Origin of the sequence: Paenibacillus cremeus (genome assembly GCF_007786445.1) — a bacterium.
Classification (GTDB): Bacteria; Bacillota; Bacilli; order Paenibacillales; family NBRC-103111; genus Paenibacillus_G; species Paenibacillus_G cremeus.
Map to the genome: position 1 here is coordinate 1 of NZ_VNJI01000017.1, position 115,343 is coordinate 115,343.

A 115,343-nucleotide genomic window follows, 5' to 3' on the forward strand; every position below is an offset into this window, starting at 1 on the left:
AAAATCCGTTATAAATCAGCCGTTAGCTTCGTCTACAGAGTAGCATAATTCATTTCGAATGAACATTTTTTAAGCGGATATGACATCCGCTTGTTTGCTGTGCACATTTTGCTTGACTAAACCCAAAAAACTAACGGCACAGGACTTTGTCCCATGCCGTTTCGGATTACATTTTTATACCCAGTCTAGTCTTTGAGCTTAACTAAATGACATTGGCCCGCGGGGCAGGCTTTTTTTGATTTTCTTGCTATCAATGAAAACGTGTGCATTTTCCAAAAGGTTGTGGTACTATCAGAAGCGGAACTTATCTTATCCTATGAGGTGATGAAGGTGAAATTGGCTGCACAGCTTTACACGCTTCGCGAGTTTCTGAAGACGCCAGAGGATATCGCTTCTACACTTAAAAAGGTAAAAGAAATCGGTTACAATGCCGTTCAAGTATCCGGCGTCGGTCCGATCGACAGCCGGGAGCTCAAGGAGCTCACGAGCGGTTTAGGCCTCAACATATGCGCGACGCACGTGGGTTACGCAGAATTGACGGAAAAAATGGAAGAGGTTATTGAGAAGCACCAAATCTGGGGCTGCCAGTACGTCGGCCTCGGCGGCTTGCCTAACGAGTACCGCACAAGCGCAGAAGGCTATTTGAAATTCGCGTCGATCGCGAATGAAATCGGCCGGAAGCTAAAGGCGGCAGGCTTAACCTTTATTTATCATAACCATGATTTTGAATTTGCGAAGTTTGGCGGACGTACGGGGATGGACATTTTGTTCGAGGAGACCGACCCGCAGGCGGTAGATTTCGAGTTGGATGTGCACTGGGTACAAGCCGGCGGCGCGGATCCGGTAGAATGGATCAAGAAAGTGAACGGCCGCATGAAGGTCGTCCACCTGAAGGATTACATCGTGACACCGGAGCGGGAACGCCGCTTTGCGGAGGTGGGCGAGGGCAACATGAACTTTGCCGCCATCCTGCAGGCTTGCCGTGAAATCGGCGTCGAGTGGGGACCGGTAGAACAGGATCAGTGCTACGGCCGCGATCCGTTCGAGAGCCTCGCGATCAGCTTCAACAACCTGCGCCGCATGGGTGTAGAAGCGTAGTCCACACGAAAACAAAGAGCTCACTGAGGTTCCGAGAAGGGACCTTGGTGAGCTCTTTTTCATTCAACTACCGCTGCTTATCTTACAAACCTCTTCCGATGCGTGTAAATCCAATTTTTCTTCATATCCCGCACGAGCCCGGATTCCTTAGCCAGCACCCGCTCCGCATACAGATCGAAGGTGGCAAATTGGTGCGGTACCGGCTCCATCAAGCGCATCGTACCCTGAGCCTCATACTCCAGCAGAAGACCATGGTTGTCCGCCAGCCGATGGGTCAGATGCATGAGCAAAAAATCCTCCCACGTCGTCGCATCCGCCTCCCGCCAAAAGCGCCAGCCTCTCTCTTCCTGTTCAATATGAATCCCATGAATGCGCATCAAATAATCGGGCAGAAACAAGAACCCTTCCGGGACCGGCTGCACACTGGCGTTCCACTCTTCAGCGAATCGCTGCAGTTCATCTGCCATTTCAATCGTGCTGCTGCTTAAAAAAAATGAAAACATAAAAAGCGCACCCCATCCGTTTACACCAAGGTTTCCCTCAGTATAGGGGATGCAGTGCGCCGCTGGCAACACGGATTCTAATTCTTTTTCCGCTGGCTATTCATTAATTCAATCAGTTGATCCGGATGGTTCGTAATGATGCTGTCGACGCCGAGCGCGAGCATTTTTTTCATCTCGGGCTTGGTGTTGACCGTCCAGGCGTACACCTCTTTTTTATGATGAGCCGCTTTCTCCATAAAGTCTCTATCAATTAAAGGATAGGCGGTGCTGAGGACTTCGTAATCGTCGCTTGTGAACAGCTTGTCATTCACTTTATCGATGATCAGACCGGTTTTGATCTTTTTATCCAGCGACTTCACTTTATGCAGCAGGCCCGCATCGAACGAGGTGACGGTACACTCCTGCTCAAAATCGTGCGCTTGCAGGAGCGCTACGGTTTTTTCTGCCAGCTGCTTTTGATGGCCGTTATTTTTCAGCTCAATGTTGAGCTTGATTTTGCCTTTGGCTGCGTCGATTACGTCCGCAAGTGTCGGAACTCGCTCGTCTGTAAAGCGCTTATCGAACCAGGCACCGGCGCTTGCTTGAAACAATTCCTGCGAGTCAATATCCCACATCGGCTTTTTAATCCCTGCTGTGCGTTGTGCGGTATCATCGTGCATTAAGACGACGACGCCGTCTTTAGTCTCCTGCACATCGAGCTCGGCATAGCCGGCCCGGTCTGCGATCGCTTGGCGTATCGAGCTTAAGGTGTTTTCCGGTGCGACGGAGGAGCTGCCCCTATGTGCGGTCACAATACTATGATTGTCGGCCAGCACGGTGTTGTCCGTGGAGTTCGCGGATGCCATATTAGCGACGAAAATGAGGGCGAATGCGAGAAGAATTTTGTTCATGTTAGTGACTCCTACCGTCAGTGTGTGGGTGATGCAAAGCCAGCGTAAAAAAACACAGGGGACCTTAACTTTTACAATATGGAGTAAGGAAAAGATTGTTTATGATCATTATGATAACGCATCCAGACGAAGTTCGCTAATACCATTTTATAGAAAGAAGGGGTCATATGAAAAAGGCTGCTCAAGTGTCGTTAGCGGCTCTGCTTACAGCAAGTACACTCGCGGGTTGCGGAGGAAATGCAGCCGCGCCGGCCGCAGGATCGAAGGATGCGCAGGGGGCCAAACCAGGGCCGGTCAAGTTCTCGATTTCCTATCCAACCACCGTTAGCACCGGCTACCATACACGCATTCCGGACTTGAATAAAGACAAGTGGGTGCTTAAGCTCGGCGAGCTGACGAACACCGTGCTGGATGTGAAGGTCATCGAAGACGCCAAAATGAGCTTGATGTTTGCGGGCAACGACATTCCCGACGTGGTAGGCAATATCGGCACACCGACGAACAAGGCGATGTCGGGCTCCGTCGAGGCTGGCGTATTTATGCCGCTCGATGATTTACTGAAGAAATATGCCCCGAATCTGATGAAAAAAGTTCCAAAATCAGCATGGGAGGCGGTCTCGTACAACGGCAAAATTTACGGCCTTCCCGATTATTTGGACAATCCGTCCCGCCGCGGTACATTTATTCGAACGGATCTGCTGGAGAAGACCGGGCTGCAACCCCCGAAAACAATCGATGAATTCCTGAACGTGCTCAGAGCCTTCAAGAAGCTCGGCGTGGAAAATCCGTATCAAATGCGCGAAAACTTCAAGTATGCCGATGTCGTGCTCGGGGCCTTCGACGTGCTGCCGTATAAGGATCAGTTCGAGCTGGTGAACGGACAGGTCGTTCCGAAGTTTTTCGATTCGGACAACATGATGAAGGCGCTCCAGGTGTACAAAACGATGTATGACGAGGGTCTGATTCCGAAGGATTTTGCCTCGATTTCCTCGACCGATTATACGAAAAACATCAACGGGGGCAAAGCGGGCATGTGGTCCGCGAACGCGGCAGGGCTTCCGGGCTATCGCACCTCGACGCTGCAAGCCGTGCCGACGGCGAAGATCGATATCGTTCCGTCTCCGAAAGGACCGGATGGCAGCGCAGGCTATTTCTTCTATACGCCGGTAGTACGCTCTTTCTATATTAATAAGAATGTTAAGCCGGATACGGCGATTGGCATTATGAAGTTCTTTGACTGGATGGCGACGGATGAAGCCGAGAAGTTCTTCAGCGTCGGTATTGAGGGCGAAAACTACAAGATGGAGAACGGCAAAATCAATTACAAAACGCCGGTGACGAAGGAAGAGGTAGAAGAAGAGGGCTTCCGCAGCGGGACGCTTTGGGCGGCGCAAAATGCGACGTATAACAAAGTCCGCTTACAGTTGGATCAAAACGGACAGGATACGCTGAAGGCGTTCGATAACGTGCTGTCCAAGGAAGGGCTGCCGGGCATTGGCTTCTATCCGGATCTGAACACGTTTGCCAAATTCCCTGACCTCGCTTCGCCAGGGCAAGACGCGGGTCCGAAGCTGATCATCGATCATATGATCAAGATGGTGTACGGCAAGGAGCCGATCTCCGACTGGCCGAAGGTCATTGAGGAGTACAAGTCCAAGGGCGGCAACGAGATTGTAAAGGAAGCCACCGAGCGCTATAACAAAAAAGACAATGTGACTGTGCTGACAAAGCCGTAATCTAGTAAGCATCGACGAAAAACGAAAACGAAAAACAAATAAGGGATGCCCTTAAAGTAGCTCGCTTACTTGAGGAGCATCCCTTATTTGTTTAATGCGCGCCGGCTTTCGTCAAAATCCGCTCGATCTCGGTAAACTGGCGCTTTTTCGCATGCTGCAGCGGCGTCACGCCATCCTTGTCGGCGATGTTGACATCCGCGCCGTGATCGACCAGCAGCTGCACGATTTGCTGGTGCTTTTCATCCCCGTTGCTCAGGACTATCGCTTCCAATAAAGCGGTCCAGCCCAAGTTGTTGATGTGGTTCACATCGACCTTGGAACGCTCCAGCAGCTCCTTCACTACGGCTACATGGCCCCGTTCCGCGGCGGGAATCAGCGCGCTGCCGCCATAGCGGTTCCTCAGCTTCGGATCCGCTCCCGCATCGATCATCAGCTTCACGATATCCAAGAGGCCTTCCGCGCCAGCATAGAGGAATGGGTTATCCCAAAGATTGTCCTGCAGATTGATATCCGCTCCGGCTTGGATCAATGCTTTAACCGTATCCGGCTTGTTGCCATGCGTTGCAGCCATGATCGGTGTTCTTCCTCGGTCATCCTGGAAATTGATGCTGGCGCCGTCTTGAATGGACTGAAGCACCAGCTTCGTATCGCCACGCTCCGCGGCGGCAATGAGCTGCTTATTCAATGCGTCCAGCTCCTTTCCCTGAGGCTTAGGCTTCGCCTGGGACGTGCCCGTGGCGATCGGCTGCATCTGCTGGTTATAAGCTACGATGCGCCAAGGCTCAGAGCTGCTATCTGCGGCAACGTCCGCCTGAACCTCCCATGGCATTTCGTAGCTGATCCCGATGCGCTGGTTTCCCTTATATAACGCAACGGCAAACGGCAAGCTTCCGTCCGCCGTGCGGGCGTACATGAGTACCGTGTGCTTCCCTTGCGGCAAGCTAGCCGATGAAACGGGAACATACCGGTACGAGACGGCCTCGCTGCCTGACCCGACTTGGCTCAGAAACCAGTCGCTGCGAATTTGACGCTTATACAACCCGTCCATCAGCGCATTTTCCCCGAGGTCGTACACATATTCCATCCCTGTCCGAGTGGCCCCTGCCTTGCTGAAATTGAAGTAGGTGATCCCCTTTACTTGCGGGAATAGCCGCGGAAGATAGGCGTACATATAGCCCAGCTGCGCTTCCGCCCACGCAGTATACGAAGTATTCGTCTTGAGTACCGTATGCCCAACGGCTCCTTCAGAGATCATGATCGGCTTATAGCCGTATTTGGCATAGAGCGGCGCGAAATCATCGATCATCGTGTGCCTCAGTTCCTCTGGATCCTTCTCGTTCTTCGGAGGCGTCGAATAGAGGGAAAAGCCGACCCAATCGACGTACGCGTCGCCGGGATAATATTCGTCGATCTGATCGGTCGGAGCAAAATTCGGCGACCAGACCATCGCAACATTCGGCGCTTCCTCCGCCATGATGTCATGGATCATGCGCCACTTCTCAATATACAGCTTCGGATCCCCGTGCCAAGGCACCCAGGCTCCATTCATTTCCGAGGCATAGCGGAGAAATATGGGAATACCCGAAGTTTTGGCTTCGCGGGCAAAGGTGCGGACATACTCGTCGTCCAGCACGTCCGCCAGTCCATATCGGGGCTCCCATCCGATCTGCAGCGCGCCGCCCAGCTCTTTGACTCTGTCCGCCTGCCGCTTCGGGAAGTAAGTGCTCGTATCGGTCTGGTATTTACGCCAGCCTACATAGACCAAATAAATGGCATGCTTACGCCCATACACTTCCGGAACCTTCGAGAAGTCGAACCCGACGCGCCGGTCGGCACCCAGCATGCCGAGGTACGTGCCCGCGGCCGGCTCAAACTTGGCAAGCGCGGCTGGCACGGCCTTCGGCGCAGTGTCGCGCGGCTCGCGCGTGTAGAGCGCCGCCTCGGCAAGCCTAGGCAGCCCCACGACGCCGTCCGGCAACGTGGCTGGCTGCATCGCCGCCGGGGCGCTGGCCAAATACGCGGCCGCGCGGGCCCGAAACTCAGCGGCCGCGTCCGGCTGGCCGGCTTCCTGAGCGGAAGACGCCTGCGCGGTCCACCAGTCGGCCGGCCCTGGCTCAGTCGCCTTGGTCTGCGGAGCGGCCTCCGGTTCTTTTTCCATATTCATTAGAAGCGGTTCCGGCTGCAGATAGGCGAACAGGATGGCGGCGGCCGCCATAACGCCAAGTCCAGCAGACATTAGTGCGGTACGGTTGATCATCGAATTCTATCGCTCCATATTCATTTGCTTTCGATACCGCAAAGGAGAGACGCCGACGATTTTCTTGAACGTTGTGTTGAAGTGGGAAACGTGCCCGAAGCCCGTCTGCTCCGCAATCGTTACGATTTTATCCTTCGTCTCCCTGAGCTGCTTCTGCGCTTCCTTCACGCGAACGATCTGCAAATATTCCCGAAAGTGAAACCCGGTAATCTTCTTAAACACCCGGCTTAAATAGGAGGGACTGATGTAAAATTGCTTGGAGATTTGCTCCAGCGTGACGTCGTCCTGATAATGATCATTCAAGAAGGTCGCGATCTCCGTTATTTTCTTATGCATCGGATGGGCGTACCGCTCAGGCTCGTGGTTTCCCTGCAGGCTCTGTCGATGGATGCGCAGCAGCAGCTGGGATAAGAGAAGCCTCACATAGTCCTTGTAGCCCTCCTGCTGTCCCTTGCATTCCGCCAGCATTTCCTTGATCAGCTGCTCGTTGACCGCTTGATCCTTCATGGGAAAACGGATCAGGCTCGATCCTTGGGCAAAAGGCAGCCATGCCTGCTCGGGTGGGGGAGAAGAGCCATGCACAAATTCATGCTTAAAATTAATCAGAATACGTTCAAATTCCGGAACCTCTGTGCTGGTCGTCAAATGGACGTCGTGGGGGTTAATGACGATCAGATCCCCGCGTTCAGCGGTATACACCTTGCCGTTTATGAAATAAATGCGTTCTCCCTGCATGAGGTAATAAATTTCGTAGAACGGGTGAAAGTGCGGCTCCGCCATCGTAGAATAGCCTTTTTTGTACATATATTGGATCGAAAATTCATCATCTCCGATCATGTATTTGGGCTCGAACACGTCCGGCAAAACGGCACCTCCTGCTAACAGTATACGCTGTCATTATACTATAAAGCGTCAAGTCCCGTAGGACTTTTTAACTTGTGGTCAGGGGATCATATGTTTGGTATAATAGAGGCTTCCGCATCATACATTACATCATCCGAGAAAACCTGGAGGAACTTTTCATGCTGCAAAAAACGCATAGCTTCGCAGGACTGCTGGCAGCGGAAGGCGTTGTGCTCTATCTGCAGCCTTCGCCGGTATCGTGGGAGTCGGCAGCGGCGCTGCTGATCGGGTGTCTAGCAGGTCCGCTGGCGGATATCGATAAACAGGGCTCGACCATGGCCAAAATCTTTTTCCCGCTATCCTTTCTGCTGCACTTGGGCGGCATACGGCACCGGACGTTCACGCATTCGTTTCTTTGCCTAATCGGCCTCGGACTGTTATTTACCTCGCTTCCGCCGCTGCTCTATTGGAGCTTTTTGCTGGCGTACGCCTCGCATCCGCTGATTGATTTACTGAACGAGCAGGGGGTGGAGTTAATCTGGCCGTTGAAGCTGAAGTTTCGTCTGCTGCCGAAGTTCATGGCCATCGGGACCGGCTCGATGATGGAGACGCTGTTCCGCTATGGGCTTGCGCTGCTCACACTGGCGCTGCCTGCTTATTATGTGGTTCATTCGCTCCCTACGCTCCCTGGCGTTCTAAGGTAGCACCGACTCGCCACAACGCAAAATCCCCTGAAGCCAGGGGATTTTTTTGGTTTGAACGTATTCGGGCTAAAGGCGTCAACAACAAAGGCATGTGCTGCAGAAGGGGGGGGGGAGCCGAACGGCGCTGTGCCTACATTTCCGGAGGACGAAGGGTCGAAGCTGCCGTCGGTTAAGAAGCCGTTTGTAATATCCAGCACGGGCTGTCGGCATTGCTCTCTTTTCAGAAGCGGCAATCGTTGGTATAGTCAAGAAAGCAATAGATTTCCAGCACTGTACGGTGTATAGAAGGGATGTAGTTATTTCTATGAAAGACTATAGCGCACAGCCGCTGAAGCTGCGGAAAAATCGGGTTTGGAGAACGTATTATGGCGGCCGGTCGATCGATGAATGGCAGGGCGCTTCGGCACCGGAGGACAGCTCCATGCCTGAGGAATGGATTGCGTCTGTGGTGCGGGCGAGGAATGCAGGACGGGAGCAGCTGGTCGAGGGCTTGAGTTTGGTGGAGCTTGATGGAGCTGACGGACCTGAGCTCAAGCAACTGATTGAGGCGGAGCCGGCCAAGTTTCTGGGCGAGCGGCATACAGCGGCCTATGGCAGCCAGACGGGCGTGCTCGTTAAAGCGCTGGATTCCGCCGAGCGGCTGACGATTCAAGCGCATCCGGACCGCAGCACCGCGCAGCGGATCTTCAGCTCGCCGTTCGGCAAAACGGAGGCCTGGTATATTCTTGGAGGCAGGGAAATCGGCGGTGAGCTGCCTTATATCTTGTACGGATTCAAGCCGGGCATGACGCGAGAGAAGTGGGAGAAGCTGTTCTGGGAGCAGGACATCGAGGGCATGATTCACGCGCTGCATAAAATCCCCGTTGAGCCGGGTCAAGTATTTATCGTAGAAGGCGGCATGCCGCACGCGATCGGGTCTGGCTGCTTTCTCATCGAGATTCAGGAGCCGACCGATTTTACGATCCGGGTGGAGCGAACAACGCCTGCAGGGCGGGAAATACCGGAATTTATGCTGCATCAGGGAGCGGGCTTCGAGCGGATGTTCGACTGCTTCCGGTACGATACCTATACGCTGGAGGACGTGTTGGCCCAGTTTCGCTTATCGCCTCGTACGATACAGGAGTCGGAGGAGTATACCGAGCGATCGCTGATTTCTTATGCGACGACGCCTTACTTTGCGCTTACCTCGCTCGATATCCGATCCTCCTGCACCATTAGGCAAGAAGACGGCTTTTCAATCCTTGTAGTTGCTCAAGGAGCTGGAAGCTTAGCTTGGGGGAAAGAGTGCTTACAGGTGACCCAAGGGGATCAGCTCTTCCTACCAGCCGGCGTGACGGAGCTGCAGTGCGAACGGATCGGGGATGAGCCGCTGCAGCTGCTTCGCTGCTTCCCGCCTAGCGTATCGCCATAGCCAGTTCCCCTTGCACTCGCTTTGACATCTTGCTTACGACCAGGAAATACGATTCGTCGATCATATCTCGAAGTACGTCGGTGGGCACCTGATCATTTAAAATGACCGTATTCCAGTGACGTTTGTTCATGTGATAGCCGGGCAGTATGGTGTGGGGGTAGGTCTCGCGCTGGAGCCAGGCGCTGTCGGGATCGCATTTGAGGTTGACGCTGGCGCTCCCTTGATGGGTGCCAAGCAGCGCGAACATTTTGTCTCTTACGAACAGGACAGGCATTTGTGGATCAAACGGGGTGCGTAAGGTCGTACCCGCCTTTTGTAAGCCGTATTCGATAATTTGATCATGATTCATAGCGGCGCTGTGCCTCCATTCATATCTTTATGCGTTTATTATATCTATTTTAACGAGCCGCAGGAATCCCGCAGGACACTGACGCGCCAAAGGAGTTAAGGAATGTGCCTATCAAAGCCCCTTTTATAGTGACGGGAAGGAGGACGCTCGGCGAGCATGTGTACGAGCAGCTTCGTGATCTCATCATTACGCTGCAGCTGGAGCCGGGCCAAATGGTTTACGAAAACGAGCTGTCCGGGACGCTGGGCGTGAGCCGTACGCCGATCCGCGAAGCCTTTCGCCTGCTAGCGTCGGAGCGGCTGATTGAGGTGCTTCCACAACGGGGGACTCGCATTGCGCCCATTTCCGAGAAGACGGTGAAGGATTCCCGGTTTGTGAGGGTGAGCTTAGAGGTCAGCGGTTTTCGTAGTGTCGCCGAGCAATGGACGGACACTTCGCATTTTCGGAGCGCCAAGCTTCGGATTAAGGAATGGATTGGCGTCCAGAAAGAGGCGCAGTCCAAAGGGAATTTGGAGCTGTTTCTCCAGGCGGATGAGGCCTATCACCGCAGTATTCTAGAGCTGACGGGCAACAGCATGCTGCTGAACGTGGTTTACCATATGCGTGGGCATCTGAACCGTCTGCGTTACCTGGCGCTGCAAGAGGTCAGCCAAGTGAGTGGCCTGATTGCGGAGCATGAGCAGCTTTTGGAGCTGCTTGAGCAGAAGGAAGTGGAAGCGGTTGAGCAGCTTCTGGAAATTCATCTGAGCCGCATCCAATCGGAAATGTCGGATATCCGAGCCAGGTATCCCCATTATTTTACCGATTAGCCCCAATCTTGACCTAGCGAATAGCATTGGCAGGTAGGTGCACACTAAAGCTGTCGCAGCTACGGGCTTATAGCCCTATCAAGATTGAAGGATGAGGCTTTTGAAAAAGTGTGCGCATTGGTTGTTGGCCATGCTGGTCCTGCTGATGCTCTCTTTCCCGTCAGCCACCTATGCCGCAGCACCGAGACAGGAGACGAATGCGGACAGCATCTCTAAGGGGCTGGATGAAGAGGGCGTTTATCTGGTCATCACGAAATCGAAGAATACCCTCACGGTGGTCGTGAACGGCCGTGCCACGTATTATTTCGCGGTAGCCACGGGCAGGCGCAAAGATCTGACACCGACCGGACAATTCAACATCGTCACGAAAATCGTCAAGCCCTGGTACGTGCGCAAGCAAATTCCCGGCGGCCATCCGGCCAATCCGCTTGGGAGCAGGTGGATGGGGATCAATGTACCGGGAACGGGTGGTTACACGTATGGGATTCATGGTACGAATCGCCCCTATTCGATCGGCAGCAGCGCATCGTCCGGCTGTATCCGAATGCACAATAGAGATATCGAATGGCTGTTCCGTCACATCCCATTGGGTACGGTGGTTATTATCCGAGATTGAAATTTATTTGGTCCCGACGTATAAAAACATTCCATTCGGTCCATTCTAAACTCGACGGTGAAAAGAGAGGTGCAGTTCCGTTGAGCCAATCGACGAAACCATTCAGGGAAGTTGATCAAGAATCGGAATAGAAGCGAGGGGATGTGCCAAACGCACGTTAATCTAGTTCTCGCACAGCCATGTGCAGTCCGAAATTAGCCCATGCTTTGAACTCAAGGTTCATGTTCCAATGTTACCTAACAATCAATCCAATCACCGTCAAGAAGGACTCCGCGAGGGGTCCTTTTTTCGTTGTCGACAAAACTACCTGCATTCACGCCAAAAAAGGACAAGCTTTTTGCCGCATTTTACACATTTTTCACATTTATATCATAGTTTCATCAAGATTGTAGGCTAATTTGTACAGTAGGACAATGAACCTAGATGGTAAGATGCAATAGGTCCCTTTGTTGAGAGCCCGGATACAAGGGGAAAGCGTTTACTTTACCGCAGGAAACACATGGAGGAATGGTCATGATCAGGTGGATGCAGAACGTATCAAAAAAGTGGTTGATCACAACGATCGCCATCATTGCCGTCATCGCTGTGGTCGGCGTTACGGTATTGAACGGAGGCTTAAAAAAGCCAACGCAGGGCACAGCAGCTGGATCTGGTCAAGGAAATCAGCGGGCTGCTGCGCGTCAATTTGCCGTTGAGACACAGGTTGTAAAGATGCAGGAAGTCACAGGTGGGCAAGTATTTACGGGCTCGATTACTCCGCAGTATACGACGAACGTTTCTTCTCGTGTGGCCGGTCGTGTCACGGATGTTATGGTCAAAGTGGGCGATGTCGTCAAAGTCGGTCAGCCGCTGGCCAAAATCGATACTTCGACGCTTGAGCAGCAGGTGGCCGCTTCCCAAGCCAGTGTGGCTGTGAGCGCCGCGCAATATCAGAAAGCTCAGAGCGATCAGGCTAGCGGCTTGGCTACCGCGGAGAAGCAGTTGGCTGTGCAGCAGGCGAACCTCAACAAAGCGCTCATGGATCAGCAAAATACTGTGGCCGCAGCCAAGCAGCAGGTAGCTTTGTCCCAGGCGAACTACAATAAGGCGTTAAGCGACCAGCAGAATGCGATTGCAACAGCCAAGCAGCAGGTCGCAATCTCCCAGCAGAACTTGACGAATCAGATCAATACATACAATCAGAACTTAACTACCGCGCAAAATACGCTGAGTGCTCAGCAAGACACCTTGCAAGGGCAGCAGAACACCAGCAGCAACTCGACTTCAAGCTTGCAGCTCGCCGTGCAGCAAGCAGCCTTGGCCTATACGCAGGCGCTATCCAAAGGGGTTAAGACGGATATCGACACCGCACTTGCCAAGCTTCAAGCAGCGGAGCTGTCGTATGATCAAGCCCAGCAAACACCAAGCACCAGTGTCATCACTGCACAGTCGGCTTTAACCAAAGCTCAAGCGGACTTGGCCTCAGCCCAGAGCTCGACCATCGTGCAGACCGCACAGGAGCAGCTCAACCGCGACTTGCTAGCGTTGACCACTGCACAGAACAACCTGCAGATTATTCAAGATTCCAACCAGCAGTCGCTGCAGAAGGACCAGCTTTCTTTAGCCAGCACCCAAGCAGCGCAGGATACGAATTTGAACGTAACTAAGGCACAGGTAGCATCGTCTGAGCAAGCGCTCGTGAACGCCAAAGCTACCGATTCTCTTACCGTCAGCTCGGCTCAATACCAGCAGGCGCAGGTCGCATTGAAAAATCTTCAAGAACAGCTGCAGGACGGCGTACTGAACGCGCCTCTCGACGGGGTGGTTACAGCCATCGGTACTCCAGTAGGACAAAATGTGGCGAACAACGGCAATCTCATTACCATCGCTACGATGGATCCGGTTCAAGCAACGGTGAACGTGTCCGAGGCGAATATCGGCAAGATGAAGGTTGGCATGGCCATGAAGGTTGATGTCCCGACGTTGGGCAAATCGTATGACGGAACGATCGCCTCGATTCATCCAACGCTGGATTCCGTGACAAAGTCGTATGGCGTAGATATTAAAATTAACGATCCGAAGCACGAACTGCTTCCAGGTATGTTCGCTTCCTCAAGCACGAAGAGTGAGGGGCGTAAAGCGATCATGGTTCCTGCGGACGCGGTGCTCAGCCAGCCAAGCGGTAACGCCGTCTTCATCGTCGGCCAAGACGGCCGCGCCAAGAAGGTAACCGTCAAGGTCGGTACGCTGACCAGCGCGATGTTTGAGATCACGAGCGGCCTGAAGGAAGGCGACGAGGTCGTTGTCAAAGGCCAGGAGCTGCTCTCCGACAAGGCGGCGGTGCAAGTGGTGCAGCCGGGGCAGGAAGGCAAGACACAGCAAGGCCAAGGTCAAGGCCAGGGCCAGCAGGGCCAAGGTCAGCAAGGACAACGTCCTCAGGGCCAGCAAGGTGGCCAAGGACAGCAGGGTCAAGGCCAACAAGGCGGTCAGCAAGGCCAGCGTCCGCAGGGCCAAGGCGGCCAGCAAAGTGGTCAAGAAGGTAATCAGCGTCCGCAGCAAGGGCAGAATCCAGCGAATGGTGGTGCCCAAGGCCAGGGTGCGAGAGCAGGTGGCGGTCAGTGAATTTAGCTAACTTTTCAGTCAACCGGCCGGTAACCATCTTAATGATGATGATCGCGCTAGTCATTCTTGGCTCGATCGCAGCTCCGCTGCTTCCGGTGGACTTGTATCCGAATATGGAAATCCCGACGGCAACCGTGTCCGTCAACTGGGCCGGTGCTTCGCCTTCACAGGTTGAGACGCAGGTAACCAAACGGGTGGAAGCCTCGATGGCAACGATCGCCAACGTCTCCTCCGTGACGTCGACCTCACGAACCGGTTCAAGTAACGTTACCGTGCAGTTTAACTACGGCACCGACATCAATGATGCGACGCTGACGATGCGGGATAAGCTGGACCGGGTTCGTCGGCAGCTTCCAACGGATGCGGATGCTCCGGTAGTGTCCAAAGCAGACCCGAACAGCCAGCCGATCATGAGCTTGTCGGTGTACGGTAAAGACGTGGATCTCATTGCTTTGCGTGACTTATCCGATAACATCGTAAGCCCTGCAGTACAGCGTGTAGAGGGCGTAGCCTCCGTCGGCGTAACTGGTGGACGCGTGCGTCAGATTCAAGTGCTGCTCGACCAAAATAAACTGACTCAGTATGGCCTCACGTTTAACCAAGTGACGTCGGCACTGGGAAATGACAACCAATCGACCGATGCCGGTCTCGTTTATAAAGGACAGCAGCTGGTCCCACTGCGGATCGGCGGAGAATTCAAGTCGACAAGCGAGATTGAAAAGGTACGGATTCCTCTGACCCGAGGCAATTCAATCACACTTGGTGAAGTGGGCAAGCTGATTGACACTTATCAAGATGTTACTTTCGATGCACGACGCAATGGCGAGACAAGCGTAAGCTTGTCGATCTTAAAGCAGTCGGACGGCAATACCGTAGCGGTAGCGGATAACATTCGCAAAGCCGTCGGCGATATTCAGACGAAGCTTCCGGAAGGTGTTAAGATTGCCGTTTTGAACGATTCGTCGAAGTTTATCAAGAACTCCATTAACACAGTAATTGAGCATACGCTCTTGGGAGCGGTGTTCTCCATTATCATCCTGATGCTGTTCCTGAACAGTATTCGTGCCACGCTGATCATCGGTATTGTTATTCCGATTTCCGTCATCAGTACGTTCAGTATGATGTATTTCTCGCATCAGACCATTAATACGATCACCTTGGGAGGCCTCGCCCTCGGTCTCGGCTCACTCGTTGACTTCGCGGTCGTCGTACTCGAGAGTATTTACCGGAAGAAGGATGAAGGCCTTGGACCGGTGGAGGCAGCCAAACAAGGGACGAAAGAGGTCGGTACCGCGGTACTCGCTTCGGCTCTGGCACAGCTCGCGGTATTTGCGCCAACCGTTTTTATCAACGGGATCATCAAGAACTTCTTTGCTCCGATGGCGCTTACCGTCAGCTTCTCGCATATTGCGGCGCTGTTTGCTGCGATTACGCTCGTACCGATGCTTTCGGCTAAGCTGCTGACAAAGCATCACGATGAATCCTTGCCGGAAGGTCGCTCGATTAACCCGGCCGTATGGTTCGGACGCGGCGTCAACCGTATAACGAGAGGCTACAGCGTTATTCTTCGCTGGGCGCTGGGCCATCGTTTGGTTATTGTGGTATTAACCGTTGCGCTCCTCGGAGGCAGTGTTTACTTATCCAAATTTGTAGGCTCGGAATTAATGCCGAGATCGGACGAAGGACAGCTGAATATTTTCATCAACTTGGCTCAAGGAACCAAATTTGAAATTACGAACGATGTTGCATCCCAAATTGAAAATCGCATCAAGGATATTTCAGATATTGATACGATCTTTACAACGGTCGGCAGCAGCGGCGGCGGGGCTTTCCAAAGCTCGGCAACCAACTCTGCCAATATCGCGGTAACGCTCAAGCCGGCTGAAGAACGCAAGATGAAGACCGATCAAGTGGTGGAGCAGATCCGGAATTTAACGACCGGCTTTGCAGGCGCACAGATCAACGTAAACGCCAGATCATCACTTCGACTGCCAGGGATCGGTGGAGGCGGCGGGGCCGACATTACCGTGAACCTGAACGGTCCGGATATGGCCGTACTGGGTAAGCTGGGGGATATCGTTGCGGAAGAGCTTCGCAATATCCCTACACTGCGAAGCGTTCAAAATACGCTCGAGCGCAGCATTCCAGCCTTTGATCTGACGATTGACCGCGATGCTGCCTCCTATTACGGCGTGTCGATTCGAGAGGTTATGACCTCCCTGCGGACCGCCTATCAAGGTGCTGCGGCGACCCAATTCAAGACGGGCGACGCCCAGATTTCCGTACTGGTGAAGTATCCAACGGAGTTTACAAATAATCTCGAAAACTTAAATCAAGTCATTATTACCGGCACAGGCGGCTCTCAAGTTCCGCTTAGCGCCATTGCCAAAGTGCAGAACGGCTCCAGCCCGGCGCAAATCAGGCACATTAATCAACAGCGCTTGACAACGGTACAGGCATCCGTCAGCGGCGCACCAGTCGGTGATGTTGCGAAGCTGGTTCAAGAGCGATTGGATACGATCCAAGCGCCGGACGGCTATTCGATCTCGCTTGGTACGGCTGCAGACACGAACAGCACGTTTAAGAGCCTGTATGTGATGCTGGGACTGTCGGTGCTGCTCGTGTACATGGTTATGGCGAGTCAGTTCGAGTCACTTTATGGTCCATTTATTATCATGTTCTCGTTGCCACCAACATTTATCGGTGCGATTTTCGGTCTGTGGGTAACGAACCGTACGATTAACATGAACTCTGTCATGGGGATGATCATGTTGGTCGGGGTCGTGGTCAACAACGCGATCGTGTTGATCGACTATACCAACCAGCTTCGCAAGCGGGGCATGTCCCTGCAGGATGCATTGCTCCAAGCGGGGCAAATCCGGCTGCGGCCGATTTTGATGACGACTGCTACCACCGTGCTTGCGATGCTGCCGCTCGTTATCGGCTTTGGTGAAGGTGCGGAAGCTCAGGCTTCCATGGCGACAGTCGTTGCCTTTGGTCTTGCGTTGTCCACTATGATCACGCTGATTCTCATCCCGGTCGTTTACACCTTAATGGATGGTGTGGTCAACACTCTTGGACGCACATTCAAACGCAAGTCCCCTCCAGCTCTGCCGTCGGACAGCAATCCTCATGTGTAGCTGCTTGCAGATCACGGGATTTTGCCGGGCGTACCTGCACTGCAGCAGCTGTAAAAAGATTGCGTGGACGGAATCTATGAAATAAAGCATGGAGGAGAAGCGAAACGATGAATGCTACATCACGCATGAAATTCAAAAAAGCATCCTTACTCCAAGTCGGATTGGCTGTGCTCCTGATTCTGAGTATGATCCTGCCGATGAACTCGGCTCGGGCGGAATCCTCCGCCCAGTCGGGATTCTCCGATCTGGTGCAAATCACGGGAGGATCGTCCCATACCGTTGCTCTGAAGTCGGACGGAACGGTGTGGGCTTGGGGAGACAACCAGCTAGGAAAGCTTGGAGCTCAAGCGGTTGTTAATCGATACATCCCGATTCGCGTCAAGGAATTAAGCGATGTGAAATCGTTGGCCGCCGGCTTGAACCATACGCTTGCACTGAAGAAAGACGGGACGGTGTGGGCATGGGGCTCCAATAACGGAGGACAATTGGGCGACGGATCGAAGATTAGTCATGCAACACCTACCAAGGTTGAAGGCCTAAATGACATCATTGCCGTAGCTGCCGGCAACAATCACTCCGTAGCGCTGCGCGACGATGGCGTAGTGTTCACTTGGGGGGACAATACGTTTGGACAGCTGGGCGATGCATCGTACGATCCGGAGCTCAAGCCTAAGCGGATTACGGACAATATGCCGCCGGTCGTCAGCATTGCTTCCGGAGCGAATCATGTTATTGCTATAACCAAAGACAGAGACATGATCGCTTGGGGCGACAATTCCAGCGGTCAATTAGGCTTAGGCGGCAATTCCATTGGTGGAAGCATCAACAGCCGAATGTACGTTAGCGGGCTGCGGAACATGAAGTCGGTGGCGGCCGGCTCCAATTTTTCCTTGGCCTTAAAAGATGACGGTGTCGTTTATGCCTGGGGCTCCAATGCTTCCGGTCAATTAGGCACCCCCTTCATTCGGAATATCAGCGGCGAGCCGGGATATTTGGTTGGCCTTGGCGAAGTAAAGGCCATTGCAGCTGGTAACAGTCACGCCATCATACTCACCAAAGACGGAGACGTCTACACCTGGGGAGCGAATGCATTCGGTCAGCTCGGATTGGGCAATTATGACAAGACCAACACGCTCACGAACAAAATCGCCGACCTCAGCCATGTAGTTTCCATCGCAGCGGGCTCGTTTTATTCCATGGCGGTAAAGGATGACGGGTCGGTGTGGACCTGGGGCAACAATGCCATGGGGCAGCTAGGCGATGGAACGACGACGACTAAAACCGTACCGACACAAGTACCGCGTTTTTCACTTAACGCCTCCCAGCCACTGGCTGGAAGCACAATCAATTATACGAATGAGCTTGGAACTAGCCCGTTGTCTGCGGGTGACAGCTTTACGCAAGTCATTAAGAACGGGAAAGTATGGTCCTGGGGTGAAAATACGTATGGCCAGCTGGGTAACGGGTCATCCATTACGAAGAACTCTCCTCAGCCGCTAGACTCGCTCTCGGATGCTGCGCAGATCGCTGCGGGAACCAGTCACTCCGTCGTGCTGCAGAGGAATGGAACAGTCGTTTCTTGGGGGCTTAACTACTCGGGCCAACTGGGTGACGGAGGAACCGCCTCGAAATCCACTCCTGCTGCAGTGCCGGGCTTAACCGATGTGACCCAAATTGCGTCGGGCGCGAATTTCTCCTTTTATTTGAAGAAGGACGCGACGCTTTGGGCGTCGGGAGATAATACGCTTGGACAGTTAGCTGATGGAACAATCGACCCTAAAAGTTCGCCTGGACCGATCGAGGGTCTTCCATTGGCACAAGCTGTAGCAGCGGGCTACAGTCACGCGTTGGCTCTGTCTTTGGATGGTTCGGTGTGGGCTTGGGGTGACAACACCGCGGGGCAGCTGGGTGACGGGACACAGACGCCTAGACGTGCTGCGGTTCAATCGAAGATTAAGAACGTGGTATCAATCGCTGCAGGACGCAATTTCTCATTGGCACTAAAGACCGACGGCACCGTGTGGGCTTGGGGCTATAATGCCTTTGGCCAGTTGGGTGACGGTACAACTACAAATCGGTCAGAGCCTGTGCAAGTTAGCGGATTGACCGGCGTAACTGCCATCGCCGCTGGTGGATATCATGCGCTGGCGATCACGAAAGACGGCACCGTATGGGCTTGGGGCGCTAACACCTTTGGTCAGCTTGGCGACGGCGGCACCTCTAACCGAAACAAGCCTTCGCAGCTGCCATTGCTTACAGGCGCACGCTATGTGGCCGCGGGAACGTACCATTCCGCTGTAATGGACGACAAAGGCACGGTGTGGACCTGGGGCTCGAACGGATCGGGTCAGCTGGGCGACGGGGGCTATAAGAGCCGCTCGCTTCCAGCGGTTGTAACCGGCTTCCGGCCAACCTTCTCGGATACGGCAGGGCATTGGGCTCAATCATCCATTGATGCTGCAGTGGAAAAAGGCATGGTCGACGGGTATCCTAACGGAACCTTCGGACCAGATCTTTTGGTCACTCGGAGTGAATTGGCGAAGCTTGCAGCGACGGCTTTACGGTTGAAGGTCGCCGATCCGGCTCCAGGACAACAATGGTATGAACCATATGTCAAGGTGCTGCAAGATGCAGGCATCGTAGGGACGGGCGACATGCTAGGCGCCTGGGACGCGCCGGCAACGCGGGCGGAATTGGCTCGTTTAGCGGTCCGGGCGACAACCAAAGAGATGCAGACGGCGAATACCGTTGTCGATAACGCCTTCGCGATGAAGGCAGCCGTCAAAGCCGGCATTATGCAAGGACTGTCCGGCGGCCGATTGGCGCCAGAGGAAACGACCACCCGCGCGCAGGCGATTGCCGTCATCGAGCGGATGCTCTCGGTCAATGCAGGGCTGAAGCTGGCTGTAGACAATGAAGCGTTGAAAAACGCACAATAGCAGATTTTACGAGTCTCTCTTGCCTGAACAGGTAAGAGAGATTTTTTATAGGCAATAATAGTGGCCGTGGAGTGAGAAGTGCTTGTCCAGTCCTTGATTTACGCGGATTTTTTTCGACTCCATGAATGTCCGTGACCGTTCGGCGCGCTCTAGCATTTATTATAGTAACTTCAGTAGGAACGAGACTTGGAAAGAGCCTCATCCTAACAAAGAAGCGGCGTGCGAACTCGGTTCGGCGCGATCACCACTCATCCTCCACCCAAAAAGCAAACCGCCAACAGCTGGGCAAAAGCCTTCCGATAACCCATCGGGAGGCTTTTGTTCTTCTTGCCACCTGGGCGTAGAAATGGGCCTGCGCACAGTCCAATCGGATCCCCTAGGCATATGATACAGGAACAAATGCACATACCCGGATGGGGGTTATCTTGAAATGGGAAAAAATGCGATGCTGCTTCTGCTTTTGGTGCTGTTTATTCTTCTGGTGATTCTGTGCATGATGTTATTTTGAGCAATGCAAGCAGCCCTCTCTCCAGAGCCGGAGAACAGGGCTGCTTTTGTTTTTGAGTGGCCGACGGGCTTAGAACCCTTTGTACTGCGGCTCCTCGCTCTCGAGCTGCTGCACGCGTGAGCTCACTTGATCAACAATTTGCTGTGTTTGCTTGGCGCAATTTTCGAATAAACTCTTGGCTTCCTGATTTTGGGTGCCTAAGGCGAACGTTTCTAGGCTCGCCTGTGCGCTTTTTAACGAAGCCAAAGTGGTTTTTACCTGGGATGCAACGGTCATTGTTCTCACCTCCACGCATGATAATGTGCGCCAACAGGTTTGGACTAATGAATGACAATATTAACCAACAAATAACCAGCTCCTTTTCTACAAATAATTGAATTCATACGGCAATCATCGAGGCGTGGTCAACAACATCAGTTTCCATTCGGAGGAAGGAGTGAGCGTATTGCCGGAGTGGACACATATCGGGGTGCGGTCGGTAGCGGCGGTTGCGATTCTTTTTACCATGACCCGTATCCTGGGAAAGAAACAAATTTCACAGCTTACCTTTTTTGAATACATTACAGGCATTGCGCTGGGCGAACTGGCGGGCTTTATCTCAACCGATTTGGAAGCTCATTTTATGCATGGCGTCACGGCGATGCTGGTGTGGTTCTTGATCCCGTACACGTTCGAGTTTTTGGCATTAAAAAGTAAGAAGCTGCGGGAATGGTTCGAGGGCACGGGGACAGTGTTTATTAAAGAAGGCAAGGTGCTGGAGGATAATTTGAAGAAGGAACGGTACACCGCGGATGAGCTGTTGGAGCAGTTAAGAACGAAGAATGTATTCAACCTGGCCGACGTCGAATTCGCGATCTTAGAATCCAGCGGTGATCTCAGTGTCTTATTGAAGAAAGAGAATCAGCCGCTGACGCCGAAGCATTTGGGGGTAAAAACCGCACCAGAGCAGGAGTCGCAGGCAGTTATTATCGACGGAAACATCATGGACGAGCCGCTGGCTACCCGAGGGCTGAGCCGAGAATGGCTGCAAACGGAATTGGAGAAAATAGGCGTAACCTTGGAGAATGTATTCATCGGACAAGTCGATACGTACGGACAGCTCACCGTGGATCTATACGACGACATGCTGCAAGTACCCGAGCCTTCCCAAAAGCGGCTGCTGCTGGCAACATTAAAAAAATGCGAAGCCGACCTAGCGCTCTACGGACTGGCCACCGATAGCGAGCAGCCCAAGCGCTTATACGAACGGTGCATGCTGCAGCTTGAAAACGTGATTGAGCAAGTCACGCCGCTGTTGAAACGATAAAGTTACGGTTAAGGGGGTAGCCAGTATGTCAACGAAAGCGAAGATGAAGAAGCTAACCTGGACCCAGCAGGAATACCAAGAAATGGCGAAAAAAAGGGAGCCGGCCCGACCCGTGTTCCGAAACTGCATGAGAGCCTTTGTATCCGGCGGCTTCATCTGCTTATTGGGACAGGCGATCAGCGAGATGTTTAAGCATTGGTTCGGTTTTACGGATAAAACCGCGGGAAATCCGACCGTAGCTGTGCTGATTTTGATCTCTGTCATTCTGACCTCGTTCGGAGTATATGACAAAATCGCCCAGTGGGCAGGGGCAGGCTCGGCGGTACCGGTAACCGGCTTCGCCAACTCGCTCTGTTCCGCAGCGCTGGAGCATAAGAGCGAAGGCTTTGTACTTGGCGTCGGGGGCAACATGTTCAAGCTGGCCGGCTCGGTGATTGTGTATGGGACGGTAGCCGCTTTTATTGTTGGGCTCGTTCATCTCGTGTTTGGGATTGGGGTGAAGTGAGATGCTGAAGGGATATCAGAGCTGGGAGTTTACGAATCGGCCCGTCATCCTGGGAACGGCGACAGTGGTCGGTCCCGATGAGGGAAAGGGCCCTCTGGGCAACGAGTTTGATATCGTGCACTCGGATACGAAGCTCGGACAAGACAGCTGGGAAAAAGCGGAGAAAAAAATGCTCGAGGAAGCGGCCAAAATCGCGATCGAAAACGCCAAGCTGAGCAAGGAACATATTCAGTTCTATGTTGGCGGCGACTTGATGAATCAAATCATCAGCAACAGCTTTGCGGTCCGCTCGATGCAAATTCCGTATCTCGGCATTTTCGGCGCTTGCTCTACCTCGATGGAAGGGCTCGCGGTCGCTTCATTGATCGTGGACTCCGGCTTCGGCAAGCATGTGATGGCCGGCACCTGCAGTCATAACTGTACGGCAGAGAAGCAGTTCCGTTACCCGACGGAGTATGGCTCTCAGAAGCCTCCCTCCGCACAATTTACGGTAACTGGGGCAGGGGCAGCCGTCATCGGCCCAGAGGGTGATGGCCCCGTTGTTACAGGTGCAACGATTGGCCGCGTGATCGATATGGGAATCAAGGACCCGTTCAACATGGGCGCGGCGATGGCTCCGGCGGCTGTCGATACGCTGCAGGCGCATTTTCGGGATTTTAACCGGGAGCCGGGGGACTACGACCTGATCGTTACCGGTGATTTGGCGTACGTGGGGTACAATATTGCTTGCGACCTGCTGGAGAAGCACAATATCCCCATTAAGCAAACAACCTATAATGATTGCGGATTGATGATTTTTGACCGGGAAAATCAAAATGTTCAGGCTGGAGGCAGCGGCTGCGGCTGCTCGGCGACCGTAACGTATGGGCACATTTTGAAACGCATCAAAAAAGGCGAGCTGAAGCGAGTGCTGGTCGTCGCCACCGGGGCGCTGCTGTCGCCGTTATCCTTTCAGCAAGGCGAGAGCATTCCGGGAATCGCCCATGCGGTCGTCATAGAAAGCGGGGGACAATAAGTGGACTGGATGCAGTTTGTTTGGGCGTTTGTCATCGGCGGGGCGATCTGTGTGATCGGTCAGCTGTTGATTGATGTGATGCGATTAACGCCGGCGCATACGATGAGCGTGTTGGTCGTGGCCGGGGCAGTCGTGGATGGCATCGTGATCGGGCAAAAAAGCTTGTACGACCGCTTCATCGAGTTTGCCGGAGCCGGAGCCACCGTTCCGATCACGAGCTTCGGCAATGCGCTGGTGCACGGAGCTTTGAGCGAGCTGAAGCTGCACGGCCCGATCGGTATTATTACCGGGATCTTCGAGGTGACGAGCGCGGGTATCTCCGCGGCGATCATTTTCTCCTTCCTGGCAGCGCTAGTCTTTAAGCCTCAAGGATGACACAAAAGCAGCGTCAATGTAAGAAAGCTAGGGCTCCGGGCTGAAAACCGGGGCTTTTTTAGCTGTAATGTGTAATTTTACAAACAAATTCAGCAGTTTTACACGTATACTCCGTTTTTCTAATCCTGTAAAATATAAGTTAAGCAGCTAACTTTTTATTATCGAAAGCGGTTGCAAAACGACAACTTTCCTCATTTTTTACCTCGCACAGCACCGTCATTAGGCCTACAATATCAAGGAGGAACGGACGATGGAGACGATGATTAGAGAAGATGTACAAGCGCTGAAGCGGATTCAGGCGAATTTGGAATTATGTATCCTCGGCAAAACCGATGAGATCAAGCTGCTCATCACCGCCATGCTGGCCGGAGGCCACGTTCTTCTTGAGGATGTGCCCGGGACAGGGAAGACGGTCCTAATCAAAGCCCTTGCGAAGTCCATCCGCGGCCAATTCCGACGCATTCAGTGTAACCCTGACCTCCTTCCAACCGATATTACCGGGGTTTCCATATATCACCCTAAAGATGAAGTGTTCATGTTCCGTTCGGGTCCGATCATGACCAACATTTTGCTTGCGGACGAAATCAATCGCGCCACGACGAAGACCCAATCCGCGCTGCTAGAGGCGATGGAAGAACGACACATCACGGTAGACGGCGAAACGCATGAGCTGCCGAAGCCGTTTTTGCTGCTTGCTACGCAAAACCCGATCGATTTTGAGGGGACTTACATTTTGCCGGAGGCGCAGCTAGACCGATTTATGATGAAATTCAGCCTAGGCTACCCGGATGAACAGACCGAGACCCGCATGATTATCTCGCAAAGCGTTGCCCATCCACTGGATTCGCTTGAGCCTGTAGCCGAAGTAGAGCAAATTCTCGGCATTCAACAGCTCGTAAAGCAGGTGCATCTGGATGAGGCGGTCGCCGGTTACTTGGTTTCGATTACGCGGCTGACTAGAGAGCATCCTTTAATTTATCTTGGCGCCAGCCCGCGGGCAACCTTAGCGCTTGTCATGGCGGCCAAAGCCTACGCACTGCTGCAAGAGCGGGACTATGTCATTCCGGATGACATTAAATTTTTGGCTCCTTATGTGCTGGGTCACCGGATTTTGCTGCAGGCGGAGGCGAGAATGGAAGGGGCCACGGTACAGTCGGTGCTTCACAGCGTGCTTCAACAGGTGAAAGTGCCTGTTCGTTGGGAGAAGTGACCTATGAGAACTTCCTTCGCCCATAAGCTCGCGGAACGCCCGCGGTTCAGCCGCAAATTTTGGGCTGTACTCCTTACCTTTTTGGGTTGTCTGGGATTTTTCTTATTCCAGGGCGGGAAGCTGGCATTCATGCTGTTCGTTATCATTTCGATCCTAAGTATTTATTTGCTGCTGGGACAGTGGAGCGGCATTAAGCGTACACAAGGCGTTCGGACATTGAACAATATTGAATTCGGATCAACGCTGGAGGCGGGAAGCTCGCTGGCCGTTACCATTCAGCTGCAAATTCCTGGCTTTTGGCCGATGCCGTACATTTTCGTGAAGGACCGGCTGTATCATAAAAGCGGCCGTGAGCTGACCTTCGAGGTGACCGTCGTACCGGATTGGCGTCGGCGGGCGGAATGGGAATTCAAGACGCCGGCCATGCGGCGGGGGCATTACTTCTTCGGCCGAACGGAGTGTGTGACGGAGGATATTTTCGGCCTATTCGAGCACAAAGGAACACTGGAGCTGCCGCAGAGCGTTTCGGTGCTTCCGCTTACCGTGCCGATTCGGGAATGGCAGCAGTTTCATCATATGATGAAGGGCACCAATCATCATTCCAGCACCACGCAGGCCGTTCGCGAAACGACGCAGATCAACGGTGTGCGGGAGTATATTTACGGTGATCGAATTTCTCGGATCCACTGGAACGCGACAGCCAAGACAGGGACGTGGAAATCCAAGGAGTTCGAGCGCGAGTCGCTGCCGAAATCGTATCTGGTGCTGGACCGTTCGGCCAAAGCATACACCGACGACGAGTTTGAACTGGCGGTCTCAGCGGCCGCGTCGCTATTCCAGTACGGCTCGCATCGCGGGCTTTCGTTCGGTATGGTTTCGAGCGGGGCGGATGATGTATTTTTTGAGCCGCGTCCTGGACAAAGCCAGCAAAATGCGGTGCAGCAGCACCTCATCGACGTGGAGGCGGACGGATTCTATTCGATTCGTCAAGTGCTGAGGGAGAAGATTCAGCATCTGGTCCCGGGCAGCTTTATTACACTGATCAGTCCCGTGTTCGGCGAATCGATGCTTCAGCTGCTCCTTTGGCTGAAGCAGCAGCAGATGAACCCTTGCCACCTCTGGATTTTGCAAGATGCGAGCAGTAAGGAGTCATGGATCAAGCAGCTTCAGTCAAGAGGAATTACCGGTTACGCGATCCAGTCCCTGTCGGAGCTGCCGGCACAGTTAGGAGGGCGTTGACCGATGAATGACGAAATGACCTTTTGGCGCCGTCTCCTGTGGCAAGATTGGCCGCATCGGCTGACGGTACTGCTGTGCGGAATATTCCTGCTGCAATTTACTTACTGGATTGCTAAGGAAGACAATTTCTGGCTGCCTGAGACGATTCTGATCGTTCAGTTGACCTTGCTCGCTACAGCCGTATTCGAGCATATCCCGAAGCTGCATTGGCTGCTTCGCGGAGCGGTTCAGCTTGTGACTATCGTTACGATCAACGTATTGGTGCTGGAGCATTATAAGGTTATCCGTTCGATGCCCTTGAAAAGCTTTGCATCCTCCAAGCTGTTTCTGAACCTCTATGAGCTTACGCCGTATTTATGGTTCGCTCTTGGAGCCTGGGTCCTATACTTAACCGCCATTTGGTTAGTCGAAGTGAAGTGGCGAATATACGCATTGCTGATTGTCAGCGTCCTGGCGCTATGCATTCGCGATTCGTTCTCGACCGTGTACTTATGGCCGCAAGTGGCGATGATGGTTTGCTGTGGACTGTTTCTTTTGATTTTATGCCATTTTCAAAAGCTCCGCCGTAAAGACCCGGCGGCATGGAGCCGCTTTGCCGATTATCCGGCATCCATCGCTGTGCCGGTCATCAGCTTGATCAGCTTAACTGTGTTCCTAGGGGCGTTAATGCCCGAGATCGGACCGGTGGTGACCGACCCGTATACGGCATGGCGGCAGCTCCGCGGCGAGCCGATGAATTTCACGACCGGCAAAGGCGTACAAGTGACAGCAATCGCGTCTGAATACGATTCCTCCTCCGGGTACAGCCGCAGTGATGCGAGTCTCGGCGGCGGCTTCCAGTTCGATTATACGCCGGTCATGACGGTGGATACGACTCATCGCGGGTACTGGCGTGGTGAGACGCGTTCACTCTATACCGGCAAAGGCTGGGATGAAAGCGATAGCGAAAAGCGTGGGGCTTCGACCGCTGTTCGGCCGGATAACCCGGTTACGGCGGATCCGCGTCAGCCGGCCAGCAAGCCGAAGACCGTGGAGGTTACACAGACGGTGACGATGCTGACGGAGCAGCATTATCCCGTGCTGTTCGGGGCGTACGCCGTATCTCGGGTAACGGACGTGAACGGAGCCAAAACCGGCTTCGATGCGATGCAATGGTCGGCTCCGCAATCGGAGCTGAAATTCAATGAACGTAATCCGTACCCTAAGACATACACCATCGTCTCCCAAGTGCCGGTAATCGATGAAGATGCGCTGCTTAAGCTCCCTGCAGAGCCTGCCAGTACCGGTATGGAGGAATTTTTGCAGCTGCCTGGCAATTTGCCGGATCGTGTTCGTAAGCTTGCTGCTGATATTACCAAGGATGCGGTAAGTCCTTACGAGAAGGCGAAAAAGCTCGAGCAGTATTTGCAGAAGACTTACCCTTATACGAATAAACCGGATCTTAGCAAAGGGCACAGCCGGGATTTCGTCGATCGCTTTTTGTTTGAGATTAAAGAAGGGTACTGCGACTATTACTCCTCGGCGATGGCTGTGATGGCGCGTTCCTTGGGCTTGCCTACACGTTGGGTGAAGGGCTACGCTTCCGGGACATCCGCGATGAATGAGGATATGTTGGGTGGCTTAGTACCGGATGAAGGCTTAATCGATCCGGATGCGGCCGGTGTATACACCGTCAGGAACGCTGATGCGCACTCGTGGGTGGAAATCTATTTTGCCGGGTTCGGTTGGATTCCGTTCGAGCCGACGGCCGGTTTTGTACTCCCTCGGACCGTCCCTGAACCGGAGCTTGCTATCGATACTTCCACGGTACCTGCCGATCTGACGGCGGATGCGGAAGCGGCAGGCATCGGAATTCAAGCTCAGCATGTTGTTTGGACCGGTGGATCCGTGGTGCTGCTGGCATTGCTCGCATATATGGCCTGGAAATTCCAAGCGTTGGAGCTGATCCAGGAGCGGGTACGCCGCCGCCGAGCGCTGCAGCTGAAGCAGAAAATCATCGTGGAGTGCGAGCGTCTGCTCCGCATTTTCCGTCGCAACGGCTACGTGAGAGAAGAGCATGAGACGCTGCGGGAAGCGGTGCGGCGATGGACCAAGCAAAGCAAGTGGATGACATCGGAGCTGGATACCGTGCTGCTCATGTTTGAGAAGGCCAAGTATGGCAAGTCCGATGTGACGGAGGATGACCTGCGGCAAACGACACAGATCGTGGAAAAGCTGCGGGCGCAGATGTGAGGCACAGCAATCTTATATCTAAAAAGTTTGAAATTTTTGGATTAATTATGCTAGGATAAAGATATAATAAAAACAGCACAGCAAATGCTGGAACATTCACTGTGATGTACAATAGCCGCTTTTAAGGGCGGTGGCTTTTCCAAGCGAATACGTTAGAGATTAGACCGTTTTCCTTGACTAGGGCGGTCTATTTCTTTTTGAGATAACTCAGCAACGCCAGAATGAACATGCCAAACATGAACATTAAGGTTAACGCTTGATAGATCTCTATAGGCATCCCTTCCTTCGTGGGAGATAGCCGACCGCCCTCTTAAGCCATTCTATTGTTTTACGGTTATATCCTAGTTTCAAAGTTTGACCAAAAACCCGTTTTGCAACAAAAAGGGCAGATATGGTATAGTTTGTCCTATATAGCCCAAAGTTCTTACGAGGTGAACGCTTTGCTGAATAAGCTAATTCCGCGCCAACAGGTCAACTCGATTTATGAAATCGATCTCCACGCATTGTATGAGCAGGGATATCGCGGTATCATTACGGATTTGGACAACACGCTGGTGGGAGCGAAAGCGCCGCTGGCCACGCCGGAGCTGATGGATTGGCTCAAGGTGGTCGGGCAGCTGGGCTTTCAGGTTGTAATCGTATCCAACAACCAGCGCCACCGGGTGTCCAAATTTGCGGAGCCGCTGTCCCTGCCTTTCATTTATAGAGCCAAGAAACCAACCAGTGCATCATTTCGCAAAGCGCTGCAAATGATGAATTTAACTGCCCGGGAGACCATGGTGATCGGGGATCAAATGCTCACGGACGTGCTCGGAGGCAATCGGATGGGATTGTACACGGTGCTGGTTCGCCCGATCTCTTTGGCGGATGAAGGCTTTTTTACGAAGGTGAACCGGAGATTGGAAAAAGCGGCGCTAAGTATGATGAAAAGGTAGGAAACAAATGATGGCAAGGCAAGAGGAACGAAATGACGAACAACGATGTGCCGGCTGCGGCGTCAAGCTGCAAACGGAGGACAGCGGGCAGCTGGGGTATGTACCGGAGCAAGCGCTCCAGCGTGAGCCGATCATATGCCAGCGCTGCTTTCGCATCAAAAATTACAATGAATCGTCCAGCATCACATTGAATCAGGACGATTTTTTAAGGCTGCTTACGCATGTAGGCGCTACAAAATCGCTGGTCGTCAATATCGTCGACATTTTCGACTTTGAAGGAAGCCTGATCTCGGGTCTCGCCCGCTTTGTGGGGAACAACCCGATTGTGCTCGTCGTGAACAAAATCGACCTGCTGCCTAAAGTGACGAACTTTAATCGCATTGTCAACTGGGTGCAGCGGCAAGCGAAGGAAGCAGGCCTCAAGGTCGTCGAGGTTGTGCTGTGCTCGGCCAAACGCAACATGGGCTTCGAGCGCGTTCTGGAAGTGCTGGATGAGCACCGCGATGGAAGAGACATCTATGTCGTTGGGGCAACGAACGTCGGCAAGTCGACGCTGATCAATCGGCTGATCCGGGATTACAGCGATTTGGATGCGGAGCTTACGACGTCGCAATATCCGGGCACGACACTGGATTTGGTGCGCATTCCGCTGGATGACGGTACGTCCATCATCGATACGCCGGGGATTGTCTACAAGCATCGGTTAACCGAATTGGTCGGTAAAAAAGATTTGATGAAGCTCATGCCGGATAAGCCGATTAAGCCGCTTGTGTTTCAGTTGAACGAGAAGCAGACGATCTTTTTTGGCAGCTTGGTACGCTTTGATTTTGTACAGGGAGAGCGCCAGTCGTTTACCTTCTATGTTACGAACGCGATTCAGGCACATCGTACCAAGCTGGAGCGGGCGGACGAGCTGTATGAGGAGCACAAGGGCGAGCTGCTGTCTCCGCCGACGAAGGACGAATTGGAGCTATTGCCCAAGCTGACCAAGCATCCGATCCGCGTTCCAAAAGGCGGCAATGTGGACGTATCCATCTCGGGACTGGGCTGGGTCAAGGTCAACAGTGCAGCGGGAGCCGATCTGGCCATTCATGTGCCTAAAGGGGTCAAGGTAGCCGTCAGAGAATCACTGATTTAGCGCTTGAAACGGGAGAGGGGAAAAAGCATGAGCATGGGGACGCATAAGCTGGATAGTCACACGATACTTTACGGTGTTTTTGGAGATCCGATTCGTCATTCGAAGTCGCCGATCATGCTGAATCGCGCATTCGAGGCGGCGGGCATCAATGCCGCTTACGGCGCGTTTCACATTTTGCCCGGGACGCTCAAGGACGCGGTGGCCGGCATTCGGGCGCTGCAATTTCGCGGTGTCAATGTAACGATACCACACAAGCTGGAAGTCATGTCGTACTTGGACGAGATTGACGAGGGTGCACAAGTGATCGGTGCCGTGAATACGATAGTGAATGAAGGCGGTCGATTAATAGGCTACAATACGGACGGCATCGGGTATGTCCGTTCTTTGAAGGAAGAAACCAGCATCAGCCTGAAAGGCCGCAAGGTGCTGATGGTCGGCGCGGGGGGAGCGGCTCGCGGTGTAGGCTACGCTTTGGCCAAGGAAGGCGCGGAGCACATCTACATTGCCAATCGGACGCGGGGGAAGGCGGATGATTTGGCGCATTCCATGTCCTCTTTTTGCAGCGCATCCGGGATCGGTCTTGAGGACATCGCTAAAGTGACGGGGGACGTCGCACTGATCGTGAACAACACCTCGGTCGGCATGCACCCTAACGTGGATGAGGTACCGATGGACACCTCGCTCATTCAAGCAGACACCGTAGTAAGCGATTTGGTGTACAACCCGATCATTACCAAATTTTTGCAGCAAGCCCGGGACCTGCGCGGCGCGGTCATCCACAGCGGTCTTGGTATGTTTATTTATCAAGGGGCGTATGCCTTTGAATATTGGACCGGACAACCGGCTCCGATCGCAGCGATGCGGGACGTCGTGGAGCGTTCCTTCGCCGAGGCGGCACATTAACTTTTAACTTTTACATAATGAATAGAGGTAGAACTACACATGCTTACAGGTAAACAAAAACGTTACTTGCGTTCGATGGCGCATCATTTGAACCCGATTTTTCAAGTCGGCAAAGGCGGGATCAACGATCATCTGATCCGTCATATCAATGAAGCGATTGAAGTGCGCGAGCTGATGAAAATTTCCGTCTTGAACAATACGCTGGAGGATCCGAAAGAGCTCGGCGTGCAGATTGCGGAAGAATCCGGCTCGGAGCTGGTGCAGGTGATCGGTCGAACGATCGTGCTGTACAAGGAGTCCCAAGACCACAAAACCATCGTATTGCCGGTGTAATGAACATAAAGAGGTGATCAGGATGAAGGTGGGCTTAATGGGAGGCACCTTTGATCCCGTACATATCGGACATCTGCTGGCGGCTCAAAGCGTTTGCGAGGAAGCGGGGCTGGATGAGGTTTGGTTTATGCCGACGAATGTTCCGCCTCACAAGGAGCAAACGCCGGGGGCTACCCCCAAGCAGCGGCTTGATATGGTTTCTCTGGCTGTAGAAGGGCATCCGAAATTTCGGGCGACCGATTTCGAGCTGCGCAAGGGCGGCGTCTCGTACAGTATCGAAACGGTCACCATGCTGTGTGAACAGTATCCGGAGTATCATTTTTACTATATTATCGGTGCGGATATGGTGCGGTATTTGCCCAAATGGTTCAAAATCGATGAGTTAGTAAAGCTGGTTACGTTCGTCGGGCTGGAGCGGCCTGGCTTTGATCCCGGAGTGAACGAGCTGCCGGAGAAGATTCGTGAGTCGCTGCTGATGGTTCGCATGCCTCAGATTGAACTGTCTTCCACGATGATCCGTGAGCGTAGAGCGATGAACCTATCGGTCCGCTATATGGTGCCGGATCGGGTAAATGAGTATATCGAGGTGAATCAGCTGTATGACGCGTGAAGAGATCATTGAATCCGTTCGTTCGCAGATGCCGGAGAAGCGCTGGGCACATGTTCAAGGCGTGATGGCCACATCGGTCATTTTGGCGGAACGCTTCGGAGCGGATCCCGTGAAAGCGGAGCTGGCGGCAATTCTGCACGATGTGTGCAAGTTCTGGCGCGTGGATGAGCAGGCGAAGGTCATTCGGGATAACGGACTGCCGGCCGATCTGCTCGACTATGACAAAGAGCTGTGGCATGCGCACGCCGGTGCTTGGATTGCGACGGAGCGGTACGGAGTGACGGATGAGGAAGTGCTCGATGCAATTCGGTATCATACGTCCGGCCGGCGCCGGATGACGCTGCTCGATAAAGTGGTGTGCCTTGCGGATTATATGGAGCCTGGGCGAGATTTTCCGGGTGTGAATAATATTCGTGAAAAGGCTGAACATAGTTTAGAGAGAGCACTGATTGAGGGATTTGATGGGACGATCCGATTTTTGCTGGAGAAAGGAAAACGGATTTATCCGCTGACGCTGGAGGCTCGCAACGGTCTGATTGAGGAGCTGGAGGCGCAGGAAGCTTAGGAAGAAGAGATTAGGGGAGGAACCTAGATGATACAACCGGATGAGCTGATGGCTCTAGTAGTCGATGCGGCTGATGATAAAAAAGCCATGAATTTGATCACCCTGAACTTGCGCGGGGTATCGCTGATTTCCGATTATTTCGTGATATGTCACGGGAACTCGGAAATTCAGGTGCAGGCGATTGCAACCGAAATTAAAAAACGTGCCGAGGAAAACGGCGCGCGTGTCCGCGGCCTGGAAGGCATGGACACCGCCCGTTGGGTGCTGGTCGATCTGGGCGATGTGGTGGCACACGTATTCCACCGCGACGATCGGGAGTATTACAACATCGAACGGCTGTGGTCCGACGCGAAAGTAGTTGAACGGGTATGAGTCTGACGGCAGGCACGGTACAAAAGCTAATCGTGGTGAGAGAAGTCTCGCCGCACGGCTACTTTTTGACCGACAGAGAACAGGAAGTACTTATTCATTACACCGAAGTTCAAGGAGAAATCAAGCCTGGCGATGAGGTGGAGGTCTTTTTGTACTTCGATACAGAGGATCGGCTGACCGCAACAAGACGCAAGCCGCTCATCACGCTTGGCGAGGTGGCGCTGCTGGAAGTTGTGGACATCCATCCGCGCTTCGGCTGCTTTTTGGAAATGGGGCTGGGGCGTCACCTGCTGCTGCCCTACCGGGAGCTGCCTGAATTCGATGAGCTGCGTCCGGTTGTAGGGGACAAAGTGTTCGTCGAATTGGCACATGACCGTCAAGGAAGACTGGTAGCCAAGGTAGCGGGGGAAGATCAGCTGAAGCCGCTATGCTTCCGTGCGCCGGACAGCTGGCGGAATCAGAAAGTGCAGGCGCGCGTCTATAAGCCGCTGCAGATGGGAACTTTCGTCGTCTGTGAAGGCGGCGTGCTCGGGTTCGGGGCGATCGGACTCATTCACTCGACAGAGCGGACCCGGTTGCTCAGGCTGGGGGAGAGCGTGGAAGTGCGAGTGACCTTCGTGCGCGAAGACGGCAACGTGAACTGCTCCATGAGGGAGAGTAAGGAAGTCGGCCGGGATGAAGATGCGGACAAGCTTCTGACGTTTTTGAAGGAGCGGCCGAACGGGGCCATGCCGTATTCGGATCAAACGGAGGCGGACCTGATTACGAAGCGGTTTGGCATGAGCAAGTCGGCATTCAAACGTGCTCTGGGCAAGCTGATGAAGGAAGGTCTGGTGTATCAGGAAAGCAGCTGGACTTATTTGAAAAAAGACGACAAGCAGCCGGGTTCCGAAGCTTAATTCGGGTTCCGGCCTTCGTTTTTTGTAGGAGCATCGAAAAGTAAAAGTAGAGGAGGCTGGGGCCGATGGCTTATGAGCAATTTTCGTATTTGTATGACCGCTTGATGGAGGACATGCCCTATGACGAATGGCTCCGATTTGCCCAGCAGTGCTGGGATAAGTATGGTTCGCCGCGAACCGTGGTCGATCTGGGCTGCGGAACCGGCAGCATCGCCATTCCGATGGCCAAGCTCGGGTACGAGGTGATCGGCATCGACCTGTCGGAGGACATGCTGGCTGTCGCGGAGCAAAAAGCATCCGAGGCGCAGCGGCGTACGCCTTTCCAGCCTGGAGGCAGCATAACTTGGCTGCAGCAGGATATGCGCGAGTGGGAGATCGGGCGGCCAGCGGATGCGGTGATCTCCTTCTGCGATTGCATGAACTATTTGCTGGAGGCGGAGGATCTGGAGCAAACGTTTCGACAAGTGTATGAGGGGCTGGCGGAAGGCGGAGTATTCCTTTTCGACATGCATACGCCGCGGCAGCTGCGCCATTATGCTGAATCACAGCCGTTCCTCTTGAATGAGGATGATATCGCCTATATCTGGACGAGCGAATTCGATCCGGGGCGGTGTGAGATTGAGCATGCGCTGACGATCTTCTTCAAGGAAGGCGTAACCGACTTCGGATCGGACGATGCGCAGACCGATCGGTTCCAGCGGGTGGAAGAGATGCATGTCCAGCGGGCGTATCCGCTTAAACAGGTGGAGGCGCTTTTGCGGGAGGTGGGCTTCAAAGAAGTCGACGCCTTCGCAGACTTTAGCTGGAAGAAGCCGACGGAGGACACGGAGCGGGCATTTTTTATAGCGGTGAAATAGGCACATAAAAAACAGGAACATTTGTTCTTGTTGTAAATGGTAAAATGAGGTATACTGAGCTTGTACAACTGAATCTTGGGTGGGCATGGTTTTCCTTCTGATGAGGCTTATCCCCTCGGAAAGGAGGTGAAGCCATGGAAGTGAAAGATGCGCTGCACATCATGATCTCCTTTGCCGCATTGATCATCGCACTTTTAACCTACATCGCTAATAATTATAAGCGAAAGTAAAAACCCACCCCAAGGTTGACCGCCGAAGGTGGGTTTTCTGACATGCTCAGAAGGAAAATCCATCCAAGCCGGTTGTATAGGCCAAGTGTTCGCTGCACTTGGTCTTTTTAACATTTTAACATACAACCAACCGCTTGAACAGCACTTCCTCACATCCATCGCAGCACGAGTTGAGCTAGGCACAAGAGCATTCCCCAGAGGGGGAGCGATAAGGCGAGTCCATTCAGTAATCCTCTCATCGGTCGACCATCCCTTGAAATAAAGAAGCTTATTACAGAGTATGGTCAGCAAGAAAGCATCGTAACCTTCGGGTTATGAAAAGGGTTTCTGCCTAGACGCTACTAAGGATTCTAGAATTGACTTCATTGCAAGTTTTTCATATAATGAAGCATAAGTTGGATACTTTTTCAAAGGCAGTGACAGGAAGTAGTAGCTTGATTCCCATTTTTCAGAGAGCCGGTTGTAAGGGTGGAAGCCGGTAAATGGAGCAGCGAACTCGTCTTGGAGCCAGAAGGTGAAGGATGCGTGCATCCCGAGCCGGATCGTCGACCCCGCGTTAAGGGGCTTGAGTGGGTTTTGGGCAAAGCATGCCTGAGATCAACTAGGGTGGTACCACGGGAATTCAAGCCTCTCGTCCCTAGCGTTTGCTAGCGATGAGGGGCTTTTTTGCATGAATTGAAGGAGGCATAGGTTAAGATGACGCAGGACAACAGAGAGCAGCAGGGGTATAACCCATTAGTTATTGAGCCCAAGTGGCAAAAGTATTGGGATGAGCACAAAACCTTCAAGGTGCTGGAGGATGACAGCAAGCCGAAGTTTTATGCACTGGATATGTTCCCGTATCCGTCGGGCGCCGGGCTTCATGTAGGCCATCCGGAAGGCTATACCGCTACGGACATCGTTTCCCGATATAAAAGAATGCGCGGCTACAACGTGCTTCATCCGATGGGCTGGGACGCGTTCGGGCTGCCGGCGGAGCAGCACGCGCTGGATACAGGGCAGCACCCGCGTGAAATTACGATCAAGAACATCAACAACTTCCGCCGTCAAATCAAGTCGCTGGGCTTCTCGTACGATTGGGATCGCGAGATCAGCACGACCGACCCGGACTACTACAAGTGGACGCAGTGGATTTTCATTCAGCTGTATAACAAAGGGCTCGCTTATGTAGATGAAGTGCCGGTGAACTGGTGTCCGGCGCTGGGCACCGTACTTGCGAATGAAGAAGTCATCGACGGCAAAAGCGAGCGCGGCAACCATCCGGTTATCCGCAAGCCGATGCGCCAGTGGGTGCTCAAAATTACCGAGTATGCTGAGCGTCTGCTGGAGGATCTGGAGGAGCTTGATTGGTCCGAAAGCATCAAAGATATGCAGCGCAACTGGATCGGCAAATCGAAAGGCGCGGAAGTGACGTTTGCCATTGAGGGCCAGGAAGGTGAGGGCCTGAAGGTGTTCACGACGCGTCCGGATACGCTGTTTGGCGCGACCTATTGTGTACTGGCGCCGGAGCATGAGCTGGTTTCCAGCATCACCACGCCGGAGCAGGCCGCAGCAGTGAAGGAATACCAGGAGCGCGCAGCACGCAAGAGCGATCTGGAGCGTACCGACCTGGCCAAAGAGAAAACGGGCGTGTTTACGGGCGCTTACGCTGTCAATCCGGTTAACGGCGCAAGAACGCCGATCTGGATTGCCGACTATGTGCTCGCCGGCTACGGTACGGGAGCGATCATGGCGGTGCCAGGGCATGACCAACGCGACTGGGAGTTCGCTAAACAGTACGACATCGCAATCATTGAGGTTGTGCAGGGCGGCGATCTGACGAAAGAAGCGTTTGCCGGCGACGGACCGCATGTGAACTCCGACTTCCTGAACGGCTTGAACAACGAGCAGGCGATCAGCAAGATGATCGAGTGGCTGGAAGCGAACGGCAAAGGTCAAGGCAAGGTAACGTACCGCTTGCGCGATTGGCTGTTCAGCCGTCAGCGCTACTGGGGCGAGCCGATTCCGATCCTTCATCTGGAGGACGGCACCATGAAGACCGTTCCGGTCGATCAGCTGCCGCTGCTGCTTCCGGATGTCGACGCAATCCAGCCGTCCGGTACCGGCGAATCGCCTCTGGCCAACGTCACCGACTGGGTGAACACGGTGGATCCAGAAACCGGCATGAAAGCACGCCGTGAGACGAACACGATGCCGCAATGGGCGGGCAGCTGCTGGTACTACCTGCGGTTCATTGATCCGAAGAACAGTGACGCGCTTTGCTCGCCGGAGCTGCAGCGTAAATGGCTGCCGGTCGATCTGTATATCGGCGGCGCCGAGCATGCCGTACTTCACCTGCTCTATGCGCGTTTCTGGCATAAGGTGCTGTACGATCTCGGTGTAGTGGAGACGAAGGAGCCGTTCTACAAGCTCGTGAACCAAGGGATGATCCTGGGCGAGAACATGGAGAAGATGAGTAAGTCGCGCGGCAACGTCATTAACCCGGACGAAATCGTAAATGCCCAAGGGGCGGATACCCTGCGGATGTACGAAATGTTCATGGGACCGCTGGAAGCGACGAAGCCTTGGAACACCAATGGCGTCGATGGTACGTACCGCTTCCTGAATCGCGTATGGCGCTTGTTCGTTAGCGAGGACGGCTCGCTCAGCGAAAAGATCAGCGCGGACGAGATCACGGGCAGCGAGGCGTTCAAGCGGATCTGGCACCGCACCATCAAGAAGGTGACGGAAGATTTCGAGGCGCTGCGCTTCAATACCGCGATCAGCCAGCTGATGATTTTCGTCAACGAAGCATACAAAACGGATCGTCTGCCAAAAGCAGCGATGGAGAACTTCGTACAGCTGCTGTCCCCGCTGGCTCCGCATTTGGCGGAAGAGCTGTGGGAGAAGCTGGGTCATTCCGAGTCGGTTACGTATGTGAACTGGCCGGTATTCGATGAGGCTTGGACCGTCGATAACGAAGTGGAGATCGTGATCCAGGTGAACGGTAAAATTGCCGAGCGTGCTACGATCGCAGCCGAAGCAGATGAAGCGTCCATGCAGGACTTAGCGCTGGGTCTGGATAAAGTGAAAGAGCTTATGGCCGGCAAATCCGTCCGAAAAATCATCGTAGTAAAAGGCAAGCTGGTTAATATCGTGGTGGGCTAGAGCAAGAGCAGCCTCAGCTAACTAAACAAATAACCGCACGAAAGCGCCCATAGGCGTTCATGCGGTTCATAAGGAAAAGACGTGAAAGCATCGCGTTAATCGACTTGGGTCCCGAATAACCGGGCTTCCACCTTTTCCACTTCTTCTTCGTATTTGGAATGAGTTGTGCGGATCAAGTCGTAAAAGACGCCGCACAGCTCTTTTTCCATTATACGGAGTCCTTCGGCGGTAATGCCGCCTGGAACCGATACGCGTTTCTGCAGCGAAGCGGGGGAGAAGCCTCCGGTGGTCAGCAGCTTGCCGGTACCGAGAGTCATTTCGCTGGCGAGCTGCGTCGCTTCCTCTTCGGAGATGCCGGTCTCCGCTACAGCGGCCTCGACGAACTTTTGGACGAAGTAGGCCAGGAAGGCCGGACCGCAGCTCGACAGGTCGGAGGAGATCCGGGTATATTGCTCGGAGACACGGATCGGTGCGCTGATATGCGAGAGCATATTTTCCAGCAGCTCCTTATCCTCGGGCGTGAATCGGTCACCGTAAATGCAAAGGGTAGCTCCACTCAGCACATAATTAGTGATGCTCGGGATGACCTTGGCGATTTTGCAGGGGAGCAATTCCTCTAAATGCCGGATCAGCACGGGGCTGGTAATGGAGACGATGAGCTTAGAGGAATCGACGGAGTTGGCGATATCGTCAAGGACGGCTTTGAATTCACTGGGCTTGATGCATAAGAACAGCAGGTCGGAGAGCGATGCGACTTCCATATTGGAACGGGCGACTTGAAGGCCCGCATAGGTTTCGGCCAAACGTTCGGCTTTGCTGATTGTGCGGTTGGTGGCCACAATTTGCTCCGGATTGAGTGCTCCGGATTGGATGAATGCTTCGATGAGAATGCTGCCCATGCTGCCAGTTCCAATGAATCCTACTCGCATAACCATCACTCCCAAGAGTTTTTGCGATAGCAACATTTTTACTCGAAAGGCATCGGTCAAGAAGTGCATTGAGGTACGTAGAGGTGCAGCCTTCTTAAAATAGGTATGCGATGGAAGGGGGATTATGCATAAATTACCAAAATAAAACCAAAATGACGCTGCGGTCGCTGGAAAAGAACAAGCTTTTGAACATAGCAGCTGTAGTGATGATCGGGTGTCTTTGTGCGCTGCTTTTTTGGCAGCCTTGGGAGCCTGCGGAAGAGATGGCGGGGTGGAAAAATGCGAATGAGGACATGCTAGCCATGCTGCAGGAGCAAGAAGCGCGGAAGGCGGTAAAAGCACCGGAGACTGCACCCGAAGCTGTGAGCAAACCTGAGCCCAAGCGTGGGGCCGAACTGTCTGCGAAGCCGGAACCCGATGTTAAACAAGCGCCCTCAGTCAAAATCAACTTGAACACAGCCACCGCACAGCAGCTGGACGCGCTGCCTGGCATCGGAGCAAGCCGAGCGCAAGCGATCATTGCAATGAGGCAACAACTGGGAGGCAGGTTTCAATCGGTCAACCAACTGCTGGAGGTCAAAGGCATCGGCGAAAAATCGCTTGAACAGCTGTCTCAGCTCCTTACCGTTGAGCCCTAGCTCGATTCATGGGATAAAACTTTCGTTTTTGCTGCAAATATGCGAGAATAAGAGAGAAATGATACCATTTTATGCTATTTTTAAGGAGGCTTATTACATGTCTGACGAACGCAAGCTTGCTTTGGAAACACTGGCTGTCCATGCCGGACAAGAGCTCGATCCTACCACGCTATCCCGTGCAGTACCTCTCTACCAAACGACTTCCTATGGGTTCCGCGATTCTGAGCATGCAGCCAACTTATTTGCATTGAAAGAATTCGGCAACATCTACTCCCGCATTATGAATCCGACGACCGACGTGTTCGAAAAGCGCGTGGCCGCTCTGGAGGGCGGATTAGCCGCGTTAGCCACCGCTTCCGGACAAGCCGCTATCACTTATTCCATCTTAAATATTGCCGAAGCCGGCGATGAAATTGTCTCCTCTGCCAGCCTTTACGGCGGCACGTATAATTTGTTTGCCATTACGCTGCCAAAGCTCGGGATCAAGGTTCATTTTGTAGATCCAAGCGATCCGGATAATTTCCGCCAGGCGATTACACCGAAAACAAAGGCGGTATATGCCGAGAGCATCGGCAACCCGAGAGGGGATGTGCTGGATATCGCCGCCGTCGCCTCCATCGCGCACGATCATGGCGTTCCGCTTATTATCGATAACACGTTTCCGAGCCCGTATCTCTGCCGCCCAATCGAGCATGGCGCAGATATAGTGGTGCACTCCGCGACCAAATTTATCGGCGGACACGGTACCTCGATCGGCGGCGTAATCGTAGACGGCGGCCGTTTCGATTGGTCGGCTAGCGGGAAATTTGCCGGTCTTACGACGCCGGATCCGAGCTACCATGGCGTAGTTTACACCGAAGCGGTCGGGCCGGTCGCTTATATCATTAAAGCGCGGGTGCAGCTGCTTCGCGACATGGGGGCGTCGATCTCGCCGTTCAACTCGTTCCTGCTGCTGCAAGGGCTGGAAACGCTGCATTTGCGGATGGAGCGGCACAGCTCGAATGCGCTCAAGGTCGCTCAATTCCTTGAACAGCATCCCGACGTGGCGTCTGTCAATTACGCGGGCCTGCCGAGCCATCCATCGTATGACCTGGCGCAAAAATATTTATCGAAAGGCCAAGGCGCCATCCTGACCTTTGAAATCAAGGGCGGTGTGGACGCCGGGCGCAAGGTGATCGACGCCGTCCAACTGTTCTCGCATCTGGCCAACGTCGGCGATTCGAAGTCGCTCATTATTCATCCGGCCAGCACGACGCATCAACAGCTAACCGAGCAAGAACAAGTGGCCGTAGGCGTAACGCCGGGGATGATCCGGTTGTCCATCGGTACGGAAGCGATTGACGATATTATTCATGACTTAGATCAAGCGATTCGAGCCAGCCAAAAGTAAGGGAGCATACGCATCATGACAGCACGCAAGGATTGGGATACTTACTTTATGGACATGGCCTATATGGCCTCAACCCGTTCACAATGCAGCAGACGGCATGTGGGCGCCGTGCTCGTACAAGGAAAAAAGCTGCTGGGTACGGCCTATAACGGCGCGCCGATGGGAGTTCCGGATTGCTCGGAGGCCGGCTGCATGCTGGTGGAGGAATTTGAGCTGGTGAAGCAGGACGGAGAAGAGCAGGTGGTCAAAAAGCAGCGTTGCATCCGGACGATTCACGCGGAGCAGAACCTGCTGCTGTTTACGGACCGCGAAGACCGCGAAGGCTCCGTCGTCTATGTAACCGACCAACCGTGCTGGACGTGTGCCAACATGCTGGCGAACAGCGGGATTGTTGAAATCGTCTTTCATCGCTCGTATCCCAAAGACAGCGAGAAGGTGAACGCGCTCATGGAGCAGCGGCAGCTGAAATTCCGGCAGCTGGAGCATTATGAGCCCCCGGCGGGAACGATCGCGGAAGTCCGCAATTAACTATAAAGGAATCGATGAGGAAGAACCTCTATTCGCACACAGCGGGTAGAGGTTTTTTTGCGTGCTTATTGTTAAATTAGCAAGGAGGACATGGGATGAACGATAGACCGGTAGCCGGAGTGGCCCTTTGTTTCGTACTCGGCTATGTACTGGCCTTGGTGTGGCCAAGCCCCTGGTTTACGCTGTACCTGACACTCGGAGCGGGCGTGCTGGGCTGCGCGGTGCTTCTGTTTCAACCGGCCGGTAAAATGCTGCTTCTGGGTGCACTGATCATCACTGGGGCGGCCGGATGGTATGGCGAAACCACTCGTCATAACGTGTCGGCGATTTCCATAGGGGAAAGGGACGAGGCGGAGGTGCGGCTCTCTGGACGGATCCTAACCCCTGTAACGGTCGATGGGGATCGAGTCAGCCTCCAAGCTGCAGCTGTTAATATCGATGCTGGAGATGGCAGTGTGACGCCCGTTAGCGCAGAGGGAGAAAGGCTGCAGCTGTCGATCCGACTGTTGGAAAAGGAGGAGCAGGATGCTGCAAAGGGGTGGCAGCGAGGCGATCGAATCGTGCTCTCGGGCACCTTGAAGCCTCCGGCGGAAGCCCGAAACTTCGGCGGCTTCGATTATCGCCGTTATTTGTTCTACCAGCGGGTGCACTGGCAGGTCAACGCCAAAGGACTCGGCTCCGTTCACGTCACCCCTCCAGGCCAGGGGGAGTGGGGCCTATGGCTGCCGCTCCGCTGGAACGACCGGCTGAGAGACCTCTCAGAGCAGGTAGAAACACTGTTCCCGCAGGACCAAAGCGGATTTATGAAAGGCATGCTGATCGGCATCACGGATGAGATCGATCCGAAGCAGTTTGACCTCTTTTCGCAGCTAGGTCTGACGCACATCATTGCCATCTCGGGACTCAATGTGGCAATTTTTTTAGGCTGCATCCTTTGGCTGCTTAGGAGATTAGGCTTGGCACGAGAGACGTATTACCTTATCGCCATTGGTGTCGGTCACCAAATGGATTGAAAATAGCGCCATAAAAATTGAAAAAAACCTGCTTGAAAACGCTTATGTATCAAGGAGGAAAAGCAGAAAACTTGAAAAATGCACCAAACCCGAACTTTTGTTCTCGTTTGATTTTAGACACTTTTCTCATCAAGTTTGAAAAAAGCCTGATTTGGGCTTTTTTTGCTCTATTATATTCTCACTGCCTTGTAAAAAGTTTTTTCAGGTTATTGGCTCTCATAATGATTGAAAATAACGTCAGAAAAAATGAAAATTAAGTTTGAAGAAAGCTTGTTCTGACTGGAGATAATCAAAAGTGATGATAATCACTATGAGTTATCGCCAAATCCGTTGAAAACCGTTGTTAACAATTTTTATTAGTGTTTACTCGACAAAACTCGAGACAACATCATAAAACGTGAGACAAATGAATTTAAAGTCTATTGATATAATTCTTTAATGAAACAGATGGATATAGTCGATTTGATTGCCATACTCTTGCATGGTAATATTAGGACGGTTATGGTGAAAGGATAGAGTTCCTTCAAATGGTTCTTTATATTAATGAAAGACCTCATTAGGAAGCTGCAACAAGAGCTTTTTGAGTTACCTAAGGATCAATGTTAATCTGTGAGAGTGACAGCACGCATGTTTTTTCATTGTTTTTGGGTAGAGGGGGACAGTGACAATGCAAAGCGTAAGATACAATCATACAGTAATATCGAAAAGCGAGCCATGTCCATGCGGAAGTGGCGAGTTATATAGGGCATGTTGCTTAAGAAGAAAGGATATGGAAATACCTCGCGAAAGAATGGAGGAAAACCCCGGTTTTCTGAACCATTTCATTTTGAGTAGGCTGACCACGAATAATTTAGCAGTGTGCTTACATCCGAATCAATCTGAATGCCAAGGGGCTATAAAAAAAGCACATGCACTTCAAAATAATCGTATTCTTTCTAAAATTGATGTCGGCAACCATGTTTTGGTTGCAAAACAAAAGGTTGATATAAACGGCGTAACCATGTTAATGGAACGTGAAAGTAGAAACAAAGCGACGACATTTACAGGTTTTTGCGATAAACACGATACTGAAGTGTTCTTAGATATTGAACGCGGTGATTATACGGGGACTCAAAAGCAAAACTTTCTTTTTGCTTATCGTGCATTCGCTCAGCAGTTTCATAAAACGCAAGTGGCTATGGCTACACATAGACAACTTGCCCATGAAAGACCTTCATTGCTACGAGAAAGTGAAGAATTTGTTATGCTGTATCGTAATCGTCAGCTAGAGGTTAAGGATATGGATGAGTATAAGGCAATATTCGATGAAGCGCTTCTACATGATAAGTACGAGACAATTGAAACGCTTAACTTTGAATTGCCGACGGAGTGTAAATTTGCAATTTGTGCGGCGTTCGCTTTAGAGCGTGATGTCTTAGGTCATCAACTCAATGACGTCACTTCGTTTGAAGACGAACGACTTAAATCGGTCTTTATTACGGTATTTCCTGCCGAAAACAAAACACACATTCTGTTTAGTTGGTTAAAAGAAGAGGATGGATTTTTTTCCAAATATAAAGAACAACTTATAAAGCTTAGCCATGAGCAATTACAGATATATCTCAATAACTTGATTCCTCTGTACACAGAAAATATTGTTATGAGTCCGTTGTTATGGGATAAATTGACCCCTTTCAGTCAACGGAAATTCATGCGGCTTCTTACGGCAAATTTTCCACGTATGGATGCAACCATGGAGGATATGATTGAGAGTATGAATGAATTGGATAAAGTCCGTAGGGAACCACTGACGAAACCTGGCTTTGATTTATTTAAGCAGATCTGACTCTAGGGAGGCTATGCCTCCCTTTTTGAATTGTATTAATATTATACGCTGCAATTCCAACCCATTTAACTATGAAAATGATATCAAGCATTTAACAACCACCATTAAAATCTACTGCCATACTAACTCGCTTGTATTAACCTATTATTTTTCTGATGTTTGAGAAACAGACAGCCTTCTAAATGAATACGGTTTGAATATACATGATTAACAAGTGCTTTTATCGTCAATTATGAGGATATAAATGTTATTTTGGAGGTCGAGAATATGAATTCAAGAGTGGTACAAGCTAAGCTCCTCATAACCTGTGAGGTCGTAGTGGATGATGACCTAATAAAAAATATTGAAGATCAGTATACCGAAGTCAAAGATGACGAGGACGCCGCCGCGCAGGCATTATTTGCTTTTCTTAACCCAAAGTTGCCTACAGAAGATCAAGTAATTAAATCTTCCGGTGCTTGGGATGGAGTATGTGATTTTAAAGACAGATTTGCCAGGCTACAATTGACGTCATTAAATGATTGAGGAAGTGTGGATATTATTCCATGCTTCTTTTTTATTTGGAAAAAAATTCTATTCGAATTTCTTTCTTTATGGTATCTTTAAGAATGGAATTTACATATTACAAGGGGAGCGTTAGATTTTGCCTAATATTGCGATAAGTAAGCTAATTGCACATGATTTAGCTTTGGATAAAGCAAACCCTAGAACCTATCATCAACTCATGGATTTATCTCAGGTGCCCGCTGAGGTGCTTGACTTTTTTGCTAACCACATTTCTAATTCTGTAATTGCTAAACAAATCAAAGTATGTACATTTACACACCAAAACGCCGCAGTTCTTATTGACTGTTTGGAAATTTCAAATGATCTTTCTAATGATCAACTGTTTATTGATAACAGTATCAATATGACGCAGTCACTTTTCAATGTGATGAAATCAACAAGTTCTAGAAGCTCTGGGACATTGATTTTTATTTTATATAGCGACTTAGATAGCGGATTTCCTTATCTTGCTATACTAAAAATGGATCCGAATAAAGCTATTCAAATTGATCGCACGAATTACAAGTTTGTAGTGCAAGAAGATATTTTGCCGAGTTTGAACGAAAAGCTCCACAAATGTGCATTTATTAAGCTCATTCCAACTCTCTGGGACGAGGAGTTCCATTTGCGCGTGCTGGACAAGCAGCAGCTAACCGGTGAAGTTTCAAAATACTTCTTGTCGGCGTTTTTAGAATCTCATTCTATTGTCGATAACAAGGTTATGACAGAACTTGTTAGTTCACATTTGGTTGAGTACGCAGTTCAGGAAAAAATTATCCACACTCAAGCCGAAATCGTTGATTTTAATGCGAAAGTAGACCGAATGCTTTATCTCGGTAAAAGTGTAGATTTGGACCGCGACTTAGAAAGTTTATTTAAAACATTAGTTCCTGGAGATGCTGACCGGCTTAGTAAAATTGACGGTTTTAAACAAAAGCTTGTACAAAAGCGGGAAAATGTTACTTTTGAGTTTGTTGCTGAAAAGAGTCCAACCATTGCTATGTTATCAGATTCAGAAAATTCAATAAAGATTCAATTTCCTCTACAAGATAAAGATACAAAAGTATTCCTTGATTACAAGGATGAAGAAGATGGCTCAGTGACTACGATCATCCAAATAAAAGGTGTAAACTTAAAAGAAAAGTTCAAATAGGGAGTTAATATTTATGAATTCATTGCTAAAATCATTTTTAGCAATCATGAAGGAATTAGGATCCTTTGAAGTGACTTTTACAGAGGATCCCAGTCTTTTCAGTATTTCTTATTCCTTGCCTTTTTCAGTTGTTCGTAAAATTGCAGACGCGTATGAAGGAATTTTCAGTAACTTCGATGTGAGTTTTGAACTATTTTATGAAAGAAAACTAGACTATAACGCATTTCTACAAAATGCTAAGTTTATTGCAACTGATGATAATTTAGAATTTAAGCTGACTCTCAATAAACAGGTAAAGTTAAAATTACCCGAAAACACGGTTATCTTTTTTAAAAATAAATCTTTTTTTAAATATTTTGACGCTCTAAATATTAAATTCTTCGAAAAAATAAATGTAGGCAAGAATATTTCGATCCACTTGCCGCTTGAACATTCATACTCAAATTCGTTTATAAGGCTACATCCTATTGAGGAGAGTATAATCATACCCGCAGAGGATTTAAGTCCAGAAGCGGTAGAAGAATTCAGCCTTATCAAGAAGATCCATGACGAGGTGACGAGAGGCGGAATTTACTATCCTCTACCTAATTATTATCAAATCGACGACTTACCAGATCATTTGAAATCATGGTTTGATCAAAACCTATTTCATGCAAGCCTTCTTTATTTAGCAAATAAACTATCTGATGATAAAAAAGTAGTATTAAGAGGACACAAAAACGCTGAGATAACTTTGTGTTCTGATTTAAAGATTCGACATGCAGCAATTCTTTATCAAATTTTTCGCTTTTGTTATGAGGAAAAACATTATAATGACAAAATTGAAATTGCCCGAAATATATTTACTATATATTTAAATTCAACAGACACCGCTGAAAAAATAGACGAACTACTTCCCAAAATTGAAAAAACAATTTCAAATCATTTTTCAGCATATATTCAAGATAGCATTAAAAAATTCTTTAACGATCGCAAGGATGTTGTAAAGGAAGCTCATAAGTTCGGGTCAGACCTAAAGGCAGAGTCAGATAAATTACTTACGTATATTAATACATCACTTATCGGCGTCATCACAGCAATTTTTTCAGGTGCCTTGGGTTTGTCTAAAGGAGAACGGTGGTATTTAATTGTAGCATTCGCGCTTCATGCTCTACTCTTTATTTTTTCATATGTTTTTAACCGGAATTTTGTGGAGAAACGAAAGGATGAAATTACAAGTTTATATGACAAATATACATCCAAATTCGTCATTTTGGCGGAAGATGATTTAGAGGACATCAAGAAAATTTACATCGAGCCTGCTGTGATAAATGTTAAGTCCTATTTAAAACTTTACAAACGAGTTATAATTGGACTTGTGGCATTTATGATAATATTGATCGTAATTGGCATTTGGTTACCTGATAGTTTTTTTAGCGTAAGTTCAGCTGGAAGCAAAGCAACTCCAACAGCAGTCACAAATAACGTATACACAAATGGACCATGATGTTTGCTCAAATAATGGGCAAACATTTTTTATTTATTTTTATCGACAACCAAACTACCTAAACCGAAAATTAGAATAGTTCTTCGGTACTAAATTGTAAAATTCTACAAGAAGGAATTTATAATTGCAATGTAGAAATTTGTTTGAATAACATCATTTTGGGGGTCACACTGAAAATGTTAACAGGTGAAATTCGTAACAAAGTGAATACCATTTGGGAAATGTTCTGGACAGGAGGCATTACTAACCCTCTTTCCGTAATTGAACAGTTTACATACCTTCTGTTTATGAAACAGCTAGATGATCAACAAACTCGCTCAGAGAAAAGAGCTCGTTTAACAGGAAAGCCTCTTGAGAATCCAACATTTGCAGATGAGCAGCAACATATTCGTTGGTCACAATTTAAAAATTTAGAAGCCGGTAAAATGTTCGATATCGTTAAAGACGAAGCTTTCTCGCACATGAAAACGCTCGGTGGTGAAAACTCTCAGTTCACGAAGCATCTTGAAAATGCTGTCTTTATTATTCCGACACCACAGCTTCTACAACGAGTTGTCACTGGAATCGATCAGCTGATAATGGAGCTATCTGAAAAAAATAAAGATACGATGGGCGATTTATACGAGTATCTCCTTTCAAAAATCTCCACATCTGGTACAAATGGTCAGTTCCGAACTCCGCGACATATTATTCGGATGATAGTGGAGCTCATGAAGCCGTCTCCAAAAGATACAATTGTTGATCCTGCAACTGGAACGGCGGGTTTCCTTGTCGAAGCGGCGGAGTACATTCGTAAGTTTTATAGTGATGATCTATTTGTTAAATCAAGTAATGAAGATTTACAGAAGCATTTTAAAAGTACCATGTTTCATGGTTTTGATACCGACCTGACCATGCTTCGTATAGCGGCAATGAATCTTATGCTTCACGGAATAGATGATCCACAAATTATTTATCAAGATTCACTATCCAAAGGTAACGTTGAACGGGAGAAGTACGATTTGGTACTTGCAAATCCACCGTTTAAAGGATCGCTTGATTATAGCGATGTATCAGAGAATGTTCTTAGGACTGTTAAAACAAAGAAAACAGAGCTTTTGTTTTTAGCACTGATACTTCGTCTTCTTAAAATCGGTGGACGCTGCGCTGTTATCGTTCCGGATGGAGTGTTGTTTGGTTCATCTACGGCACATGTGAGCATACGTAAAGAAATTATCGATAGCCACAAACTTGAAGCAGTCATATCCATGCCTTCTGGCGTATTTAAGCCTTATGCAGGAGTATCAACAGCTGTTTTGATTTTCACTAAGACCAATATAGGCGGAACCGATCAGGTTTGGTTTTATGATATGCATGCAGATGGTTATTCACTGGATGATAACCGTCGCGAACTTGATTTGAGTAAGCATGAGGAAAACAATATCCCTGATATCATTACTCGATTTCAAAGTCTAGAAGCTGAAAAATTACGTGCACGGACCGAGCAGTCTTTCTTCGTTTCGGTTGTAGAAATTTGTGCAAATAAATACGATTTAAGCATTAGTCGTTATAAAGAACAGGTTCATGAAGAAGTAAGTTATGCTCCTCCGGAACAAATCCTTAAAGAGATCTCCCACTTGGAAGAAGAAATCACAGTAGGATTGCGCAAACTGGAGGAGATACTGAGGTGAGAAGTTCAAGTTTACCTATTGGATGGCACTGGGTAACACTGGGGGCGGTTGCTAAATGGGGCAGTGGCGGAACCCCATCACGCAGCAAGGAAGAATACTATGGTGGGGATATTCCGTGGATAAAGACCGGTGAATTGAATGATTCAATTATATTCGATACTGAAGAAAAACTATCAGCGATAGGACTTAAAAATTCGAGTGCAAAAATGTTTCCGGCTGACTCAATAGCAATAGCAATGTATGGCGCAACAATCGGAAAATTAGGCATACTCGGAGTTGAAGCAAGTTGTAATCAGGCTTGCGCTGTTGCAATACCATTAGAAAATCTATACAACATGTACTTATTTTATTATTTAAAAGCTTCGAAAGAGGGGCTAGTAAAGAGAGGACAGGGGGGAGCCCAACCCAACATTTCACAAGAAATTATTAAAAGCTTTCCTATTCCCGTTCCCCCGATTGATATTCAAAAGAGAATTGCTTCCGCATTGGCGGAAGCGGACGCACTGATCCAAAAGCGAAAAGAAGCGATTGCCAAGCTGGATGGACTTGTTGAGTCGATTTTTTACGAAATGTTTGGAGATTACCGTTTCAACAACAAAAGTTGGTCTGTATGTGAATTAAAAGATGTGATTACTGATATTACTGCTGGTTGGAGTGTTGGAGGAGAGGAAAGAAAAAAGCTCCCTGAGGAGAAGGCTGTATTAAAAATTAGTGCAGTAACATCAGGTATCTTTAACCCATCAGCTTACAAAGTTGTTAAGCCAGAGAATTACTTACTGAAAACTTTAGTTCATCCAATGAAAGGCGACATATTATTTAGCAGGGCTAACACAAGAGAGTTAGTTGGTGCGACTTGTATGGTTGATGATGACTATGATGATTTATTTCTTCCAGACAAGTTGTGGAAATTGAAATTTTTAGAAAACTGTAACCCATATTATCTCTTGTCAGTATTGCAAAATAAGTGGTTTAGAGAAAAACTTTCAAGCAAGGCGACTGGAACGAGTGGTTCAATGTTAAATATCTCAAAAGAAAAGTTCTTGGAAATGCCACTTTATTTGCCTCCGAGAGAATTACAAGATCAATATGGTGATATTTGCTTTGCTATACAAAACCAGAAAAGTCTTATGGAAAATCAACTTGCCAAACTCGAAGAAAACTTTCAATCTCTCTTACACCAGGCGTTTACTGGACAACTTCAATTCCGTGAATAAAAAGGTGGACGACCATGCCATTAAATGTTGAGTTTCTAAAACAATATCCGCAATGGCAAACCATCTATGAATCAGCATCAGAAGCGGAGACTCATGTTTACACAAAACCGCGGACTTCTTTATTTTACAGCCGCGTTACTTTAGAACGTGCCGTACGTTGGCTTTACAGCAACGATGACTATTTGCAATACCCAGTGAAAGATAAACCGATGCTTGGCGATCTTATCCATGAACAAACGTTTCAGGATAATTTGTCGCCAGGCATGCTTGGTCCGCTGAAGCTCATTATTAAATTAGGAAATCAGGCTGTACATACCGATGAGACAATGGACAGTGATAAAGCGCTGCTGATTTTTGAACATTTATTCATGTTCCTTAATTGGCTTCAGCGCTTTTATGGCGAGCCGAAAATCAAAGACTTAAAATTCAATGTAGTTATGGTTCCGTCTGGAAAAGACGACACGGTACCGAATGAATCAATAGCCGAACTTACGAAACTAGAAGAAAAAATCAATGAAAAAGATGCACGTATTGCTGAAGCCGAAGAAGAAATCATTAAGCTTCGTCGTCAATTAGCGCAGAAAATAAAGACGAAGACAAAACGGGAAACAAAACCACGAGTGGAACTCTCACCAAGCAATGAAGCAAAAACACGACAGATTCTTATTGATGTTATGCTTCAAGAAGCAGGTTGGGATCCCCATGGTGAAAACGTAGAGGAATATATTGTAACGGGTATGCCAAACCGTTCGAGCATAGGCTTTTGCGACTATGTTCTTTGGAGTGATAGCCGCACTCCACTTGCCCTCATTGAAGTGAAAAGTACCGTTCACGATGCGAAAAAAGGTAAAAAACAAGCAGAGATTTACGCCAATCTTTTACAAGAACAATATGGTATTCGTCCGATCATTTTCTACTCTAATGGATATCAAACTTATGTATGGGACGATGACTTTTATCCGCCGAGAGAAGTTGCGACCTTTTATCGAAAAGACGAGTTGGAATGGGCGATACAGCGGCGGACGAACCGCAAGCGTAAACTCATAGAAACAAAGCCGAACCAGAAGATCGCCGGTCGGGTCTATCAAATAGAAGGCATTCGCCGAGTCGGAGAGACTTATGAAGGTGCCTATCGTCATGCACTCATGGTTATGGCGACTGGAACAGGGAAAACGCGAACGGCAATTGCGTTGATCGACTTTCTAAAGCGTGCTGGTTGGGTTAAGAATGTTCTTTTCCTTGCAGATCGTAGAGAACTCGTTAAACAAGCATACGGTGAGTTTAAAAAGCATCTACCAAATGAAACTTTATGTAATCTCCTTGAGGATAAACAAGATTCATCGGCACGAATTTATTTTTCAACATACCAAACCATGCTTGGTTTCTTGTTTCCGAAAAAGGGTAATCAAGTCCCTTTTGGTGTAGCAAACTTTGACTTGATTATTATTGACGAAGCACATCGCTCCATTTACAACAAATACGGTCTTGTTTTCCAATATTTCGATTCTTTGCTACTAGGACTTACAGCGACGCCAAAAGCCGAGGTGGATCGGGATACATACGACTTTTTCAAACTTCAACGAAATGTTCCGACTTTCGCTTACGAATACGAAAGAGCAATCGATGAAGGGCATCTTGTTCCTGTGAAGCCAGTTAAAGTAAAGTTTAAGTTTATGCACGATGGGATCAATCCTGAAGAACTCAATGAAGATGAACTAGAAGATTACAACGAAAGAGTCCGTCCATTAAAAGGGAATAAAGTCGATAAAAATGCATTGAACAATTGGCTATTTAATAAAAATACAGTATACCAGGCATTAGATTTGCTCATGCAAAAAGGCATAAAAGTTGAAGGTGGCGACAAACTCGGTAAAACCATTTTCTTTGCGCGAAATCAAAAACATGCAGAATTTATTTTGGAAATTTTTGACGAAATGTATCCTAATCTTCGTGGAAAATTTATGTCAACTGTTCACAATAAAATTGACTACGTAGATAAGCTAATTGATGATTTTAAACAAAAAGATAAGATGCCGCAAGTCGCCGTATCAGTTGATATGCTTGACACAGGAATTGACGTACCTGAGGTAGTGAATCTTGTCATGTTTCGTCCAGTATTTTCATATTCGAAATTCTGGCAGATGATCGGTCGCGGTACGAGATTGTGTTCGAATTTATTTGGTCCCGAGCAGCATAAAACGCAGGCGCTACTATTCGATATGTGTGGTAATGTGGAATATTTTGATGAACTTAAAGAAGAGGATGAAGGATCGAAAATCATTTCTCTAAGCGAGCAGTTATTTGATCAACGGGCAAATTTCATTTCAGAATTAAAGCAAACGGACCAGTATCCTGATTTATTAAGCCAAAGTATCGATTATGTAACCAATCAATTGGATCAAATGGATGAACAGCATTTTACGGTCAGACCGCATTTGTCCGCCCTGTTAAAATATAGGAATCCAGAGAATTGGATGATCATGACTGAGAACGAAAAAAAAGAGATGGTTACTCAGTTAGCGCCAATTGTTTATGAGGACGTTCCAGAAGAGAAAAAGCGGTTTGATTTACTTATGGTTAAGCTTCAGCGTTCAACACTGGGTATTACTGCAATAGAACGAGTCAACTCGCTACAAAATCGACTCATGAAAATTGCAGAACAGCTTTTGACGAAACAACATTTGGATCCAATTAAAATTCATGTTCCAATGCTAAATAAAATTTCTACAAGTGAGTTTTATAGTGACACTAGTGTGGATGAAATGGAGCGCACAAGGCTTATAGTGCGCGAATTGTTACCTCTTCTCGACACTGAAAAGCGCGATATCCTCTATACAGATTATACGGATACGTTAAAAGAATTGGATGAAGAGTCTGATTTGCCTCAGTCCAGCGATTTCACATCATATCGAAAACTTGTAAGTGAGTACATTAAAAAGCATCAAGATCATATCGCAATTCAAAAGTTACGGAAAAATAAACCTATCACTTTGTACGATCTAAATTCGTTTGCCAACATGCTTTTTAGTGAACAGGTTGGGACACGTGAGCAATTTGAGAAACTCTTTGGCGCTGAAGGTGAATCATCGTTCGGTTATTTTGTTAGAGAACTGACTGGTCTTGAACGATCTGCAGCGCAAGAAGCATTTGCAGCACTCCTTAACAAGGCAAATTTGAATGCAAATCAAATTCATTTTATTAATCAAATTATTGATTATTTGACGAAAAACGGAAATTTGGATCCAGGTAAATTGATGGATGAACCGTTCGTGCATATCCATCAAGATGGTGTATTTGGATTATTTAATGAAACTGAAGTTGAAGAAGTTGTTCAAGTTGTAAGGTTCATGCAACGTAATGCTATCGTGAATATATCTTAAGTTTCATCCGTTATCTAAAAATATTTTAAAACGTACTAATACAACAAGAGAAGGATATTTGATCCTTCTCTTTCTTTTCAAATTTGAACATTTAGGCATGGAGGTCCTCATATGAATCGTAAACAAATAAGTCTTATTATTAATGATAAATATAGCGGCTACGTCATGCAGGTCAAAGCGAAAATTGAAAATCTTGATAAATCATTTATGCAAAGTGGTGATGATAGTCCGCTAAATAACGTATGGGAAGAATTTGTCGTTCAAATTCAAGGCGAAGAAAGTATTTTTTTCGAAGCGTACGAAGATACAATCAGAGCGATCTGTGAAAAGGTTTTAAATTCATTGACTGAAAGTGAATTGCGTTTATTGTGGTTAGAAACCGATGGATATTTTGATTATGATGAAGATGAACTTTTTCCTACAGAAGATGTATTGTTGGAAGGGATAGAACAAGAGCTCTATTCAAGGCTCTGTGCCTTGGCAGCAGATGAAGAAATTGAATTTGATAAAGATAAAGATGAAGAAGAATTAACTTGGTACACTTATAAAATAAGTGAGGACGTATTGCCTGAGATTTATATTGTAAAACAAATTCAAGGATTTGTTGACGATTATTATTATGAAGATAATTTTGACATATCGTGTCTACCAAATGAAGTAGTAATTGTGGAGGGATATCGACCTTTAGTCGTACCTCGAACAGTAAGCATCATTGAAACCATACATCATGCAGCCGGATCCGATAATGAAGTCTATGGAGAATCAAGTGTAATCGATCACATGACATGGGTCCTGACCAATATTAATCGGCTGACTACGGAGGAAAATTTTAAGGAGATTTTCTCAAACTATTCGTCTGGAATTGGCTGGGAAGTAGAAGAATTACTTGAATTGGAAGATCCCGAAGAAAAGTTGATGATTACATATCAGATTCTAGCTGATATTAGTGTTTATGAAAAAATTCTATAACGTAACCACGGATTAATTTATTGACCGCTTTAGTGGGTATTGCGGGGCGTTCTGCTTACCATGCTACAAAGCATGGAGTCTTAGGCTTCACCAAAAGCAGTGCTTTAGAATATGCTGCTAAAGGGATTCGTATCAAAGCGGTTTGTCCAGGAATCATTGAAACGCCGATGGTTGCAAGTATGCTAACTACTTAAAGTGATGAAATGCAAGAATTAATGAAGGCAGTTCCAATTGGTCGTCTAGCAAAATTTAGCTTGGACGACTAGTTATAAAAGAATATTGCTCACTTAGCCGCTTGCCAAAAGCGGCTATTTTCTTGGATAATTAGTGCAGAACAAGATCCAGCAGCTTGAAATATTCATTGTAGTATGCATGGGGCGTAGTATTCGGAAACAGGGAACAACGGCAAGAGGACTGAGTAAAAGCCCGCCGCGCACAATTTTTTATTACGCTCCCATGAAAATTAAGTCTGTAGTAACAGAAAATGGCTGCACTAAAGAGGACGCAGTTCATTCTTTTTTGAAAAGCGTCTGAAAGTTAGAGGGGGGGAGAATTCAATGCTTGGAATTAGGAATTAGCTGCAATAGACACTGAGTAACCTAAGCCTTCAAGTCTACGAACGGCATACTTTACTATGGACTGTTGCTTCTGTTTGTCATAGTAATCTTCATCGAGGTCAACATATATTTCTTTACGAGTTAGAAGATAGTACGCAATCCTTAACATAGCATGAGCAACATTTATTGCTGCACGTTTTTTGCCTTTTCGAGCTGCTGTACGTCTGTACATCGCGCCGAGATAGTTCTTAGATGCTGCAACGGAATGGGCTGCTTCAACTAAAGCGGATTTTAAATACTTGTTCCCGTTTGTAGTTTTAGCGGATTTCTTCTTTCCTGCGCTTTCGTTATGTCCAGGTACCAATCCAGCCCAAGAGCATAGATGTGCCGCACTAGGGAACTGTTTCTTAATATCCGTCCCGATTTCCGCCAAAATTTGTTCAACCATTCGTATGGCTATACCAGGGATTGAATCTAAACGCTCGACATCTTCATGGAAAGATTCTATCCGCGAAGCAACTTCCTGATCGAGCACCTCGACCTGCTCACTCAAAAAATCAATGTGAGTCAAAATGGTTTTGATCATCAGACGCTGGTGAGGATTTACATAGCCTTGAAGTGCTCTTTCGAGATCATCCTTTTTACGCTTGAGGGTGCGTCGGGCGAAGCTCGCTAGTTTTTCGGGATCATCTTCACCATCTGCAATGGCACGAAGCATGTCTCGCGAAGAAACACCCATAATGTCCGAGACCACGGAGCCAAGCTTAATATTCGCTCCTTCTAACACCTTCTGAATACGATTGTGCTGCCTGGATCTCTCTTCAATGATGCTGCGGCGATACCGAACAAGTTCTCGAAGTTCTCGTTGATTTCGGTTGGGAATGAAGCTTGCTTTAAGTAATCCATGACGAAGAAGCTTAGCAATCCATTCCGAATCCTTCACATCTGTTTTACGTCCAGGTAATGCCTTCATATGCTGGGCATTTACAACTAAAAACTCAATCCCTTCCGCTTCAAGCAGATTGACGATGGGCTTCCAAAACACTCTTGTACTTTCCATTGCAACGTGAGAACATTCGTGTTGTTTAATCCAATCGATGAGTTGTAATAGATGCACTGTTTTTGTTGAAAACGTTTGGATCTCCTTTCCCATAGACGTAAGAATGCATGCAGTAATATTATCCTTGTGAATGTCCATTCCGCATGCCCGTTCAATGACAACTTCCACCTTAAATACGTCCTCTCTGCGGCTAATTAGGCAAGAGGCTGGGTGCAACAATCAGAGTAGGATTAATCTCCCATGAGTGCTTCCCAAAAGGGAGCGACAATCTGTGATGCACCGTGATCGTTGGAGTCAGACTAACGGTTGGGCTCTAAGGCACCATAGCGCATCGACCTTCCTCTCCCAGCCGTAGTAGCAGTATTGACAGATTCCGTATCCCATTTTCATCATCTGTGGTGCGGCGCTTGCGCTGCATGTAAGGCTAACGGGCAGTTAGCGACAGCTAGAAACATCTAATATATTGTGCTTATCGAGTTGAATGGAGGGTCTGCCATGGGCATTAGGAATTATGTGATTGGAGGCGTTTCCGGCGCCGGCAAAACTACGGTCTGCAACGAATTGCAGCGGCGCGGCTACCATGCCATTCATGGTGACCGAGAATTGGCTTATCAAGGCGATCCGGAAACTGGTACCCCGACGGATGGCTTTAAACCGGAACACCACATTTGGCATGTAGATAAAGTAAAAGCTTTGGTTGCCAATCAGGATGAGGCGGTAACATTTTTCTGCGGTGGTTCGCGGAATTTTCCCAAATTCATCGATCTCTTCGACGGCGTGTTTGTCCTTGAGGTGGACTTGGAAACCAGTCTCCGGCGGATTGATGAGCGAGTGGCACTGGACCCAACTGACTGGGGTGGCAGACCAGAGGAACGGGAAATAAGTGCGCGAATGTATCAAACGAAAGAAGGCGTTCCTAAAAACGGGTTTATAATCGACGCCACCGCACCGATCGCGCACGTCGTTGACGAAATCCTCCATCAAATCGAAGCAAATGAACGCCAACGACAGTAACTTACGGGCGCTCAAGGACAGTCCAATACATCAGTGCACTTGGATACGAATAGGACCATCCACTACGCTTAACATTCCTGTATAGCCTAAGAAATGGGCTTTGTCAAAAAAGGAGCGCCTCGGTATGATGGGTTTGTCCACGGGTTCGAAACCCAACACCATCAAGGAGGCGCTCTTAATATGAAGTTTAAGCAATCAGACGGACAAAATCATGCATAGAACGAATTTCCACCTCCCATCTTGTTGTAGGCATCGATATGGCAAAAGAAGTCCATCCTGCAAAAGTTATTAAAAACATTGATATTTAAATTGCTTTTACTATCTGGTTGCTGCACTAACGGGTACGAGTGTGAGTATAGAACTACACGAGGCTACCGCAGGATCAAGCGGTAGCCTATTTGCTTAGCGGACAGAGGGCGGAAAAACATAAGGAGGATTAAAAAAATCTTTAGAATCTCATTTGATAAAGGTTTTTCCTTTTAATAGTCGAATTGCTTGACTCATACCAACATAAATTTTTCATCATGGAGGGAACATCAATGTGGAAAGTGTTAGGGTGGATTTTTATTCCTTACATCATGCTATTGTTCAACTGGAGTAAACTAACCCCCGCCAAAAGGTATCTAGCCATTGGTTACATCGGTATCATTTTTATTAGCTTTATCACGATTGGGAATTCTAAGGAACAGCAAATAATTGCATCCACGCCTCCCGTCCAGCAAGTTCAAGCTACAGCAGAAACCAAACCAACGGAAGAGCCTAAAAAGGAAACTTCAGCAACCACCACTGCGCAGCCTGCGACAGGACAGGTGAAAGTCGAAGCAACTCAGCCAGCAACACCAGTGGTAAAGGCTCCTCCTAAAGAGACCGTGGAAGGCATTAATTCAGATTCTTATGATGTGGTCATGCACTTCCCTGGGGATAAATACCCCGAAACGTCCTCGCATATTTTAAGTGCGATTAAGAAGGGCGAGCCTGCAATTTGTACGATTGATAGAAAAGATGCAGATGAGCACCGAGCCAAGTCCTTAGAAGGCATCCCAACCAAGAGTGGTTATGATCGGGATGAATTCCCCATGGCAATGTGCGCCGAAGGAGGGGCAGGTGCAGATATCGCCTATGTTCATTCTTCCGATAACAGAGGTTCTGGTTCTTGGGTTGGCAATCACCTAGAAGGATACACCGATGGTACACGGATATTGTTTGTTGTCGATGGTGGGAAGGAAACATCCGTTTTAACCGCAACAAGAGAAACACCGAAGGAGACACCGAAAGCCCCAGAACCAGCATCAACGCCTAAGTCTAATATCGTCTTCAAAAATTGTACCGATGCGAACAAAGCAGGATATTACAATATTCATCGTGGAGAGCCAGGTTATGCGCCTAAATTGGATCGTGACAATGATGGCATAGCCTGCGAAAAATGATAGCCATACATACCAAGGAGCTGAGTTGAAAACACGCGGCTCTTTTTTTTGATACTGTAATGCATATATGCACTCCAGTGGTACAATTGATATTACCGCAGGTTTGTACGGAGCCATCCTAAACGGGATCGTAACGTTAATATATTTTATTTATGAGTAGTGGCGGCGAGTCCGAATTTGATGCAACCCCAAATTAACTTACGGTACTATAGCGAACCGATCCAGAGCTTATTTTCATCATTGACTCAACATGTACTAATCAATCTGAGGAGTAAATATGTACACACACAATATTCACGCTTTCGAGCTTCAGCAAAATGTAAAAGACCACGCACTTTTAGTTTCGTTACACGTTGATGAGCTAACTGGCAGAATAAAGCAATCAGAGGCTCTTTTTATGATACGATTCAAAGTATATTAGCCAACAACTTATTGAGTTGTTGGCTAATATACTTTGAGTTAATTTTGAAACATTTCAATCAATTGAATTTTTTTACATTTGATGTTTTATTTTTTCAAAAATAAAAAAGGCGCTTCCATAAATGCGGAAGCTACCCATAAAAGTTAAACACTTATACTTTGGTCATATTGCCTCTTAAGCCGTTTCATATCTTCTTTCGGTGGAAGACCAAACATACGGGAATATTCGCGGCTGAATTGTGATTGGCTTTCATAGCCAACACGAAATGCGACATCAGCGGCATCTGTTGATTCGGACAATAACAGGCGCCGCGCTTCTTGAAGCCTCAGTTTTTTTTGTAACTGAATCGGGCTCATAGCGGTTACCTCTTTAAAGTGCCTATGAAGTGATGAAACACTCATATTCACTTTCTCCGCAAGCTCTTCGATCCGAAATGACTTATCAAAGTTATTCGTGATATGTTCGATAACGTCTTTTATTTGATTGGCTGAGCTACCCTCTATTGCAATTTGTTCGAGCTTAGCCCCATGATCCCCTTGCAGAACCCTATACAGAATTTCCTTCGTAAACAACGGCGCAAGCATCGGGATATCCTTCGGGTTGTCCAACAATCGAACTAATCTGATGACTGCATCCATTAAAGGCAGCTCGATAGGGCTAACAAACATCCCTCGCTTAGCGTTTTCTTTTGTCCCTGCCCGGATTTCAGAATCACGTAAAACCTCTAGGATTTGATTCGCCGTAAAATCAAGTTTAAAACCCAAATACGGAACGTCGGCAGAAGCTTCGATCACTTGGGAAGTAACCGGCAAGTTAACGGATGAAACAAGGTAATCGGCGGGATTGTACTCATAGCGCTCCTGTGCCAGCCATACCTCTTTAGCCCCTTGAGCCACAACGCAAAAGGAAGGGTTGTAAACGCCGTAACTTGGTCCGGACACATCAGAGCGACGTATGAAAAATAAAGATGGAATAGCAGTTGCGTGAACACCATCCTCGGATACGTGATGCTCAATGAGTTTGGCAAGCTCATTTTGCTGTTTAGTTATTTCTTCCGACATAATATCCTCCTTATTCCTTTAATCCTAGGTTGTTTTATTATAATGCATATTCATCTGTTTCATAGTGGTTGTGAAAGGATTGGGCAAACATTTGAGACGAATAGGCTAAGGGTTTCTAATTCATTTGTTGCATAATAAGGATGTGAAATGCGACTGATGCCTGCTTTGAATGTAATGGCAGATCAAAATAATTTTAATAACTGGAGGATTTTATATGCAAAAAGTAATTTTGAACAATGGTGTTGAGATGCCAATACTTGGCTTCGGTGTTTTTCAGATGACAGATCCAAATGAATGCGAACAAGCAGTTTATGACGCGATTATGGCAGGTTATCGCCTGATTGACACGGCTGCCTCTTATCAAAATGAAGAAGCCGTTGGCAGAGCAATCAAACGTAGTGGCGTGGCAAGAGCGGAATTGTTTATCACGACGAAACTTTGGATTTCGGACACCGGTTATGAGAACACGAAAAAAGCATTTGAAAAATCACTAGAAAAATTGCAACTCGATTATTTGGATTTGTATCTAATTCATCAGCCATATGGAGATGTGTTTGGTTCTTGGCGCGCTATGGAGGAATTTTATCGTGAAGGAAAGATCCGTGCAATCGGCGTCAGCAACTTCCATGAGGATCGCTTGATCGATTTGATTATTCATAATGAAGTAACTCCTGCCGTTAACCAGGTTGAAACGCACCCTTTCAACCAACAAATCGAAAATGCAAAATTCATGAAAGAGAACAATGTTCAGATTGAATCCTGGGCGCCTTTTGCTGAAGGGAAAAATAACTTGTTCCAAAATGAGGTATTGGTATCCATAGCTGAAAAGCATAACAAATCCGTTGCTCAGGTGGTTTTACGTTGGTTGACACAAAGAGATGTTGTTGTGATTCCAAAGTCTGTACGTAAAGAGAGAATTATTGAAAATTTCAATATCTTTGACTTTGAATTAAGCCAGGAGGATATGGAGTCGATTGCTTCGTTAGATACGAAACAGACCCTGTTCTTTTCACATCGCGATCCAGCAATGGTGAAATGGCTCGGCACCTATAAAATTGACAATTAATGTTCTTTCTTATCAAAGTCAAATCCGAAAAAGGCGTGTGATCTGTGAATTCACACGCTTTTCCATTACGACAAATGGAAAAGGATGTTCTTTAGTATGTCCTAGATTCAAGTTAAAACCGAAAGTGTAATCTTCCTGAAGGGTGTAAAAGTCCCGAATGACCATTTCATAGAAGCAGCATTTCTTGAAATGCTGGTTCCACATGACGATGGGTTGAATTTTTAAACTTTATATTAAAAAAGGATGTATTCAGTATGTCTAATATTCAAAATAAAGTTGTCATTATTACGGGTGCCTCAAGTGGTATCGGAGAGGCTACAGCAAAAGAACTCGCATCCAAAGGTGCGAAATTGGTTTTAGCTGCTCGTCGTGAAGATCGATTAAAAAAACTGCAAGATGAGATTCAAACTAGCGGCGGACAAGCGATTTTTAAAGTCACCGACGTAACGTCGCATGAACAAATGGAAGATCTTGCAGCGTATGCGCTTAAAGAATTTGGTCCAATCGACGTATTAGTCAATAATGCGGGCGTCATGCCACATTCGTTCCTTTATAAGAAGAAAATTGATGACTGGAACAAAATTGATGACTGGAACAAAATGATTGACGTTAACATTAAAGGTGTTCTTTATGGCATCGCGGCAGTGCTGCCTTCGATGAGAGAACGTAAATCAGGTCACATTATCAATCTTTCTTCCGTAGCTGGGCACTTCGTTGGGGCTGGAAGCACCGTTTATGCTGGAACGAAGTTTGCCGTACGAGCTATTTCTGAAGGACTGCGTAAAGAAGAGTACGGCAACAACATACGATCAACGATTACTTCACCAGGAGCAGTTAAGAGCGAGTTGACACAATCCATTACTGATATGGATTTAAAACCTGGCATCGATAAATTATATGAAGATCTTGCCATAGACGCCGAAAGTATTGCCCGTGCCATTGCATATGCAATTGAACAACCATCTGATGTAGCTATTAATGAGATGATTATTCGTCCTACATATCAAGAACGGTAATTTTTGGATAAACATGATAGAATATTAAAAATCTCTTGAAGAGGTGAATTATTGTGGAAATTCGTTCTTTAGGACAAACTGGATTGAAAGTAACGAATCTGTGTTTGGGCACGATGACATTCGGCAATCAGGCAGACAAAAAAAACTCTTTCGAGATTCTTGATAAGGCGTTTGATGCCGGTGTGAATTTTATCGACACAGCAGACGTATATCCCATTGGGAGGGCTTCCTATGCTGTCGCGGGTGCAACCGAGTCTATTATCGGGGAATGGTTAGAAGGTAAACGAGACAAAGTGGTGCTGGCATCAAAGTGTTTTGGGGCGATGGGACCTGAAGCAAATGATCGGGGGTTAAGTAGGAAGCATATCATAACCGCCGTTGAGGATAGCCTTCGCCGCCTAAAAACGGACTACTTCGATCTCTATCAAGCTCACCAATTCGACCCAAGCATACCTATGGATGAGACTTTACGTGCGTTTGATGATCTCGTTGAGCATGGCAAAGTTCGCTACATAGGTGTATCAAACTGGCGTGCTTGGCAAGTGGCAAAAGCAAATGGAATTGCTGACAGGAAAAATTACGCCCGTTTCGTGAGTGTTCAGCCGCGCTACAATTTGTTGTTTCGGATGATTGAGGACGACTTGGTTCCGATGGCACTTGACGAGGGGATTGGCATTATTAGTTACAACCCGCTTGCGGGAGGCATGTTGACGGGACGTTACACGAAGAATGCAAGTGTCGAAGAGGGGACTCGTTTCGGGCTCGGAAACAATGCAGGTTCGTTGTATCAGGAACGTTATTGGCAAGAGGCGCAGTTCGACGCTGTTGAACGATACCAATCTTGGTGCCGTGAACACAATTTTGATCCGGTCACGACGGCTGTGCGTTGGGTCACACAGCAACCGGGAATCACCTCCGCCATCATTGGTGCGAGTAGTCCGGAGCAATTGGATGCGAGTCTGCGTGCTGCTAAAATGAATAAATTAACGGAACAGGAGCTAACTTGGCTCGATGGACTCTGGTTTTCTTTGCCTCGTCGTCGCGAGTTTAGTTAAGAGCTCTTGGGATATCCGAAAGACCACCTTCTATCACATTAGTGAGGGCGATGAATTGCACAACAACGGGTTTAACAGCTTAGTAAATATGACATTTAATGCTCTTATTTGTATGAACCAATATTATTTGAGAGCGAGGAACAATCAAATGGAATTTACGAAACTTGGAAACACCGGTTTAGATGTATCTCGAATCTGCCTTGGTTGCATGAGCTTTGGTATAGCAGAGAGGTGGCATCATCAATGGGTACTTGATGAGGAGAAAAGTCGTCCAATCATTAAAAAAGCACTTGAATTAGGTATCAACTTTTTTGATACAGCGAATGTGTATGCAGACGGAACGAGCGAGGAAATCGTTGGAAGGGCACTAAAGAACTATGCCAATCGTGATGAGATTGTGCTCGCGACAAAGGTTTACCACCGCATGCATCAAGGACCAAATGGTGCTGGGCTATCCCGAAAGGCAATCATGAGTGAAATTGATAAAAGCCTCAAGAGACTGGGAACAGACTACGTCGATTTGTATCAAATCCATCGTTGGGACTACATTACGCCTATTGAAGAGACCATGGAAGCGATGCATGATGTCGTGAAGGCGGGCAAAGCAAGATACATTGGTGCTTCAGCGATGTATGCGTGGCAATTCTTGAAGGCGCTTCATGTGGCAGAGAATAATGGGTGGACACGATTTGTATCCATGCAGAACCATTTAAACCTTATATACCGTGAAGAAGAACGCGAAATGCTGCCGCTTTGTAGGGCAGAAAAAATCGCTGTGATTCCATATAGCCCGCTTGCATCAGGAAGATTGACGCGTGATCGCGGGGAAAGAACAAATCGTTCTAAAACCGATCAAGTTCAAAAAATAAAATATGATGTAATGGCAGATGCAGATCAGTCGATTATAGATCGCGCGGCGGAACTGGCAAATAAACGTGGAGTTCCCCGATCACAAATCGCACTTGCTTGGTTGTTGCAAAAACAACCGGTAACAGCACCTATTGTTGGGGCAACGAAGTTGACTCACCTTGAAGATGCGGTAGGTTCACTTTCTGTGAAGTTAACACCTGAAGAAGTTGCGTATATGGAAGAACCGTATGTTCCTCATACAGTAGTTGGAGCAAACTGAAAAATGACAAGAATTTGTTCCGATTGTTGCGACGCCTGAAGACTTAACAAGTCCAACGACAAAATTTTATTCGTGATTAAGTAAAAACAATTATTAATAAAGGAGAATTCGGTATGAGGTACGTAGAATTAAACAATGGTGTGAAAATGCCAATTTTGGGATATGGGGTGTTCCAAATTCCAGATCATGAACAATGTGAAAGGTGTGTACTGGATGCAATAGAGGTAGGTTACCGCTTAATCGACACTGCTCAGGGCTACGGCAATGAAGCGGCTGTAGGAAAAGCTATTAGAAAATGTGGGGTTCCAAGAGAGGAATTATTCATTACTACAAAGATCTGGATTTCCACTTATGGATATGAGAATGCAAAAAAATCTATCGAAGGATCATTAGAAAGACTTCAGCTTGATTATATAGATTTATTATTAATTCATCAGCCGTTTAATGATTACTATGGAACATATCGTGCAATGGAAGAACTATATAAGGAAGGAAAATTGAGAGCAATAGGTGTAAGTAATTTCTATCCTGACAGATTAATCGACCTGATTAAATTCAATGAAGTTGTTCCAGCAGTAAATCAGGTTGAAACACATGTATTTAATCAACAAGTAAAGGCTCGAGAAATTATGAAGAAATATGGAGTGCAAATCCAGGCTTGGGCACCTTTTGCGGAAGGAAAAAACAACTTATTTAGTAATGAAACATTAAACGCAATTGGAGATAAATACAATAAATCCAGTGCTCAAGTAGCTTTAAGATACTTGATTCAAATTGGTGTATCAGTGATTCCTAAAACGGTGAATAAGGAAAGAATGAAACAGAACATTGAAGTATTTGATTTTGAATTAACAACTGAGGATATGGATGCTATTGCTGCTTTAGATAGAAGAGAAACTTTGTTCTTTTCACATTATGATCCTGAACAAGTTGAACGTTTAACCAGCATGGTAAGAAAGTTTTAATATATATAGTCCAACACAAGATTTAACCAATGAATGTCTCAAAATCGGCAATCTTGAACCGGTTATCGGGCAAGCCTTAGTTATACCCGGCTGTATTTTAAAGCATTTCTGCTGAATCAAACTGATGCAAGCCCCTTTACTAAACTAACGGAGACGATAGCGCGGCGATGGAAACTAAAAAGTTTTCTGCCTACGGCGCGCGCCCAGGTTGATTAGAACAAGTTGGAGGTTTTGGACTTGATAGATCCTTCCAAATGAAGCTCAAAGAAACCCCAAAGAATCGCGCACTTAAGCGTGGTTCTTTGGGGTTTTCTCAAGCTATTTCACAAACATTTTATTTGATACATATGTCCTACTGGGCGTTGAGCTAACGGGCAGTTATCTTCAGCAAACTATTGACAAAAAAATGGGCGTAAAGTAAAATTTAGCAAATCGTCTAAAACAATGATGGAACAAAAGTAAATCATTTTTTCCACACAGGGAAGGGTTCCATGACTGAGAGAACCTTTGGGGAATATGATTGAAAATGCCGGTTCCAGAGTGTGGCTAATACCCACCGGGAATGACCCGTTACAGTCAGTTTGAGGTGGTTGTGTTCTTGCACAATAACTTGGGTGGTACCGCGATTAGCGATCGTCCTAGAGCATATCTCTGGGGCGTTTTTATTTTTGGCTAGGGATTGGAATGGAAAATGAAGAGTTGGACAGGTAAAATATCCAATTTATGAAAGAAGCTATGATTGTTTGACAATCTATATAAAAGTGATGAAAAAAATAATGAAGACTCGATAAAGGAGTTGTGAAATACAATGCGCGAACCTAAACCTTACTGGCGAGATGTTCCCTTAGAGCTACGTAAGCAAATTGAAGAGAAAATGGTAAGTTCCATTCGTATGGCTACTCGTGTATTTGGAGGCTACGGTCCCACTGCAACCTTTCGGATTTTCTTAGAAGACGGTAGAACCCTAATTGCAAAGGGAGCTGGACAAGGCTCTATTGCAGAAAATTGGAGAGTGCTTCCGTTGGAAGAAGCCATGTATCGTGATGTCACTGCAATTAATCCAATTTCACCTCGTTATTTTGGATCTGTGAGTGTTGATGGATGGCATCTTTTATTGCTGGAGGATCTAAGAAATGCAAAAAAGGTTCCGCCTTGGTCTGAGGCAGTGGCTTTGCAAGCAATGCGAGACATAGCGGCATTTCACGTACGGGGACTCTCTGAGGATGGTAAAGTTGAAGCAATGGCTGGCAAAGGCGTAACTGATAATTGGCTCAACATAAAAAATAACATTGACGAAAGGAATTATTTTCTTGGGCTGTTTCATGAGAATAGAAACAAAGCAGAGGCTTGGCTTGACGCGGTCATTGACACGCTGATTCCAATTGAAGGAGAACTTATGCGTCCAGACCAACCTTGGGGGCTAATCCATAAAGACATACGTTCGGATAATCTTCGTTTTAGAAATGGTAATTTGGTATTGTTCGATTGGGCACTGGCATGCAGGGGACCGTTAATCTTTGATGTGGGTTTTTTCTTTCCGAGCATAGAGGGTGAAGGAGGACCAATCGCAGAACGTTTATTACCTGAATACAAAAATGAAATGGCTTCTCATGGTCTTGAATTTCCCGTATTTGCCGAACAGTCTGTTGCTGTTGCTACAGCAGGATTTTTCGCTACGCGTGCTGGGAAACCGCCAATACCTTTACTCCCGAGGCTTAGATATATTCAGCGTTTACAATTGGGACCTGCACTACGATGGTCGTCCAATCTTCTGGGACTGCCTACTCCTCCTACATTAAATTTCATTTGAGAAAAAATCCATCGTTATACTAACGGATACGAGACTGCCGAATCAATCATTACAGGAATTGAAAGGCGGATGGAAATGAAAGCTATAAGTAACATGGTACTCACTGCATTTTTCCTTCTGGAATTAGTCGCAATTTTTGCGTACGGATACTGGGGTTATCATATCCAGGCTGGGATGTCACTAAAAATCATACTTGCAATAGCCTTGCCACTGTTCATCACCATTCTATGGGGAGTGTTTCTTTCTCCGAAAGCTTCGCTTCCCATCTTCTCATATCGCGTTCGAACGGCACTTAAGTTGATCGTGTTCGTTGTAGCCTCGATAGCTTTGTACGCAACTGGGCGAGGAGTGCTCGGAGTTACTTTTCTTTCATTGTCCCTAATTTTCGTCGCATCAGTCTTCATTTTGAAGTTGCATGAAGTAAAGTAATGATTAAATGCGATAGCTCATGGATTAAAGATGGGGACCGTGAATTAAGCTATCGGGTACGATAGCGCAATAAAAACGCGCCACGACGAGGTTGCCGCGATGATCGGGCAGCCTCGTTATGCTAACGGGCAGAAGAGCGGAATAATTGGTAACGATGAGCAGTTCATACCAAGACTTGAATTCATTACACTCGTGGAAAAAATATAATAGAAACAGCGATGTGGAAAATTTTTTTATAACTAAGGATTGATGATGAAAGGTGAAAAAGAAGATTTAAATGCGATTCAGTCTTTGTTTGATAAGTTATCACAATCGTGGCAAACAGGTAATGGTTTTGCTTGCGGTCAGTGTTTTACCATAGATGCAGACTATGTAATAGCCCCGCCACCCGCTTGGCTGAAATCATCATAAGGGCGGATTTTAATTTTAGTCAAAGAGCAAAGACACATGGATGTGAGAGAGGAAATAAATTCCGATTGCCGCGGTACTAAATAAAAGTCCTTTTGATCAAAAAATGCCAAGGAATCATTGATATCGATTCCTTGGCATTAAATATTAAAAACTATGCTTTCGCTAAACTTTCCCTGTTAGGAGCCTTTGGCGGTTCTTCTAAATAACCGTTCTTTATCATTAGTTTCGCGCCATCCATGCCATACTCACCAGTTTGAGCAAGTATTTTTGTATACCATGCAAATAAATCGTCCCTTGCACTTTCGCTTAAAGATAACCCATATAACGAAATAGCGTAGGCGTTGAGCGAAGTAATCAAACTCAACATAAGCTTCTCCGAAAATGGCGCTTCCGTTGAATCTGTCACTCCTAAGCCGCTGTAGGAAGGGGGAATTAAATCATCTTCCTTCAAAAGCGTATTGAATGTTTCCATAAGTGATGAAGAAAGCTTTATTCCTTCATCCATATATGCTTTAACTTCTTCCGATTTTGCTGTTTGCTTAAAAGCAATTAACAGCTGCTGACCGATTGCATTACGTTGAAGGTTTAAGCATACATGCGATATTTGAATGGTTTGCAGCGGTCTCTTTTTCCCAAAAATGTCGTGAATGAAACTTGTCTCCTGTACAAAATCAATTTGTTTAGGATAAGGAACATACGGTGATCGGGCAAACAATCCCTTTTGCAACAAACAATCCATTATTCTGTCTGTAAACTGAATAAAGGTGTTGATTCCGCTGATGAAAAACTGGCGAATATCTGCCCTGGGAGATACCGTTACCCCAATTCGGTAATTATCAATCGCCATCGTTGCCATGTAATAAATGTAATGCGCCATAAACGCATCGGTAAACAATCGCGGCGCACTTACATTTATATCATGATCAGTAAATCCGATCGGTACAGGGAAATTCTCTTTTTTAAAAATTTCCGTTAAAGTCCGTATACGTTGCTCTTTTGTGTTTAACTTGTCTTTAATGATTGTAGCTATTTCATTGTCTTCAACCGTTGCAATAAAGTGCTTTAAGATACAGCGGTTTAACGTTTCGAATATATACGTTTTCCAAAGGATGGACATCTCTGAGGAGGTTAAGTCCATCTTCGTTTTGTCTTCCATTAATTTAAACCTCCATCCAAGTGCATTTCGTTTTATTATTCCAAAATATACGTTATACATTCATCATGATTTAACAATCAGTAGGACTGCAAACTCAAATAATTTGATGATATAAGGATAAAATAATTTTAAGTTGCGGATACAAGTCAAATCCTTAGATAAAACCGGGAGGTGTATCAATTGAAGGAAAAAACCATATTAAAGATAGCGACCGGCATTTCCGTTCTTTTGATACCCACCTTATTTAGAAAGCCATCGGTAAAATATTGGTCGAGTTTGTTTTTACTTAGTGGCGTTATCAATCACAGCATAAATCGGTATTTGACCAAGAAAAGGTATATCACATACCCAAAACGCTTTGCACCAAAGGTGTTTAAAATTGAATTGGTTTATGATTATTTGATTTGCCCCTACATTTCAATTTGGTTTTGCCAAGCGACATACAAAGCAAATGTCAAAAAAATATTTGGTACATCCTTTTTATTCGCTCTCCCGCAAATGTTGCTTGAGCTTTGGGCGCTTAAGAAAACAAAACTTATCAGGTACCATAACCATTGGACATTGTTGCATACGTTTGTTGCTATTTTGTCTGTAAAATTGCTCTCCAGAGGAATATTGGGTATTAGCAAAAAAATGCCTTTTATTAACAAGACATTTTTAAATAATGAAAATCAGATAAAGTGAGAGCCAAGGCGCCTTCTACAGGGTGCTTTTTCTTTTTGTTAATCTTTGGAATAATATTTCCCAATATGCGCAAATTAATTTTGAGTTGTATATACATCTGAATTTGAGGTGACAATGGCAAATGGACAATGAAATGAAAAAGCAAATGGTTTTAATGATTCGCGCTTTGTATTTTTCCATACTGGATCAGTGGTCGCATATCGACAAAGAACATGGTCTCTCCTCGGCGCAGCAGCATCTTTTGTTTATTTTATCAACAAGTGAAACGCCATTAACATTTAGTGATATCAGCAGATTAGGCTGCTGGCACTTATCAACGGTCAGTCGGCTGCTGCCGCCTTTAGTTAAAGAAAACTTCGTCCGTATTGAAAAGAATAAAACCAAATTCAAGTACGTTTCCCTAACTAGCCGGGGAATGGAGAAACTGATGGCTATTGCAAAGCAAGTCATGCCGCAAAAAGATTTTTTGTTTAATTCTTCAACTGTCAAATGCGAGGAGATACAAGCGTTTATCGAAAATGGAATGGCGCTGCTACAGCATTACAAAGGTGAAAATTTTGTATCCTGGTTAACCCAGCCAAGCTCAACTAAATTTCAAATGCATTAGAAGAAAGTGGTGTTTATTTGAGTTCAAGATTTGTCAGTTCACTGGAAAATATCTTGGTGAATTGTAAGTTTTTTCGCTATGGTTTCTTTGTTCTTTTGGTTTTAGTTCCACTTGCAACGAAGGTTACTCATCAAGATATTTCGTCGCTGTACATTCTGACTTTAATATTTTTAGGTCTTGGCTTTTCAGACATATCAAAGCCAGCCTTATTTCTTCTTTGTACATGTGTTGTATTTGCCCGTTCATTCATTGATGATGGTATAGAACACATTGAAGCAATGTTGTGCCGTTTAATCTCATTTACGTTAGTTGTTTTTATTTCAGCCACTATGACAAAACACTATCACAAAATTAAAAAGCAAGAAAAAGAACTAACCATTGCACTTGCAAAAGCATTAGACTCAAGGGATTCGTACACGGCAAACCATTCTGAAAATGTAGCGAATTACGCTATAAAGATTGCTAAAGAAATGAATTTGAACGCCACTCAGTGCGAAGCTATTTATACCGGTGGCTTGCTGCACGATATCGGGAAAATCGGCGTTCCGGAACATATTTTGATGAAAGCAGATAAACTAACCGCCGACGAATACGAGTTAATAAAATTACATCCTGTAATTGGTTATGAAACGCTAAAGCATATTTCTGATTTTAAAACAAATGGTGTATTGGACATCGTGTTATTTCATCACGAAAGATACGATGGCAAAGGCTATCCAAAGGGGTTAAAGGGTGAACAAATACCACTTTTTGCGCGTATTATTTCCGTTGCAGATTCCTTCGATGCGATGGCTTCAAGACGGCTTTACAGAAATGTCATGGCACTTGACGACATCATGGGTGAAATAGATAAGAACAAGGGCACGCAATTCGATCCACAGATAGTCGAAGTTTTTATTAAGCTTTTGAAGATAAGGGAAATAGAAATCCGATCAGAACAATAAATTCTTTGGAGAGAGGAATATGCTATGGCGATAACCATATGTCTATCTGCAAGCTTGGCGTTTTTCATCTTTTTTATTGTTACAGACAGGCATCTTCATCTATTCGAAATTTTAGTTTGCTGGATGGTTTTCATTTTCATCTACGGGGATATAATGGCAATCTTAACTTTGAATTTAAAATTCATCACTATAGATACCGATCTTGAAAAGATTTGGTCTTTTTTTTGTATCCGGTTTATGTTAGTTCCTTCGATCGTCGTATGTCTTATTGATCGCTTTGCATCGATTCGTTTTTGGGGTATGAAGATCATTTTATTTTCAATTGCTACAAGCTGTCTGGTAGGCATAGAATATACACTTGATTGGGCGAGCATTCTTCATCATACGCATTGGCATCTATGGTGGTCGTTTATTGTGTGGAGTGCGCTTATTTTAGTTGCTTATGCGCTAACTAGTGTGTTTCGTATTATTTTCAAGAAGGATGTGATACGTTATGATCGAGCTTCCAGTTAGCTTCGATGCCAACGAGTGGTTTATTCTATCATCGCTCATTATAACGTATGGGTTAATGTTATTACTTCCGAAGCGGTTTCCGCGCACCATCACGATCCTGCTCTTCTTATTTACAACGATTATCGCCAAAATGTTTGATTTAATTTTAGCAACACCGCCATATGATCTTTATGACATCAATGATACTCCGGGATATGAGTTATTTGATTTATTTACGTGGTTTCTTTATCCTCCATTTGGTTATTTTCTGGTTTATCTTTATGACCGATGGCATTTGAACGGCATTTATAAATGGTTTTATATTTTAGCTTTTTCTATGTTTTCGGTGGGTTTTGAGTGGCTTACGAATCAATTTCATGTATATCAATACAATGGCTGGAACGTTATATACTCACTTCCTATTTATTTAATCGTTATCTGTTTTACTTTACTGTATTATCATTTTATTAAATGGTATTTCCTAAAAACGATAAATAGATAATTAAAGTCAAAAGTCTGATACAAGGAGATGTTTAATTCTGGATCAAATACTCAATCATAGAGGCATTAATTATGACATCGGCACATTTACGCGCGGCAAAGACTCGTCTTCCCGGGATTTGTTTGATCCTGCTATTGTGCGGCGGGAAATGGAAATAATAAAAAATGATTTGCATTGTAACGCCGTGAGAATTTCCGGACAAGAAATATCAAGACTGACAACGGCTGCTGAATTTGCGATCGCTAAACAAACGGCACGTTTCTTAAAACGTATAGGAGGGAAAAGATTGATAAGAACTACTGGCAGAGCTTTTTTGATACAGGACAGTAATCTGCTTGCTGTAAGATACAAGGATAAAGACAAAGTATACTATGCGTTACCAGGTGGCGGTCAGGAAAAATTTGAATCATTACATAGCAATCTTCAACGTGAGTACCAAGAGGAACTAGGGATTGATATTCAGATTGGAGAACTTCTATTTGTTCGTGAATGGATTGACAAAGAGCAGAATATTCATCAAATCGAGTTCATATTTAAGTGTTCTCCTCTTGTAAAGGTTTTGAAATTGGAAAGCGAAATTCCTGATGGAAACCAAATTGGAATCGAGTGGCTACCATTAATGGACATTATGAGTTATCATATTTATCCTTTAGAAATGCGTGAACATTTGCACACCTTGATTCAGAGAAATACAAAAGTACCAATATATCTGGGAGAAGGAAAATAACCATTATTTTGACGCGGCTCATCGCTGGGTCGAAGGGGACGTTCAGCTAACGGATTACGAGAGCGCGGCGGTGGATCCGATCCACCGCTCTTACGCATTGCTGCGCGTTCGCTCAACTAAAGTGCAGTAATATTCAATGAACGGTGTATATGTTAAATTAAGGATATTAAAAATTTGGGAGGAGGCATATTTTTGAATAAAGTCGATACAGTAATATTTGACCTTGACCAAACACTACTTGATAAAAATCAGTCATTATTAAATTTTGCCAATTATCAATATGAACAGTCCTCTTTAGTCAGATTCATTCCAAATAAGCAGGACTTTATAGTGAAATTTTCCGAACTAAACAATATTGTCATGCCTAAAGAGGAAGTGTATGAAAAGTTAGTACATATTTTCAATATAGACAAGAGCTTACATGCTGAATTACTTAATGATTTGGACAACAATTTTCATGTTTACAGTGTTGGATTTCCTGGATTGCACGAGATGCTTAAAACATTAAAGGAACGTGGATATAAATTAGGGATAATCACAAATGGCAGAGATTTTTACCAACGAAACAAAATCTCCGCTTTGGGAATATCAGATTATTTTAATGAGATCGTTACATCAGGTGCGGTGAATATTAAAAAACCAGACCATGCAATATTTCGAATTGTTTTAAATAATTTACAATCTTCAAGTGAGCGTTCCGTATTTATTGGGGATAGTCTTAAGGCTGATGTAATTCCTGCTAAAGAACTTGGGATGTTCACTATTCTAAAAAGTAATGATTCCTCATCAACAGTACCTGATGCAATTTGCGATGATTTAACGAAAATACCCAACATTATTTTGAGTTTGTAACATGTGCTGTTGAACTAACGGAGAACATTAATTTAACACAAGCTGCTTCGGCAGCTTTTTTTGTTTGTTCCGAAAACTGAGGTATGCGCATAGTTAGAACAAATGTTCCTGAAATGGATCGAGAAGCTCATTATTATGTTAAAATAAAGTAAATAAATGTAAATAAAATAAAGATAGAAAGGTGATAAAAAGTGAGCTCAATTATTGAAATTAAAGATGAGGAGAGTCTAATTAGTTTTGTATACAGGTTGGCGGCAAAGAATTTCTATGATTCAATTCAGAGCTTCTCGTCGACATGGGGCATTAAAAAAATGAGAATGGATAATAATTTGTTTACCGATAACGCAATTGCTGAGTTGCATAGATTGACAGGTATCGAGAAAAGTGTATTATTTGAGCGAAGTAATGATTTTTTAATTGAAAAACATGGATGGAATTTCTTCGATAAAAATGTTAAAAGAAATTCTGTTAAATACTGTCCACAATGCATTCAAAACGGACCGGTGCACAAGTATTTATGGATGTTGGAGCCAGTCACGGTTTGCCTAGAACATCAGAGTGTGCTTTTGGATCGGTGTCAAAACTGTAAAGAGAAGATATCAATTCACAATCTAATGAATGGTAATTGCGAGAAGTGCTGCTTTCAATTTGATCAAGCCACTTCGCAATTCATAACCGAACCGACATTTATTCAATCTCAAAGCCTGATACAGAATAAATTGGTGGGGATTTTACAAAACAATTCGAAGAATATTATCGAGGGTTTAAGTTTAGAAAACTATATGATATTGGTAAATTCAAGTTTACACTTACTAAAAGGTTTGAAGAGCTTTATCGGCGATCCGATAGAAATTAAATCGTTTTTTACGAAAAACAATTTTTATGAAAACAATCGATCGTTATACAACCATGCCAACGTATTGTGGATGTACCAAGACTTCCCGGTTAACTTCCAAACTGTCTTAGAGAATGTATTTCAACTCCCAATAAAAAATAGAGCTACAAAGCTTAGGTCATTTTATTGTATTTCAAGCTTGGAGCAATTTCGCGATCTGGTTCATGAAGCCGGCAGGATCATTGATAAATTGAATGAACGCATGGCTAATGTTACTGGCGCACTACCGTCGCGCCAATCTAGTAGAAAAAAGAAGAGGGGTTGTCAGGTAAGTAAGAACATCGTCAATGTAACGTTCTCGCCAACAAATGATTATATTAGACGAAATGAGGCAGCCACCATTTTAGGTATTGGTGAAAGGGAACAGGTAAACAACATCGTCGAATGCGGATTCTTATCCTTATATAAGTTTCCAAGTAGTCAATATTATTTGCTGAAAAACGAAGTAATTGATTTTCTGAAAAAGTATCGAGGAAAGTATGATGAGGAGATCCAGGGAATTAGTTTTTATACGGTATTGCAAAAATTCGCTAATCCTTCGTTTAAGCTTACGGATATTCTGAAGTTTATTGAAAATGGGCTTCTAACTCCACATGTAAATGTCCCGGATGGAAAGCTTTCCGACACGATCTTTTCTGATCAAGAGATACAAAATTGTATTGAGATTCTCCGTCAGAGGAAAAAAGAAAAAAACGGGATATCAAAAGACGAGTTGAGGAGGCTTCTAAAGGTTGATTATCGCACCATTATAAAACTCGAGGAGAGGGGCATTTTAGAGCCGGTAATAAGCATTTCTAAAACTGGAAGAAGACGTACCAGCTACTACAGTCCGGTTGATGTTGAAATATTTCAAAAACGCTATATTAGTATTAAAGTCGCATCCGAACGTTTTCAAATTCCAGAAAGCAAAATTCGTAAACTGATTTATGACGGAAGGTTGCATGACGCATTTGAAGGTCTACACAGAAAATATGTCTTTCATGTTGATGATATTGAAAAGTTATTTGCTGAAGAGACTGGGTAACGGTCTCTTTTTTCATTTCTCGAAATATAATAAAGGTGAATAAAGAATGGTGGTGATCATCGTTGAATTCGGAATGGAAAAGTAATGAACGGTTGCGGTGGACGCCTGATGCAGATCAATTTCTAAGGGAGATAATCAAGATAAACCAACATGAATCTCACATGAACCTAGCTCGAAAAATACTGAATCATTCATTGATCGAGGGCAGGTCCCTTGGTGCAGTAGAACAACGGATTGGATGGATGAGAGCCCATTTGCGAAAAAGTTGAAAGACCGATTCAATCGGTCTTTCAACTTTTTCTTCAAGAGAATAATTTCTGCAGTCGGAATTTTTTACTTACCACATCTTCTGCTTGTTCATAAAGTTTACGAAACCAAATTGGAGCGTCCATCAATGTTTTACTCCCACTGAGAAGATTGCATTTTAAGTCACCGGTAGCATTATCTGGTACGGTAATGCAAGCCTGAAATCTGAATTCGCCTTGAATTTGTAAAAACCAGAATGTATATGATTTTGGATAGCCTAAGTGTATGTGCATCTTATAAAAATTTGGGTCATTTATTAAAAATTTATAATTTTGCACAAATATCACCTCCATCATCCATTTTGACCACTTATATACGTTTAAATTCTCCTTAAATATTAAATAATGATAAAATCTAATATTTTAGGAGAGTGCTATATTTGATGATACGCATTGGAGAGAATTTATTGTTTTCGGTAGCTGATTTACAAGGACTTGAAATTTCAAATTGTAAATTGTATATGCTGTTGCCGGCTACATTCGAAAATGATTTACTAAAAATGGCAGAAATGTTCAAGGTTATTATATTAGAAGTTGAAAATTTATCTGGCAGTAACCATGATCGACCAGAAAGTCAACTTTTTATAGGAATGGATACATTAGATAATGATGATGTTAATTATTCTACTGAAGAGGGTATGTTCTCTTTCGGTAGTTATCCGGAAGTCAGAAAAAAAATTGGATCAAACCTAAGAGCCGCATTAAAGAAGAAGGGATTAACTCAGGCAAAAGCCGCAAAAGCTCTTGGAATTTCGGCTGCTGCAATGAGTAATCTCGTTAAAGGCGATACGTCCTTAAAAACGGAGACGGTCGCAATGATTAAATCAAGGCTGGATATAGATCGAGATGTTTTGTTTCGCGGAGTAAGGTGGGATGATAACGCATATGAAAACAACAATGGAACTGCTACTGAAGTTGAAGTAGATAGTGACATGGAATCGCTAATTTCAGTTGTTTCAAATATAGACCAAAAACACGATAGGAATGTTCTGAAGAATGTCTTAAAGAACCTAATTAAAACTGCAGATTTGATTGGAATTGACAACACAAACTCGATACTCAATGAAATCTTTGCTCTGATCAAGCGCGGTAACGATCATAATCGAGACGCAGATCAATTATTTGATACAAACTATTGGTTTATCGAAGAATACACTCATCTACTGAGTCAAATCTCGAAATCAATTACCTCATATCCTCCCGGTGTTCAAACTACAATGAGTACAATTTCACAATACATTGATTTTATAATAGCACAGAACAAAAAACAGCGAGAGCTTGGTTAAGTAAAACTGAATATAAAATAGGCGAGAAGCGTTGCAAGACGCTTCTTTTTCTATTTTCTTTGAAAATCAGTAATTTCATTAAACCCGATATTTTGAATTTCCTGGCTATGATGTAAGTGTCAGATGATTCTTGTGGAAAAAAATGTGAAAACAGGCATTGGAAAATTGAATCTCCAGCATATAGTAGGAGGGTCGTACAAATTCCACATCAAGTTATTAAGATCCTTAAAGGCGAAAGTTTCATGAGTATCGCTCAAAGACTAACAAAAGATTTTTACTCGCATCAAACGCTTCAAACACTAATCGACAGGAAAGGAAGGTATTTCGATTATAGGTCAAACTTCAATTATTTCAAAGATGATAACCTTTGGAATGAGAAGATAGCAAGATTACTTCGAAGTCACGGATATCGCAATTTTGACAAGCTCATTTTAAATCAATTTGATGATCTGTTGTTTGGCGGTACACCCACTTTGCTTCAAAAAAGGCAACACTATTATCAAACGAAAGTGAAATTTTGCCCCCACTGTCTATATGAAGCCAAGTATCATCGCCTTCTGTGGGACGTAAGTTTGGTCAGTGTTTGCTTGAAACACAAGTGCAACTTGATTGAAAACTGTCCTAGCTGCGGTCGGCACATTCGCATTCACGATCTTATAGGAGGTGCATGCACATGCGGATTGATTTATGCGAACGTTGTCAACACGAAAACTCCAGTTGAAAGCGTGCTTTCTGCACAAAAAGTCATCCAGAGCCTGTTGACAGGTAAAAAGAAGAATATTCGAATTGAAGGTAACTTTTCGCTAACAGCAAGAGAATATTTCGCTGGACTGGATATGTTTTCAAAACTGCTCGATGGATTCCCCGCACAATTATTGTCCTTTGACAACTTAGAAGCAAGTTTCATTGAATTGAATTATAACTTGATCAGAGGAGATAAGCGTGATCTTGAAATGATTAACTTCATTTCTACGATCGCACACGAGCTTCTGGTGTCGCCGTCAAAGCATTTGGCTTCTATCGTTGAAGCCATTGAACTGAAGCGTGCCACGAAAAGAACGATTCGCGGTAAACGTGAAATCTTTGATCGAATGCTTGCAAACGGAAAATTTGAAGCGCATAAGAAGATTTATTCCGATTATCACAATACTTCCAACCAAGAATTTGCAAGGATGAAGACCGTCATGCCAAATGAGTTGAAATACTGCTCGCTTGTTCAGGCTAGAAAGATTCTGCAGTGTGATGACATCACCATTGCAAAATTCGTTCAATTGGGCTTGCTGCAGTTCGTAGAAGGTAAATTCGGTTCTAGAAAAATCATGCTTGTTGAAAAGGAGAGTGTAGTTAAATTAGCCCAACGAAGGAAAGAACTCCTGGACGTATCTCAAGTCGCAAAACTGTTCGATATAACTGGTGGCGTCGTAAGAGCAATAGCCAAGAGAAATTTGTTGAAAATGGAGCACGGTAAAGAGAAAGATGGGTACGGAAGGCGCTTGTTTCACCCTACAGAGGTCTACGTACTAATTAAGGAGGTGGAAAAGCAATGTGTACAAATACCTGAAGACAGCCTTGAATGGGTGCCGTTTCGGTATCGAGAATTATTAAACCGGCATTACCATTTCAGCTATGCTCAAACGTTGGAAGCAATTTTATCAGGAAGGTTTAGTTGCGGTAAAAAAACCACAAGCATCCAAACTCTAGAAGATGTGTATCTTTACTTGCCTGAGCTTACAAAAATGTTAGCTAAAAAGCAAGGTAAATAAAATTAGAAAAGGCGGTAATTCAATTTGAACACTGTAACCATAATGAAAGGAACACGCTTCATGATGAACAATTGCGTGTTTGAAATCTTGAAAGAACAGCTTCCCGGGAAGTTTGTAGTGAAAAATCTGAACCAAAATTCAGAATCGCTTTCCGATCTCAAAGATTTGTTGCGCTTCCACGAAAAAGGGGAATTGACATTTGAAGTAACTGGTCCGCGAACTAGCCTGAGCGATGAAGGTGTCCGGGAAAACAAAATCGTCGACTTTTCCATGTTACCGGAAAACTCCAAAGAAGTCGCTTCAAGAAGATACGAAGCGATTAAACCGCTCCTACGGTTCAAAGGCAATAAAATGCAGCCGTATTTTGAAGAACGATCAGCCGAACTCAGGTTGATGGGACATGAGGTTTCAGCATTGACTTTGCGTCGATGGTTTGATTTTTTTGTGAATAGCGGGAATGATATCAACGCTCTCGTTCCCAACACTATGGATTGTGGAAAGGGAACGCGTTTGTCATCAGAACTTGAGATGATTATCGACGGCTTTGTAGAAACCTATTATGCAAAAAGGGAGAAAATTCAAGCTACTGATGTTCATCTACGTATCGTTACTGAAGTTGAAAACAAAAATAAATTTCGAACGCTGGATACGAAATTGGATATACCGTCTTATAATACGGTACTTCGACGGATCAAACAAAAAGATCCGTATGAAATGATGGAGAAAAGGGAAGGCGAGAAACATGCTTTTGATAAGCTTGGACATGTGAATACACTGGGCAAACCTGCTCGTGCACTCGATGTTATCGAAATGGACCATACGAAGTTAGATGTCTTTGTCGTCGATGACGAAACAAGGCTTCCGCTTGGAAGACCATGGCTTACAACCGCTGTTGATAAAGCGACTGGTAGCATTGTAGGTATCTACATTGACTTCCATCCGCCTTCGTATGTATCGGTTATGAAAGCTTTGTCTCATGCCATGAGTTCAAAATATTATGTTAAGGAGCTATATCCGGACATTAAAAATGAATGGGGTGCTTACGGAGTTCCAAAATTGTTGAAGGTTGACAATGGTAAGGAATTCAGAAGCAGTTCACTCGATGATGCTTGTAAACAACTTGGGATAGAACTGCAGTTCTGTCCACCACGTAAGCCATGGTATAAGGGGACGGTTGAGCGAACATTTCGAACCTTGAACTCTCAGCTTATCCACCAAATCCCCGGCACTACGTTTTCTAATGTAGTTCAGAAGAAGGACTATGATCCTGTGAAAAATGCTACTGTGGGTTATCAAAAACTCATAAAGCTTATTCATTCCTGGATTATTGACGAGTATTCTCAGCAATTTCACAAAGGCATAAAGGGAGTCCCTGCTAGACTTTGGGCAGAAAGCATTGAGAAGTGGGGGCACCCGCCGCTGCTGCAAAGTAAGCCGATGTGGGATGTTGTTTTAGGGAAACTCAAGAAAGGCTCGACTGTACAAAGGACAGGTATTCAATTCCAGAACCTTTATTACAATTCGTCAGCGTTGCAGGATTTAAAGCGGAACTGTATGAAAAAAGATATCAAACACGTGAGTTTCAAATATGATCCGTACGATATTTCCAAAATTCACGTTTACGATGAATTGGAAAGGAAATATCTTGAGGTTCCTTGCACTGACCAAGCCTACTCTTTTGGTCTGACGGAGTTTTCGCATCGCTGTATTCTACGTCAACTAAACAAAGCAAAAAAAAACGTCAATCTTTCGGAGCTAAGTCAAGCAAAAGAACGCTTCTTAAAAGATGTGGAGGAAGAAAAGAGGAAAACGAAAGGCGTTCGCGCTGCAGCACTTACTCAACCTTCTTCTGCTCAAATTATTAGCTCTGCAACGACGAAAGATGCGAAAGCCGAGATAGAAGTAGCGCAAGTCGAACGAAGCCTTTTTTTACGATTTGAAGATGAAGAAGAACTTTGGGAGGTAGTTAACAATGCAAATGTTGAGTAAGGAAGAAAAGCTTAAATTTGTGGAAGGGATTCGAATTATTCATCCACAATTTCAAAAAGCGATGCGTTATATCGAAGAAGCGCATCATGAGTCCTCGTATACTACAGATCCATTGTCGCTTTTGATCTTCGGCAACTCCGGTTGCGGTAAGACAACATTGTTTGAAACGTATATCAAGAAGCATGACCAAGTAACGAATACGGTCGTTGACGGTATTAGAAGTACGAACCGCGTGATTTTACACGCAAGTATTCCTAGTCCGGCAACGCATGTCACTGTAACAGAACGGCTCCTTAAACAGTTGGGAGATCCTTATCCAAGCAAAGGAACGGTTGGGCAAAAGGACCTGCGACTTGTGAACCTGATAAAGTCGAACAAAGTTCAGCTGATTATGCTTGATGAAATTCAACATTTTATCGACAAGGATAAGGAGAAAGTCATTCACAAGGTATCAGATTGGTTTAAATCGTTGATCAATCAAACGAGAGTACCTGTTGTATTATTTGGTCTCGAAGAGGCGCAGCAGGTTCTCGATGCAAATGAGCAGTTGAGCCGGAGGTTTCCTGTGCGAATGAACATTAAGCCATTTGGTTTCAAAAGCCCGAAAGAGATTGAGGAATTCAGGAGATTAATGCACGAAATCGATCAACAACTGTGTAAGGTTTTTACAAAACCTTCTCTTCTCGGAGATGAGGAGATGTGCGAGCGCATGTTCTATGCTACGAACGGTTCCATTGACTCAATTATGAAACTCATCCGCCGCAGTGCAAAGGAGGTCATTGAACGAGATGGAGAATGCATTGATTTGATGGATTTGGCAAGAGCATATGAACGATATACCCATGTTAAAATGGACAAAGCTGTAAATCCCTTTGTTATTGAACACTTTTCGCTTTCCAAATTCTCTGCATAGTGAAAAGCCACCAAGAAAGCATAAGCTTCCTTGGCGGTTACATAATAAAATTTATTTTTTCTTCACTAATTTTTACTTCATGTAACAATTTCCTTTCAGCTACTGTTAAAGTCTCCAATTTAAGCTGACATCCAATTGAAGTTGATAGTGACGTCACGCTTTCCTCGGCTATAGAAGATTTGAGCAATCAATCAATAAATTTTGAAATATTGGTAAAAACAAACTTAAAGTTAAAATTACAAAAAAATACATGAATGGAATATTTGTGTCAATAATGGATAATAGAGGAGGTCACTATAAACGATGATACAAGAGGATATACTTGAGGGATTCAAAATAGATCGAATCGAAATATTTGAAATTCATGGTTGTTTCGGCTTGAATTTTTATTGTATAAACGGCTTCACAGAATACTTTGTAGTAGATAATAGTGAAGAGATAGTGGAATTTGTAGCCGGACAACGATCAACTTGGACCGATAATATCGAAATTTTAGTGGAAATGAGCATATGGGAAGTTTTTCGTTTGAAATTCTTATATTCTGATATCCAAGGAACACAAACTTCGACTTTATTTACGCCCACGCGTGCAAGAGGAGGAGTTCAAAGGTCTAGATCTCAGTTAGTAGCACATTAAGAGAAACCTATGGTTAGCTTTAAAGCATTGACAAAAAGAACCAAGTCAAACAATTTCGAAGCAAGAATCAAGCAGAAGTAGAAATACTAGGGAGGTATAAGATGATATCAAATTATTTATGCAAAATAGAAGGTTTCAAAAGCGAGGGCGACCATTTCAGTTACACGATCACCTATCGCGAAGAAAACTGGGAGACTTGCAACAAACTTACGTTGGATCTTTTGCCGGAAGGTCCCAAATTTGTCGATAGCGGAAATAACAAGTTCAAGGGAGAGTGCCTAGCAGAAACTGTTCAGTCCATCAAGATGCAGTGGTTCGACACTGACACTCAGAATAATTTGTGGCATATTGGACGTGCTTTAGAGCCCCTTCTTCCAGGTAACATAGAAAGCATTAACCTCCAGTACGAGTATAAAGAAGAAGTTGGCAATAGGACGATTCATTTATTTTCGATAAGCGGCATACCTGATCTTGAGTTTAGTTATATCGAAGAAGACGGTAAAGAAATTAAACTCTACGCCGTTCGTCCAGCTGCATTTAAAGGTGAAAATATCTTTTATATGACAGGATCTATTTTCGAAAGGTTCTCGCATCAAATTGATGAGCAAATCGCTAACCATCCGAAACTCAGGATGAAAATACTCTTTCAATAAAAAAGAAGAGCTGAAGTTTCGCTCTTCTTTTTTTACGGCTTCTTGCTAGTTTAATCTTACTCTGGTTACTCATAATCTTCAGGTAAGCGTACACACGGATCCAGCCGCGCATCCTTTAAGTGGAACAAATCAACCGCCATTTTCAAATTGCATCGGAGCAAACAGATCGCTATTCTTGTTTATCAGTCAATGCTCACATCTTTTCACAGGGTGCATATCGTGAATAATAAATCGTGACTTCACGGAAAGCGATGGCGAATAAAAAAATGAAAAACGAGATATTTTCGGTTGATATTTCTTATTACTAAAATTAGAAAAAAGAAAAGCTTCTTTATCACGAATAATAAATTTGATGTGCTCTTTGTCTTTTCCAAACGTCTGAATGCTCGTTATTTCAGTGTTTGGTGAATAAAAACACGCCTCGGGGTTTCCAACTCCGTATGGTTCTAAAATTCGAAGTTGTGACGCGATTTCGTGAGAGAATTGATGTAAATGAAGTGTTAAATCATATTCTTGAGCAGTTTGTAAGTGCGAATCTGGAATAAAAGTTTCTTGGATGTCTTTAGCGAAGGAATCGATCAATTCAGGAATTACTGAAAGCCCTGCAGCTGCTTTATGCCCACCGAAGCGCAGTAGGTGTCGAGAACAACTTGAAATTGCATCTACAATACTAAAGTTGTGTGGTCCCGAGCGGGCGCTACCTTTTCCGGAGTTCGTCAAAATTATGGCTGGACGAGCATATAAATTTGATATTCGACTGGCTATTATGCCAATGACCCCTTCGTGAAAATCGCCTCGAATCACCATAATTGATTGGTTTTTCAACCCTGAGGTTTGTACAATTGATTCTGCCATCAGTGTTTGGGCGTTAGTAAGAGACTTGCGGTCGTCATTGTATTGTAGAAGTTTTGCTATCGTTTCATCTTCAACAGAGTCGCCTAATAGGAAGCTTACGGCTAGGTTCGGGTCTGCAACACGACCGGCGGCGTTGAAGATAGGAGCAAGGCGAAATCCAATTTCAGAACTTGTCAATTGCCTTGGATTCAGTTTCAAAGCTTCGAGCATTTTCGCGAATGGCGTCGAAGGAGACATTTGCATTTTTTTTAGTCCGAGCCCTGCAATGATCCGGTTTTCTCTCTGCAACGGCATCATATCGGCAATCGTTCCTAGTGCTGCAAGTTCGAGATAATCGTACAGATAGGCTTTAAAGTCGTATTGCGTGAGCGAAAACAAAGCTTGTACGAGCTTAAAAGCAATTGCCGCACCGCAAATGTGCGGAAATGGATAAGATATTCCATCCTTGCGCTGGGGGTTGATGAACGCATCGCATATCGGGTGCTCGCCAGACGGCAGAAGCTGGTGGTGGTCGGTGATGGCTAACCCCATACCTAATTTTTTTGCAAGGTGCGCCGCCTCAAGGGCGGTGGAGCCGTTATCCACGGTTATAATGAGAGCCACGCCTTTGGCGTGGAACTCATTAACAGCTATGGTCGTCAGCCCATAGCCTTCCTCGCGTAGGGGGAGGCGATAGATGACCGTTGCGCCAAAAAAACGAAGCGCCTTTACGAGAATACTTGTGCTCGTGATGCCATCGACATCGTAATCGCCAAAAATACCGATGATTTCCCTTTTGCGAATGGCGGAAATAATAAGCGATACCGCCTTTTTCATATCGGGAAGTAAAAACGGATCTAGCAGCTGTGATTTATCGTAAAAAAGAAATGAAGATATATGTTCTTCCGTCGAATCGATGCCTCTATTTTGCAGTAATTGGATGACGATAGGATCAATGTTAAACATCCTTGACCAATACTGGAGCTCGTCATGCGTTAGTATGTTCTTTTTCATTGACCAAAGTGGCATCATTACCTCTACCTTTACAGTTTGTATTTTTGTTTTGCGAGTTTTTTTTACAGGCAAAGCGCATGCGGAATTCTGATCACTTAACGTTATACAAGTAATAAACGTAATCTTAACTTGGAATGATTCAGTATCTGATCTCTAAAAGCTTCGCGTTGTGATCTGCTCCTGAATTTAAGCCCAAAAATACGAACTCTTTTATTCGTATAAATAAAAATCGAGATGATTTTCGGTAATCGTCCGCTGCTGTAATCAAATTCAACATCCGATACGGTACAATTTGCTTCGAGATCAGTATCGACAATTGCGGTAATTCTGATTGTTCCATCAGGTTCACGATCCATTCCCCAAATTTCAACTATATTTCGAAGAAAAAGTATTTTATTCACCTCATCGCATTTGAAGTCGATTACGGCGATTCCACCGCCGCTTTTTAATTTGAATCTTCTTTCACAAGCCCAAATTAATACCTTTTAAAATATTTATTTCGGGACTTTATTCGAATAATAATCCTCCAACAATTTTGACAATCGCACTGGCTTATATGTTCGAAGATATTTCTCCAATAAGGCTAGTTCATCAGGATACTTCTCGCCTCTCTCTTTAACAATGTTTAATTCTAATTCAAGGTATTGAACAAAACGTTCCAGAAGATCTAATTCGTGTACAACAAAGCGTCGCAGATATACAAATTCCAGAAGATCTTCTAATTCCAATTTAATGTCACCTCCAGTAAATAAGTAAGGAATAGCGAGTCGCCACCGTAAAATCACTTCAATCTTTCAGCTTGTGTAAGAAAAGGTTTTTCAAGAATGCCCTTCCTTTCTTTGAAATTAATATTGCTTGGAGTGTATATATTTTTGAAATGAAGTTGATAATAACATTATCATTTTGATAATCAAAAGCATCCGGTAATCACCAGATTCCATTGTCAAACGGTATTTCTCGGATAATGACAGGAAAATGCAGGGATAGTCTAGGATGGGCGTCGGATGAACAACCCAATCCTAGGCACGATTTTGTCAGTCTTCATTTGAAATTTATTGCTAAAGAAACAAGAGTCTCATTTGCCATTGCACGTTTTTTGCACTTGAGTATCTTATTTCTGAATGGATGGCTCGACGCCTTGATATAAGCAAGAAATGCGTCTAAGCCAAGATACCCTTTCAGCGAATTCACAGACTTAATGCTGAATACAATGTTTCCAGCGGTGTAACCAAGTCGAGGCTCTAGTTTCTCGACCTCCATATGGAGACGGGAATTGGAAGGATTCAAATCCCAAGCCATTTCCAGATCCGTGTAGAAACATTTTCCAATTTGTGCGTTGAAGAGATCCTCGAGGTATCTTGCCAAATCTTTCGTTCGCATGCAAGGAAAACCTCCTCTTTTTGCTCTTTGTTTGCAGTCAGATGCAAGACGATAAAATTTATTGCTGTTCTGCTTGATTAGAGATGCTTCAATTGTATGTACTTTGCATAAATGAGATACACCATATGCACCTCCACTTTTAGGGTGACGGTTAGGATAAAATCTTTCGAGCGGTAAGTGCTTACTACACCCGACACATTTCTTTAAAACAATACCCCCAATCACCCGATAGGGAGTATTTTTTCTTTTTTTGTGCAGTATTTTTTCCACGAAATTACCTCCATTTTTGTTTGGAATTGCCAGCAGACACTATGATGTCCGAAAAAAGAATCCCTTATACAGGAGGGATTCTTTTTTCAATTTGTTTGAGAATAGATAGGAATTTTCATTGTCTTTGGGAATTTGAATAAGAATTTTCATTTCCTCTGATTATCGTTTATCAATTTTTTTTGATAATACCGTTGATTTGAAGCTGTTTTTTGCACCTCAATTTTTCAAACTTTCTGGTGGCTTACAATTGGCCTGGTTCCGCTCTATATCGCCTTAACGGGAGCTTCACCGTCGGTCATTCGCGCCGGGATGATGGCGATGATCGCCCTATATGCGGCATATCGGAATCGATTGAAGGACGGGCTTCATGTGGCCCTGATCGCCGGAATCGGGATGTTGATCTGGAATCCGTACTATGTGCTCGACGTGAGCTTCCAGCTCTCCTACCTCGTCACAATGGGGATCATGCTCGGAGTGCCGCACGCGAACAAGCTGCTGCCCATACGCAGCCGAAAGCTGCGTGAGGCCGTATCCATCACGGTCGTAGCTCAGCTCATTTCGTTTCCCCTCACGATTTATTATTTCAATCAGTTCTCGCTGCTTTCGATGGCTGCAAACCTCGTTTTGGTTCCTGTGTTCAGTGTCTTCGTTATGCCGGTAGGTACGGTGGCGATGCTGCTCTCACTTGCCTGGCCCTTCGCTGGGACGTGGCTTGCGTGGACTGCAGCCAAAGTGAACAGCTTCCTATTCATCATAGTGGAATTCATTAGCCGATGGCACATCTTCCAAACGATTTGGCCAAGCCCCAAGCCACAAGCAGCGGAGCAGCGAGTGATCGAGCAGGGGAATCCTTCTCCAACGCTAGTCTTCCCATCTATCGACGTCCTCAAAGTCGCTCACCATGGCTCCAAAAGCTCGACCTCGGAAGCCTGGCTGAATGCCTGGAGGCCAAAGCATGCGGTGATCTCCGCAGGAGTGGGTAATGTCTATGGTCATCCGAACGCCCAGGTGATTGACCGGCTAAACGCGCACAACGTCCGAATTCACCGAACCGACCGGCAGGGTGAAATTCAAATGCAGGTGAAGAAAGGAAGCATTTTCATGAGGACCAAGCTCTCGCAATGACTGCATAAGCGTCCCATCCTTGACAAACAATACCTTTGATTAGCATAGCTGCTTAGGACTTAGGAGGGTATCGGGCAATGAAAGACGGAATGCGTAGCAACCGATGGGGGATCGGCGCGCTGATCTTTTTGTTTGCGGCTCTGGCGACTGCGGCCTGCGGCGAAGAGAAAACGCTCAAGGTCGGCATCGAAAATAACTTTCGACCGTTCACGTACACGGAGTCGGGCGAGAATAAGGGCTTTGAGGTGGAATTGTGGTCAGCTGTAGCGGATAAAGCAAATATCAAATACGAGCTTGTACCTATGGAGCATAGTGAAATTAATCAAGCTGTCAAGTCCGGCAAGGTCGATTTGGCGATCGCCGGGATGACCGTCAATAAAGCGCGGAAAGACAACTTTGCCTTCTCCGATCCGTATTTCCAAACCGGTCTGGTCCTGCTCACCGCAGCAGATAACGACGAGATCAAGAGCAAAGACGATTTGGCGCAAAAGCTGGTAGGCACCGAAGCCGGCTCCACCGCCTATATTTATGCGAGCTCCATCAAGGACGTCAAGGAAGTACGCGGCTATTCAGATATATCCGAGGCGTACGACAAGCTGAGCAATAAGACGCTGGATGCTGTCATCTTCGACGAGCGCAATGCACATGACTATTTGCAAAACGACGGCAAAGGAAAGGTGAAGATGGTGGGTGAGGTGCTCAACCAAGAGAGCTACGCCATCATTATGAAGAAAAAAAGCAAATATTTAGGCCGGATCAACAACGGGATCGAGGCCGTCGGCAAGAACGGCACTTACGAGACACTGTACGCCAAATGGTTCGGGAGCAAGCCGAAGAAGCTGCCAGGCGGATAAGCCCCTTGACCGTGGGAGGAAATCCATGCCAAACTAACGGGGTGGATTTCATGGCGAAGGAGAGACAAGAGCGATGCCGCATTTATCGGTTAGAGGGATTGAAGCGGAGGACCTGAGAACGATCAGTCAGCCGCTGGTAGAAGAGCTTGCAGCCATTTGTGCATGCGGGGAGGATCAATTTACGATTGGATGTTTTGCGACGATATCCGTTTTTGGTGGAGCGTTTGTCAGCACCTATCCGTTTATTGAAGTAGCCTGGTTCGACCGCGGACAGGAGACGAGGGACAAGTTCGCCCAAGCGATCACCAAGCATGTGCTGTCGCTCGGTATTCCGGAGGTAGAGATCGCATTCAAAGCCTATCTGCCTGAGTGCTATTACGCGAATGGTGAGCACTTCTAGCGGACGGCTTTAAGTCTCAGAGAAACAAAGGGCCCCACAAGCCATCCAAGGCTGTGGGGCTAAGTGTATATATATCAAAAAGGGGGTCGACTTTTATTATAGGCACGGAACATTAATACAAGATGAAGAACACATTTCATTTTGGTTACAAAAATAGGCAGCGAATTTACAGTTGTAGCAGAGCGGCAATTTTGTTAAAATCATTATTTGTGCGGGAGGTTTCCGATCACGGAAACGCTCTTAGCGGGTGGGTGAGGGAGCATTACAACGAGGTAGATCGATTCATGTTTAGTAATCAACGTACGAAAGCAAGCATATTGCTTTTGTTCGGCGCCGCATCGTACGGCGTATTGTCCACATTTGTTAAGCTTGGCTATCAGGACGGGTTTACTCCAGGGGAAATTACAGGAAGCCAAGTGGTATTCGGATTTATTGCATTATGGTTGTTGTGTTTGCCATCATGGAAGAAGCTGAAGGGCATTTCACCCAAATCGATCTTGAAATTGATGGGCAGCGGTATTTTTACCGGGTTGACGGGTATTTTCTATTATTATTCTTTGCAGAGTCTGGACGCATCATTCGCTGTACTTTTGCTGTTCCAATTCACGTGGATGGGCATGCTGCTCGACTGGCTCGTACATGGCAAAGCGCCTGGGCGCAATCAGCTCATAGCTGTAGGCATCGTGCTGGCAGGTACGCTGCTGGCTTCCGGCTTGTCGCTGGACTCGCTTGAGCGTCTTAACCCGGTCGGCATCGGCTTAGGCTTGCTGTCCGCGGTCAGCTACACCTTGAACATGTATTTCAGCGGCAGAGTCGCGACCGAGGTGCCGACGATTTTCCGCAGTGCATGGATGGTGACCGGAGCAACCTTGACGGTGTTAGCCGTATATCCTCCGCATTTTGTAACGAACGGTTCGCTTGGTCACGGACTATGGGTATGGGCTTCGATTCTCAGCCTGTTTGGGATGATCATTCCGCCTTACTTGTTTGCCAAAGCGGCGCCGCAGCTGGAAACGGGACTTGCTGCGATCTTGGGAGCGGTGGAGCTGCCGGTTGTTATTGTCATTTCCGGGTTGCTGCTGCATGAGCATACAGGAATTCAGCAGTGGCTGGGCATCCTTTTGATCATCGGCGGAATCGTTGTCTCTGAAGCGAAGCCTTTGGCTAGCTCCTCATCGGTTCAACCGGCGTTAGATTCATAAAGAACAAACCATAACGGATTTTGAAGACCCTAAGTAGGATCAATCGGCACCGCGAAGCCCATGGGCATGCTGCTTGAACCTTGTGTGGGCGATCGAAGTCCTTTTTTTTTACACCTCGCTACATAATGGAAGATTTTTCCTAATTCTATATACGACTTTACTAAAATTTGATATTCTATAAAAGTTGAATTGAGAGCTGCAACATTTTATATTGCCATAACGTTTAAAGGTTGCAAGAGAGGGGGATCCCAGTGGTAGCGCCTGAACTAATCAAGGCTGCCCAAGCGGGCGATCGCGACGCTCTAATTACCCTACTGCGTGAGATTGAGCAGCATGTCTACCGAACGGCTTATTATATTCTCGGGAATGAGCAGGACGCTATGGACGCCGCACAGGAAGCGTTAATCCGAATTTATACGAAAATCAACTCCTACGAGGAAAAGGCTCAGTTTAAAACGTGGGTGCAGCGAATTGTAACGAATTTATGCATCGATAAGTTCCGCCGGAACAAGCCGACGGTTTCGATCGAGCAGCACGATCTGAGCTTTACCGACCATAAAACGGTGGAGGACGAAGTGATGTCCGCATATATTTCCCACGACATTCGGGAGGCCATCGATAAGCTGCCGGATCATCATCGTTCCGTCGTTGTGCTTAGGTATTTACAGGACTTTTCCTATAATGAAATTGCCGAATCGCTGGACTTGCCGATCAATACGGTCAAATCGTATTTATTCCGGGCAAGGCAGCAGCTGCAGGTCATTCTCCGAGATTACAAGAAGCCTGGAAGCGATGCGGTACGGGGATAAACGTCGGAAAGAAAAAATAGAACGAGCTCGGCAGATGAGATGAGGCCGATGCTTCAGGGGATATATGAATCGTTAAGAAAGGTAGTGTACGGGGATGATCTGTCAAGAGGTGATCGAACTGATGCAGAGATACCTTGATCGGGATCTCGATGAATCGGAATACAGCCGGATGCTTCAGCATCTGCAGCAGTGTCCGTATTGCACAGAGCTGTTCGAGCGTCTTGTGAATGTTTCAAGTGAGCTGGAAAAGCTGCCGAAGGTAACCCCGCCGATCAGCTTAGTTGACGCCATACTGCCGAAGCTGGAGCTGCTCGATGCGGCGGTGGATCAACTGGAGCAGGAGCGAACAAGCGAAGCGGTAGCGGCTGCGCCTATGGACGAGGTGCTGCCGCCGCGCAGCGAGGCAAACCGGCGCCATTCACAGGAAGGCTGGCGTAAACGAACGAAAGATTGGTTCTCATGGCCGGTGTTTGGAGGCGTGGTTGCCGCAGGGCTTGTCGCAGGCTTCTTCCTGTTCGGGCAGCAGCAGTCGCCTTCGAATGCCGATGCAGGCAAGCTGATGATGTCCTTGGATGCGGTGGAAAAGAAAGCAGCATCGCCTGAGAGCGGCGCCGCCGATTCGCCTCAGAGTCCGGCGCCGAATCGGCAGGAGAGCGCGGCAGGCTCCCTGCCTGCGGCCAAGCAGGATTCGTCGACCGCGAATGAGACGAGAGCTGTCCAACCACAGGCTGGAGGAGCAGGTGCGGCAGCTCGAACCGATAGTGGAGCGGCGGCGAAGACCATTGCGCCAAGCGCTTCACCGGCGCCGACGGCTGCAGCCAAGACCGCGCCTTCATCAGGGGGAGTGGCAAAGCCACAGATCGCACCGCAAGCACCGGCAGCTGTTGATTCCAAGAGCAATGCAGGCTCGCAGCCTGCACAGACTCCAGCTCCGAGCGTGGATACGCCGAAGCCGAGCAGCCTGGTTGAACCGCAGCAGCCTGCGCCAACCTCGGACAGCCCGAGTGCGGTCAGCGGCGCGCCTGCTCCGACACAGGGGGCCGATGCGAGCGCCAGGGTGCAAGGGCCGCCGGCGGCGGATATGGTAACGAAAGGCGCCCCTGCAGCGCAGACTAGCCCGAACGTGGCTAGCAAACGGCCCATGGGCATCGCGGCCATGCCGGAGCCTACTCCGGTTCTCGAGCTGACCACCACGGACGGCGCATATAAAGCGGTAATCCAGGATAATAAAGTGTCGGTGCTGGATAAGCAAGGGAAGGTCATATACGCCTCCAAGTATGACTGGAAGGACGGCGACCTCCAAATCGAGCTCGTCGCTTGGTCGACCGATTATAAGATCACTTACCGAGTGAAGAATGACAATCAAGTGCGGACGTTTGTCATCAACGTGAAAGAGCAGACGGAGATAGAGAGCAAGCCGTGATCCTTACTTAATAAAAGTTTATTACAAAACTGTCGAAGATCCCGCACACATTGAAGCTTTTGCGCGTATACTTGTAATATACAAAAAAAGATACGATTCGCGTCGTATGACCACCTGACCGGAAAGTTTCTAGAGCTTTCGCAGGAGGTGTTTATATAGATGAGTTTCGGACGAAGGGATTAGGTCAGGCCGGGAAAAACGGTTTTGACGTAATCCCTTTGTTGTTGGTATCATGAACAAGACGTTAGTGTAAGAAAGATATTCAGGGACGGTGCGAAAGTCATTCATGGATTATAAATCAGCGATCAGACAAATCAATAAAGGCCAATTTCAGCCCGTCTATGTATGCTATGGGTCGGAGAGCTTTCTCATTCAGGAGCTCGTCGAGAAGCTGACGGACAAGCTGGTGGAGCCGGAGCATCGGGCGTTTGCCGTAAACAAATATGATCTGACGGAGACGCCGGTCGAAACGATCATTGAAGAAGCGGAGACGCTCCCCTTTATGGTGCCGCGTAAAATTATCGTCGCCTCGCGGGCGCTCTTTTTCACTGGGGCCAAGGAAAGCGGCAAGATCGAGCACAAGCTGGACCGCTTAACCGAATATATGAAGTCACCGGCTGATTTTTCAATTATCATCTTTACCGTGGATGCGGACAAGCTGGATGAGCGGAAAAAAATCGTCAAGTCGCTTAAGGATGCAGATGCCCTGGTTCCTTGTACGATGCTGTCAGCCGATGAATTGACGCATTGGGTTGGACACGAAGCGGAGAAGGCGGACTTCTCGTTTGCCCCCGGCGTTGCAGACCAACTGATCCTCTACACGGGAACCAGCCTGCAGACGCTCGTGAAGGAGATTGAGAAGTGTGCGCTGTTCGCCGGCAAAGGCGGGACGCTGACCATGGCCGATCTGGAGCAGCTGGTAACGCGCAGCATCGAGCAAAATATTTTTCAGCTGATCGAGCACATCGTACAGGTACAGCTGGAGCAGGCGTTTACGATGTTAGCTGAGCTGCTACGCCGCAAAGAGGAGCCGATCAAGATCATCATGCTGATCGCGCGACAATTCCGCATTATGTTCCAGGTCAAGGATTTGACGCAGCAAGGCTATTCGCAGCAGCAGATTGCCAGTCAGATCAGCGTTCATCCGTATGCGGTAAAAATTGCCGCAGGACAAGCGAACCGGTTTGAGCTGAACAAGCTCGCTCACATTTTACGGCAGCTGGCGGATTTGGACTTCCAAATGAAGAGCGGTAAAATCGATAAGGTGTTAGGCCTTGAAATGTTTCTGTTGAAGCTGGCGTCCTAAAAAGGTATACAAAAAAGACCATGCTGTCCGTGAGGATCGCATGGTCTTTTGCTCGTCGCATGAATTACGCTTGAGCGGAAAGCTTGTTGAGTCTTTTCGCTAAACGGGATTTTTTGCGGGCAGCGGCGTTTTTATGGATTAATCCTTTAGACGCTGATTTGTCAAGCTTCTTGCTAGCAGCAACAAGCGCTGCTTTAGCGGTTTCAACGTTACCGTTAGTTACAGCTGTTTCAGCAGCTTTAACTGCAGTACGAAGAGCGGATTTGTGAGATGCGTTGCGCAGACGGCGCTTTTCGCTCACTTTCACGCGTTTTACTGCGGATTTAATGTTTGGCATGAAGTTCACCTCCTACTACAACTTGCAATGAAGCACAAATGATCTTCTTGTAGACAACTCTAGATATTCTAACATGCCCATTTTCAAATTGCAATAGAGATGTACGGCAGTCGCTTGCGAATTTAGGGAATGTGTATAACGTAACTGCCTTTATCAAACAATAATTCAGCCAGACTAGAGCTGCTGCACGGCTTGTTTCGGCTAAGCGCCGGACTTTGCTGTGAGCGATGAAGGGAGTAGAGGTATGACTATTGATTTAAGTGCTTACTCGGTCCGAACGGACCTGGCTTTGGAAGCAAGAGACCTGGCATCCTCGAGAGGGGAAATCCCTGGTGTACATACATCGAATTTTGAGCAGGAAGGCATCAAGGTCAGCTTGATCGACATTACGTCCCAGCAGGGCTCCCAAGCCTTAGGGAAGCTGCCAGGTCATTACATCACGATCGAAGTGCCGGCGCTGCGCCAGAAAGACACGGATCTGCAGGACAGAGTCGCAACCTTGTTTGCCCAAGAGTTCGAGAAGTTTTTGAAAAAGCTGAACATTGCGCCGGATGCCAGCATTCTTGTGATTGGTTTGGGCAACTGGAATGTGACGCCGGATGCCCTGGGTCCGCTGGTCGTGGAAAATGTGATGGTCACCCGTCACTTATTTGAGCTGATGCCGGGACAAGTTAGTCCAGGCTATCGTCCGGTCAGCGCTGTGGCGCCGGGGGTACTCGGTACCACGGGAATTGAGACCGGAGAAATTGTGCAGGGCATTGTGGAGAAGACGAAGCCGGGATTGGTCATCGCCATCGACGCCTTGGCCTCCCGTTCGCTCGAGCGGGTAAATACGACGATCCAAATCGCCGATACCGGCATTCATCCGGGGTCGGGCATCGGGAACAAGCGGAAGGGCCTGACGGTCGATACGCTGGGCGTACCGGTCATTGCGATCGGCGTGCCTACTGTCGTTTATGCGTCTACGATTGTCAATAATGCGTTTGACATGATGCGCTCCCATTTCCAAAAGCAAACCGCCAACACGGGGCAAATCCTGGGTCTCATGGACGGAATGCAGGAAAATGAGCGGCTGCAGCTCGTGAAGGAAGTACTCGATCCGCTAGGACATGATCTGCTCGTGACGCCCAAAGAGATCGACCAGTTCATCGAAGATATCGCCAACATCATTGCTAGCGGGCTAAATGCAGCTATTCACGAAGCGGTGGATGTAGACAACGTAGCAGCTTATACTCACTAACCATAGCTCAGGTAAAGGCAGGGAATGAACCCCTGTCTTTTTTGTGTGACTCTATCACTTCGATCCTCTCTTTTCTGGTTCTATCTTCTATCGCTTCTTCATAGATTCTTTAATAGCTGATAGCGGAACAGGAGGAAGAAACTCATGAAGACACTACTGGTTATGCTGGCCAAATACAAGAAACCGGGAGAAACCATCAGCGTATATGCACGAACCTTATCTTACCTAATGACGGGGAGCATGGTCCTGTTTATCGTGCTGGGTCTCTTAGGATACATGCAGTCGCAATCGACGAGTAAGGCGCCTTCCGCCTCGATGAAAGGGCTGGCCGCCTCCGTTTCTAGCCGCTTTTTTATGGACATGATGGGAATGGAAGTCCCCTACCTGCAATCCGACCGCAAAACGTTCACCTTTTCGCAGTCCAATGTGTCTACATTTTTGTTTTCGCTAGTAACGGACTTGAATCCGAAGGATCCGAAAACATTGATCGCCCGCGAAGTGCCCGGCATGACGCAGGATCGTTCCGTAGTGCTGCATTCCGGCTCTGGCTTTGTGCTGGATTCACCGGAGGATTACGGCCCGCGCTCAGGCGTATTTGATCGGATGGATCTAGGGGAAGCCGGGTCCATTACCGCGATTCCTGAGACGAACACAGGTACAGCTGGTGCGGTGATCGGACCACAGCTGCCAGCGAATGCAGCGGCGCCACCAGCAACCGCTGGCAAGAATGTTGCTTTTATCTATCAATCTCACAATCAGGAATCCTATTTGCCGGAGCTAGATGGCGTGAAAGATCCGGATAAAGCGTATGACCCAAAGAAAAATGTCACGTTAGTCGGATTACGGCTGGCACAAGCGCTGGAGAAGGACGGGATCGGAGCGGTTCATTCGGATAAAAACTACCCGGCCATCGAGAAAAGCTTCAACTATTACTATTCGTACAAATATTCGCTCAAGACGCTGCAAGAGGCGAGCGCGGGGCACCCGGATTTGAAATTTTACTTCGATATTCATCGGGATTCGCAGCGGAGGGATAAAACAACCGTGACACTGAACGGCAAGGACTATGCCCAGGTGTACTTTATCATCGGGGGGAAAAATCCGAACTGGAAGGCTAACTCCGACTTTGCGGAAAAGATCAACACGGCGCTGGAGGCGAAATTCCCCGGCGTATCGAAGGGAATCCATGCGAAGAACGGCGAAGGCAACGGCGTCTACAATCAAAACTACTCGGAAAACAGCGTTCTGATCGAGGTTGGCGGTGTGGACAACACCCTGGAGGAGTGCTACCGCACGTCAGATGCTCTGGCTGAAGCCATCTCGCAGGTGATTTTGAATGCCGAGAAGGTAAGCGCGCCAAGGGAAGATAAGGACAACAAAAAACAAAGCTAACAGCAAGGAGCGGTGAGACGGATATGATCAGGCGAAGCGGGTATCGATGGCTAACGACTGTAGGCTTTCTGCTGGCGATGGCCTTCTGCATCTTCTTCGGCGTGACGCTGGCGACGCAGGGCACCGAGCGGATCAACGGGCCGATGGTGAAGGCGACGGCTGAGCCGCAGGCGGCGCAGGGGCGCGCTTACAGCGCGGCGCCTGCCGGCAGCAAAACGGCGTCTGCAGCCGCAGTGAAGCCGACGCCACCAGCACCGGCCAAAGCCAAGCTCGAGCCGATCGAGCCGCCGGGCGGCGATACGGGGATCAACCGTGTAGGAAACAAGGCTGGCGATTTGCTGCAAATATTGGCATATCACGGCATTCGGATGATTGTGGCGCTGTTTGAGGCGCTCCTCCATTGATGCAACTCCTCACAACTGCTATAATCTGAAGTATTGTAAATTTTTCGCTGACAACCGACATGGTCGAACAGGATGATGCGGCTGCAGCAAAGCGAGTGAGGGTTCAGCTGAAGATGGATATCCAAGCCAGACAGAAAAAAATTAGAAATTTTTGCATAATCGCCCATATTGACCACGGGAAATCCACCTTGGCGGATCGGATTCTGGAATTTACCGGCGCATTGACGTCGCGTGAAATGCAGGACCAGGTGCTCGATCAGATGGATCTGGAGCGCGAGCGAGGCATTACGATCAAGCTGCAGGCGGTTCGTTTGAACTATAAGGCCGATGACGGCGAAACATATATTTTGAATCTGATCGATACTCCAGGACACGTCGATTTCACTTATGAGGTTTCGCGAAGCCTGGCTGCCTGTGAAGGGGCGTTATTGGTTGTCGACGCAGCGCAGGGCATTGAGGCGCAGACGCTGACTAACGTTTACTTGGCGCTCGATAATAATCTTGAAATTTTGCCGGTTATCAATAAAATTGATTTGCCGAGCGCTGATCCGGAGCGGGTGAAGCAAGAGGTTGAGGACGTAATTGGCCTTGACGCCAGCGAAGCTGTGCTTGCATCCGCGAAGGCAGGGATCGGGATCAAGGAGATTTTGGAGCAAGTGGTTCAGAAAGTTCCAGCACCGACCGGAGATTCCACCAAGCCGTTGAAAGCGTTGATCTTTGACTCGCATTACGACCCGTATAAAGGGGTTATCGTCTATGTTCGCGTCATCGACGGCTCGATCAAGTCCGGCTCCAAAATTAAATTTATGGCAACGGATAAAGATTTTGAGGTTATTGAGGTCGGCGCGTTTAAGCCGCGGATGGGCTCCGTCGAGTCCCTTGAGGTCGGTGATGTCGGCTTTATCGTAGCGGGCATTAAAAACGTCGGCGACACACGCGTAGGGGATACCGTGACTGATGCAAAGAACCCAACGCGGGAGCCGCTGCCAGGCTACCGCAAGATCAATCCAATGGTGTTCTGCGGACTGTATCCGATCGAAACGAGCGACTACAATGATTTGCGCGAAGCGTTGGAGAAGCTGCAGCTTAACGACGCATCACTCAGCTTCGAGCCGGAAACGTCCACAGCGCTTGGCTTTGGTTTCCGCTGCGGATTCCTCGGGCTGCTCCATATGGAAATTATTCAAGAGCGGATTGAACGAGAATTCAACATTCCGCTGATCACGACGGCTCCAAGCGTGGTTTTCAAGGTCACACAAACGAACGGCACAGTGCTCAATATTGAGAATCCGTCGCTGTTCCCGGAAACGGGCAAGATTGATTTCGTTGAGGAGCCGTACGTAAAAGCGGCCATCATTGTGCCGAACGATTATGTCGGAGCGATTATGGAGCTATGCCAAAACAAGCGCGGCGAATATATCAACATGGAATATCTCGACACGACCCGGGTTACGCTGACCTATGAAATTCCGCTGTCTGAGATCGTCTACGACTTCTTTGACCAGCTGAAATCAAGCACCAAAGGCTATGCATCCTTCGATTACGAGCTTTCGGGCTACAGACAGTCCAACCTGGTCAAAATGGATATCATGCTCAACGGCGAGCAAGTGGACGCCTTGTCGTTCATTGTTCACCGCGACCGTGCCTACAACCGTGGACGGATCATTTGTGAGAAAATGAAGGATTTGATCCCGCGTCAAATGTTTGAGGTGCCGATTCAAGCGTCTATCGGACAAAAGATCATCGCGCGCGAAACGGTCAAAGCGATGCGCAAGAACGTTTTGGCCAAATGCTACGGCGGTGACATTTCCCGTAAACGGAAGCTGCTCGAAAAGCAGAAGGAAGGGAAGAAGCGCATGAAGCAGGTCGGCAGCGTCGAGGTGCCGCAGGAAGCGTTCATGGCAGTGCTGAGGATCGACGAATAGTTTAAGCTATACAAGTGATACAAGGAGCAGGTGCTTTAGCAGTTCTGGGGCGCCTGCTTTTCTACATTCGTTGAGGCTGTCCATTTCTCCATGCAACATTAGGGGAGCAGCTGTCGACTAAGAGGGTGAAAAAGCATGATGATGCAGCAAACACAAACGCCGCGCGCGGTGTATATTCATATTCCTTTTTGCACGAACAAATGCCATTACTGCGACTTCAACTCGTATGTGCTGAAGGGGCAGCCGGTGATGGATTATCTCGATGCACTGGAGCGAGAGATGGAGCAGACGGTTCGGCAGATCCCGCCGGGCGAGATTGAGACGATTTTTGTTGGCGGAGGTACGCCGACCGTATTGCTGCCAGACCAGATGGCGATTTTTTTGAAGCGGGTGCGCGAGTATTTCCCTAACCAAGCCTCGAACCTGGAAATTACGATGGAGGCGAACCCAGGGACAACCGACCTGGAAAAGCTGCAAGCGATGAAAGAAGGCGGCGTCAACCGCATCAGCTTTGGCGTGCAGTCGTTCAATAATGCGCTGCTGGAAGGGATCGGGCGCATTCATAACACCGACGATGTGTACCGGAGCTTGGACAATGCCAAGCGGGTTGGCTTTACCAATCTGTCGATAGACCTAATGTTTGGGCTGCCGAAGCAAACCCTGGATGTAATGCGCGATACGCTGAAGGAAGCTCTAGCGCTGAACCTGCCCCATTATTCAATCTATAGCTTGAAGGTGGAAGAGAACACCCTGTTCCATACGCTGTACCAGCGCGGTCAGCTGCCGCTTCCGGAAGAGGACGAAGAGGTGGAGATGTTCAACCTCATCATGAATCAGTTGAAGACGGCCGGTTATGGGCAGTATGAAATCAGCAATTTTGCCAAGCCAGGGTTCGAGAGCAGGCATAACGCGATGTACTGGCGCAACCAAAGCTATTACGGGCTGGGGGCCGGTGCGCACGGCTATATGCATGGACGCAGGCATGTGAATATTAAGGGCGTACAGCCGTATATTGATGCGACCCGTTCAGGACTGCCGATTCTGGAGCTTAATGAGGTTAGCGAAGCGGAAGCGATGGAGGATTTTATGATGGTCGGGCTCCGCATGCTGAGTGGGGTTCGGGACGCGGATTTTGAAGCGCAATTCGGCCGTAAGCTAGAGGCGGTGTTCGGAACCGTGCTGGACAAATTCCTTCGATTGGGGCTGCTGGAACGTACTGTGGAAGGCTATCGGTTGACGGCAAGCGGCATTCCGCTGGGCAATGAAGTATTCGGTGAATTTTTGGGTATAGCTGAGACAAAAACATATTGAAATTTTTATACGGTTTGTTGTATATTTATTCATATCAATTTATCAGTTTGCACATGAATGGTGGGATCCCGAATGGCTGTTACATGCCGCAAAGCGACGGAGCAGGACGTCGATACATTATATGAAATTATTCAAGGCTACGCCGAGCAGGGCATTATGCTGCCGCGGTCGAAGGAAGTGCTGGCGAATCAGATCGATACGTTCGTCGTAGCGGAGATCGAGGAGCAGCTGGTGGGCTGCGGCTCGTTGACGAGGCTCGGGCAGGACTTGGTCGAAATCCGCTCGCTAGGCGTAACAGACGGCCACAAAGGACAGGGTATCGGCAAAGCGCTGGTCAATTCTCTGGTAGAGGAAGCCGGTGCGCAGGGGATCCCGAAGGTCATGGCGCTCACGTATGAAGTAGCGTTCTTTGAAAGAAACGGGTTCAGCGTCGTGCAAAAGGAGATCTTCCCCGAGAAGGTTTGGCGCGACTGTATTCACTGTAAAAAGCAGCATTGCTGCGACGAAATCGCCGTCTTGAAACGGCTTGATTAAACTTGACACAGACCCTATGGGTCTGTTATTTTTGTATTAGGTTAGCACTCACCTGAATGGAGTGCTAACGACGAGTTGGTTTTAGAGGTTTTGCAGTTGTTCTTTTGCAGTGGAATCCTTTTTATCTCGATAAGTGTTTTGATGGAGGGCAGTGTGTTTGCCGTAGAGTTCACGCGCCGCCTTTAAAATTGAATTTTTACCTTCTAGTCTGATAATAAAAAATTCAATTTTAAGAGCGGCCGAAGGCAAACAGCACTGTCCCGTAGTCAACGCATCTTATCGAATAAACTTCCGGAGGTGGAACGTTATGTTGACCGAACGCCAACGCCATATTTTAAGTGCCATCGTAGATGATTATATTCGTTCAGCAGAGCCCATCGGCTCCCGCAGTATTTCCAAGCGCGGTAACGTAGGCTTTAGTCCGGCCACCATCCGCAACGAAATGTCCGATCTGGAGGAGATGGGCTATCTGGAGCAGCCGCACACGTCGGCAGGCCGGATTCCGTCTCACAAGGGCTACCGATACTACGTCGATCATCTGATGACTTATGGACAGCTGCCGACGCAGGATGTGGATTTGCTGAAGCAATTTTTTGCCGAACGAATGCAGGAGATGGAGCGGGTGATTCAGCAGGTGGCGATGATTTTGTCCCATCTGACGCCGTACACCTCAATTGTGCTTAGTCCAGAGACGCTAGGCGCCACGCTGAAGCATCTGCAGATCGTCCCGCTGAACGAGCGGACGGCGGTAGCGATTATCGTAACCAATACAGGGCAAGTGGAGAATAAAACCGTCACGATCCCAGAGGGCATTCCGATGTCCGAGATTGAGAAGGTCGTGAATATGCTCAACGCCCGGCTGAAGAACGTGCCGCTGCTCCACTTCAAATCGAAGATGTACACGGAGATCGCCGCGGAGATGAGCAGCTATGTTTCAGGGTACGAAGAGCTGCTGGTCATGCTGAACGAAGTGATGAGCCGCGGCGAAGAAGAGCGGATTTATTTGGGTGGCACGACGAATATTTTGACGCAGCCCGAATTCAAAGACGTCGACAAGGTGAAGAGCATACTCGATTTGCTGGGCGAGACGCCGAAGCTGCTGCAGCTGTTTGACGGAGCGCCTGCGAGCGGGGGGATTCAGGTCCGAATCGGCAGTGAGAATAAGCTGGAGGCTGTGAATGACTGCAGCTTGATTACGGCTTCCTATACAGTAGAAGGACAGCATTTAGGTACGATCGGTATTCTCGGACCTACCCGAATGGATTATGCGAAAGTCATTAAGCTGCTGGATTATTTATCGAAGGATATGACCAAACTCATGGAGCGATGGTATCGATGAACGCAATGCACAGCCCGGGCCAGGAAGGCGAGGAAGCGTACGCGACCCTGCGCAATAACTCGAACGCGATTCGGGCGATTTGCTCCGCTGTGGAAGGCACCTTGGGGCCAAAAGGTCTGGATACGATGCTGGTTGGCGCGCAGGGTGAGGTCATTATTACGAATGACGGTGTGACCATTTTGGAAAAAATGGACGTCACGCATCCCGCGGCACGGCTGCTCATTCAGGTCGCCCGCTCCCAGCAGCAGCAGGTCGGCGACGGCACGACCACCGCCACGGTGCTCGCTGGAGCGCTGGTCGCCGAGGGTGTTGCGCAGGTCACCCGAGGGGTGCCCGTCGCCAAGGTCGTGCGCGGCATCCAAGACGGCATCGCTACGGCCCTGGAGTCGCTGATCGCCCGTGCTCGCCGTATTGAAGGCTTATCCGATCCGATGCTTTATCGTATCGCTTACATCGCCGGCCGCGAGCATGCCGACTTGGCGGGTCTCATTCTGGACGGCGCCAGGCGGCTCGGGCTGCCTAAGCTCCGCGAGGAGCACTTTCGCTTCTCCGACGTTGTGCTATCGCACCCCCGAGCACAGAACGAAGTCTGGCCCGGCCTGCTCATTCCGAAAAAGCCGGTAAACGCGCAGCTGGACTTCCCTCCTTCGCCGGCCAAGGTGCTCCTGTTTCAGGACGCGTTTGAGCCGGAAACGATTGAAGAGGAAGCGCTCATGACAGACGCCGGCTTCCACAAGCAGATGCAGCTTCGCGAGCAGTTCCGTGCGACGCTGGAGAAGCTGGTCGAGCTCCGCGTGGGGCTCGTGGCGGCCGAGCGCGCCGTCGACGCGGAAGCGGAGCAGTTCTGCACGGACCATGGCATCATGGTCCTGCAGCGGCTGCCGCGCGCGGAGCTGCGCCGCATCGCGGACTACACCGGCGCGCGGGCGGTTCGCCGCAGCGCGCTGCACAAGCCTGCCGCCGAGCTGGCAGGCTATCTCGGCTTCGCCGGGCACGCCGCCTACGACGAGCGGCTCGAATGCGTGCGCCTGGCCGAAGGCCAGGGCCGCGCGCAGGTGTCGATCGTCGTGGGCGCCAGCACGAGCGAGGTGGTCGGCGAGCGGCTGCGCATCGCTCGCGACGCGGCTTCGAGCGTGCAGGCGGCGCTGCGCGGCGGGTGTTTGCCTGGCGGCGGGGCCGCCGAAATGGCCGTCGCTCACCAGCTCGAGCGGCTGCGCGAGACCGTGCAGGGCATGGAGGGCTTCGGCATCGCCGCCGTGGCGCAGGCGCTGCGCAAGCCGCTGGCGCAGATCGTCGTCAATGCGGGCTACAACCCGCTGGAGAAGGTCGAAGAAGTGCGCGCTGCGCAGATTGCCGCGAAGAATGGCAGCCTCGGCATCGATTGCGATACCGGCGCTGTGACGGATATGCTGGAGCACGGTGTAGTCGACCCGGCTGAAGTGAAGCTGCATGCGCTGCGAGCAGCCGGAGAAGTGGCGGCGGCGGTGCTGCGCATTCATACGGTCATCAAGATGAGGCAGCGAACGGAAGATTAGGCGGAATCCCCCTTGTGTTGAAAGAAACCAGAGGGTTAGAATAACGATTTAGAGAGAGAATGCGGTGCAGCGGAGGAAAAGCTCCAGGTTTTTGGCAGGATAGCCTGAGACTTGAAGCTTGATCCGCGGCCGGATTCGGATAAGGAGGTGACAGACATTGAATACGGAACAACAACAAAAAGCCGCCCAAGCTTCAGAAGAAAACAACGAAACTACATACGGCGCTGACGTGACAGAAGAGGCAGGCCAGGATGCGGCTGCAGCCGATCAGGCAGCAGAGACTTCCGAGCCCCAAGGTGCTGTCCAACTCGAGCTGGAGCAGCTCAGAAAGCAAGCGGATGAGAACCAACAACGCTTTTTGCGTGCCCAAGCCGATTTTGACAACTTCAGACGCCGTACGGCGAAGGAGAAAGAGGAATTCGCCAAATATGCATCGCTGAAGCTGATCGAGCAATTGCTGCCGGTCGTCGATAACTTCGAGCGCGCGCTTGCGGTGAGCAAAGACAATAAGGATCACGAAGCGCTGACCAAAGGCGTGGAGATGATTTTCCGCCAACTGGATCAAGTATTGGCCAGTGAGGGCTTAAAGCCGATGGAATCGGTCGGCACACCGTTCAATCCGGAATTCCATCAAGCGATTATGCAAGTGGAATCCGATGAGCATGAGGAAGGCATCGTCGTGGAGGAAGTGCAAAAGGGCTATCTGTTGAAGGATAAGGTCCTGCGCCCAGCCATGGTCAAAGTGAGCTCATAAGCTTATCATTTTAAAAACGACGATTCGTGCTATAGTGAACCAAACCATTTTTAAGGAGGAAGACCTCAATGAGTAAAGTAATCGGTATTGACTTAGGTACAACGAACTCCTGTGTTGCCGTAATGGAAGGCGGCGAAGCCGTAGTTATCCCTAACCCGGAAGGCAATCGCACAACTCCTTCGGTCGTAGGCTTCAAGAAAGACGGAGAGCGCGTCATCGGTGAAACGGCGAAGCGTCAAGCGATCACGAACCCGGACCGCACAGTCATTTCCATCAAGCGTCATATGGGTACGAACCATAAAGAAGTGATCGACGGTAAAGAATATTCCCCGCAAGAAATTTCGGCCATGATTTTGCAAAAGCTGAAATCCGACGCAGAAGCTTATCTGGGCCAAACCGTAACGCAAGCGGTTATTACCGTTCCAGCGTATTTCAACGACAGCCAGCGTCAAGCGACGAAGGATGCAGGGAAAATCGCAGGCCTGGAAGTGCTTCGGATCGTCAACGAGCCGACAGCAGCAGCACTGGCTTACGGCTTGGAAAAAACCGAAGATCAAACGATCCTCGTATACGACCTTGGCGGCGGTACCTTCGACGTGTCGATCCTTGAGCTCGGCGACGGCTTCTTCGAAGTAAAAGCAACCAGCGGTGACAACCGTCTTGGCGGCGACGATTTTGACCAAGTCATCATCGATTACCTCGTAGCTGAATTTAAGAAGGATCAAGGCATTGATCTGAGCAAAGATAAAGCTGCAGTTCAGCGTCTGAAGGATGCAGCGGAGAAAGCAAAGAAAGAGCTGTCCGGCGTATTGACGACGACGGTTTCCCTGCCATTTATTACGGTAGTGGACGGCGTGCCTCAGCACTTGGAGGTTAACTTGACTCGTGCGAAGTTCGAAGAAATTTCCGCTCAACTCGTAGAGCGCACTATGGGTCCTACGCGTCAAGCGTTGAATGATTCCGGTCTGACTCCGGATCAAATTAACAAAGTCGTTCTTGTCGGCGGTTCCACTCGGATTCCGGCGGTTCAAGAAGCGGTGAAGCGTTTGATCGGCAAAGAGCCGCACAAAGGCGTAAACCCGGACGAGGTTGTAGCATTGGGTGCAGCGGTTCAAGCAGGCGTACTGACAGGCGATGTCAAAGACGTGGTTCTGCTCGACGTAACTCCACTTTCACTCGGTATCGAAACGGCTGGCGGCGTGTTCACCAAAATGATCGACCGCAACACGACGATCCCAACAACCAAATCCCAAGTGTTCACCACCTATGCCGACAGCCAGCCTAGCGTAGAGATTCACGTGCTGCAAGGCGAGCGCGCGATGGCAAACGACAACAAAACACTCGGCCGCTTCATCCTGGGCGAGATTCCTCCAGCGCCGCGCGGCATTCCGCAAATCGAAGTTACCTTCGATATCGACGCGAACGGGATCGTGAATGTATCCGCACTGGATAAAGGCACTGGCAAGAGCCACAAAATTACGATCACATCCTCCAGCGGCTTGTCCGATGCTGAGATTGATCAAATGATGAAGGATGCCGAGTCTCACGCTGAAGAAGACCGTAAGCGCAAAGAGCTCGTAGAAGCTCGCAACGAAGCGGATCAGCTCGTGTACTCGGTTGACAAAACGATCAAAGACTTGGGCGACAAAGTAGACCAAGGCGAGATCGATAAAGCGAACGCGGCCAAAGAAAAAGTGAAGAAGGCGCTGGAAGGCGACAGCCTTGAAGAAATCAAAGGCGCAACCGAAGAGCTGACGCAAATCGTTCAGCAGCTTTCCGTGAAGCTGTATGAGCAAGCGCAGCAAGCTCAAGGCGGAGCAGCAGGCGCCGAAGAGCCGCAAGCCTCGGCTAAAGGTAAAGACAACGTAGTCGATGCCGATTATGAAGTGGTTGACGACAAGAAGTAAGTAGTTATATCATGAAGTCACGTGTGAAAGTCAAAGCCATCCTTGCTGCAGCGGCTGCATCGGTTTGTCCGGTGCAGCGCTTGCAGCTGTTGCTTTGGCTTTCCGTCTGTTACTGACAACTGACGATGCCTGAGCTTTATCGACAGTTGCAATGGGAAATGGGAGTGTAAGCGATGAGTAAACGTGATTATTACGAGGTGCTTGGGGTCGGTAAAGACGCTTCGCAAGAAGATCTAAAAAAAGCCTACCGCAAGCTCGCTCGCCAATACCATCCAGACGTCAACAAGGCGGCGGACGCCGAGTCGAAGTTTAAAGAAGCCAAGGAAGCTTATGACGTTCTGAGCGATGATCAGAAAAAAGCACAGTATGACCGTTTTGGCCATGTGGATCCGAATCAAGGCATGGGCGGCGGCGGCTTCGGAGGACAGGACTTCGGCGGCGGCTTTGGCGACTTGTTCGATATGTTCTTCGGCGGCGGCGGCGGTCAGCGGCGCAATCCGAATGCGCCTCAGCGGGGGAACGATCTGCAGTACACGCTGACGATCGATTTTAAGGAAGCGGTTTTCGGCAAGAAAACGGAGATCGTGATTCCACGAACGGAAACGTGCGAAACGTGTCACGGCAGCGGGGCCAAGCCCGGCACCAAGCCGGAGACGTGCGGCGTCTGCCATGGCTCCGGACAGCAGGAAGTCGTGCAAAATACCGCGTTCGGCCGTATCGTGAACCGTCGCGTGTGCTCTGCATGTCAAGGTCAAGGCAAGCTGATCAAAGACAAATGCGGAACCTGCCATGGATCCGGCAAGATCAAGAAGCAGCGCACGATCAGCTTGAACATTCCAGCCGGTGTGGATGATGGCGCACAGCTGCGCGTTTCCGGCGAAGGGGAAGCAGGAACACGCGGCGGTCCGTCCGGCGACCTGTATGTAGTTATTCGCGTAAAAGCGCACGAGTTCTTCGAGCGCGAAGGCGACGATATTTACTGCGAGGTGCCGCTTACCTTTGCGCAAGCCGCATTGGGCGACGAGATCGAAATTCCGACGCTGACCGAGAAGGTCAAGCTGAAGATCCCGGCCGGTACGCAAACCGATACGTACTTCCGCTTGAAAGGCAAGGGCGTGCCTCGTCTGCGCGGTCATGGCCAAGGCGATCAGCACGTGAAGGTCGTTGTAGTAACGCCAACGAGCCTGAGCGAAGAGCAAAAGGATTTGCTTCGCGAGTTCTCCCGTGTAAGCGGCGAAAATACGAACGAGCAGAACCAATCCATTTTTGAGCGGATGAAACGGGCCTTTTTAGGCGACTAATCATTCCCATGTTAAAACACTGCAGCGCTTTTTTTGCGCCGCAGTGTTTTTTTGTATAATTCGCGAGATTCGGTGGACACTAGAAAAGGTCAGGTCTGACGAAGGGTTATTTAAGTCTGTCGTTAGGATTGCTAGAAACGATGAGGAGGAACAAGCTGATCATGGATCCGAACATCAATCAAGCTGCTCAGGCAGGCAATCAATTGCCGATCGGGAAAAATGAAGATGTGGAATTTTCATCCGATATGGCGGATGAGGCGGATATGAAGGCGCTTCAGCGCGCTCAGAAGGCCGATCAACGCCAACAAGAGCAGGAGTAGAAAGGAAGAGAATTATGGCTGAGAAAGCCATTTTGGCCTTTTTTCATTCCCCTCAAGAAGCGCAATGCTGTGTTCCGAAGCTTCAAGCGTTGCGGGCTGCGGCTATTCAGGTGGACAAGTTCGGGCAGTATCCCGGTCATGGGATTGATGAAACCCTCAACCCGTTAAGCCATTCGAATTTCTCCGGGCTTGCTCACCTTACACTGGCTGCTGGGGCTTCGAATCCCGATGCCGCGGTACTGATGGCTGCGAGCCCTGATGCCAGCGGGATGCACGACGGAAGCCTTGATTTTTATACCGATGATATGTCCAGACGCGATACGCTTTTGACCGTCGTGGTGGATGAAGCGGTTCACAGCCAGGCGCTTCGGGTAATCGAGGAAGCCGGCGGTCGGATTTAGTTTCTTTGGTTTAGACATAGTACGGGTATAGCTCGACAGTGACAAACGGTTCTTCGCAGAAATGTCTGCGGGGGGCCGTTTTTTAGTAGGAATAGTGCTTGTTTTACCCGCGTACATAATTGTTGTATACTAGGTCTTATGCATAAGTTGACATACAATGAGATGCAACTATAGTTTTAGATCAATCGGGAGGTAGTACATAAGTGCAATGGCATGAAATTACGGTGAATACAACCGAAGAAGCAATCGAGATGATTTCGAATTTTATACATGAGCAGGGAGCGGGCGGGGTGTCGATTGAAGAGTCAGGTACGCTGAACAAGCAGCGGGACACGTCTTTAGGGCAATGGTACGAGCACCCGCTCAATGACATTCCGGAAGGCCGCGCCGTGATCAAGGGGTATTTCTCCGAAGGTACGGACATGGACACTATTCTGGAGGAGCTAAAGCAATCGGTGAACCAGCTTGCCGAATTCGACATCGATACGGGCAGCCCTACGTATGAGCTGAAGATCGTGGATGATGAAGATTGGGCGAACGCGTGGAAGCAGTATTTTAAACCTCTGCGCGTCTCGGATCGGCTGACGATAAAGCCGACTTGGGAAGATTACACCGCTTCGCCGGGCGAGATTATTCTGGAGCTCGATCCGGGAATGGCATTTGGGACAGGAACACATGCGACTACCGCGCTATGCCTTCGGACGTTGGAGCAGGTCATCCAGAGCGGTGACGATGTGATTGATGTGGGCACAGGCTCAGGCATTCTGGCGATCGCCGCGGCGAAGCTGGGCGCGGGGCATGTGCTGGCACTTGATCTGGATCCTGTTGCTGTGTCCAGCGCCACGGAAAATACGCGTCTGAACGAGCTCGATGAGCAGATTACTATCAAGCTCAGCGACTTGCTGCAGGTATTGAACGAGAATAAAACGGAAACAGGAGCCAGCGCGCTTGGCGTTAAGCTGCCGGTGCAGGTTGTTGTCGCGAACATTTTGGCCGAGATCATCGTCTTATTCGTGAAGGATGTATACGATGTGCTGGCTGCAGGCGGAACCTATATCGTTTCCGGGGTTATCAAGGCGAAGCAAGAAATGGTCGAGGACGCATTGAAAGCAGTAGGCTTCGCTATCTCTCGGGTAAACGAGGACCAGGATTGGGTTGTCATCGTTGCCCAAAAACGGTAGGTGATCCGCTTTGAGCTCATTGTTGGCCTATCCCATCGACCAGCTGCCCTTCGTCTTTCTGGTGCTGCTGTTCGGCTTTACCGTGCATGAGTTCGCTCATGCTTATGTTGCGGACCGGTTCGGGGATCCAACTCCCCGTTCCATGGGCCGCGTCACGTTAAACCCCCGCGTTCACCTGGACGTGCTTGGGATGATCTTTTTCTTGTTGGTCGGGATCGGCTGGGCTAAGCCTGTGCTGGTTAACCGCAGCAAATTTAAATATCCTCGCGTGATGGGGATTATCGTTTCTTTGGTGGGTCCGCTCAGTAATTTGGTGCTGGCTTTTATCAGCCTGCTCATCCTATTCGCTTTTTATCAATTCAGGCTGCTTGACGATATGTCGCAAGGGGTAAGTCTCGCAATTAAACTCTTTTTTTCTTTAATGGTTACTCAGAATATCTTTTTGTTCATACTAAATCTAATTCCATTCCCTCCGCTCGATGGCTATCGCATTTTGATGGATTTGCTTCCCGGCCGCTGGATGATGCATGTGAAGAAGTATGAGCAGTGGCTGTATTATGCCATTCTGCTGATGTTTTTCATTCCGCCGATCCGCATGGTGACGCTTGGTCCGATTTTTGCCCAGCAAAATACGATTATTCGCTGGTTCACCGGCATTGCGGAGCAGCTGTTCGGGTTTGCGGTAAGGTTTTAGGGGTGGCTTTTTTGTCGAAAACGTTGTAAGATGGAGGGTGACCGTTTGGCTGATGGACAGCCGGGCGGTCTGACCTATTTTTATAGACCTGAGGGTACTCGAATGCAGAGATATTTTATTGCGCCGGAGCAGTTTTCCGGAGATACGGTGACGATTAGCGGCGATGATGCTCATCATTTGATTCGGGTGATGCGGGCGAAGCCGGGCGATACCTGTATTGTCAGCGACGGAGAAAGCCGCGAAGCGCTGGTCAAGCTCCATACCATTGAGAAGGATCAAGCGGTAGCCGACGTTGTTGAGCTGCTGCCGATGGACCATGAACCTGCTGTCGACGTGTGGATAGCGCAGAGCTTGCCCAAGGGCGACAAGATGGAGCTCGTGATTCAGAAGGGGACGGAGATTGGCGCCGCCAGGTTTATCCCGTTTGTTTCAGAGCGGACCGTCGTCCAGCTGGATAGTAAAAAAGAAGGCAAGCGCATCGAGCGCTGGCAAAAAATAGCCAAAGAAGCTGCAGAGCAAGCGCATCGCAACAAGGTGCCGGTCGTGGAGTCGCCGCTGAGCTGGAAAGAGCTGCTGAAGCGGGCGGGCGAAGCAGACTGCGCTTGGATTTGCTATGAGAAAGAAAGCACGCAGGAGCTGCGCCTGGCGATCCGGCGGGCTTTATCGGGGCGTTCTGCGGACTCCGCAGCCTTAGCGAGACCTAAGCTGCTTTTGATTATCGGTCCCGAAGGGGGCTTTACCGAACAGGAAGTGACGGCTGCAGAGGCAGCTAGCTGCAAATCCATCAGTCTCGGCAAACGTATCCTAAGAACGGAAACCGCCGCGATGGTCGGTTTAACGTGCATTTTATATGAATCCGGTGAGATGGGAGGAGAAGGAGCATGACGACAGTAGCGTTTCATACGCTCGGATGTAAGGTGAATTTTTACGATACGGAAGCGATCTGGCAGCTCTTTAAGCAGGATGGGTATGAACAGGTTGACTTTGAAGCGACGGCGGATATTTACGTGATCAACACGTGCACGGTCACCAATACGGGCGACAAGAAGAGCCGCCAAATGATTCGTCGAGCCGTCCGCCGAAACCCGGAAGCGATTATTGCGGTAACGGGCTGCTATGCGCAGACGTCCCCGGCGGAAATTTTGGCGATCCCAGGCGTGGACTTGGTCATTGGAACACAGGATCGGGATAAAATCATTCCTTACGTGAAGCAGTTGGAGCAAGAGCGGCAGCCGATCAATGCGGTGCGCAACATTATGAAAACCCGAACCTTTGAGGAGCTCGACGTGCCGGATTTTGCGGATCGTACACGGGCGTTTTTGAAGATTCAAGAGGGCTGCAACAATTTTTGCACGTTTTGTATTATTCCGTGGTCCCGCGGCTTAATGCGCAGCCGGGAACCGGAAAGCGTGTTGGCCCAGGCGCGGATGCTGGTCGATGCTGGCTATCAGGAGATCGTACTCACGGGCATTCATACCGGTGGGTATGGCGAGGACCTGGAAGATTACAGCTTGGCGAAGCTGCTTTGGGATTTGGACAAGGTGGAAGGACTGAAGCGCATTCGCATCAGCTCAATTGAAGCCAGCCAAATTACCGACGAGGTACTCGAGGTGCTGCAGAAATCGGATAAAATGTGCCGCCATCTGCATATTCCGCTTCAAGCGGGCGATAACGATGTGCTGAAGCGGATGCGCCGCAAATATACGGTGGAGGAGTTTGCCGAGAAAATCGAGCACATTCACCGCATTATGCCGGGCGTAGCGATCACGACCGACGTCATTGTCGGCTTCCCGGGCGAGACGGAAGAGATGTTCCGAACCGGCTACCGTTTTATGGAGCAAATGAAATTTTCCGAAATGCACGTGTTTCCGTATTCCAAACGGACCGGTACGCCGGCAGCGCGGATGGAGGATCAAGTGGACGAAGAAGTGAAAAACACGCGTGTACACGAGCTGATCGACTTGTCGGAGCGGATGCAGCTGGAATACGCCAAGCCGTTTGTTGGACAGGTGCTGGAGGTCATTCCGGAGCGCGATTACAAAGGCCAGCCGGGCAGCGGACTGCTGATGGGGTATTCGGATAACTATTTGCAGCTGGTGTTTGAAGGCAAAGAAGAGTGGATCGGTCAGGTGTGCAAGGTGAAGGTAACCGAGGCTGGCGTGAACGAATGCCGTGGTGAACTGGTAGAGCAGCCGGTTATGGTGACGTCGATCAGCAAGACCCGCCGTACGACTGCTGAAGCTACGCCTTCGGAAGCCGCGATCCCGGGTCAAGCCGAACGAGCGATTGGATAAGAATGATGCGAAAGGATTTCATGGCTATGCTTATGGCGTAGAGTGAAGTCCTTTCATTTCCATAGAGAAGAGGTGAAGGCGATGAAGGAGGTTTCTGCGGGCGGAGTAGTGTTTCGCAGGGTTGGCGGCGATATTCAGGTCCAGATGATTCAAGACCGTTATGGAAAGATCACCCTTCCCAAGGGAAAAATGGAGCCCGGCGAGACGGTTGAACAAACCGCGCTTAGGGAAATCTTAGAAGAGACGGGAATCCAAGGCACAATCCTGAAGCCGCTGGAGATGATTACATATCAATTCAACCTGACAGGCGTCGGTGTGGTGGACAAGGAAGTCCACTATTACTTGGTTGAGGCTACAGGCGGTACTTTGCAAGCCCAGATCGAAGAAATTCGCGGGGTTGAATGGCTGCATCCGCTGGATGCTTGGCATCAGCAAACGAATTCGGGCTACGGCAATAATGATTCCGTATTACAAAAGGCGCTGATCGCGCTAGGCTATGAGGTGAACTAAATGTCAACATTTGATGTGAGCAAGCTGCCTTCTTATATTGATCATACGCTATTGAAGGCGGATGCAGATGAAAGCGCCATTCGCAAGCTATGTGAAGAGGCGAAGCAATACGGCTTTTACAGCGTCTGCGTGAACGGAACCTGGGTAAAGCTGTGCCATGAGCTGCTGCAAGGCACGGGCGTGAAAGTGGCTGCAGTCTGCGGTTTTCCACTGGGTGCAAGCGACAGCTCGGTGAAGGCGTTTGAAGCGGCGAAAGCGGCAGAGCATGGAGCGGGAGAAATCGATATGGTGCTCCAAATCGGACGACTCAAGCAAGGGGATTACGACGCGGTTCGCGAAGATATTCGCGCTGTGGTTCAGGCGGTGGCAGGCCGTGCGATCGTGAAGGTGATTTTCGAAACGGGCGCATTGAACGAGGAGCAAAAAGCGGCCGCTTGCCGTCTGTCGGAAGAAGCAGGAGCGCATTTTGTAAAAACGTCGACGGGCTTCGGACAAGGCGGGGCAACGGTGGAAGATGTGACGCTCATGCGTGCCAACGTTTCTCCATCCGTAAGCGTGAAGGCTTCCGGTGCTGTTCGTGATTTGGAAACGGCTTTGAAAATGATCGAAGCCGGCGCAACAAGACTGGGTACCAGCTCAGGCGTTGCGATTATGACAGGGATATCCAGCTCCTCGTCTTATTAGGTTAAACTAACATTTCGAGGCTGGATTTGGAGTTGGAGGCGCATATGGCTGTCGTTGTATTACAGAAAAAACGCAAGAAACGGCTGGAGGAAGGTCATCCTTGGGTGTTTCAGTCGGAAATCGATCGGGTGGAAGGGGAAGCATCCCCTGGTCAGTTAGTCGCTATACATAATCATATCGGTCAGTTTTTGGCCACGGGTTACTATAATCCGGCCTCCCAAATTGTAGTTCGTGTAGTGTCGTTTAAGCCTCTTGAGGCGATGACCTACGAATTTTTTGCTGAGCGCTTCCGTCAATGCAAGGAGCATCGGGAGCGGTTTTTGCCGGAGGTGCGCTCCTATCGCTTGGTCTATGGGGAAGCGGATTATTTGCCGGGGCTTATCGTCGACAAGTTCGAGGATACACTGGTGGTTCAAATTTTGACCCTGGGGATGGAACAGGCGCGGGAAGCGCTGGTATCCGCTCTGATTCAAGTGATGCAGCCTGTGGGCATCTATGAGCGCAGCGATGTTTCTGTACGGGAGCTGGAGGGCTTGGAGCAGAAGACCGGCGCGCTATATGGCGATTGCTCAAGGTTCGTCACGATCCGTGAGAACGGGCTCCTTATGGAAGTCGATATCGAGCAGGGGCAAAAGACCGGCTACTTCTTCGATCAGCGCGAGAATCGGGCAGCGGTTGCACCGCTCATGAAAGGCTGGGGCAAACGCGGCGGGATTGAGATGAAGGACATGCTGCAGGACGACGGGACAACGAAGCGGGTGCCGGTCAATGCGAACGGCAAAGAAGTGACGTTCCCGT

At 47.8% G+C, this 115,343-nt stretch carries 105 protein-coding genes, 1 pseudogene and 2 other annotated features (1 of these 108 running past the window's edge); of the genes and pseudogenes, 90 read left to right on the plus strand and 16 right to left on the minus strand.

Features of this window, described 5'->3' with window-relative positions; translation table 11 throughout:
- The first annotated feature begins 324 nt into the window (after positions 1–324).
- Positions 325–1,098 carry a sugar phosphate isomerase/epimerase family protein gene (locus tag FPZ49_RS14995; protein WP_261381420.1) on the plus strand — a complete coding sequence of 258 codons (774 nt, stop codon included), beginning with the start codon at positions 325–327 and terminating at the stop codon, positions 1,096–1,098.
- A gap of 77 nt (positions 1,099–1,175) precedes the next feature.
- Here FPZ49_RS14995 and FPZ49_RS15000 read toward each other — a convergent pair whose 3' ends face one another.
- Positions 1,176–1,601: a hypothetical protein gene (locus FPZ49_RS15000; protein ID WP_144848053.1), complete on the minus strand. Its 426-nt coding sequence runs from the start codon at positions 1,599–1,601 to the stop codon at positions 1,176–1,178.
- 77 nt (positions 1,602–1,678) lie between these two features.
- Positions 1,679–2,491 carry a glycerophosphodiester phosphodiesterase gene (locus FPZ49_RS15005; RefSeq protein ID WP_144848055.1) on the minus strand — a complete coding sequence of 271 codons (813 nt, stop codon included), beginning with the start codon at positions 2,489–2,491 and terminating at the stop codon, positions 1,679–1,681.
- Between the two features lie 167 nt (positions 2,492–2,658).
- Here FPZ49_RS15005 and FPZ49_RS15010 point away from each other — a divergent pair, with 167 nt between their 5' ends.
- A complete protein-coding gene (locus tag FPZ49_RS15010) occupies positions 2,659–4,227 on the plus strand; it encodes an extracellular solute-binding protein (protein ID WP_144848057.1) in 1,569 nt (522 codons plus the stop codon).
- A gap of 91 nt (positions 4,228–4,318) precedes the next feature.
- Here FPZ49_RS15010 and FPZ49_RS37275 read toward each other — a convergent pair whose 3' ends face one another.
- Both FPZ49_RS37275 and FPZ49_RS15020 read right to left on the minus strand, forming a co-directional pair.
- A complete protein-coding gene (locus FPZ49_RS37275) occupies positions 4,319–6,484 on the minus strand; it encodes an ankyrin repeat domain-containing protein (RefSeq protein WP_315899178.1) in 2,166 nt (721 codons plus the stop codon).
- 6 nt (positions 6,485–6,490) lie between these two features.
- Entirely contained in the window at positions 6,491–7,339 is an 849-nt protein-coding gene (locus tag FPZ49_RS15020) for a helix-turn-helix transcriptional regulator (protein WP_391563827.1), read from the minus strand.
- Positions 7,340–7,506: 167 nt separating this feature from the next.
- Between FPZ49_RS15020 and FPZ49_RS15025 the strand changes: the two genes are divergently transcribed.
- The gene (locus tag FPZ49_RS15025; protein ID WP_144848059.1) at positions 7,507–8,031 is read left to right on the plus strand and encodes a metal-dependent hydrolase; all 525 of its coding nucleotides are present in this window, start codon (positions 7,507–7,509) and stop codon (positions 8,029–8,031) included.
- A 304-nt stretch (positions 8,032–8,335) separates the two neighbouring features.
- The gene (locus FPZ49_RS15030) at positions 8,336–9,442 is read left to right on the plus strand and encodes a type I phosphomannose isomerase catalytic subunit (RefSeq protein WP_144848061.1); all 1,107 of its coding nucleotides are present in this window, start codon (positions 8,336–8,338) and stop codon (positions 9,440–9,442) included.
- On the opposite strand, the gene FPZ49_RS15035 is transcribed toward FPZ49_RS15030, so the two are convergent.
- Entirely contained in the window at positions 9,426–9,791 is a 366-nt protein-coding gene (locus FPZ49_RS15035; protein ID WP_144848063.1) for an MmcQ/YjbR family DNA-binding protein, read from the minus strand. The genes FPZ49_RS15030 and FPZ49_RS15035 overlap by 17 nt on opposite strands.
- Before the next feature lie 104 nt (positions 9,792–9,895).
- Here FPZ49_RS15035 and FPZ49_RS15040 point away from each other — a divergent pair, with 104 nt between their 5' ends.
- The 5 genes from FPZ49_RS15040 (at position 9,896) to FPZ49_RS15060 (ending at position 19,896) form a co-directional block, all read left to right on the plus strand.
- Complete coding sequence (locus FPZ49_RS15040; protein WP_261381422.1) at positions 9,896–10,600, plus strand: GntR family transcriptional regulator; 705 nt, start codon at positions 9,896–9,898, stop codon at positions 10,598–10,600.
- A 100-nt stretch (positions 10,601–10,700) separates the two neighbouring features.
- The gene (locus FPZ49_RS15045) at positions 10,701–11,216 is read left to right on the plus strand and encodes a L,D-transpeptidase (RefSeq protein ID WP_391563824.1); all 516 of its coding nucleotides are present in this window, start codon (positions 10,701–10,703) and stop codon (positions 11,214–11,216) included.
- A 513-nt stretch (positions 11,217–11,729) separates the two neighbouring features.
- Positions 11,730–13,817, plus strand: coding sequence for an efflux RND transporter periplasmic adaptor subunit (locus FPZ49_RS15050; RefSeq protein ID WP_186445835.1), 2,088 nt, complete (start codon positions 11,730–11,732; stop codon positions 13,815–13,817).
- Positions 13,814–16,957, plus strand: coding sequence for an efflux RND transporter permease subunit (locus tag FPZ49_RS15055; protein WP_144848069.1), 3,144 nt, complete (start codon positions 13,814–13,816; stop codon positions 16,955–16,957). The genes FPZ49_RS15050 and FPZ49_RS15055 overlap by 4 nt, the downstream gene beginning before the upstream one ends.
- A gap of 107 nt (positions 16,958–17,064) precedes the next feature.
- Positions 17,065–19,896 carry an RCC1 domain-containing protein gene (locus tag FPZ49_RS15060; protein ID WP_144848071.1) on the plus strand — a complete coding sequence of 944 codons (2,832 nt, stop codon included), beginning with the start codon at positions 17,065–17,067 and terminating at the stop codon, positions 19,894–19,896.
- Between the two features lie 577 nt (positions 19,897–20,473).
- Here FPZ49_RS15060 and FPZ49_RS15065 read toward each other — a convergent pair.
- A complete protein-coding gene (locus FPZ49_RS15065) occupies positions 20,474–20,680 on the minus strand; it encodes a DUF1657 domain-containing protein (protein ID WP_144848073.1) in 207 nt (68 codons plus the stop codon).
- A gap of 169 nt (positions 20,681–20,849) precedes the next feature.
- Here FPZ49_RS15065 and FPZ49_RS15070 point away from each other — a divergent pair, with 169 nt between their 5' ends.
- The 7 genes from FPZ49_RS15070 (at position 20,850) to FPZ49_RS15100 (ending at position 28,286) form a co-directional block, all read left to right on the plus strand.
- Positions 20,850–21,710, plus strand: coding sequence for a DUF421 domain-containing protein (locus FPZ49_RS15070; protein WP_186445844.1), 861 nt, complete (start codon positions 20,850–20,852; stop codon positions 21,708–21,710).
- 25 nt (positions 21,711–21,735) lie between these two features.
- Positions 21,736–22,215 carry a stage V sporulation protein AC gene (gene spoVAC, locus FPZ49_RS15075; protein ID WP_144848076.1) on the plus strand — a complete coding sequence of 160 codons (480 nt, stop codon included), beginning with the start codon at positions 21,736–21,738 and terminating at the stop codon, positions 22,213–22,215.
- Between the two features lies 1 nt (position 22,216).
- Positions 22,217–23,230, plus strand: coding sequence for a stage V sporulation protein AD (gene spoVAD, locus FPZ49_RS15080; RefSeq protein ID WP_144848078.1), 1,014 nt, complete (start codon positions 22,217–22,219; stop codon positions 23,228–23,230).
- Positions 23,231–23,239: 9 nt separating this feature from the next.
- Positions 23,240–23,605: a stage V sporulation protein AE gene (gene spoVAE, locus FPZ49_RS15085; RefSeq protein WP_144848248.1), complete on the plus strand. Its 366-nt coding sequence runs from the start codon at positions 23,240–23,242 to the stop codon at positions 23,603–23,605.
- Between the two features lie 250 nt (positions 23,606–23,855).
- Positions 23,856–24,815 (plus strand): AAA family ATPase, encoded by a 960-nt coding sequence (locus tag FPZ49_RS15090; RefSeq protein ID WP_144848079.1) that lies wholly within the window; start codon positions 23,856–23,858, stop codon positions 24,813–24,815.
- A 3-nt stretch (positions 24,816–24,818) separates the two neighbouring features.
- On the plus strand, positions 24,819–26,054 hold the full coding sequence (locus FPZ49_RS15095; protein ID WP_144848081.1) for a DUF58 domain-containing protein: 1,236 nt from the start codon (positions 24,819–24,821) through the stop codon (positions 26,052–26,054).
- 3 nt (positions 26,055–26,057) lie between these two features.
- Positions 26,058–28,286, plus strand: coding sequence for a transglutaminase TgpA family protein (locus tag FPZ49_RS15100; RefSeq protein WP_144848083.1), 2,229 nt, complete (start codon positions 26,058–26,060; stop codon positions 28,284–28,286).
- 187 nt (positions 28,287–28,473) lie between these two features.
- On the opposite strand, the gene FPZ49_RS36400 is transcribed toward FPZ49_RS15100, so the two are convergent.
- Complete coding sequence (locus FPZ49_RS36400; RefSeq protein ID WP_261381423.1) at positions 28,474–28,563, minus strand: putative holin-like toxin; 90 nt, start codon at positions 28,561–28,563, stop codon at positions 28,474–28,476.
- A gap of 124 nt (positions 28,564–28,687) precedes the next feature.
- Between FPZ49_RS36400 and FPZ49_RS15105 the strand changes: the two genes are divergently transcribed.
- From FPZ49_RS15105 to leuS, 11 genes are all read left to right on the plus strand, one after another.
- Positions 28,688–29,221 (plus strand): YqeG family HAD IIIA-type phosphatase, encoded by a 534-nt coding sequence (locus FPZ49_RS15105; RefSeq protein WP_391563825.1) that lies wholly within the window; start codon positions 28,688–28,690, stop codon positions 29,219–29,221.
- 10 nt (positions 29,222–29,231) lie between these two features.
- Complete coding sequence (gene yqeH, locus FPZ49_RS15110) at positions 29,232–30,359, plus strand: ribosome biogenesis GTPase YqeH (protein WP_144848250.1); 1,128 nt, start codon at positions 29,232–29,234, stop codon at positions 30,357–30,359.
- Positions 30,360–30,392: 33 nt separating this feature from the next.
- A complete protein-coding gene (gene aroE / locus FPZ49_RS15115) occupies positions 30,393–31,262 on the plus strand; it encodes a shikimate dehydrogenase (protein ID WP_144848252.1) in 870 nt (289 codons plus the stop codon).
- 39 nt (positions 31,263–31,301) lie between these two features.
- Positions 31,302–31,595, plus strand: a complete 294-nt coding sequence (gene yhbY / locus FPZ49_RS15120; protein ID WP_144848087.1) for a ribosome assembly RNA-binding protein YhbY — start codon at positions 31,302–31,304, stop codon at positions 31,593–31,595.
- 22 nt (positions 31,596–31,617) lie between these two features.
- Positions 31,618–32,205 carry a nicotinate-nucleotide adenylyltransferase gene (locus FPZ49_RS15125; protein WP_144848089.1) on the plus strand — a complete coding sequence of 196 codons (588 nt, stop codon included), beginning with the start codon at positions 31,618–31,620 and terminating at the stop codon, positions 32,203–32,205.
- A complete protein-coding gene (gene yqeK / locus FPZ49_RS15130; protein WP_144848091.1) occupies positions 32,195–32,770 on the plus strand; it encodes a bis(5'-nucleosyl)-tetraphosphatase (symmetrical) YqeK in 576 nt (191 codons plus the stop codon). The genes FPZ49_RS15125 and yqeK overlap by 11 nt, the downstream gene beginning before the upstream one ends.
- Before the next feature lie 27 nt (positions 32,771–32,797).
- The gene (gene rsfS, locus FPZ49_RS15135) at positions 32,798–33,142 is read left to right on the plus strand and encodes a ribosome silencing factor (protein WP_144848093.1); all 345 of its coding nucleotides are present in this window, start codon (positions 32,798–32,800) and stop codon (positions 33,140–33,142) included.
- Positions 33,139–34,041 carry a CvfB family protein gene (locus FPZ49_RS15140; RefSeq protein ID WP_144848095.1) on the plus strand — a complete coding sequence of 301 codons (903 nt, stop codon included), beginning with the start codon at positions 33,139–33,141 and terminating at the stop codon, positions 34,039–34,041. Before rsfS ends, FPZ49_RS15140 begins: the two co-directional genes overlap by 4 nt.
- 65 nt (positions 34,042–34,106) lie before the next feature.
- The gene (locus tag FPZ49_RS15145; protein ID WP_144848097.1) at positions 34,107–34,898 is read left to right on the plus strand and encodes a class I SAM-dependent DNA methyltransferase; all 792 of its coding nucleotides are present in this window, start codon (positions 34,107–34,109) and stop codon (positions 34,896–34,898) included.
- A 134-nt stretch (positions 34,899–35,032) separates the two neighbouring features.
- Positions 35,033–35,128 (plus strand): putative holin-like toxin, encoded by a 96-nt coding sequence (locus tag FPZ49_RS36405; protein ID WP_222429912.1) that lies wholly within the window; start codon positions 35,033–35,035, stop codon positions 35,126–35,128.
- A gap of 407 nt (positions 35,129–35,535) precedes the next feature.
- Positions 35,536–35,770, plus strand: a binding site (T-box leader).
- 54 nt (positions 35,771–35,824) lie between these two features.
- Positions 35,825–38,275 carry a leucine--tRNA ligase gene (gene leuS, locus FPZ49_RS15150; RefSeq protein ID WP_144848099.1) on the plus strand — a complete coding sequence of 817 codons (2,451 nt, stop codon included), beginning with the start codon at positions 35,825–35,827 and terminating at the stop codon, positions 38,273–38,275.
- A 95-nt stretch (positions 38,276–38,370) separates the two neighbouring features.
- Here leuS and comER read toward each other — a convergent pair whose 3' ends face one another.
- The gene (comER, locus tag FPZ49_RS15155) at positions 38,371–39,204 is read right to left on the minus strand and encodes a late competence protein ComER (protein WP_144848101.1); all 834 of its coding nucleotides are present in this window, start codon (positions 39,202–39,204) and stop codon (positions 38,371–38,373) included.
- A 185-nt stretch (positions 39,205–39,389) separates the two neighbouring features.
- On the opposite strand from comER, the gene FPZ49_RS15160 reads away from it, so the two are divergent.
- The 13 genes from FPZ49_RS15160 to FPZ49_RS15220 all read left to right on the plus strand — a co-directional run bounded on the left by FPZ49_RS15160 (position 39,390) and on the right by FPZ49_RS15220 (position 55,210).
- Positions 39,390–39,842 carry a ComEA family DNA-binding protein gene (locus FPZ49_RS15160; protein ID WP_261381424.1) on the plus strand — a complete coding sequence of 151 codons (453 nt, stop codon included), beginning with the start codon at positions 39,390–39,392 and terminating at the stop codon, positions 39,840–39,842.
- Positions 39,843–39,939: 97 nt separating this feature from the next.
- On the plus strand, positions 39,940–41,232 hold the full coding sequence (locus FPZ49_RS15165; protein WP_144848105.1) for a homocysteine synthase: 1,293 nt from the start codon (positions 39,940–39,942) through the stop codon (positions 41,230–41,232).
- Positions 41,233–41,247: 15 nt separating this feature from the next.
- Positions 41,248–41,760, plus strand: a complete 513-nt coding sequence (locus FPZ49_RS15170) for a deoxycytidylate deaminase (RefSeq protein ID WP_144848107.1) — start codon at positions 41,248–41,250, stop codon at positions 41,758–41,760.
- A gap of 95 nt (positions 41,761–41,855) precedes the next feature.
- A complete protein-coding gene (locus tag FPZ49_RS15175; RefSeq protein WP_144848109.1) occupies positions 41,856–42,773 on the plus strand; it encodes a ComEC/Rec2 family competence protein in 918 nt (305 codons plus the stop codon).
- A gap of 667 nt (positions 42,774–43,440) precedes the next feature.
- Positions 43,441–44,598, plus strand: a complete 1,158-nt coding sequence (locus FPZ49_RS15180) for a YecA family protein (RefSeq protein WP_144848111.1) — start codon at positions 43,441–43,443, stop codon at positions 44,596–44,598.
- 267 nt (positions 44,599–44,865) lie between these two features.
- Entirely contained in the window at positions 44,866–45,123 is a 258-nt protein-coding gene (locus FPZ49_RS15185; protein WP_144848112.1) for a hypothetical protein, read from the plus strand.
- A 118-nt stretch (positions 45,124–45,241) separates the two neighbouring features.
- On the plus strand, positions 45,242–46,297 hold the full coding sequence (locus FPZ49_RS15190) for a nucleoid-associated protein (protein ID WP_144848114.1): 1,056 nt from the start codon (positions 45,242–45,244) through the stop codon (positions 46,295–46,297).
- 13 nt (positions 46,298–46,310) lie between these two features.
- A complete protein-coding gene (locus tag FPZ49_RS15195) occupies positions 46,311–47,783 on the plus strand; it encodes a DUF2207 domain-containing protein (protein WP_144848116.1) in 1,473 nt (490 codons plus the stop codon).
- A gap of 176 nt (positions 47,784–47,959) precedes the next feature.
- Entirely contained in the window at positions 47,960–49,453 is a 1,494-nt protein-coding gene (locus tag FPZ49_RS15200; protein WP_144848118.1) for a class I SAM-dependent DNA methyltransferase, read from the plus strand.
- Entirely contained in the window at positions 49,450–50,667 is a 1,218-nt protein-coding gene (locus tag FPZ49_RS36780; RefSeq protein ID WP_261381425.1) for a restriction endonuclease subunit S, read from the plus strand. The genes FPZ49_RS15200 and FPZ49_RS36780 overlap by 4 nt, the downstream gene beginning before the upstream one ends.
- Positions 50,668–50,681: 14 nt before the next feature.
- On the plus strand, positions 50,682–54,047 hold the full coding sequence (locus tag FPZ49_RS15210) for a DEAD/DEAH box helicase family protein (protein ID WP_144848122.1): 3,366 nt from the start codon (positions 50,682–50,684) through the stop codon (positions 54,045–54,047).
- 111 nt (positions 54,048–54,158) lie between these two features.
- Entirely contained in the window at positions 54,159–55,016 is an 858-nt protein-coding gene (locus FPZ49_RS15215; RefSeq protein ID WP_144848124.1) for a hypothetical protein, read from the plus strand.
- 20 nt (positions 55,017–55,036) lie between these two features.
- Positions 55,037–55,210 (plus strand): SDR family NAD(P)-dependent oxidoreductase, encoded by a 174-nt coding sequence (locus FPZ49_RS15220; RefSeq protein WP_391563826.1) that lies wholly within the window; start codon positions 55,037–55,039, stop codon positions 55,208–55,210.
- A 373-nt stretch (positions 55,211–55,583) separates the two neighbouring features.
- On the opposite strand, the gene FPZ49_RS15225 is transcribed toward FPZ49_RS15220, so the two are convergent.
- Positions 55,584–56,801 (minus strand): IS110 family transposase, encoded by a 1,218-nt coding sequence (locus FPZ49_RS15225; RefSeq protein ID WP_144848126.1) that lies wholly within the window; start codon positions 56,799–56,801, stop codon positions 55,584–55,586.
- Positions 56,802–57,128: 327 nt separating this feature from the next.
- Between FPZ49_RS15225 and FPZ49_RS15230 the strand changes: the two genes are divergently transcribed.
- The 3 genes and pseudogenes from FPZ49_RS15230 (at position 57,129) to FPZ49_RS36790 (ending at position 59,074) form a co-directional block, all read left to right on the plus strand.
- Positions 57,129–57,647: an AAA family ATPase gene (locus tag FPZ49_RS15230; protein WP_144848128.1), complete on the plus strand. Its 519-nt coding sequence runs from the start codon at positions 57,129–57,131 to the stop codon at positions 57,645–57,647.
- A gap of 842 nt (positions 57,648–58,489) precedes the next feature.
- Positions 58,490–58,858 (plus strand): annotated as a pseudogene (locus tag FPZ49_RS36785) (NucA/NucB deoxyribonuclease domain-containing protein); the annotation flags it as partial.
- On the plus strand, positions 58,847–59,074 hold the full coding sequence (locus FPZ49_RS36790; RefSeq protein WP_261381433.1) for an excalibur calcium-binding domain-containing protein: 228 nt from the start codon (positions 58,847–58,849) through the stop codon (positions 59,072–59,074). The pseudogene FPZ49_RS36785 and the gene FPZ49_RS36790, both read left to right, overlap by 12 nt.
- Positions 59,075–59,638: 564 nt before the next feature.
- Here the strand turns inward: FPZ49_RS36790 and FPZ49_RS15240 are convergent.
- Positions 59,639–60,556, minus strand: a complete 918-nt coding sequence (locus tag FPZ49_RS15240; protein WP_144848130.1) for an AraC family transcriptional regulator — start codon at positions 60,554–60,556, stop codon at positions 59,639–59,641.
- Positions 60,557–60,770: 214 nt separating this feature from the next.
- Here FPZ49_RS15240 and FPZ49_RS15245 point away from each other — a divergent pair, with 214 nt between their 5' ends.
- The 7 genes from FPZ49_RS15245 to FPZ49_RS15275 all read left to right on the plus strand — a co-directional run bounded on the left by FPZ49_RS15245 (position 60,771) and on the right by FPZ49_RS15275 (position 68,026).
- A complete protein-coding gene (locus tag FPZ49_RS15245) occupies positions 60,771–61,622 on the plus strand; it encodes an aldo/keto reductase (protein ID WP_144848132.1) in 852 nt (283 codons plus the stop codon).
- A gap of 254 nt (positions 61,623–61,876) precedes the next feature.
- Positions 61,877–62,638, plus strand: coding sequence for an SDR family oxidoreductase (locus FPZ49_RS15250; RefSeq protein ID WP_144848134.1), 762 nt, complete (start codon positions 61,877–61,879; stop codon positions 62,636–62,638).
- Positions 62,639–62,691: 53 nt separating this feature from the next.
- Positions 62,692–63,693 carry an aldo/keto reductase gene (locus FPZ49_RS15255; protein ID WP_144848136.1) on the plus strand — a complete coding sequence of 334 codons (1,002 nt, stop codon included), beginning with the start codon at positions 62,692–62,694 and terminating at the stop codon, positions 63,691–63,693.
- Between the two features lie 148 nt (positions 63,694–63,841).
- Complete coding sequence (locus FPZ49_RS15260) at positions 63,842–64,822, plus strand: aldo/keto reductase (RefSeq protein WP_144848138.1); 981 nt, start codon at positions 63,842–63,844, stop codon at positions 64,820–64,822.
- Positions 64,823–64,935: 113 nt separating this feature from the next.
- Positions 64,936–65,787 carry an aldo/keto reductase gene (locus FPZ49_RS15265; protein ID WP_144848140.1) on the plus strand — a complete coding sequence of 284 codons (852 nt, stop codon included), beginning with the start codon at positions 64,936–64,938 and terminating at the stop codon, positions 65,785–65,787.
- 435 nt (positions 65,788–66,222) lie between these two features.
- Positions 66,223–66,431 (plus strand) — a binding site (T-box leader).
- 164 nt (positions 66,432–66,595) lie between these two features.
- A complete protein-coding gene (locus FPZ49_RS15270) occupies positions 66,596–67,597 on the plus strand; it encodes a phosphotransferase (protein WP_144848142.1) in 1,002 nt (333 codons plus the stop codon).
- A gap of 93 nt (positions 67,598–67,690) precedes the next feature.
- Positions 67,691–68,026, plus strand: a complete 336-nt coding sequence (locus tag FPZ49_RS15275) for a YrdB family protein (protein WP_261381434.1) — start codon at positions 67,691–67,693, stop codon at positions 68,024–68,026.
- 562 nt (positions 68,027–68,588) lie between these two features.
- Here FPZ49_RS15275 and FPZ49_RS15280 read toward each other — a convergent pair.
- Positions 68,589–69,593, minus strand: coding sequence for a DUF3231 family protein (locus FPZ49_RS15280; protein WP_186445837.1), 1,005 nt, complete (start codon positions 69,591–69,593; stop codon positions 68,589–68,591).
- Between the two features lie 180 nt (positions 69,594–69,773).
- Here FPZ49_RS15280 and FPZ49_RS15285 point away from each other — a divergent pair, with 180 nt between their 5' ends.
- From FPZ49_RS15285 to FPZ49_RS15315, 7 genes are all read left to right on the plus strand, one after another.
- Positions 69,774–70,277: a CBO0543 family protein gene (locus FPZ49_RS15285; RefSeq protein ID WP_144848148.1), complete on the plus strand. Its 504-nt coding sequence runs from the start codon at positions 69,774–69,776 to the stop codon at positions 70,275–70,277.
- Positions 70,278–70,398: 121 nt separating this feature from the next.
- Positions 70,399–70,884 (plus strand): MarR family winged helix-turn-helix transcriptional regulator, encoded by a 486-nt coding sequence (locus FPZ49_RS15290; RefSeq protein WP_144848150.1) that lies wholly within the window; start codon positions 70,399–70,401, stop codon positions 70,882–70,884.
- Positions 70,885–70,901: 17 nt separating this feature from the next.
- A complete protein-coding gene (locus FPZ49_RS15295) occupies positions 70,902–71,828 on the plus strand; it encodes an HD-GYP domain-containing protein (protein WP_261381426.1) in 927 nt (308 codons plus the stop codon).
- 493 nt (positions 71,829–72,321) lie between these two features.
- A complete protein-coding gene (locus tag FPZ49_RS15300; protein WP_144848152.1) occupies positions 72,322–72,822 on the plus strand; it encodes a hypothetical protein in 501 nt (166 codons plus the stop codon).
- 148 nt (positions 72,823–72,970) lie between these two features.
- Positions 72,971–73,549, plus strand: coding sequence for an NUDIX domain-containing protein (locus FPZ49_RS15305; protein ID WP_144848154.1), 579 nt, complete (start codon positions 72,971–72,973; stop codon positions 73,547–73,549).
- Between the two features lie 192 nt (positions 73,550–73,741).
- A complete protein-coding gene (locus FPZ49_RS15310; protein WP_261381427.1) occupies positions 73,742–74,401 on the plus strand; it encodes an HAD family hydrolase in 660 nt (219 codons plus the stop codon).
- A 191-nt stretch (positions 74,402–74,592) separates the two neighbouring features.
- Positions 74,593–76,320, plus strand: coding sequence for a TniQ family protein (locus FPZ49_RS15315; RefSeq protein WP_144848157.1), 1,728 nt, complete (start codon positions 74,593–74,595; stop codon positions 76,318–76,320).
- A gap of 302 nt (positions 76,321–76,622) precedes the next feature.
- Here the strand turns inward: FPZ49_RS15315 and FPZ49_RS15320 are convergent, their stop codons facing one another.
- Positions 76,623–76,904, minus strand: coding sequence for a hypothetical protein (locus tag FPZ49_RS15320; protein WP_144848159.1), 282 nt, complete (start codon positions 76,902–76,904; stop codon positions 76,623–76,625).
- 104 nt (positions 76,905–77,008) lie between these two features.
- Between FPZ49_RS15320 and FPZ49_RS15325 the strand changes: the two genes are divergently transcribed.
- The 6 genes from FPZ49_RS15325 to FPZ49_RS15350 all read left to right on the plus strand — a co-directional run bounded on the left by FPZ49_RS15325 (position 77,009) and on the right by FPZ49_RS15350 (position 83,865).
- Positions 77,009–77,911: a helix-turn-helix domain-containing protein gene (locus tag FPZ49_RS15325; protein WP_261381435.1), complete on the plus strand. Its 903-nt coding sequence runs from the start codon at positions 77,009–77,011 to the stop codon at positions 77,909–77,911.
- A gap of 116 nt (positions 77,912–78,027) precedes the next feature.
- Complete coding sequence (locus tag FPZ49_RS15330) at positions 78,028–79,674, plus strand: TniQ family protein (RefSeq protein ID WP_261381428.1); 1,647 nt, start codon at positions 78,028–78,030, stop codon at positions 79,672–79,674.
- Positions 79,675–79,698: 24 nt separating this feature from the next.
- Positions 79,699–81,663: a Mu transposase C-terminal domain-containing protein gene (locus FPZ49_RS15335; protein ID WP_144848165.1), complete on the plus strand. Its 1,965-nt coding sequence runs from the start codon at positions 79,699–79,701 to the stop codon at positions 81,661–81,663.
- Positions 81,647–82,576: a TniB family NTP-binding protein gene (locus FPZ49_RS15340; protein ID WP_144848167.1), complete on the plus strand. Its 930-nt coding sequence runs from the start codon at positions 81,647–81,649 to the stop codon at positions 82,574–82,576. Before FPZ49_RS15335 ends, FPZ49_RS15340 begins: the two co-directional genes overlap by 17 nt.
- 303 nt (positions 82,577–82,879) lie before the next feature.
- Positions 82,880–83,212: a hypothetical protein gene (locus FPZ49_RS15345; RefSeq protein WP_144848169.1), complete on the plus strand. Its 333-nt coding sequence runs from the start codon at positions 82,880–82,882 to the stop codon at positions 83,210–83,212.
- Between the two features lie 101 nt (positions 83,213–83,313).
- Entirely contained in the window at positions 83,314–83,865 is a 552-nt protein-coding gene (locus FPZ49_RS15350; protein WP_144848171.1) for a hypothetical protein, read from the plus strand.
- Positions 83,866–84,051: 186 nt separating this feature from the next.
- Here FPZ49_RS15350 and recJ read toward each other — a convergent pair whose 3' ends face one another.
- The 3 genes from recJ to FPZ49_RS15365 form a co-directional block, all read right to left on the minus strand.
- On the minus strand, positions 84,052–85,713 hold the full coding sequence (recJ, locus tag FPZ49_RS15355) for a single-stranded-DNA-specific exonuclease RecJ (RefSeq protein ID WP_222429913.1): 1,662 nt from the start codon (positions 85,711–85,713) through the stop codon (positions 84,052–84,054).
- Positions 85,714–86,207: 494 nt separating this feature from the next.
- On the minus strand, positions 86,208–86,441 hold the full coding sequence (locus tag FPZ49_RS15360; protein WP_144848175.1) for a hypothetical protein: 234 nt from the start codon (positions 86,439–86,441) through the stop codon (positions 86,208–86,210).
- 313 nt (positions 86,442–86,754) lie between these two features.
- A complete protein-coding gene (locus tag FPZ49_RS15365; protein WP_144848177.1) occupies positions 86,755–87,363 on the minus strand; it encodes a hypothetical protein in 609 nt (202 codons plus the stop codon).
- A gap of 219 nt (positions 87,364–87,582) precedes the next feature.
- Between FPZ49_RS15365 and FPZ49_RS15370 the strand changes: the two genes are divergently transcribed.
- From FPZ49_RS15370 to holA, 7 genes are all read left to right on the plus strand, one after another.
- The gene (locus FPZ49_RS15370; RefSeq protein ID WP_144848179.1) at positions 87,583–88,488 is read left to right on the plus strand and encodes a ComEC/Rec2 family competence protein; all 906 of its coding nucleotides are present in this window, start codon (positions 87,583–87,585) and stop codon (positions 88,486–88,488) included.
- A 77-nt stretch (positions 88,489–88,565) separates the two neighbouring features.
- Positions 88,566–89,342, plus strand: coding sequence for a substrate-binding periplasmic protein (locus FPZ49_RS15375; RefSeq protein WP_261381429.1), 777 nt, complete (start codon positions 88,566–88,568; stop codon positions 89,340–89,342).
- A 73-nt stretch (positions 89,343–89,415) separates the two neighbouring features.
- Positions 89,416–89,742 (plus strand): DUF1904 family protein, encoded by a 327-nt coding sequence (locus tag FPZ49_RS15380; RefSeq protein ID WP_144848181.1) that lies wholly within the window; start codon positions 89,416–89,418, stop codon positions 89,740–89,742.
- 284 nt (positions 89,743–90,026) lie between these two features.
- The gene (locus FPZ49_RS15385) at positions 90,027–90,944 is read left to right on the plus strand and encodes an EamA family transporter (protein ID WP_144848183.1); all 918 of its coding nucleotides are present in this window, start codon (positions 90,027–90,029) and stop codon (positions 90,942–90,944) included.
- 251 nt (positions 90,945–91,195) lie between these two features.
- A complete protein-coding gene (locus tag FPZ49_RS15390; protein WP_144848185.1) occupies positions 91,196–91,753 on the plus strand; it encodes an RNA polymerase sigma factor in 558 nt (185 codons plus the stop codon).
- Positions 91,754–91,847: 94 nt separating this feature from the next.
- Complete coding sequence (locus tag FPZ49_RS15395; protein ID WP_144848187.1) at positions 91,848–93,176, plus strand: zf-HC2 domain-containing protein; 1,329 nt, start codon at positions 91,848–91,850, stop codon at positions 93,174–93,176.
- 286 nt (positions 93,177–93,462) lie between these two features.
- Positions 93,463–94,482: a DNA polymerase III subunit delta gene (gene holA / locus FPZ49_RS15400; protein WP_144848189.1), complete on the plus strand. Its 1,020-nt coding sequence runs from the start codon at positions 93,463–93,465 to the stop codon at positions 94,480–94,482.
- A gap of 64 nt (positions 94,483–94,546) precedes the next feature.
- Here holA and rpsT read toward each other — a convergent pair whose 3' ends face one another.
- A complete protein-coding gene (rpsT, locus tag FPZ49_RS15405; protein ID WP_144848191.1) occupies positions 94,547–94,819 on the minus strand; it encodes a 30S ribosomal protein S20 in 273 nt (90 codons plus the stop codon).
- A gap of 244 nt (positions 94,820–95,063) precedes the next feature.
- Between rpsT and gpr the strand changes: the two genes are divergently transcribed.
- The 20 genes from gpr to FPZ49_RS15505 form a co-directional block, all read left to right on the plus strand.
- The gene (gpr, locus tag FPZ49_RS15410; RefSeq protein WP_144848192.1) at positions 95,064–96,059 is read left to right on the plus strand and encodes a GPR endopeptidase; all 996 of its coding nucleotides are present in this window, start codon (positions 95,064–95,066) and stop codon (positions 96,057–96,059) included.
- A gap of 144 nt (positions 96,060–96,203) precedes the next feature.
- Entirely contained in the window at positions 96,204–97,451 is a 1,248-nt protein-coding gene (locus FPZ49_RS15415) for a stage II sporulation protein P (protein ID WP_144848194.1), read from the plus strand.
- A 23-nt stretch (positions 97,452–97,474) separates the two neighbouring features.
- Positions 97,475–97,855: a hypothetical protein gene (locus FPZ49_RS15420; RefSeq protein WP_144848196.1), complete on the plus strand. Its 381-nt coding sequence runs from the start codon at positions 97,475–97,477 to the stop codon at positions 97,853–97,855.
- A 113-nt stretch (positions 97,856–97,968) separates the two neighbouring features.
- A complete protein-coding gene (lepA, locus tag FPZ49_RS15425) occupies positions 97,969–99,780 on the plus strand; it encodes a translation elongation factor 4 (protein WP_144848262.1) in 1,812 nt (603 codons plus the stop codon).
- 138 nt (positions 99,781–99,918) lie between these two features.
- Positions 99,919–101,091, plus strand: a complete 1,173-nt coding sequence (gene hemW / locus FPZ49_RS15430; protein WP_144848264.1) for a radical SAM family heme chaperone HemW — start codon at positions 99,919–99,921, stop codon at positions 101,089–101,091.
- A gap of 72 nt (positions 101,092–101,163) precedes the next feature.
- On the plus strand, positions 101,164–101,625 hold the full coding sequence (locus FPZ49_RS15435; RefSeq protein WP_144848198.1) for an N-acetyltransferase: 462 nt from the start codon (positions 101,164–101,166) through the stop codon (positions 101,623–101,625).
- A 307-nt stretch (positions 101,626–101,932) separates the two neighbouring features.
- Positions 101,933–102,964 (plus strand): heat-inducible transcriptional repressor HrcA, encoded by a 1,032-nt coding sequence (gene hrcA / locus FPZ49_RS15440; protein ID WP_144848199.1) that lies wholly within the window; start codon positions 101,933–101,935, stop codon positions 102,962–102,964.
- Positions 102,961–104,499 (plus strand): TCP-1/cpn60 chaperonin family protein, encoded by a 1,539-nt coding sequence (locus FPZ49_RS15445; RefSeq protein ID WP_144848201.1) that lies wholly within the window; start codon positions 102,961–102,963, stop codon positions 104,497–104,499. Before hrcA ends, FPZ49_RS15445 begins: the two co-directional genes overlap by 4 nt.
- A 157-nt stretch (positions 104,500–104,656) precedes the next feature.
- A complete protein-coding gene (gene grpE, locus FPZ49_RS15450) occupies positions 104,657–105,253 on the plus strand; it encodes a nucleotide exchange factor GrpE (RefSeq protein WP_144848203.1) in 597 nt (198 codons plus the stop codon).
- Positions 105,254–105,321: 68 nt separating this feature from the next.
- The gene (dnaK, locus tag FPZ49_RS15455; protein WP_144848205.1) at positions 105,322–107,160 is read left to right on the plus strand and encodes a molecular chaperone DnaK; all 1,839 of its coding nucleotides are present in this window, start codon (positions 105,322–105,324) and stop codon (positions 107,158–107,160) included.
- 173 nt (positions 107,161–107,333) lie between these two features.
- The gene (dnaJ, locus tag FPZ49_RS15460; RefSeq protein WP_144848208.1) at positions 107,334–108,461 is read left to right on the plus strand and encodes a molecular chaperone DnaJ; all 1,128 of its coding nucleotides are present in this window, start codon (positions 107,334–107,336) and stop codon (positions 108,459–108,461) included.
- 161 nt (positions 108,462–108,622) lie between these two features.
- Positions 108,623–108,781 (plus strand): YfhD family protein, encoded by a 159-nt coding sequence (locus tag FPZ49_RS15465; RefSeq protein WP_144848210.1) that lies wholly within the window; start codon positions 108,623–108,625, stop codon positions 108,779–108,781.
- Positions 108,782–108,795: 14 nt separating this feature from the next.
- Entirely contained in the window at positions 108,796–109,182 is a 387-nt protein-coding gene (locus FPZ49_RS15470; RefSeq protein WP_186445841.1) for a hypothetical protein, read from the plus strand.
- A 203-nt stretch (positions 109,183–109,385) separates the two neighbouring features.
- Positions 109,386–110,363 (plus strand): 50S ribosomal protein L11 methyltransferase, encoded by a 978-nt coding sequence (gene prmA / locus FPZ49_RS15475; RefSeq protein WP_144848212.1) that lies wholly within the window; start codon positions 109,386–109,388, stop codon positions 110,361–110,363.
- Positions 110,364–110,373: 10 nt separating this feature from the next.
- Complete coding sequence (locus tag FPZ49_RS15480) at positions 110,374–111,057, plus strand: site-2 protease family protein (protein ID WP_144848214.1); 684 nt, start codon at positions 110,374–110,376, stop codon at positions 111,055–111,057.
- A 102-nt stretch (positions 111,058–111,159) separates the two neighbouring features.
- Complete coding sequence (locus FPZ49_RS15485) at positions 111,160–111,942, plus strand: 16S rRNA (uracil(1498)-N(3))-methyltransferase (protein WP_144848268.1); 783 nt, start codon at positions 111,160–111,162, stop codon at positions 111,940–111,942.
- On the plus strand, positions 111,939–113,351 hold the full coding sequence (gene mtaB, locus FPZ49_RS15490; protein ID WP_261381430.1) for a tRNA (N(6)-L-threonylcarbamoyladenosine(37)-C(2))-methylthiotransferase MtaB: 1,413 nt from the start codon (positions 111,939–111,941) through the stop codon (positions 113,349–113,351). Before FPZ49_RS15485 ends, mtaB begins: the two co-directional genes overlap by 4 nt.
- Before the next feature lie 81 nt (positions 113,352–113,432).
- Positions 113,433–113,861 (plus strand): NUDIX hydrolase, encoded by a 429-nt coding sequence (locus FPZ49_RS15495; protein WP_144848216.1) that lies wholly within the window; start codon positions 113,433–113,435, stop codon positions 113,859–113,861.
- Positions 113,862–114,545 (plus strand): deoxyribose-phosphate aldolase, encoded by a 684-nt coding sequence (gene deoC, locus FPZ49_RS15500; protein WP_144848218.1) that lies wholly within the window; start codon positions 113,862–113,864, stop codon positions 114,543–114,545.
- A gap of 44 nt (positions 114,546–114,589) precedes the next feature.
- A protein-coding gene (locus FPZ49_RS15505) for a class I SAM-dependent rRNA methyltransferase (RefSeq protein WP_144848220.1) crosses the window boundary here: on the plus strand, positions 114,590–115,343 show its 5' portion. The gene runs 617 nt beyond the window's last position; only the first 754 of its 1,371 coding nucleotides appear in the window; the start codon lies at positions 114,590–114,592; its stop codon lies beyond the right edge, outside the window.

Excerpts from the sequence above, each read along its gene's own strand:
- FPZ49_RS14995 (WP_261381420.1), top strand. The coding sequence starts at position 325 with ATGAAGGTGAAATTGGCTGCACAGCTTTACACGCTTCGCGAGTTTCTG.
- FPZ49_RS15000 (WP_144848053.1), bottom strand. The coding sequence starts at position 1,601 with ATGTTTTCATTTTTTTTAAGCAGCAGCACGATTGAAATGGCAGATGAA.
- FPZ49_RS15005 (WP_144848055.1), bottom strand. The coding sequence starts at position 2,491 with ATGAACAAAATTCTTCTCGCATTCGCCCTCATTTTCGTCGCTAATATG.
- FPZ49_RS15010 (WP_144848057.1), top strand. The coding sequence starts at position 2,659 with ATGAAAAAGGCTGCTCAAGTGTCGTTAGCGGCTCTGCTTACAGCAAGT.
- FPZ49_RS37275 (WP_315899178.1), bottom strand. The coding sequence starts at position 6,484 with ATGATCAACCGTACCGCACTAATGTCTGCTGGACTTGGCGTTATGGCG.
- FPZ49_RS15025 (WP_144848059.1), top strand. The coding sequence starts at position 7,507 with ATGCTGCAAAAAACGCATAGCTTCGCAGGACTGCTGGCAGCGGAAGGC.
- FPZ49_RS15030 (WP_144848061.1), top strand. The coding sequence starts at position 8,336 with ATGAAAGACTATAGCGCACAGCCGCTGAAGCTGCGGAAAAATCGGGTT.
- FPZ49_RS15035 (WP_144848063.1), bottom strand. The coding sequence starts at position 9,791 with ATGAATCATGATCAAATTATCGAATACGGCTTACAAAAGGCGGGTACG.
- FPZ49_RS15050 (WP_186445835.1), top strand. The coding sequence starts at position 11,730 with ATGATCAGGTGGATGCAGAACGTATCAAAAAAGTGGTTGATCACAACG.
- FPZ49_RS15060 (WP_144848071.1), top strand. The coding sequence starts at position 17,065 with ATGAATGCTACATCACGCATGAAATTCAAAAAAGCATCCTTACTCCAA.
- FPZ49_RS15065 (WP_144848073.1), bottom strand. The coding sequence starts at position 20,680 with ATGACCGTTGCATCCCAGGTAAAAACCACTTTGGCTTCGTTAAAAAGC.
- spoVAC (WP_144848076.1), top strand. The coding sequence starts at position 21,736 with ATGTCAACGAAAGCGAAGATGAAGAAGCTAACCTGGACCCAGCAGGAA.
- spoVAD (WP_144848078.1), top strand. The coding sequence starts at position 22,217 with ATGCTGAAGGGATATCAGAGCTGGGAGTTTACGAATCGGCCCGTCATC.
- spoVAE (WP_144848248.1), top strand. The coding sequence starts at position 23,240 with ATGCAGTTTGTTTGGGCGTTTGTCATCGGCGGGGCGATCTGTGTGATC.
- FPZ49_RS15090 (WP_144848079.1), top strand. The coding sequence starts at position 23,856 with ATGGAGACGATGATTAGAGAAGATGTACAAGCGCTGAAGCGGATTCAG.
- FPZ49_RS15095 (WP_144848081.1), top strand. The coding sequence starts at position 24,819 with ATGAGAACTTCCTTCGCCCATAAGCTCGCGGAACGCCCGCGGTTCAGC.
- FPZ49_RS15100 (WP_144848083.1), top strand. The coding sequence starts at position 26,058 with ATGAATGACGAAATGACCTTTTGGCGCCGTCTCCTGTGGCAAGATTGG.
- FPZ49_RS36400 (WP_261381423.1), bottom strand. The coding sequence starts at position 28,563 with ATGCCTATAGAGATCTATCAAGCGTTAACCTTAATGTTCATGTTTGGC.
- yqeH (WP_144848250.1), top strand. The coding sequence starts at position 29,232 with ATGGCAAGGCAAGAGGAACGAAATGACGAACAACGATGTGCCGGCTGC.
- aroE (WP_144848252.1), top strand. The coding sequence starts at position 30,393 with ATGGGGACGCATAAGCTGGATAGTCACACGATACTTTACGGTGTTTTT.
- yhbY (WP_144848087.1), top strand. The coding sequence starts at position 31,302 with ATGCTTACAGGTAAACAAAAACGTTACTTGCGTTCGATGGCGCATCAT.
- FPZ49_RS15125 (WP_144848089.1), top strand. The coding sequence starts at position 31,618 with ATGAAGGTGGGCTTAATGGGAGGCACCTTTGATCCCGTACATATCGGA.
- yqeK (WP_144848091.1), top strand. The coding sequence starts at position 32,195 with ATGACGCGTGAAGAGATCATTGAATCCGTTCGTTCGCAGATGCCGGAG.
- rsfS (WP_144848093.1), top strand. The coding sequence starts at position 32,798 with ATGATACAACCGGATGAGCTGATGGCTCTAGTAGTCGATGCGGCTGAT.
- FPZ49_RS15140 (WP_144848095.1), top strand. The coding sequence starts at position 33,139 with ATGAGTCTGACGGCAGGCACGGTACAAAAGCTAATCGTGGTGAGAGAA.
- FPZ49_RS15145 (WP_144848097.1), top strand. The coding sequence starts at position 34,107 with ATGGCTTATGAGCAATTTTCGTATTTGTATGACCGCTTGATGGAGGAC.
- FPZ49_RS36405 (WP_222429912.1), top strand. The coding sequence starts at position 35,033 with ATGGAAGTGAAAGATGCGCTGCACATCATGATCTCCTTTGCCGCATTG.
- leuS (WP_144848099.1), top strand. The coding sequence starts at position 35,825 with ATGACGCAGGACAACAGAGAGCAGCAGGGGTATAACCCATTAGTTATT.
- comER (WP_144848101.1), bottom strand. The coding sequence starts at position 39,204 with ATGCGAGTAGGATTCATTGGAACTGGCAGCATGGGCAGCATTCTCATC.
- FPZ49_RS15165 (WP_144848105.1), top strand. The coding sequence starts at position 39,940 with ATGTCTGACGAACGCAAGCTTGCTTTGGAAACACTGGCTGTCCATGCC.
- FPZ49_RS15170 (WP_144848107.1), top strand. The coding sequence starts at position 41,248 with ATGACAGCACGCAAGGATTGGGATACTTACTTTATGGACATGGCCTAT.
- FPZ49_RS15175 (WP_144848109.1), top strand. The coding sequence starts at position 41,856 with ATGAACGATAGACCGGTAGCCGGAGTGGCCCTTTGTTTCGTACTCGGC.
- FPZ49_RS15180 (WP_144848111.1), top strand. The coding sequence starts at position 43,441 with ATGCAAAGCGTAAGATACAATCATACAGTAATATCGAAAAGCGAGCCA.
- FPZ49_RS15185 (WP_144848112.1), top strand. The coding sequence starts at position 44,866 with ATGAATTCAAGAGTGGTACAAGCTAAGCTCCTCATAACCTGTGAGGTC.
- FPZ49_RS15195 (WP_144848116.1), top strand. The coding sequence starts at position 46,311 with ATGAATTCATTGCTAAAATCATTTTTAGCAATCATGAAGGAATTAGGA.
- FPZ49_RS15200 (WP_144848118.1), top strand. The coding sequence starts at position 47,960 with ATGTTAACAGGTGAAATTCGTAACAAAGTGAATACCATTTGGGAAATG.
- FPZ49_RS15210 (WP_144848122.1), top strand. The coding sequence starts at position 50,682 with ATGCCATTAAATGTTGAGTTTCTAAAACAATATCCGCAATGGCAAACC.
- FPZ49_RS15215 (WP_144848124.1), top strand. The coding sequence starts at position 54,159 with ATGAATCGTAAACAAATAAGTCTTATTATTAATGATAAATATAGCGGC.
- FPZ49_RS15230 (WP_144848128.1), top strand. The coding sequence starts at position 57,129 with ATGGGCATTAGGAATTATGTGATTGGAGGCGTTTCCGGCGCCGGCAAA.
- FPZ49_RS15240 (WP_144848130.1), bottom strand. The coding sequence starts at position 60,556 with ATGTCGGAAGAAATAACTAAACAGCAAAATGAGCTTGCCAAACTCATT.
- FPZ49_RS15245 (WP_144848132.1), top strand. The coding sequence starts at position 60,771 with ATGCAAAAAGTAATTTTGAACAATGGTGTTGAGATGCCAATACTTGGC.
- FPZ49_RS15250 (WP_144848134.1), top strand. The coding sequence starts at position 61,877 with ATGTCTAATATTCAAAATAAAGTTGTCATTATTACGGGTGCCTCAAGT.
- FPZ49_RS15260 (WP_144848138.1), top strand. The coding sequence starts at position 63,842 with ATGGAATTTACGAAACTTGGAAACACCGGTTTAGATGTATCTCGAATC.
- FPZ49_RS15265 (WP_144848140.1), top strand. The coding sequence starts at position 64,936 with ATGAGGTACGTAGAATTAAACAATGGTGTGAAAATGCCAATTTTGGGA.
- FPZ49_RS15270 (WP_144848142.1), top strand. The coding sequence starts at position 66,596 with ATGCGCGAACCTAAACCTTACTGGCGAGATGTTCCCTTAGAGCTACGT.
- FPZ49_RS15275 (WP_261381434.1), top strand. The coding sequence starts at position 67,691 with ATGGTACTCACTGCATTTTTCCTTCTGGAATTAGTCGCAATTTTTGCG.
- FPZ49_RS15280 (WP_186445837.1), bottom strand. The coding sequence starts at position 69,593 with ATGGAAGACAAAACGAAGATGGACTTAACCTCCTCAGAGATGTCCATC.
- FPZ49_RS15290 (WP_144848150.1), top strand. The coding sequence starts at position 70,399 with ATGGACAATGAAATGAAAAAGCAAATGGTTTTAATGATTCGCGCTTTG.
- FPZ49_RS15300 (WP_144848152.1), top strand. The coding sequence starts at position 72,322 with ATGATCGAGCTTCCAGTTAGCTTCGATGCCAACGAGTGGTTTATTCTA.
- FPZ49_RS15305 (WP_144848154.1), top strand. The coding sequence starts at position 72,971 with ATGGAAATAATAAAAAATGATTTGCATTGTAACGCCGTGAGAATTTCC.
- FPZ49_RS15325 (WP_261381435.1), top strand. The coding sequence starts at position 77,009 with ATGATACGCATTGGAGAGAATTTATTGTTTTCGGTAGCTGATTTACAA.
- FPZ49_RS15340 (WP_144848167.1), top strand. The coding sequence starts at position 81,647 with ATGCAAATGTTGAGTAAGGAAGAAAAGCTTAAATTTGTGGAAGGGATT.
- FPZ49_RS15345 (WP_144848169.1), top strand. The coding sequence starts at position 82,880 with ATGATACAAGAGGATATACTTGAGGGATTCAAAATAGATCGAATCGAA.
- FPZ49_RS15350 (WP_144848171.1), top strand. The coding sequence starts at position 83,314 with ATGATATCAAATTATTTATGCAAAATAGAAGGTTTCAAAAGCGAGGGC.
- recJ (WP_222429913.1), bottom strand. The coding sequence starts at position 85,713 with ATGAAAAAGAACATACTAACGCATGACGAGCTCCAGTATTGGTCAAGG.
- FPZ49_RS15375 (WP_261381429.1), top strand. The coding sequence starts at position 88,566 with ATGAAAGACGGAATGCGTAGCAACCGATGGGGGATCGGCGCGCTGATC.
- FPZ49_RS15380 (WP_144848181.1), top strand. The coding sequence starts at position 89,416 with ATGCCGCATTTATCGGTTAGAGGGATTGAAGCGGAGGACCTGAGAACG.
- FPZ49_RS15385 (WP_144848183.1), top strand. The coding sequence starts at position 90,027 with ATGTTTAGTAATCAACGTACGAAAGCAAGCATATTGCTTTTGTTCGGC.
- FPZ49_RS15395 (WP_144848187.1), top strand. The coding sequence starts at position 91,848 with ATGATCTGTCAAGAGGTGATCGAACTGATGCAGAGATACCTTGATCGG.
- holA (WP_144848189.1), top strand. The coding sequence starts at position 93,463 with ATGGATTATAAATCAGCGATCAGACAAATCAATAAAGGCCAATTTCAG.
- rpsT (WP_144848191.1), bottom strand. The coding sequence starts at position 94,819 with ATGCCAAACATTAAATCCGCAGTAAAACGCGTGAAAGTGAGCGAAAAG.
- gpr (WP_144848192.1), top strand. The coding sequence starts at position 95,064 with ATGACTATTGATTTAAGTGCTTACTCGGTCCGAACGGACCTGGCTTTG.
- FPZ49_RS15415 (WP_144848194.1), top strand. The coding sequence starts at position 96,204 with ATGAAGACACTACTGGTTATGCTGGCCAAATACAAGAAACCGGGAGAA.
- FPZ49_RS15420 (WP_144848196.1), top strand. The coding sequence starts at position 97,475 with ATGATCAGGCGAAGCGGGTATCGATGGCTAACGACTGTAGGCTTTCTG.
- lepA (WP_144848262.1), top strand. The coding sequence starts at position 97,969 with ATGGATATCCAAGCCAGACAGAAAAAAATTAGAAATTTTTGCATAATC.
- hemW (WP_144848264.1), top strand. The coding sequence starts at position 99,919 with ATGATGCAGCAAACACAAACGCCGCGCGCGGTGTATATTCATATTCCT.
- FPZ49_RS15435 (WP_144848198.1), top strand. The coding sequence starts at position 101,164 with ATGGCTGTTACATGCCGCAAAGCGACGGAGCAGGACGTCGATACATTA.
- hrcA (WP_144848199.1), top strand. The coding sequence starts at position 101,933 with ATGTTGACCGAACGCCAACGCCATATTTTAAGTGCCATCGTAGATGAT.
- FPZ49_RS15445 (WP_144848201.1), top strand. The coding sequence starts at position 102,961 with ATGAACGCAATGCACAGCCCGGGCCAGGAAGGCGAGGAAGCGTACGCG.
- dnaK (WP_144848205.1), top strand. The coding sequence starts at position 105,322 with ATGAGTAAAGTAATCGGTATTGACTTAGGTACAACGAACTCCTGTGTT.
- dnaJ (WP_144848208.1), top strand. The coding sequence starts at position 107,334 with ATGAGTAAACGTGATTATTACGAGGTGCTTGGGGTCGGTAAAGACGCT.
- FPZ49_RS15465 (WP_144848210.1), top strand. The coding sequence starts at position 108,623 with ATGGATCCGAACATCAATCAAGCTGCTCAGGCAGGCAATCAATTGCCG.
- FPZ49_RS15470 (WP_186445841.1), top strand. The coding sequence starts at position 108,796 with ATGGCTGAGAAAGCCATTTTGGCCTTTTTTCATTCCCCTCAAGAAGCG.
- FPZ49_RS15485 (WP_144848268.1), top strand. The coding sequence starts at position 111,160 with ATGCAGAGATATTTTATTGCGCCGGAGCAGTTTTCCGGAGATACGGTG.
- mtaB (WP_261381430.1), top strand. The coding sequence starts at position 111,939 with ATGACGACAGTAGCGTTTCATACGCTCGGATGTAAGGTGAATTTTTAC.
- FPZ49_RS15495 (WP_144848216.1), top strand. The coding sequence starts at position 113,433 with ATGAAGGAGGTTTCTGCGGGCGGAGTAGTGTTTCGCAGGGTTGGCGGC.
- deoC (WP_144848218.1), top strand. The coding sequence starts at position 113,862 with ATGTCAACATTTGATGTGAGCAAGCTGCCTTCTTATATTGATCATACG.